Annotated in this window: 92 protein-coding genes and 2 tRNA genes; 44 read left to right on the plus strand and 50 right to left on the minus strand. The window is 56.1% G+C overall.

The features are described 5' to 3' along the window. Positions 1-241 precede the first annotated feature (241 nt). A tRNA-Asp gene (locus IE099_RS17800) sits at positions 242-318 on the minus strand. Positions 319-411: 93 nt separating this feature from the next. Further along, positions 412-1338, minus strand: coding sequence for an ACP S-malonyltransferase (gene fabD / locus IE099_RS17805; RefSeq protein ID WP_189573076.1), 927 nt, complete (start codon positions 1336-1338; stop codon positions 412-414). 167 nt (positions 1339-1505) lie between these two features. Between fabD and dapF the strand changes: the two genes are divergently transcribed. Further along, on the plus strand, positions 1506-2315 hold the full coding sequence (gene dapF, locus IE099_RS17810; protein ID WP_189573079.1) for a diaminopimelate epimerase: 810 nt from the start codon (positions 1506-1508) through the stop codon (positions 2313-2315). A gap of 93 nt (positions 2316-2408) precedes the next feature. Further along, positions 2409-4934, plus strand: a complete 2526-nt coding sequence (locus IE099_RS17815; RefSeq protein WP_189573082.1) for a carboxy terminal-processing peptidase — start codon at positions 2409-2411, stop codon at positions 4932-4934. Between the two features lie 32 nt (positions 4935-4966). On the opposite strand, the gene IE099_RS17820 is transcribed toward IE099_RS17815, so the two are convergent. Together IE099_RS17820 and IE099_RS17825 are read right to left on the minus strand one after the other, a co-directional pair. After that, positions 4967-5587 carry an HNH endonuclease gene (locus tag IE099_RS17820; protein WP_189573085.1) on the minus strand — a complete coding sequence of 207 codons (621 nt, stop codon included), beginning with the start codon at positions 5585-5587 and terminating at the stop codon, positions 4967-4969. 85 nt (positions 5588-5672) lie between these two features. Next, a complete protein-coding gene (locus IE099_RS17825) occupies positions 5673-7688 on the minus strand; it encodes a glycosyltransferase (protein ID WP_189573087.1) in 2016 nt (671 codons plus the stop codon). A 240-nt stretch (positions 7689-7928) separates the two neighbouring features. Between IE099_RS17825 and IE099_RS17830 the strand changes: the two genes are divergently transcribed. Beyond that, positions 7929-9215 carry an ATP-dependent Clp protease proteolytic subunit gene (locus IE099_RS17830; RefSeq protein ID WP_189573089.1) on the plus strand — a complete coding sequence of 429 codons (1287 nt, stop codon included), beginning with the start codon at positions 7929-7931 and terminating at the stop codon, positions 9213-9215. A gap of 148 nt (positions 9216-9363) precedes the next feature. Here IE099_RS17830 and IE099_RS17835 read toward each other — a convergent pair whose 3' ends face one another. The 3 genes from IE099_RS17835 to hemB form a co-directional block, all read right to left on the minus strand. Continuing rightward, positions 9364-11091, minus strand: a complete 1728-nt coding sequence (locus tag IE099_RS17835; protein WP_189573093.1) for a diflavin oxidoreductase — start codon at positions 11089-11091, stop codon at positions 9364-9366. A gap of 153 nt (positions 11092-11244) precedes the next feature. Beyond that, positions 11245-11655, minus strand: coding sequence for a hypothetical protein (locus IE099_RS17840; protein WP_189573096.1), 411 nt, complete (start codon positions 11653-11655; stop codon positions 11245-11247). After that, complete coding sequence (gene hemB / locus IE099_RS17845; RefSeq protein WP_229809578.1) at positions 11652-12650, minus strand: porphobilinogen synthase; 999 nt, start codon at positions 12648-12650, stop codon at positions 11652-11654. Before hemB ends, IE099_RS17840 begins: the two co-directional genes overlap by 4 nt. 266 nt (positions 12651-12916) lie before the next feature. On the opposite strand from hemB, the gene IE099_RS17850 reads away from it, so the two are divergent. The 8 genes from IE099_RS17850 to IE099_RS17885 all read left to right on the plus strand — a co-directional run bounded on the left by IE099_RS17850 (position 12917) and on the right by IE099_RS17885 (position 21636). Beyond that, positions 12917-13702 carry an MBL fold metallo-hydrolase gene (locus tag IE099_RS17850; RefSeq protein WP_189573099.1) on the plus strand — a complete coding sequence of 262 codons (786 nt, stop codon included), beginning with the start codon at positions 12917-12919 and terminating at the stop codon, positions 13700-13702. Next, entirely contained in the window at positions 13699-15288 is a 1590-nt protein-coding gene (locus IE099_RS17855; RefSeq protein ID WP_189573101.1) for a TIGR03790 family protein, read from the plus strand. Before IE099_RS17850 ends, IE099_RS17855 begins: the two co-directional genes overlap by 4 nt. Positions 15289-15429: 141 nt before the next feature. Further along, positions 15430-17340 carry a biosynthetic arginine decarboxylase gene (gene speA, locus IE099_RS17860; protein ID WP_229809579.1) on the plus strand — a complete coding sequence of 637 codons (1911 nt, stop codon included), beginning with the start codon at positions 15430-15432 and terminating at the stop codon, positions 17338-17340. After that, positions 17340-18371, plus strand: coding sequence for a DUF5685 family protein (locus IE099_RS17865; protein ID WP_229809580.1), 1032 nt, complete (start codon positions 17340-17342; stop codon positions 18369-18371). Before speA ends, IE099_RS17865 begins: the two co-directional genes overlap by 1 nt. A gap of 46 nt (positions 18372-18417) precedes the next feature. Further along, on the plus strand, positions 18418-19236 hold the full coding sequence (gene larE / locus IE099_RS17870; protein WP_229809581.1) for an ATP-dependent sacrificial sulfur transferase LarE: 819 nt from the start codon (positions 18418-18420) through the stop codon (positions 19234-19236). 12 nt (positions 19237-19248) lie between these two features. Continuing rightward, entirely contained in the window at positions 19249-19626 is a 378-nt protein-coding gene (locus tag IE099_RS17875; protein WP_189573111.1) for a YbbD-related protein, read from the plus strand. A 76-nt stretch (positions 19627-19702) separates the two neighbouring features. Then, complete coding sequence (gene sufT / locus IE099_RS17880) at positions 19703-20251, plus strand: putative Fe-S cluster assembly protein SufT (protein ID WP_189573113.1); 549 nt, start codon at positions 19703-19705, stop codon at positions 20249-20251. Positions 20252-20511: 260 nt separating this feature from the next. Beyond that, complete coding sequence (locus tag IE099_RS17885; RefSeq protein WP_189573115.1) at positions 20512-21636, plus strand: hypothetical protein; 1125 nt, start codon at positions 20512-20514, stop codon at positions 21634-21636. Positions 21637-21709: 73 nt separating this feature from the next. On the opposite strand, the gene IE099_RS17890 is transcribed toward IE099_RS17885, so the two are convergent. The 4 genes from IE099_RS17890 to IE099_RS17905 form a co-directional block, all read right to left on the minus strand. Next, on the minus strand, positions 21710-23044 hold the full coding sequence (locus IE099_RS17890; RefSeq protein ID WP_189573117.1) for a CPBP family intramembrane glutamic endopeptidase: 1335 nt from the start codon (positions 23042-23044) through the stop codon (positions 21710-21712). A 67-nt stretch (positions 23045-23111) separates the two neighbouring features. After that, complete coding sequence (locus tag IE099_RS17895; protein WP_189573119.1) at positions 23112-23633, minus strand: GbsR/MarR family transcriptional regulator; 522 nt, start codon at positions 23631-23633, stop codon at positions 23112-23114. An 82-nt stretch (positions 23634-23715) separates the two neighbouring features. Continuing rightward, entirely contained in the window at positions 23716-24486 is a 771-nt protein-coding gene (locus IE099_RS17900) for a DUF502 domain-containing protein (protein WP_189573121.1), read from the minus strand. A 49-nt stretch (positions 24487-24535) separates the two neighbouring features. Next, the gene (locus IE099_RS17905; RefSeq protein WP_194598404.1) at positions 24536-25573 is read right to left on the minus strand and encodes a DUF368 domain-containing protein; all 1038 of its coding nucleotides are present in this window, start codon (positions 25571-25573) and stop codon (positions 24536-24538) included. Between the two features lie 174 nt (positions 25574-25747). Between IE099_RS17905 and IE099_RS17910 the strand changes: the two genes are divergently transcribed. Beyond that, the gene (locus tag IE099_RS17910) at positions 25748-26641 is read left to right on the plus strand and encodes a S1 family peptidase (protein WP_189573127.1); all 894 of its coding nucleotides are present in this window, start codon (positions 25748-25750) and stop codon (positions 26639-26641) included. A gap of 44 nt (positions 26642-26685) precedes the next feature. Here IE099_RS17910 and purD read toward each other — a convergent pair whose 3' ends face one another. Next, a complete protein-coding gene (gene purD, locus IE099_RS17915) occupies positions 26686-27933 on the minus strand; it encodes a phosphoribosylamine--glycine ligase (protein ID WP_189573130.1) in 1248 nt (415 codons plus the stop codon). A gap of 189 nt (positions 27934-28122) precedes the next feature. On the opposite strand from purD, the gene IE099_RS17920 reads away from it, so the two are divergent. Beyond that, complete coding sequence (locus IE099_RS17920) at positions 28123-30138, plus strand: S9 family peptidase (RefSeq protein ID WP_189573133.1); 2016 nt, start codon at positions 28123-28125, stop codon at positions 30136-30138. A 19-nt stretch (positions 30139-30157) separates the two neighbouring features. Here the strand turns inward: IE099_RS17920 and IE099_RS17925 are convergent, their stop codons facing one another. Next, entirely contained in the window at positions 30158-31096 is a 939-nt protein-coding gene (locus IE099_RS17925; RefSeq protein ID WP_189573136.1) for an agmatine deiminase family protein, read from the minus strand. 91 nt (positions 31097-31187) lie between these two features. Here IE099_RS17925 and IE099_RS17930 point away from each other — a divergent pair, with 91 nt between their 5' ends. The 7 genes from IE099_RS17930 (at position 31188) to IE099_RS17960 (ending at position 39082) form a co-directional block, all read left to right on the plus strand. Further along, a complete protein-coding gene (locus IE099_RS17930; protein WP_189573139.1) occupies positions 31188-32684 on the plus strand; it encodes a S1C family serine protease in 1497 nt (498 codons plus the stop codon). 25 nt (positions 32685-32709) lie between these two features. Then, on the plus strand, positions 32710-34326 hold the full coding sequence (locus tag IE099_RS17935; protein WP_189573142.1) for a S1C family serine protease: 1617 nt from the start codon (positions 32710-32712) through the stop codon (positions 34324-34326). Positions 34327-34344: 18 nt separating this feature from the next. After that, positions 34345-34806, plus strand: a complete 462-nt coding sequence (locus IE099_RS17940; protein WP_189573145.1) for an iron-sulfur cluster assembly scaffold protein — start codon at positions 34345-34347, stop codon at positions 34804-34806. Between the two features lie 110 nt (positions 34807-34916). Beyond that, entirely contained in the window at positions 34917-36212 is a 1296-nt protein-coding gene (locus IE099_RS17945; RefSeq protein WP_189573148.1) for a glutamate--tRNA ligase, read from the plus strand. 55 nt (positions 36213-36267) lie between these two features. Next, the gene (locus tag IE099_RS17950) at positions 36268-36642 is read left to right on the plus strand and encodes an ORF6N domain-containing protein (RefSeq protein WP_189573151.1); all 375 of its coding nucleotides are present in this window, start codon (positions 36268-36270) and stop codon (positions 36640-36642) included. A gap of 38 nt (positions 36643-36680) precedes the next feature. Next, the gene (locus IE099_RS17955; RefSeq protein WP_189573154.1) at positions 36681-37919 is read left to right on the plus strand and encodes a protein phosphatase 2C domain-containing protein; all 1239 of its coding nucleotides are present in this window, start codon (positions 36681-36683) and stop codon (positions 37917-37919) included. Between the two features lie 155 nt (positions 37920-38074). Further along, positions 38075-39082, plus strand: a complete 1008-nt coding sequence (locus IE099_RS17960; protein ID WP_189573157.1) for a glutamine synthetase beta-grasp domain-containing protein — start codon at positions 38075-38077, stop codon at positions 39080-39082. Positions 39083-39274: 192 nt separating this feature from the next. Here the strand turns inward: IE099_RS17960 and ykgO are convergent, their stop codons facing one another. Then, positions 39275-39439, minus strand: coding sequence for a type B 50S ribosomal protein L36 (ykgO, locus tag IE099_RS17965; RefSeq protein WP_189573159.1), 165 nt, complete (start codon positions 39437-39439; stop codon positions 39275-39277). 134 nt (positions 39440-39573) lie between these two features. Beyond that, positions 39574-40143 (minus strand): leucyl/phenylalanyl-tRNA--protein transferase, encoded by a 570-nt coding sequence (gene aat / locus IE099_RS17970; RefSeq protein ID WP_189573162.1) that lies wholly within the window; start codon positions 40141-40143, stop codon positions 39574-39576. A 49-nt stretch (positions 40144-40192) separates the two neighbouring features. On the opposite strand from aat, the gene IE099_RS17975 reads away from it, so the two are divergent. From IE099_RS17975 to IE099_RS17995, 5 genes are all read left to right on the plus strand, one after another. Further along, positions 40193-40687: a DUF177 domain-containing protein gene (locus IE099_RS17975; RefSeq protein WP_189573165.1), complete on the plus strand. Its 495-nt coding sequence runs from the start codon at positions 40193-40195 to the stop codon at positions 40685-40687. Positions 40688-40699: 12 nt separating this feature from the next. After that, positions 40700-40882, plus strand: coding sequence for a 50S ribosomal protein L32 (rpmF, locus tag IE099_RS17980; RefSeq protein ID WP_189573169.1), 183 nt, complete (start codon positions 40700-40702; stop codon positions 40880-40882). Positions 40883-40977: 95 nt separating this feature from the next. Further along, complete coding sequence (plsX, locus tag IE099_RS17985) at positions 40978-42048, plus strand: phosphate acyltransferase PlsX (protein WP_189573172.1); 1071 nt, start codon at positions 40978-40980, stop codon at positions 42046-42048. Beyond that, positions 42048-42437 (plus strand): phosphoribosyl-AMP cyclohydrolase, encoded by a 390-nt coding sequence (hisI, locus tag IE099_RS17990; protein ID WP_189573175.1) that lies wholly within the window; start codon positions 42048-42050, stop codon positions 42435-42437. Before plsX ends, hisI begins: the two co-directional genes overlap by 1 nt. Positions 42438-42524: 87 nt before the next feature. Continuing rightward, complete coding sequence (locus IE099_RS17995) at positions 42525-44093, plus strand: hypothetical protein (RefSeq protein WP_189573178.1); 1569 nt, start codon at positions 42525-42527, stop codon at positions 44091-44093. A gap of 45 nt (positions 44094-44138) precedes the next feature. Here the strand turns inward: IE099_RS17995 and IE099_RS18000 are convergent, their stop codons facing one another. Together IE099_RS18000 and mnmA are read right to left on the minus strand one after the other, a co-directional pair. Further along, complete coding sequence (locus IE099_RS18000; protein WP_189573180.1) at positions 44139-44585, minus strand: hypothetical protein; 447 nt, start codon at positions 44583-44585, stop codon at positions 44139-44141. A gap of 356 nt (positions 44586-44941) precedes the next feature. Next, a complete protein-coding gene (mnmA, locus tag IE099_RS18005) occupies positions 44942-46015 on the minus strand; it encodes a tRNA 2-thiouridine(34) synthase MnmA (RefSeq protein ID WP_189573183.1) in 1074 nt (357 codons plus the stop codon). Between the two features lie 92 nt (positions 46016-46107). On the opposite strand from mnmA, the gene IE099_RS18010 reads away from it, so the two are divergent. Beyond that, on the plus strand, positions 46108-46995 hold the full coding sequence (locus IE099_RS18010) for a hypothetical protein (protein WP_189573185.1): 888 nt from the start codon (positions 46108-46110) through the stop codon (positions 46993-46995). Between the two features lie 41 nt (positions 46996-47036). On the opposite strand, the gene rsmA is transcribed toward IE099_RS18010, so the two are convergent. Both rsmA and recJ read right to left on the minus strand, forming a co-directional pair. Next, on the minus strand, positions 47037-48377 hold the full coding sequence (gene rsmA / locus IE099_RS18015; RefSeq protein ID WP_189573188.1) for a 16S rRNA (adenine(1518)-N(6)/adenine(1519)-N(6))-dimethyltransferase RsmA: 1341 nt from the start codon (positions 48375-48377) through the stop codon (positions 47037-47039). Positions 48378-48388: 11 nt separating this feature from the next. Next, on the minus strand, positions 48389-50104 hold the full coding sequence (recJ, locus tag IE099_RS18020) for a single-stranded-DNA-specific exonuclease RecJ (RefSeq protein WP_189573191.1): 1716 nt from the start codon (positions 50102-50104) through the stop codon (positions 48389-48391). Positions 50105-50179: 75 nt separating this feature from the next. Here recJ and IE099_RS18025 point away from each other — a divergent pair, with 75 nt between their 5' ends. Both IE099_RS18025 and IE099_RS18030 read left to right on the plus strand, forming a co-directional pair. Further along, on the plus strand, positions 50180-51460 hold the full coding sequence (locus IE099_RS18025; RefSeq protein WP_189573194.1) for an aspartate kinase: 1281 nt from the start codon (positions 50180-50182) through the stop codon (positions 51458-51460). A 167-nt stretch (positions 51461-51627) separates the two neighbouring features. Beyond that, a tRNA-Val gene (locus IE099_RS18030) sits at positions 51628-51702 on the plus strand. A 1312-nt stretch (positions 51703-53014) separates the two neighbouring features. Here the strand turns inward: IE099_RS18030 and mqo are convergent. Next, positions 53015-54526 carry a malate dehydrogenase (quinone) gene (gene mqo, locus IE099_RS18035; protein ID WP_189573197.1) on the minus strand — a complete coding sequence of 504 codons (1512 nt, stop codon included), beginning with the start codon at positions 54524-54526 and terminating at the stop codon, positions 53015-53017. A gap of 208 nt (positions 54527-54734) precedes the next feature. Between mqo and IE099_RS18040 the strand changes: the two genes are divergently transcribed. Both IE099_RS18040 and rpoN read left to right on the plus strand, forming a co-directional pair. Then, positions 54735-55241, plus strand: coding sequence for a hypothetical protein (locus IE099_RS18040; protein WP_189573199.1), 507 nt, complete (start codon positions 54735-54737; stop codon positions 55239-55241). 150 nt (positions 55242-55391) lie between these two features. After that, entirely contained in the window at positions 55392-56792 is a 1401-nt protein-coding gene (rpoN, locus tag IE099_RS18045; protein ID WP_189573202.1) for an RNA polymerase factor sigma-54, read from the plus strand. Between the two features lie 9 nt (positions 56793-56801). Here rpoN and IE099_RS18050 read toward each other — a convergent pair whose 3' ends face one another. The 9 genes from IE099_RS18050 to IE099_RS18090 form a co-directional block, all read right to left on the minus strand. Further along, on the minus strand, positions 56802-57626 hold the full coding sequence (locus IE099_RS18050) for a DUF1194 domain-containing protein (RefSeq protein ID WP_189573205.1): 825 nt from the start codon (positions 57624-57626) through the stop codon (positions 56802-56804). A 157-nt stretch (positions 57627-57783) separates the two neighbouring features. Next, complete coding sequence (locus IE099_RS18055) at positions 57784-58485, minus strand: hypothetical protein (protein ID WP_189573208.1); 702 nt, start codon at positions 58483-58485, stop codon at positions 57784-57786. A gap of 80 nt (positions 58486-58565) precedes the next feature. After that, positions 58566-59228 (minus strand): ABC transporter ATP-binding protein, encoded by a 663-nt coding sequence (locus tag IE099_RS18060; RefSeq protein WP_189573211.1) that lies wholly within the window; start codon positions 59226-59228, stop codon positions 58566-58568. 71 nt (positions 59229-59299) lie between these two features. Next, positions 59300-60265 (minus strand): acetyl-CoA carboxylase carboxyltransferase subunit alpha, encoded by a 966-nt coding sequence (locus tag IE099_RS18065; protein WP_189573215.1) that lies wholly within the window; start codon positions 60263-60265, stop codon positions 59300-59302. 7 nt (positions 60266-60272) lie between these two features. Beyond that, positions 60273-61163, minus strand: a complete 891-nt coding sequence (locus IE099_RS18070) for a LysM peptidoglycan-binding domain-containing protein (RefSeq protein ID WP_189573218.1) — start codon at positions 61161-61163, stop codon at positions 60273-60275. 20 nt (positions 61164-61183) lie between these two features. Beyond that, positions 61184-61714, minus strand: a complete 531-nt coding sequence (locus IE099_RS18075) for a hypothetical protein (protein WP_229809582.1) — start codon at positions 61712-61714, stop codon at positions 61184-61186. A gap of 120 nt (positions 61715-61834) precedes the next feature. Beyond that, on the minus strand, positions 61835-62077 hold the full coding sequence (locus IE099_RS18080) for an acyl carrier protein (RefSeq protein ID WP_189573222.1): 243 nt from the start codon (positions 62075-62077) through the stop codon (positions 61835-61837). A 73-nt stretch (positions 62078-62150) separates the two neighbouring features. Beyond that, entirely contained in the window at positions 62151-63038 is an 888-nt protein-coding gene (locus IE099_RS18085) for a hypothetical protein (RefSeq protein ID WP_189573224.1), read from the minus strand. Positions 63039-63156: 118 nt separating this feature from the next. Further along, positions 63157-64086, minus strand: coding sequence for a YitT family protein (locus tag IE099_RS18090; protein ID WP_189573226.1), 930 nt, complete (start codon positions 64084-64086; stop codon positions 63157-63159). A 156-nt stretch (positions 64087-64242) separates the two neighbouring features. Here IE099_RS18090 and IE099_RS18095 point away from each other — a divergent pair, with 156 nt between their 5' ends. From IE099_RS18095 to IE099_RS18110, 4 genes are all read left to right on the plus strand, one after another. Continuing rightward, positions 64243-65373 carry a MalY/PatB family protein gene (locus tag IE099_RS18095; protein ID WP_189573228.1) on the plus strand — a complete coding sequence of 377 codons (1131 nt, stop codon included), beginning with the start codon at positions 64243-64245 and terminating at the stop codon, positions 65371-65373. Positions 65374-65451: 78 nt separating this feature from the next. Further along, entirely contained in the window at positions 65452-66180 is a 729-nt protein-coding gene (locus IE099_RS18100) for an RNA polymerase sigma factor (RefSeq protein WP_189573230.1), read from the plus strand. Positions 66181-66189: 9 nt separating this feature from the next. Further along, a complete protein-coding gene (locus tag IE099_RS18105; RefSeq protein ID WP_189573233.1) occupies positions 66190-69963 on the plus strand; it encodes a WD40 repeat domain-containing serine/threonine protein kinase in 3774 nt (1257 codons plus the stop codon). Between the two features lie 153 nt (positions 69964-70116). Then, the gene (locus tag IE099_RS18110) at positions 70117-74676 is read left to right on the plus strand and encodes a S8 family serine peptidase (protein WP_189573235.1); all 4560 of its coding nucleotides are present in this window, start codon (positions 70117-70119) and stop codon (positions 74674-74676) included. A gap of 89 nt (positions 74677-74765) precedes the next feature. On the opposite strand, the gene IE099_RS18115 is transcribed toward IE099_RS18110, so the two are convergent. Next, positions 74766-75224, minus strand: coding sequence for a RidA family protein (locus tag IE099_RS18115; protein WP_189573238.1), 459 nt, complete (start codon positions 75222-75224; stop codon positions 74766-74768). 109 nt (positions 75225-75333) lie between these two features. On the opposite strand from IE099_RS18115, the gene aroE reads away from it, so the two are divergent. Both aroE and IE099_RS18125 read left to right on the plus strand, forming a co-directional pair. Continuing rightward, positions 75334-76254 carry a shikimate dehydrogenase gene (gene aroE, locus IE099_RS18120; RefSeq protein ID WP_189573241.1) on the plus strand — a complete coding sequence of 307 codons (921 nt, stop codon included), beginning with the start codon at positions 75334-75336 and terminating at the stop codon, positions 76252-76254. A gap of 145 nt (positions 76255-76399) precedes the next feature. Further along, positions 76400-78538: a TonB-dependent siderophore receptor gene (locus tag IE099_RS18125; protein ID WP_194598405.1), complete on the plus strand. Its 2139-nt coding sequence runs from the start codon at positions 76400-76402 to the stop codon at positions 78536-78538. Positions 78539-78623: 85 nt separating this feature from the next. On the opposite strand, the gene IE099_RS18130 is transcribed toward IE099_RS18125, so the two are convergent. Next, on the minus strand, positions 78624-79913 hold the full coding sequence (locus IE099_RS18130; protein WP_189573246.1) for a sigma-54-dependent transcriptional regulator: 1290 nt from the start codon (positions 79911-79913) through the stop codon (positions 78624-78626). Beyond that, on the minus strand, positions 79910-81124 hold the full coding sequence (locus tag IE099_RS18135; RefSeq protein WP_189573249.1) for a sensor histidine kinase: 1215 nt from the start codon (positions 81122-81124) through the stop codon (positions 79910-79912). The genes IE099_RS18130 and IE099_RS18135 overlap by 4 nt, the downstream gene beginning before the upstream one ends. 164 nt (positions 81125-81288) lie before the next feature. Here IE099_RS18135 and IE099_RS18140 point away from each other — a divergent pair, with 164 nt between their 5' ends. From IE099_RS18140 to IE099_RS18155, 4 genes are all read left to right on the plus strand, one after another. Next, the gene (locus tag IE099_RS18140; protein ID WP_189573252.1) at positions 81289-83433 is read left to right on the plus strand and encodes a TonB-dependent siderophore receptor; all 2145 of its coding nucleotides are present in this window, start codon (positions 81289-81291) and stop codon (positions 83431-83433) included. Between the two features lie 85 nt (positions 83434-83518). After that, positions 83519-84286 (plus strand): ABC transporter ATP-binding protein, encoded by a 768-nt coding sequence (locus tag IE099_RS18145; protein WP_189573255.1) that lies wholly within the window; start codon positions 83519-83521, stop codon positions 84284-84286. Next, positions 84283-87066: an ABC transporter permease gene (locus IE099_RS18150; RefSeq protein WP_189573257.1), complete on the plus strand. Its 2784-nt coding sequence runs from the start codon at positions 84283-84285 to the stop codon at positions 87064-87066. The genes IE099_RS18145 and IE099_RS18150 overlap by 4 nt, the downstream gene beginning before the upstream one ends. Positions 87067-87216: 150 nt before the next feature. Next, complete coding sequence (locus tag IE099_RS18155) at positions 87217-89271, plus strand: TonB-dependent receptor (protein WP_189573260.1); 2055 nt, start codon at positions 87217-87219, stop codon at positions 89269-89271. 108 nt (positions 89272-89379) lie between these two features. Here IE099_RS18155 and IE099_RS18160 read toward each other — a convergent pair whose 3' ends face one another. The 3 genes from IE099_RS18160 to IE099_RS18170 form a co-directional block, all read right to left on the minus strand. Then, the gene (locus tag IE099_RS18160) at positions 89380-90876 is read right to left on the minus strand and encodes a PepSY-associated TM helix domain-containing protein (protein ID WP_189573263.1); all 1497 of its coding nucleotides are present in this window, start codon (positions 90874-90876) and stop codon (positions 89380-89382) included. Beyond that, on the minus strand, positions 90873-91151 hold the full coding sequence (locus IE099_RS18165; protein ID WP_189573266.1) for a hypothetical protein: 279 nt from the start codon (positions 91149-91151) through the stop codon (positions 90873-90875). The genes IE099_RS18160 and IE099_RS18165 overlap by 4 nt, the downstream gene beginning before the upstream one ends. Before the next feature lie 348 nt (positions 91152-91499). Continuing rightward, positions 91500-91757, minus strand: a complete 258-nt coding sequence (locus IE099_RS18170; RefSeq protein WP_189573270.1) for a hypothetical protein — start codon at positions 91755-91757, stop codon at positions 91500-91502. Positions 91758-91867: 110 nt separating this feature from the next. On the opposite strand from IE099_RS18170, the gene rlmN reads away from it, so the two are divergent. The 4 genes from rlmN to IE099_RS18190 all read left to right on the plus strand — a co-directional run bounded on the left by rlmN (position 91868) and on the right by IE099_RS18190 (position 98899). Beyond that, the gene (rlmN, locus tag IE099_RS18175) at positions 91868-92932 is read left to right on the plus strand and encodes a dual-specificity RNA methyltransferase RlmN (protein ID WP_189573273.1); all 1065 of its coding nucleotides are present in this window, start codon (positions 91868-91870) and stop codon (positions 92930-92932) included. 260 nt (positions 92933-93192) lie between these two features. Then, a complete protein-coding gene (locus IE099_RS18180; protein ID WP_189573276.1) occupies positions 93193-94551 on the plus strand; it encodes an efflux transporter outer membrane subunit in 1359 nt (452 codons plus the stop codon). A 13-nt stretch (positions 94552-94564) separates the two neighbouring features. Beyond that, positions 94565-95749, plus strand: a complete 1185-nt coding sequence (locus IE099_RS18185) for an efflux RND transporter periplasmic adaptor subunit (protein WP_189573281.1) — start codon at positions 94565-94567, stop codon at positions 95747-95749. A 3-nt stretch (positions 95750-95752) separates the two neighbouring features. Then, entirely contained in the window at positions 95753-98899 is a 3147-nt protein-coding gene (locus tag IE099_RS18190; RefSeq protein WP_189573284.1) for an efflux RND transporter permease subunit, read from the plus strand. A 176-nt stretch (positions 98900-99075) separates the two neighbouring features. Here IE099_RS18190 and ssb read toward each other — a convergent pair whose 3' ends face one another. The 15 genes from ssb to IE099_RS18265 form a co-directional block, all read right to left on the minus strand. Continuing rightward, positions 99076-99552, minus strand: a complete 477-nt coding sequence (ssb, locus tag IE099_RS18195) for a single-stranded DNA-binding protein (RefSeq protein WP_189573287.1) — start codon at positions 99550-99552, stop codon at positions 99076-99078. A 66-nt stretch (positions 99553-99618) separates the two neighbouring features. After that, positions 99619-99879, minus strand: coding sequence for a 30S ribosomal protein S6 (locus IE099_RS18200; protein ID WP_229809583.1), 261 nt, complete (start codon positions 99877-99879; stop codon positions 99619-99621). Then, positions 99857-100495: an aminoacyl-tRNA hydrolase gene (gene pth / locus IE099_RS18205; RefSeq protein WP_229809584.1), complete on the minus strand. Its 639-nt coding sequence runs from the start codon at positions 100493-100495 to the stop codon at positions 99857-99859. The genes IE099_RS18200 and pth overlap by 23 nt, the downstream gene beginning before the upstream one ends. A 97-nt stretch (positions 100496-100592) precedes the next feature. Next, positions 100593-101219 (minus strand): 50S ribosomal protein L25, encoded by a 627-nt coding sequence (locus tag IE099_RS18210; protein WP_189573295.1) that lies wholly within the window; start codon positions 101217-101219, stop codon positions 100593-100595. Positions 101220-101280: 61 nt separating this feature from the next. Continuing rightward, positions 101281-102228 carry a ribose-phosphate diphosphokinase gene (locus IE099_RS18215; RefSeq protein WP_189573298.1) on the minus strand — a complete coding sequence of 316 codons (948 nt, stop codon included), beginning with the start codon at positions 102226-102228 and terminating at the stop codon, positions 101281-101283. Between the two features lie 56 nt (positions 102229-102284). Next, positions 102285-103697: a sugar transferase gene (locus IE099_RS18220; RefSeq protein ID WP_189573302.1), complete on the minus strand. Its 1413-nt coding sequence runs from the start codon at positions 103695-103697 to the stop codon at positions 102285-102287. Positions 103698-103734: 37 nt separating this feature from the next. Continuing rightward, positions 103735-105672 carry an O-antigen ligase family protein gene (locus IE099_RS18225; protein ID WP_189573305.1) on the minus strand — a complete coding sequence of 646 codons (1938 nt, stop codon included), beginning with the start codon at positions 105670-105672 and terminating at the stop codon, positions 103735-103737. A gap of 1 nt (position 105673) precedes the next feature. Continuing rightward, a complete protein-coding gene (locus tag IE099_RS18230; protein ID WP_189573308.1) occupies positions 105674-107233 on the minus strand; it encodes a hypothetical protein in 1560 nt (519 codons plus the stop codon). After that, entirely contained in the window at positions 107233-108036 is an 804-nt protein-coding gene (locus IE099_RS18235; protein ID WP_308428531.1) for an SDR family NAD(P)-dependent oxidoreductase, read from the minus strand. Before IE099_RS18235 ends, IE099_RS18230 begins: the two co-directional genes overlap by 1 nt. After that, positions 107967-109211, minus strand: a complete 1245-nt coding sequence (locus tag IE099_RS18240) for an FAD-binding oxidoreductase (protein ID WP_189573315.1) — start codon at positions 109209-109211, stop codon at positions 107967-107969. The genes IE099_RS18235 and IE099_RS18240 overlap by 70 nt, the downstream gene beginning before the upstream one ends. Positions 109212-109290: 79 nt before the next feature. Further along, positions 109291-110169 carry a UbiA prenyltransferase family protein gene (locus IE099_RS18245; protein ID WP_189573318.1) on the minus strand — a complete coding sequence of 293 codons (879 nt, stop codon included), beginning with the start codon at positions 110167-110169 and terminating at the stop codon, positions 109291-109293. A gap of 18 nt (positions 110170-110187) precedes the next feature. Next, on the minus strand, positions 110188-110943 hold the full coding sequence (locus IE099_RS18250) for an exosortase-associated EpsI family protein (RefSeq protein WP_189573321.1): 756 nt from the start codon (positions 110941-110943) through the stop codon (positions 110188-110190). A 6-nt stretch (positions 110944-110949) separates the two neighbouring features. Further along, positions 110950-111948 (minus strand): exosortase/archaeosortase family protein, encoded by a 999-nt coding sequence (locus IE099_RS18255; RefSeq protein WP_189573324.1) that lies wholly within the window; start codon positions 111946-111948, stop codon positions 110950-110952. Positions 111949-111970: 22 nt separating this feature from the next. After that, entirely contained in the window at positions 111971-113146 is a 1176-nt protein-coding gene (locus IE099_RS18260) for a glycosyltransferase family 4 protein (protein WP_189573327.1), read from the minus strand. Positions 113147-113232: 86 nt separating this feature from the next. Continuing rightward, complete coding sequence (locus IE099_RS18265) at positions 113233-114261, minus strand: glycosyltransferase family 4 protein (RefSeq protein WP_189573330.1); 1029 nt, start codon at positions 114259-114261, stop codon at positions 113233-113235. Positions 114262-114664 lie beyond the last annotated feature (403 nt).

A 114664-nucleotide genomic window follows, 5' to 3' on the forward strand; every position in this document is an offset into this window, starting at 1 on the left:
CTTCAAAAACTTCAACAATTACCGACTTCGAGTCATCGCCCAGTGCGGTTAAACAACCCCTGAAACCTCAAAAAAACGTCTCGTCCCCAAACTTTGGTGTAGACCCCCCATTTGCAGTACGAAAACTTGATCCGGATGGCCTCGCCGCTCGGGCTCATCATCGGAGCTGACCGCGTGGAAAAGAGAAAGGCCGATTCTCGAAAGAATCGGCCTTATCACTGCTCTAATCCAAGGATTAAAGTGGCGGAGCGGACGGGACTCGAACCCGCGACCTCCGGCGTGACAGGCCGGCGTTCTAACCAACTGAACTACCGCTCCCGGTAGAGCTAGCAGGTTGCTTTTCAGCGGCCCCGCTAGCGTGGGCGCGCAAGCTAGGGAGAATCCCAGCCGCGCGCAACTAAAAACTTCACCTTATTTCAATTTTTCTATCAGAACCTGCAAAGACTCCCAATCTCCGGCGGTTTCCACGGTCGCACCCTTGTCGATTCGGGGCATCAAACCGGCCAAAACCTTCCCTGGTCCCAACTCGATGAAGAGTTGATTCCCCTTTTCACGGAGGAGCTGCATCGACTCTACCCAGCGCACCGACCCGGTCACTTGCTTCTGGAGCGTCTCGCGAATTTCTGAGGGGTCAGTCACCTCTTCCGCCCGCTGATTGGAAACGACAGGATAGTTCGGCGCATTGATTTCCGCATCCACAAGAACGGGGCCCAGCTTTGCTTCGGCATTAGCCATCAGGCGGGAGTGATAGGCTCCTGCGACCTTCAGCTTCTTGGCGAGCTTGATTTTGCGCGCTTTCGCCCCTGCGACGGCCTTGTCGATTCCTTCGACCGTGCCTGACAAAACGATTTGGCCCGGGGCATTGAGGTTGGCGACATCAACCCCGGCTTCAGCCGCCAGCTCTCTAACAGCGGCTTCGTCCCCGCCGACCATTGCGGCCATCGCGCCCTCCGTCTCGGCACAGGCCTCATCCATCAGGCGGCCCCTTTGGGCTACAACCCGCAGCCCTTCCTCGAAGGTGAAGCTCCCCGCAGCAGTGTGGGCTGTCATCTCACCGAGAGAGAGGCCGGCCGCCGCGACAGGATTGAGGTGCGGACAGGCCTCCTTCAAGACAGCCCACATCGCAAGGCCGTGCACAAAGAGTGCGGGCTGGCAATTGGCGGTCTTGGTTAGTTCCTCCTCCGGTCCCTCGAAGACAATTTCGCTCAGGCTGCGGCCCAGAACCTGGTCCGCCCGCTCAAAAAGCTCCCGTGCAATCGGGCTCGCCTCGACGAGGTCTTTCCCCATTCCCACCTTCTGAGCCCCTTGTCCGGCAAATAGTAATACGCAATCAGTCATGTGTGGCCGGAAGCCAAGCGCTTCCCACAGGCTCGCGCAAGTCTGGAGAAACTCCTTTCGTGAAACTGCTTCCTGCGGCCCACGAAGAAGTGGGAGCAGAAAACCGCCGCTGCCAGCCTTGCTATTTTTGCGACTTGAAAAAAAGAGGGGGTGCTTGAAATTCAGGTATGATCATTTCCTTCACCAAGATGAACGGAGCCGGTAACGACTTCGTGGTCCTCGACAATCGCGATTTAGCTTACAATCTAAGCAAAGAACAAATCGCGTTTCTGTGCGACCGCCACCGGGGCATCGGTGCCGACGGCCTTCTGGCCGCCGAACCCACTGATGGTGAGGCAGACTTTCGTTTTCGTTATTACAATGCCGATGGCGGGGAAGCTGAGATGTGCGGGAACGGGGCTCGCTGTTTCGGCCGTTTCACCGCCAGCCTTCTACCCGAACCCGCCGACGTCGTTTCTTTCGAGACCATTGCCGGGACTCTTTCTGCCAAATTGATCGGCGAAGATGTGGAAGTCGCCATGTCCGACCCGTTCGATATGCAGGCTGAACTCGCTATCGAGGTTGAGGGACTATCCTACCCGATCCATTCGGTGAATACCGGAGTCCCCCACACCGTTGCCTTCGTGCCGAATCTCGCCGAGTTGGATGTCGTCAAGCTCGGGGCCGCCGTACGCTATCACCCCCACTTCGCCCCCGCTGGAACCAACGCCAATTTTGCCCAAGTCATCGAGACCGGCCACATCGCAATTCGAACCTACGAGCGCGGCGTGGAGGGCGAGACCTTGGCCTGCGGCACCGGGATGGTAGCTTGTGCTCTCTATCACCACCTCCTCACCGAAGCCCCTTCCCCCATCAAAGTTGATGTTGCCGGTGGAGAGACTTTGCTGATCGGCTTTGAAAAGTCCGGAGATGATTTCGTGAACGTAACCCTGACCGGCCCCGCAGTGGTGACCTTCACTGGCGAAATCGAAATCTAAGCTCAGCGCTCGCCATCAGGGCGGGTTCCTGATATGGGAACAGACGAAACATTGCCGAAACAACTCCCTTCGCGGCTTCGTTCTTTTACCCAAATGAGTCTTTTCATTCGCCCCCTTCTGGCTGTCACAGCCTTGTTCTTCTGCTCCCTCGCCCCACTCCCGGCAGCCGCCGACTTCAATGCGGTCGGCAAGGCGCTGACGATTATGTTGGGAGACTCTCACTTCGACGGCTTGCGATTTGAGAACAATCTGAACAAAAGGATTCTGGAGCGCTATCTTCACAATCTGGATCCGGAAAAGCTCTATCTGACCCAAGAAGATGTCGACGAGTTCACCGTCCAATACACCGGCCAAGCCCAATCTCCCTTCGATATTCTTTTGCTCCGCTCTCGCGGTATGGAACCAGCCCGTGAAATCTACACCCGATTCGCGACCCGGGTGGCCGAGCGCACGGAGTATATCGAACGATTGACCGACAACGCCGCCTTCAACTTCGAAGGCGATACCATGGTCGCTCGCTCGCGCAAGAATGCGGCTTGGCCCCAGGACAGCTTCGCAGCCCAACGGATCTGGGGTCTGAAGATTGCCGACGAACTCCTCACTGAAGAGCTATTACGAGACGAGCTTCTCCAGCAACAGGAGCAAGCCCCCAAGCCAGCGGAAGGGGCAGCAGAAAAGCCTCCAGCCCTCCCCGAACCATCCCCTACCAAGGAAGAACCAGAGAAGCCGAAGACCACCCCTGCGGACAATGGAAAAAGACCAGAACAATCTGCTGCAACCAAAACTGAAGCGGAAAAGCCTTCTCCCGATGCAATCCCCGCCAAGGTCGTAAACGAGAATCCACCCGGCCCTCTCCCCGCCCCACCCCAAGCAGAGGAACCAGCCCCCAAAGTTGTCCCTGCGCCTGAGCCGCGCTTTCAGAAAGACTCTCCGCGCAAGATCATCAAGAAGCGCTACCAGCGATTTCAGGAATCGGTGCAAGCCGCAGCCGATGAAGAAATCGCCGACTACTTTTTCAGCGCAGTCGCCCAGGCACACGATCCCCACTCCGACTACCTCAGCGTCGCTGAGAATGAGCGCTTTGATCGCGAGCTTCGCAACCAGCTGACTGGCATCGGAGCAGAACTGAGCTCACAGCCTGATGGTTCGACCAAGGTGGCCGGCATTATCGTCAATGGCCCGGCTCACCGTCAGGGCCAGCTTCAACCCAATGACCGGATTGTCGCCATTGACCCGATGAACGATGGTCGCGTTGTGGACGTGACCTTTCTCCCCATCGAACGAGTGGTCCAGCTCATCCTGGGGCGCAAGGACACCTTCGTTGGAATCATCATTCACAATCGAACCGCAGAAGATAGCGAGAAGCGGAAAGTCGTCATTCGTCGCGGAACCATTGAGCTGAAAAACGCAGCCGCATCTGCCGAAGTCGTCAAAGTGGCGCAACCGGAAGGAGCGCCTCTCAGCTTGGGTTGGATCACGATTCCCAGCTTCTATCTCGACTTTGAGGACGCCGACCCCAGCGTCTATCGGGACGTTAAAAAACTGGTCTCCCGTCTCAAGCGTGAGGGGGTCGATGGGATAGCGCTCGACTTGCGCAACAATCCTGGAGGCTCACTCACCGAGGTCCCCCTGCTTGCCGGTCTCTTCCTGCCGAGAGGTCCGGTGGTGCAAGCCAAGGATCAAACTGGTCGGGTCGACATCCTGTCCTCCACCCCTCTCAGTCCGATTTACAATGGTCCGCTGGTTGTGGTCACCGATCGCAACAGCGCCTCTTCCAGCGAAATCTTTGCAGGCGTCCTCCAGGACTACAACCGGGCCATCATCGTGGGCGAGTCCTCCACTTTCGGAAAAGGAACGGTGCAGGAGAAAATGGGCGTCGCCAACTTCCTCCGCTTCATGCAAGACCCCTCCCGCGCGGGCGACTTGAAAGCGACGGTGCAAAAGTTCTATCGGGTGACCGGCAGTTCAACACAGCTCCGGGGTGTGGTCCCTGATATTGTGCTGCCGTCGGTCAACGACAGCCTCGAGATTGGCGAACGCTATCTCCCCCATGCCCTTCCCCACGACGCCATTCGCCCGGCTCCAGGTTTCCGCCCGATGGATCGCAAGGGTCTTCACCTACCCGAAGTTGCGGAGAAAAGCCGCCAGCGCGTTCAGGCCTCCCAAGATTTCAAATACATTCGGGAAGACATCATTCAGACTGAGGTCGAGTTTCGCACCAACTTGGTCAGCCTCAATCGCAAGAAGCGCTTGGACAACGCCAAGACCGAGAAGGAAAGAATCGCCGCCCGCAATCGCGAAAGACGCTCTCGATTCGAGAGGATGCAGCAATTCGATGACCAACGCTATCATTTCCTCCGGCTGGCATTAGACGACCTGGAAAGAGCCCAGCTCGAAACAGTAGACCGCGACCGGGACTCGCAGGCCATCATTCTACGCGCAGAAGAAAACGACGAGATGGGTGCGGAGCAGGCTCCCGAGTGGCCCAGTGGGCTCGATCCTTACAAGCGCGAAGCACTTGATATCCTCACCGATCTGCTGAACGAGATTGAAGCTGCGGAAGAACTTGAAGAGCTGAAGGAAGCAGTGCGACAGGGTACGGCTGCGGGACAGCTTTAAGGAAAAGATCTCCTCGCGGATGAGCAGAACACTCAGTTCACCATTTGGACCAACTCTTTGTCCGGCCGAATGAACTGCTCCCAACTGTGGTGAGGTTTGGTATCGGTCTTGGAGCCAAAGAGCGGACGCCAGCGCGGCCGTTTGGGATCGCGCAACAACTTCATATTCACTTCGTGAGGCAACTTGTTCGCCTTGCGGGTATTGCAACGAATACAAGAAGTGACGATGTTTTCCCACGTCGTTTTCCCTCCTTTGTCGCGTGGATAGACGTGATCCAGATTGAGCTCTTTCTCCGAGAATTTCTTTCGGCAATATTGGCAAGTGAACTGGTCGCGCAGGAAGACATTGTGCCGCGTGAACTTCACCTCGTTGCGGGGCATTCGATCGTAGGCCGCCAGCACGATGATCTTTGGAACAACCAGCACCACCTTGACCGAATGAATCAGTTCGTCAGCGAGATGAGCCATCTCATTCACCGAATGCTGGACCCAGGAGGTTAGGTTGTGGGTTTGATATTTCGCGTCTCCCTCGGTCTGGACGACCTCGGCATGCCCCAGGCAAAGTAGTTTGAGAGCGCGTCGAACGGAGCAGGTCTGCACCGGCTGCCAGAGCCGGTTAAGGACTAGGACAGGGCGATTTAAGATAGCATCCATAACTTTTCAGCTGGTAGCTACATACAGACCTTTTTCCTCCGTTTCAACGGGAAAGGAGGGCAACCTTTGTCCACAGCGTCAGGGCCTAACTGACAGTGCCTTGCTGCTTGGATGCCTCCACCTCGGGACGCACCGATGACAGATCCACGATGCGCTCGCTGTCTTCGCTTTCCGCCTTGGCCGCGGCGTCGTCGTGAATCTTCTGCAGAAAGTCCTCGTAGTAGATGACCTCGAAGGTCCCGTCGAGATGCTCCACCACGGCGCTGAGCGACTCTACCCAGTCACCGGAATTCAGGTAGTGCACATCTTCCAACTGCTCGTCTGCGGGAGTGTGGATGTGACCACAGATGATCCCCTCGCATCCCTTCCGGCGTGCCAGCATTTGCAACTGTTCCTGATACCGATCGACGAAGGAGACGGCCGACTTCACCTTGCATTTGATCGCCTTGCTCATCGAGAAATACTCCTTCCCGCGCCAAGACCGATAGTTGTTATAGACGCGATTGACCTTCATCAGCTGGTCGTAGGCCACCGCCCCGGCGGCCGCGATCCATTTGTGATCAGTGGAGACAGTATCGAAGCCGTCACCATGAACCACGAGATATTTCTTCCCGTTCAGGGCCTCGTGAATGTGCTCCTTCACCATCTTCATCGGCCCAAATGCCATCGGCAAAAAGCGGTCGAGGATGTCATCATGATTCCCTCGGAGATAAACCACCTCGACGTCCTCCATCTCCATCACCTTGAAGATGTAGCGCACGAACTTGGAGTGACTCTTCTTCCAAGTGCCTCCCCGCTTCAAGGCCCAGCCATCGATGATGTCTCCATTGAGGACCAGCTTCTCGAACTTGCTATGCTTCAGAAAGTCGATGACCTCCTTCACCTTACTATCCTGTGTACCCAAATGGATATCCGAGACAAAGATGGAACGATATTCCATTGTGGAAGGCTTCCGTCGGTTGATCGTGCGCGCATTCAAACGACCTTCGCCCATTTTGCGGAGGCGTTCTTCGAAGGTCTCGACCACCTTGTCCCACCCCATCTGCAACATCCCTTGATGCGCATTCTCGCGCAGCTGACTTCGCAAATCATCGCTTGCGGCCGCAACCGCTTCCGCGATGAAGGCCTCGTCATCACCCAGAGGAGCCTTCCGCCCATTGACACCATGCTCCACATGCAAGGAGGAGGCCGCGTAATCATAACTCACAGTGGAGAGGCCGCTCGCCATCCCCTCTAACAATACATTGCCGAAGGTTTCGGTTTCGCTGGGAAAGAGCAAGAGATCGCAGGATGCATAATGCCGGGCCAAATCATCACCTCGCTGAACGCCCGCAAAGATCACGTCCTTGTGCTGCGCGGAGAGGCTTCCGCGGACCGGACCATCACCCACAATCACACACTGGGCGTTGGGCTTCTTTTCCTGAATCTTGCGAAAGGCCGCAATTCCAAGCTCGAGGTTCTTCTCCGGAGCGAGACGCCCCACCATCAAGACCACCGGATCTTCCTCAGCCACTCCCCACTCGCGCCGCAATTTCTCATCGCGACGCCGGGGATGGAACTGCAAGGTATCGACCCCGCGTCCCAGCAGATGGACATCACGGAACCCTTCCTTCTCCAGCCGTTCCACGACCTCACGCGAAGGGGCAAAGGTGCTGTCCGCCCGATTGTGCACCTTCTTGAGATAGCTCAGCGCGGCAGGCTTCAAGGTTCGCAAGTTGTAACGCTCCAAATACTGGTCGAAATTCGTATGGAACCCCGCCGCGACGGGAATCCGCAACATCGCGGCAGCCTTGATTGCCGAAAGCCCCAGAAGACTCTCGGTGGCGACATAGACCGCATCCGGACTCTTTTTGCGCCAGCGCCGGAGCAGCTTCAACCGACCGGGCAATCCCACCCGGACCTCTTTGTAGCCGGGCAGCGGGATGGAAGGGAGAGAAGTCTCGCCGAAAGCCTCGCCCGATTGCTCAGCCGACCGCTCCGCAGTATGCCACACGTGGACGAGATGCCCCTGTGCCCGCAAGCCTTCAACCAGTCGCCCCAGGGTCATAGCCACGCCATTGACATCGGGCGGGAAAGTATCGGTCACGAATTCAATTCTCATAGCGTTTTCAGGTTCAAGGGATGTTGTAGCGGGCCATAGACGCGGGAACCCGCCTGCAAAACGTCTGCAAGGTGACAATTTCGTCAAACGGAGAAAGAACATCCAGATATTTCCTCCACCAACTTAAACCGACCGAACTCGGTTATTTTACCCTTTTCGTTATTTTGTGCAAAAATGACTCCACCTGAATCGTTAAACTTTCATGAGCCAGGGCATTACGTTCACCTCGGCCCCTTTGATATGAAGACTACAACCAACCGAGCCCTGGCAATGACCGCCTCGGCCTTTATTCTCACCGGTTCAATCCTAAGCGCCGACCAAAGCCAGACCAACACCCCGGTCAATCTTCCAGCCGAAACCAAGAATTTGGAAAAGGCTGAAACTGAGAAGCCTGCCCCGAAGAAAAAACCTTCCAAGGAAGAGATCGCGAAAGCGCGTATGGAAAAGGAGAAATCCCGACTCGCACTCGAGAATGCCTTGGCTGCAGAGGAGTCCAAAATGGAGCTGAACGAACTCCGCCAGCAAGTCTCGCGATTGAAGCTGGAGAAAGAACTACTCGCCGAAACCCTGGCCGTTGCGGAGCTGAAGCAGAAAAAGGAAATGGCAGACGATGCCGCACAATTCCGCGAGGAAACTGCCGAACTCACCCGCGAAATGAACGTGGCCAAAATGCAGGCCGAAAAGATGACGGCTCAGTTGAAAGCGACCCAAGCTGAGTTCGGGCTGGAAATGTCTGCCTTGGAACGCGAAATCAAAACCATTGAGGCAAAGTACCGTCGCGACAATTACACGCAGAGCGAGCCCGTGTATTTGGAGGAACCTTTCCTCGACGACGGCACCCTCGTCATCTCGGACCGCCGTATCGACCTCAATGGCCCCATCTTTTCCGGCACTGCGGACCACGTCTCCGAGCGCATCAACTACTTCAACAACAAGGATACCGAGTACCCAATCTTCATCGTCATCGACAACTCACCGGGTGGTTCCGTGATGTCGGGAATGAGCATCATGAAGGCCATGCACGGCTCGGAAGCTCCGGTCTATGTGGTGGTCAAGACCTTTGCCGCATCCATGGCGGCCTCGCTCACAACCTTGGCCGAGCGCTCTTTCGCCTTCCCCAATGCCGTGATTCTTCATCATCAAATCCTTTCCGGCAACCACGGCAACCTGACCGAGACCCGCGAGCACACCCGCATGATGGAAGAATGGTGGCGCCGCTTGGCCAATCCTATTGCCAAGAAAATGGGAATCTCCCGCGAGGAGTTCATCAAGAAAATGTATCAGGAGACCGTCACAGGTGACTGGACCGAATTTGCCGACCAGGCCAAGAAGTTGAAGTGGGTCGACCATGTGGTGAGCAATATTCGGGAGACTTCCCTCGTGAAGAACCCCGATGCGAAACGTTCCTCCACGGCCTCTCCAAACGCCTCCGTCACCTCGACTCCGGAGAATATCATTCCCCGCCTCAACCCCATGGACGTGCTGTATATGTATAATCCCGACGGCTACTATCAGCAGCAGAAATAGGCACGCGCCCTTTCCCTTTCCTTCAAGAGCCCCGCTGGTTTCGGCGGGGCTTTTTTTGTTCACTTCTTCGGCAGTCCCCCAAGAAAAAATGGACCAGCCCGCAGCAAGCGCGGATTCGTCCATTGAAAAGTAAAATCCTCCGCTGCACCTAATAGACGTCGCGGGCGTAGCGCTTGTCTTTCTTCAGCTGCTTGACGTATTCGATGGCTTCCTCTTCGGACTTGCCTCCGTGGTCTTGAATCACCTGGTGCAGGGCCGCATCGACATCCTTGGCCATCCGGGATGCATCGCCGCAAACGCAGAAGTGGGCTCCTTCTTCCAGCCATTTCCACAGCTCGGCTCCCTCCTGCAGCATCAGGTGTTGGACATAGAGCTTCTCCTTCTGATCCCGCGAGAACGCGAGGGAAAGCTTGTTGAGAGTCCCCTTCTCCTGCATCGTGGCGAGCTCCTCTTCATAAAGGAAGTCCGTCGCGCGATAAGGGTTGCCAAAGAACAACCAGTTCTGTCCAGTCGCACCGGTCGCCTGGCGTTCCTCAAGGAAAGCACGAAAGGGAGCAATCCCGGTGCCGGGGCCAACCATGATGAGAGGCACAGTACCGTCCGAAGGTGGACGAAAGGCCTTGTTGACGTGAACATAGACCCCGGGCTGCACGCCCTCGCAACGATCTGCGAGAAAAGTGGAACAAACCCCACCGCGACTCCGTCCATGCGAATCGTAAGTCACAATCGCCACCGTGAGATGCACTTCTCCCGGGTGGGCCTTGGGGCTGGAAGAGATTGAATAGAGACGAGGCTGAAGCTTCTTGAGAACACCAACAAATTCTTCCCCGTCGCGGAAATCCGCCGGGTAATCAACCACCAGGTCGATGAGCTCCCGACCCCAGAAAAAGTCATCCCAGACCGCCTTATCATCAGCCTCCACCACCGAGCGGAGATAGGGCGAACCACTGCGCTCTTGCCATGCGGAGACCAGATTCTTGTTGAGGCTGCGAATGTCGTAATGATGCATCAGAGCCTCCTTCAAAGGAGCTTCTCCCCCACCAGGCAAGGGAACCTCGCGACCGGTATTGAAGGGCAAAGCGGCAAGAAGTTCGTCGACCACTGACTCGGGGTTCACCGGAACAACGCCCAGGGCGTCGCCCGCCTCATACTCCAGGCCTGAGCCTTCCAAAGAGAACTCAATGTGATGAGTCGCTTTGAAAGCACCGGCTCCGTTGAGATTGTAGTTGTTCAGGACGGGCGCCGGAAAAGGCTTCTTTTTGCCGTAGGGCTCGTCCGCAGCAGGAATTTCCACCAACTCGGCAGCAGCGGACCCCGCGCCCAATACGTCGATGATACCGGCCTTCCAAACGTCGAATGGCTCATCGTAATCCACGTCGCAATCGACACGCTCATAGATGCGCTCTCCCCCCAGTTCGCCGAAGCGACGGTCGATGACCTTTCCAGTTTCGCAAAAGTCAGGGTACTCGGTATCGCCCAAGGCCAGAACCGAGAACTTGACGCCCTCCATGCGGGGAGCATCCTCGGCGAGGAGATTTTCTACAAAGTCAGCAGCGTTGTCTGGTGGTTCTCCGTCGCCATAGGTACTCGTGATGAGGAGGACGTTCTTCTCTTCGCTCAGCTTGCTAATGTCATATGCCGAGAGGTCGAAGATTTCAGTCTCGAAGCGACCCCCGTTCAGGGCCTTGCCCATTCGCTTTGCACAGCTCTCCGCATTCCCCGTCTGGGAACCCCAGAGAATGGTAACGGGCACGGTAGGACCGCTGTCATCAGCAACTGCCCCGCCAGCCATTTGTTTGGCAAAGAAGTCGTTCAACCAAGCGCGCTGCTCAGCAGAGAAAGGTGCATTTTCAGGAACAAAGAGTGGACCAGCCATAATCGTAAAAAGTTTCCCCCGCGCGGGGCCGCGCAAAATGGACGCTATCGACGCAGGTTTCAAGCAGAAGCAAGCGTCATTCCAAATTCTTTGCTATAAAGGCACAATGAAAGCGAGTTTAGCAGTTTAGCTCCAACGAGAAGGCGAGCGACCTCACCTCTCGACCACATGCCGGGCCTTGAGCTCGAATCCACAATACATGCAGCGCCGGTGATGCCTCACACCTGTCTTGCGATGACAATTGCCACAAATTGCAACTTCGCCCCCCATCTTGCCGTCCGCCACTCCGTCTCGCAGATCAACCTCCTGGATCTTGGACTCGAGTTCCTCATCCGTTACCTCCAGCCGCTCTTGCAGGATTTCCCACATGGCCTGGGTCACGATCTGCAGGCGTTCGAACTTTTGCTCCGCCTCTATCGCCTTCTGCGTCGCCCGATCGGCCCTCGCGGTGGCTCGACTCACATCCGAACTGACCTCGTCGATCTGAGCCGCCGGAAAACCACCGATTCCGCCCAGTCCACTGCTTCCAATCCCCGAGAAAATTTGCGTCAGAATCCGACTCATTGGCCCAGTCCCTTCAGCTTTCCTGCCACTTCTTTGGCAAAGTAGGTCAGGATGATGTCCGCACCCGCCCGCTTGATGCCAAGGAGACTCTCGAAAATGACTTTCTCGCGATCCAGCCACCCTCCCGCCGAGGCCGCTTGGATCATGAGGTATTCACCACTCACCTGATAGACCGCCACTGGGAGGCGGGTGTTCTCGCGAACCGATTTGACGATATCGAGATAGGGGCCCCCGGGCTTCACCATCACCATGTCGGCCCCCTCCAACTCGTCCAGCTCCAGCTCCCTCAGCGCCTCCCGTGCATTGGCGGGATCCATCTGATAGGTCTTTTTGTCGCCGGCCTTGGGCGCGGAATCCAAAGCCCCGCGGAAAGGCCCATAGAAGGCCGAAGCATACTTCGCGGTATAGCTGCAAATGCTCACCTTTTGGAAACCGTTCGCGTCCAGGGCATCGCGAATGGCTGCTACCCGACCATCCATCATATCACTGGGCGCCACAATGTCCGCGCCAGCCTCCGCCTGACTGAGAGCCTGCTTGCAGAGAACCGCCACGGTCTCGTCGTTGATGATCTCACCATCCACGACCAAGCCGTCATGACCATCGGCATTGTAAGGGTCCAGAGCCACATCGGTCATCACGACCAAGTCTGGATGAGCAGCCTTCAAGGCGCGAATTGCCCGAGGCACAAGGCCCTCCGGATTGTAGCATTCCTCGCAGTCTCCGGTCTTCAGGCTTTCCTCGATTTTCGGAAAAAGCACCACCGCCGGAACCCCCAGGGCATGAGCCTCTCCGGCCTCCTTTACCAAACCTTCCAGAGACCAGCGGGTGCATCCCGGCATGGATTCGATGGCGACATCTTCAGGGTCTTCATGAAAGAAAAGCGGCAAAACCAAATCACTTGCCGAGAGAGTAGTCTCGCGAGTGAGCGCCCGCACCCCGGCTGACTTCCGGTTGCGGCGTGGGCGACTGAGCATATCGAGTTCAAGAGGATTCATGGGCGGGACATTCGGAAAAAAGAAGCGCTCTCGCAATGGTAAATAAACGATAGCCCAGCCGGCAAAGTACCCGCGGCGGCAGGCTTGGTCATCACACTCCATCCCTTTACGAAAAAACCTCCCCTTGACCTCGTCGCGCCAAGAACCAACGGCCGCACCTCCTCCGGGCCCATTGCTTCTGCCTTCCGCCTTTTTCTCCAAAGCCTCAAGGCAGAAACACGGATTGGGTTTGCTTCATGAGAGGGCGTGGCCAAGATTCTTTCACCTTGCCCGCACGACTCACATTCTTAGGAACTGGAACTTCGGTGGGAGTTCCCGTGATTGGCTGCGACTGTGCAGTCTGCACCTCGACCGATCCCCGCAACCGACGAACACGCTCATCCATCGTGATTCACACTGATGATGTCACCATCCTCGTCGACACCGGTCCAGACCTGAGGGAACAGGCCTTGCGGGAAGGTCTAACAAGTGTGGACCACGTTCTCTATACCCACGACCACGTGGACCATGTGGTGGGCTTTGACGAGATTCGCGCCTTTTGCTGGCGGCGCGAGGACCCGATGCCCCTGCACGGTTCCCTCCACACTCTCAACACCTTGGAGCGAATGTTCCCCTGGGCCTTTGGAAATACCGCCCGCAACTACGTCCGCCCTGCCCCGAAACAATTCGATGACTTTGATGAATTCGAAATTGGCGACGTGACCGTGCGGGCCCTCCCGGTCCATCACGGGGTCTCTCCGACCCATGGATTTCGCTTCACTCTGCCGGGAGGAAAATCGATTGGCTATCTTCCTGACGTCAAAGTCATTCCGCCCGAATCCCGCTCGCACCTGAAGGGTCTCGACCTGCTCATCATCGACGCCTTGCGGGATGCGCCCCATTCCACCCACATGTCTTTGGCGGAGGCCCTTGAAGCGGCTTCCGAGCTGCAGCCAGTTCAAACGGCCCTCACCCACCTGACTCACGATCTGGACTTCGTGGCAACAAGCGCTAGGTTGCCTTCCGCCACCTTCATCGCCACCGATGGCCTGACTCTCGACTTTTCAGCATGACAATCACTCACCCATTCCGAGTCCTCCTCTGCCTCTTGCTTTTGCCTCTTCTTCAATCGGCATCCGCAGCTCTTCCCGCCGCTATCGAGCCCGAACAGATCGCCATCGTCTATCAGATGGAGAGCAAGGAGTCGCAAGCCCTCGCGGTGAACTATGCCCGCGCCCGTGGAATCCCCTCCGGCAACCTGGTGGCTCTCAATCTTCCGGAATCGACCACCATTTCGCGTTCGGACTTCGAATCCCGAATTCGCAACCCTCTCATCAATCATTTCGACCGCGAGATTTGGTGGCACCGCACCACTGATAGCAAGGGAGTGAAGGTCCCGGTTCGCAACAAAATCAGAGTTCTCCTTCTGATGAAAGGCGTGCCCTATCGCATCAAGCGCGAAGCACGACCCGGAGGAGAGGACGGCAAACCGTCCAAACCTCCTGTCGGGCGCGAGGACGAAGCTTCGGTCGATTCTGAATTGGTCTACCTCGGCCTTTCCAATTATGAAGTCGAAGGGCCGCTGAACAACCCGTATTACCAAAAAGACAGTGGAATCTCAGATGCCTCGCTCATCCCCTTGCTCTTCACCTGCCGCATTGACGGACCTTCCTACGAGGTCTGCCAACGCATCATCGATGACTCTTTGGAAATCGAGAAAACCGGCCTATGGGGAACCTGCTACCTTGATGAGGCTCTAAAGGGAAAGAACTACGAGATCGGCGACGAGTGGATGCGAGCCATTGCTCGTCAGAACCGCAAGGAGGGTATCCCGACTGTAATCGAGCGCACTCGCGACACCTTCCCGACCAACTACCCCATGACAGACGCCGCGCTCTACTATGGCTGGTATGCGGCAAACGCGAACGGACCTCTGCTCAACCCCAATTTCCGATTTAAAAAAGGAGCCGTAGCCATTCACCTCCACTCTTTTTCAGCCACCACGATTGAAGATCCCAAAAAGAAATGGGTCGGCCCCATCCTCAACAAAGGCGCCGCCGCCACAGTCGGCAACGTCTGGGAGCCCTATCTCACAGGCACCCACAACTTCGATATTCTGCACGACCGGCTGCTCAAGGGATACTCGTTGGTAGAGGCCGCTCACATGTCCATCCCGGTGCACTCCTGGCAATCGGTGGTCATCGGCGACCCGCTCTATCGCCCCTTTCTTTCCCAAAATCAGTCTCCCGTCATGGCAGAAGACGACAAGGATTATCGCGCCTTCCGCCTCGGGATCCAAAAATGGAGCGCCGAACCCGAGACCCTCGCGGTCAAGCTTCGCACCGCCGCCGCCCGCATGAATTCGGGACGTCTCTATGAATCCTTGGGCTTGCGCTTTCTTCAAGAGAACAAAATCGACGAAGCCAAAGCCTTTTTCAATTCCGCTGCCCGGACCTACCCCGGCGAGCCTGACAAACTTCGTCAAACCCTTCACTTGATCAGCATCCATCGCGGTGCTGGCGATAAGCAAGCAGCCCTGGAGCTCGTCACCGATGGCCTGAATCGCTTCCAGAACATTCCCGAATCCAAATCTCTGCTCGCCCTCAAAAACATTCTCGACCCACCAGCTCCTCCCGCAGCCAAAAGCAAGGCCCAGTAGCAAAACAAAGCGCCGCCTCGGCCAAACATTCTGTTGCCCAGGATTGAATCCTCGGATTGCGCCCCCTTCTGGCGACTGCAAAAAAGTCCTGTAAACGAGATTTTTCCTGACAATCCCATACGCTTGGGACTAACAACGGAAGTGCCTACATGGATTCCTGAAAACTCGCGCGACCTCTACGGCCTGGACCGTTGGGGTAATGGTTATTTCGACCTGAACAAAGAGGGTGAAGTCACGGTCAAGCTCCGTGACCAAGAGACGGGAAAAGAAGTCCCCATCTCCCTCCCCAAAGTGATCGAAGGAATGACAGAAAGGGGCTGGGCCATGCCGCTCAACTTGCGTTTCCGCGACCTCTTGGACCGTCGCATCGAACATTTGAATGGGGCCTTCCAAAAGGCCATTGCTTCCGCCGGCTATCAGGGCAAATACCGTGGAGTCTACCCCATCAAGGTCAACCAGCAGCAACAAGTCGTCGAGGAGATCTCCGAATTCGGAAAGAAATTCAATTACGGTCTCGAGTGCGGCTCGAAGCCCGAGCTTCTCGCCGCCCTCGCCTATCAACACAATCCCGACGCCCTCATCATTTGCAACGGTTACAAGGATACCGAATTCATTGACCTGGCCCTCCGCGCGACCCAGATGGGCCTGCATGTGATCTTGGTTCTGGAAATGCCATCGGAGCTCCCCTCCATCATTGACCGCTCCAAAGCCCTCGGCATCCGTCCCGAACTCGGAATCCGCTTTCGCTTGTCTACCAAATCGGAAGGCCATTGGGCGGACTCGGGCGGTGACCGCTCGGTCTTCGGCCTCAATACCGGGCAAGTCATCGACACCATCGATATCCTTAAGGAAAACGACTTCCTCGATACCCTCAAGCTCTTCCACTTTCACCAAGGTTCCCAGCTTCCCAACATCCGCTCCATCCGCGAGGCCGTCTCGGAAGCCAGCCGGGTCTATGTCTCATTGGTTCAGGAAGGTGCTCCCATGGGCTTTCTCGACCTGGGAGGAGGACTCGCGGTTGACTACGATGGATCTAGTAGCTCGGGTCCTTCGTCCGCCAACTACTCGCTGGACGAATATGCGGCCGACTTGATCGAAACGGTTCAGGAAACCTGCGACCAGGCCCAAGTCGCTCACCCCACCATCGTCACCGAGTCCGGCCGCGCGATTGTCGCCTACTACTCGGTCCTTGTTTTCAACATTCTGGATGTCACCACCTTTCACGTTCCCGACGCCCCCGAGTCTCCTTCCCCAGACAGTCACCCCATGCTCTTGAACATCGCGGATGTGGTGGCCCGGGTGAGTCCCCAGACCTTGAACGAGTGCTTCAACGATTCCCTGTTCTATCGGGATAAGATCCGCGCCCTCTTCACCCTTGGCACCATCAACTTGCGCGACCGCGCCTTGGGGGAAAAGCTCTACTGGCACATCATGACCCTCATCGCCAACCATCTGAGGGAGCAGGATCACATCCCGGAAGATCTCACCCAGATCGACGAGAATCTGACCGACTTCTACTACGCCAACCTCTCGGTCTTCCAGTCCCTTCCGGACGCTTGGGCCATCGGCCAACTCTTCCCCATCATGCCGCTTCATCGCCACCATGAGGAGCCGACCCGACCGGCCATCATCGCCGACATCACCTGCGATTGCGACGGCAAGATCGACAAATTCATCGACCGCGATTCCACCCGCAACCACCTCCCTCTCCATCCCTTCAACCCCGAAGAGGGAAAGCCCTACTATCTGGGAGCTTTTCTAACAGGTGCTTATCAGGAGACCCTCGGTGACCTTCACAACCTGCTTGGCGATCCCAACGTGGTATCGGTCTCAATCGAAAATGGTGAACTCTCGCTGACCCACGAAGTCGAGGGCGATACCGTGGCCGACGTCCTGACCTACGTGGAATACAACCCCAAGGATCTGGAGGCACGCTTCCGTCGCTTTGCGGAAGCATCGGTCAAAGCCGGGCGCATCACCGCCGCGCAGCGTAAGGAAACCATGCAAGCCTTTCGCGAAACCCTGAACGGATACACCTACTACGAAGACTGATGTTCGGCTTTCTCCAGGCGCCGGCTGCCCCCTGTTGTGGCCGGACCCCCGATTTGTGGCGCGGCCAATTCTGTGGACTGGCCACGCGAATGCACCACGACTTCGGCTCCTGGTCCCGATTCCTCATCAACCGCGACTCTACCTTTCTCGCTCTGGCAGGCTTTTCCGATCAGGAACACCCGCCACGCCTTTCCACTTGCTGCAACCCTCTGGCGAAACCGAAGCTCATTTACGACACCGGTCGCCATGTCGAGTATGCGGCCGACATCACCCTCTGCGCCTTGGGGATCAAGCTGCGCGACGATGCTTGTGATGAGACTTGGCCGCGTAGACTGCTGGCAAAAATTGGCGAGCGCACCCTCGCGCCTGCGGTCGACAAAGCCGTGGCCCGACTCAATACCACCGGCTTCCCGACCGCAACAGTGGCGGAGACCATCCTATCCCAGCATGAAGTCGAGCAGTCGCAGCCGGATGCCCTGGGAGCAGCCAACCCCACCGCGCAGGCCTACGGAACAATCTTCGAACAACACCCTGGAGCCAATTCGCTCCAGTGGCGGAATATCGGCACCTCCTTGGGAAAATTGATCTACTGGGACGACGCTTGGCGGGACTGGACCAGCGACCTCCGCCGCAAGCGTTTCAATCCCCTTTCCCATACTCCCGCTCCGGAGTTGCGCGAAATGATGGCGCACGAGTTTCAAGACTTCCAAAACCAAATCGAGGCCCTTCCCGACATCCCCCAGAAGGCAACCTTGCTCCAAGTCGCAACCCAAACCGGGAGCCAGATTCCGCAGGTCAATGAAACTCCCGAACAAGCAGAGAAAAAGCGACGCCGTCGGGAGAAACGAGAGAGCGAAGGCCGCAAGTGGCATGATTGGTGCGATTGCTGTTACTGCGACTGCACGAGCTGCAGCAGCAGTGCCCGTTGCTGCGGAGGCTCTAGCGGAAAGGCCGATGCGTGCTTCGACTGCGGCCCGGGTGACTCCGGTTGCATCGACTGCTGCCCGTGTGACGGTTGCAGTTGCAGTTAATCCGTTTCGCCCTTTCAATCACCTCACTCCAATCCAACCTTCAACCGTGCTTACTCCTCAGAACCGCGCTCAACTGAAATCCATTATCAAAGGCATGGACCGGGTGTTGGTGGCCTATTCCGGCGGTATTGATTCGACTTTGGTTCTCAAGCTCGCCTTCGACTACCTCGGCGACAATGCGGCCGCAGCCATCGCGGTCTCCCCCTCGCTCGCCAAGCACGATCTCGCGGACGCCCGCAGAGTAGCGGAGGAGATTGGCTGTGAATTGATCGAGCTCTCCTCGACGGAAACCGAAGACCCGCGCTATCAGGTCAACAATCCCGACCGTTGTTATTTCTGCAAAACCAACGTGTACGACACTCTCATCGCCTATGCCGGCCAGGAAGGCTATCGCTGGATTCTGGACGGGACCAATGCCGACGACCTCGGCGACCATCGCCCCGGCCTGCGAGCCGCCCGTGAGCACGGCGTGCGCTCTCCTTTGCAAGAATGCAAGGTTGGCAAAGAAGCCATCCGTGCATACGCCAAGGAGTTGGGCCTGACTAATTGGGACAAGCCTGCGAACGCCTGCCTGTCCTCCCGCATCCCCTACGGTTCGGAGGTGACCACGCAGAAGCTTTCTCAAGTGGAAAAGGCCGAGCTCATTCTCAAGACCCTCGGCTTCACCGGTCACCGGGTTCGCCATCACGACACCATTGCCCGTTTGGAATTGCACCCCGGCCAATTCGAAAAAGCTATCGCCCAACACAGCGAACTAGTCGAAGCACTTAAACCTATCGGCTTCCTCTACATCACCCTCGACCTGGGCGGCTACCAGTCCGGTTCTCTCAATCAGACCCTATCTTCGAAGGCTACTTCTCGCTAGGAACTCATGAGGATGCACAAGCTGAGCCTCTCACTGGTCTTGCTTGCTATCAGCCTGATGGGTTGGCTCCTTTTTCTCACTTTTCGCAACTTCCATGCGGTCATCGACCACTACTCCACCCGGGAGGAAGCGCAGGTGGACCGCCTCTTCGAACGAGGGTGGCTTCCCGAGATTCTCCCCGACTCCACTTTCGACATGGTGATTCAAAACGACCTCGATCGCAACACCTCCACCGGCAGTTTTTCTTTGAAAAAGAAAGACCTCCCCGCCTTTCTCGCCCATCTCCGCGAAACCTCGCAACCCCGGACCTATCAGTATCAGGTCTGGACCTTCACTTTGACCCCGGGCGGCGAGAAGATTTTCTATCGCATGCAAACCTCTTCCCCTTGAGCCCCCCGAACGTCCAATTCTCAAAAGGACCAGCTAAAAAGTTGCCCTTCGCCCCAACCCGTTCCACTCTTTGCCCATGAACGAAGAAATTGCGCTCTCCCGCGAAGTCACCGCCATTCAGATTCCCTCTGGTGATTCCATCACTTTGCCGGCAGGCACACCGGTCGTGGTGACCCAGACCTTGGGCGGCACCTACACCGTCGCCACCTCTGCCGGATTGGCCCGCATCTCCAGTGATGACACCGACGCACTGGGAATCGATTTGGAGGCTAAGAAAGAGAAGGCAGCCGAAGACGAGGCCATGGCCAACGCTTCCCTCGAAGAACAAATCTGGCACCAGATGAAGCAAGTTTACGACCCCGAGATTCCGGTCGACATCGTCAACCTCGGTCTCGTCTACGACTGCGCCATCGACGACTCCGATCCTGAGGCGGTGAAGGTGCATGTCAAGATGACCCTCACCGCACCTGGTTGCGGAATGGGACCTGTCATCGCCGCCGACGCCCAAGCCCGCATCATGACCCTCGACAACATCGAGAATGCCGAAGTCGAAGTCGTTTGGGAGCCCGCTTGGAATCAGGATATGATTTCCGAGGAAGGAAAGATGAAGCTGGGCATGATGTAGTCCCGCTTTCCCTTCTTCCTCAATTTTCGCCCGACCGTGACCTCCGCTCAATGGAGGCCACGGTTTTTTTTGCCCTTTCAAAGAGAGGCCAGATTCCGGGCGCCTATCCAAATGACCACGCCGCCCCTAAATGGACGATCTGGCATTTTTCGTCAAAATTACACAATAGAGCAAATCGGTTCAAATTCTGCTCGAGTCCCGCCAATCCGCCAGGTGAATCAGCGCCCGGCAAACTCACAGATCCCAATACCTCTGAATCAATGATTTCGAAACCTCACTCGGCATGGCCCACCCCCCTTCACTATCTGGCTTTGACCTCCTTGGGCATCACTCCCTTGGTCGCCGGTCCCATCGTCATGACTGGGACGGGCAGCTACTCGCAGGACTTCAATTCACTGCCCGCAAGTGGAGCGACCCGATGGAATGACGACTCGACGCTGGAAGGATGGTATGCCGACCGACGCACAAGCCCCTTCGACCTCTTTTCGGGAACAGGGTCATCCAACTCTCCCCAGTTCTACAACTTCGGCACGTCCCAATCCACTGACCGCGCCCTCGGTTCAGTCGCTTCCACTTCTGCCGGAAGCCATGCATACGGGGTCCTCTTTCAAAATAACTCGGGAACCACCCTTGTCATCAATTCCGTAAGCTACACTGGTGAGCAGTGGCGCAACGGAGGGAACGACACCGCACAGACCCTCGAGTTCTCCTACTATAGAAACTATAACATCATCAACACGACAGACTATGCGAATGAGCTCCCCTTCGGTTGGATTTCGCATCAAGGCCTCAGCTTCACCAGCCCAATTGCGGTCGCCAACACCTTGACCCTGGACGGAAACGCGGATGAAAACCGGACAGAGATTTCTTCGAACCCCGGCATCTCGGTCGCCGATGGCGAGTATGTGATGCTGAGATGGATCGACGTGAACGATTCAGGCAATGATCACGGCTTGGGCATTGATGACCTGCACGTCACTTGGATTGATGAAGCTGCAGTGGACGACGACTACAATGTCTGGGCCGCAGCAACTGGTGCCGTCCAGGGTGAGGATGGCGACGACGACGGTGATGGCCTACTTAATAGCTACGAATATGCTTTCGGGCTCAATCCCCTCTCCGCGGATTCACCCAGCCCGATGACGACCGCCTTGAGCCGGACAGACGGGACCTTCCACTTCACCCGCCGCACCCAAACGCTTACCAATCTCACATACACCGTCTACACCTCGACCACTCTGGAAGAGGGCGATTGGACGGCGGATCCGGGCGCGACGCTGGCCGTCGTGAGCTCTCAAGATGACATCGAAGAAGTCGAAGTCACTCTCTCCGGAGAATTGCCACTCGAACAAAGCGAACTCTTCGTGCGGGTCGTGGCCGAGTAGAAACACCTTTTTTCATAGGGTCCAGGGGGAGCGGCTCGAAAGGGTCGCTCCTTCTTTTCTTTCCAGACTCCCCTCAGAAAGAGTGGAAGAGCGGCCACATCGATAGCGTGATCAAGCCGTTGTTAAGCGAGTGAAAAACGATCCCAGTCCAAAGCGACCCCGTCGCCCGATAGAGAGCACACGCCCCAAAGCCGAAGAAGGCTACCGAGAGGCTACCGCAGATCCCATAGTAGTGAACGATGGTGAAAAGAGCGGTGGAAAGCAGCACCGCCGCGACAAATCCAAAACGCCGGGCATAGGACTGAAAGAGAAATCCGCGGTAGACGACTTCCTCTACCACAGGAGCCAAAAGAACGCCCGAGACAATAGCGAAGGCCAGCCCCCAAGCCCCTTCCTCGACCGATGAGAGAACATTCAGTTCTTCCCCTCGGAAAAACTGTCCAACAGTGAAATAGAGGAACCAATCATAGAGGAATCCCAAGGCTACCATGCCCATAATCGGGGGCAGGACCGGGCGCAGCGTCAACCCCAAGATCCGCAAAGCATGGCGCCATTTCACGACGAGAAAGAGAGCGAGTAAGATCGGCCCCGAGAGTCGCCAAATCGAGTCCGTTACAATGAGTGTCAGTCCGAAATGCCGTTCCCAAATCTCGACCGGCACGAGAGAGGAAATCGCAATCAAAATACCCAGAGCCAGTAGATCCGATAAGATATACCGCACCGTGACCGCATCCGGACGCCAGGCACGAATCAGCGGGGAAAGCGGCTTGTGATTCTTGAGCTGGAAGCACCGCAGTGCGGCCGGGATGAAGGGCAGCCCTACGAGGAAAGCCACATACCAGAGGGCACTGCCAGCCACTGCGGTCCAAGCAGTGCGCTGGTCGCTCAATCGATATTCCCGCTCCCATTCCAACCACCAGCCGGGTGGATTCTCCTCCAGCAGTCGTTCGGCGGCGAGACGCTCCCAAGCGAACGCCCCTTGGGCATACCTTTCCTCCCAGTCGACTTGCTCATAGTTCGTCAGGTCGCCCTTGGCCAAGGCCGCGATCATCGCGGCAGCTTCTTGCCCCTCCTCTGTGAGCTCGTTTTTGCTGTTCAAGTGGGCGAATTCTCCCGCCATCCAGTCCAACGCCTCATCCCGGGTCTCAAGTCCTACCAACCATCTGACCCACGCCGGCCAAGACTCGGCATGCCCCGCCGCAGAGAGCTCCACATCCGCCATTCGGGTAGCGGACCAGGTCACTTCATAGGGATCCGATTCATCGAGATATCCCCGCACCACCACGAAGAGCAAAGCGATGCAGGCAAAGAGCAACAGCCACCGATTCCCCGGTTGCAGGGCCAATCTCCGATACTCTCCCAACGCCGACGAATGGCTGGACTGGCGATAGGGATAGAGGTCGTTCATGAAAAGGGGCGGATGTCAGCCCCCTACGAGCCAAATTTAAAAGACTTTTCTTCGACAGCAGCAAAACTTATCCCAGCAGCTTCATCGCCATTTGCATCGCTTTACTCTGCGGCAATGACGAAGCCCGGTCGCTCATTTTGGAGACAAAAGACATGAATTCTTCCAACTCAGTCATTTGTTTATGAAAAACCTTGGCCTCCTCGCTCTCGATGCCAGCCGTCTCTTCCTTGCAACGCGTCAATACTGCCAGAGCGGGGTCGAGCTCGCGTCGTTTGCGCTCCCGCATGATGCGGCGGAACATCTCCCAAACGTCCTTCTCTGCCTCGAAGAACTCGCGCCGCTCCCCTTTCTTGGTGATGATTCGCAACAGGCCCCAATTCACCAATTCCTTTAAATTTGTATGAGCGTTGCCGCGGCTGATGTTCAGCTCGGCCATCACCTCGTCAGTGCTGAGGGGTTCCACGGCAGTCATCAGAAGGGCGTGAATCTGGGCCATTGTGCGGTTAATTCCCCACTGGGTCCCCATCACCCCCCATTGCGAGATAAAATCATCACGCGTCTGCTCGAACTGGGTGGAAGCGTCGGTCATCTTTTTCAGAATTTCCTGAAAATACGGTGAGAGTCAATCCCAATCTTTGTCGCAACGTCGGATTTCCTTTGGGAATACAAGGCTAGACCCCACTGCTGGCGGCATCCTTCATCAAGTGGTCCGGAGCAACCAATCCAGCGGAGAGCAGGAGCTTCGTCGCTTCCTCGACCGTCAACTGGCTCACTTCCAATCGCTCATCATCCACGACCACGACGAATCCGGTCAAGGGATTGGGACTGGTGGGAATAAAGACCGCAGTCACATCCCTGCCCGTCTTGGCATCTTGAAAAGTACCCGTAACGAACCCCAGTAACCGGCAGCCCGGGCTCGGGTATTCCACCCAAGCCACTCCTTTGAACTTGCGAGCTCCTCCCATGTCGCGAAAGGCGTCCACCCCCTGCTTGATGGTGGAATAGAAGAATCCCATGAAGGGAACCCTGGTCAAAGCTCCATCCACCCAGTTGACGACGGCCTGACCCGGACGATTCGTGACCGCCAGGCCCACGCAGGCGAGCAAGATAATCGGAACGAAAAACCAGATAACAGGATTGAGGGTCTGGAGATTCTCCAACCAGCCTTCGACATTGGCGGTTCCTTCAGCTCCCGGAGAGACAATCCTCTCCATCTTATCCAAGGAATCCCCCTGATACTCGACCCCTCGAAACCAGTCGAGCGCTCGAACGATGCCGAGAATCAAGGTCCGGCCGACAGCCAGGAGCGCTTTATAGATCCAAGATAAAAGAAATACCGTTCCAACAATGGGAATGACGGTCGCCAAGCCAGCTAGCAATAGACTAAAGATTCGCTTCGGAATACTCGCTTTGGGATGATCGGGGTGGTCTGGCTCTGGCATTCGTGCTGGGAAAAAAAAGGACAATGACCCGTCTCGCCACTCTAGGCAATCATTGCTCGTCGTCTTTTACAACTATTTGCCCCCGATGAGCCACCCACTCTACAAATCCGATCAGGAGAGCTCCCGCCACCATGCAACCGAAGGCCGCCCAATCCATACCTTTGTTTAATTTGGGCCCCGACCAGTTGCCATAACCGGCGACGATGATCTCCTCCCCCTTTTTCTTATCAGCCTTGACCTGAGCAAGCGTTCCAAGTCGCCCTTCGAGGTTCCGCTCCTCTGTTTTCACGACGATGAGGCCATTCTCATCACGCTTGGGGATCTCTTCCTTCCACGGCCAAATCACCGCGAGAGAACCCAGCACAAAACCAGTGATCAAGCCGACCGCCTCATTGTGATAATTCTTGAAAAGCCAGTTGAGAAAGCGGGAAAGGACAATCAAGCCCACGACCGCACCAACCCCGACAGGAATTAGAATGGGAAGAGCTTCGCCGAGCTCGAGACTGGAAAGAGCGCTCACCGAGTCCAACATGATGAGCTTGTAATTCCCCATCAGCACGAGAACGAAGGACCCACTCAACCCCGGAATGATCATGCTGCAAATGGCCACCACCCCGCACAGCCCCAAGTAGATCGGGTTGGTATTCTCCTGCGCCGGAGGGAGGAAAACGAGTGAGACGGCGAGCGCGCATCCAAGCACCCCCAGGCCGATTACCAAGGGGCTCCAGCGCGTGATCATTTTTCCAACCAAAGGAATAGAAGCCGCAATCAACCCAAAGAAGAAGGCCCAGACCAGGAGCGGATACCGCTCAAATCCACTCCCCAAGGCCCCCGCCAGAACAACGATACTGACTACCGACCCGACTCCGAGAGCGATTAGGAAGAGGAGGTCCACTTTCTCCGCGGCTTCCTTGAAGCGCCCTTTGAAAAGCAACTTCACCGTCGCGACATCAAAGTTTTTGAGCGCCAAAATGAGTCGCTCATAGATCCCCGTGATAAAGGCTATCGTCCCCCCGGAAACCCCGGGAATCACGTTGGCCGCCCCCATCGCAAAGCCCTTGAGGGCCGTCAGAACAAATTCTCGCACCGCGGAATCATTCAAGGATTTCTCCTATTGGCAATCCCGCGCCCTGTTCATTTCGCGCTATTTCCCGACAAACTCCATTCACTTCGCCTCCCCTTCTGAACCAGGCTCTCCGCGAAAATCCATTTGCCCCGCCTGCAACCTTGTATTCTCGGGCAATGAGACGAGAGTCCACGCATGAAGAATCTGCTCCTTGCGGCCTGTCTCCTACCTGGCACGCTTCTCGCCCGCGAATTGCCAGTCATCATCAACGATGCCGGTTTGATTCACAACTTCGAGAAAAAGGCCGGGGCCTTGGCCGAAAGTGGCGACTTCCCTCGGGTCGAAAGCCTCAAAGCAGAGCTTGCGAAGCCCAAGGGGATGCCGCCCCTACCCGCCGTCTCCGCACCCGAAGCCCCCATGGATTCCGTGGTGATGGTTGGCTCCGTCTACGATTGCGGCAAATGCGACCGCTGGCACCCGGGCAGCTTGGCCACCGCTTGGGTGGTGGGCGCGGACGGATTGTTCTGCACGAACTACCATGTCATCGAAACCCTGCACGGTGAGACCGCAGCCATTTCAACCCGCAAGGGAGAGGTCTATCCCGTGTTGGAAATTCTCTTGGCCGACAAGGACCACGATGTCGCCATCTTCCGCGCCGATATCACCGGACTCACTCCCCTGCCAATCGCCAAGGATTTTGCAAAGGTCGGCGCGGACATTTCCTGCCTGAGCAATCCCAACCAACGCTTTTTCTACCAAAGCTTTGGCAAGGTCGCTCGCTACAACACCATGCGACGGAAAGACCGCGCCATGGTTCCCGTGATGTCGATCACCGCGGACTTTGCGAAAGGCTCGTCCGGTGGACCAATCATCAACGCGGACAATCAAGTCGTGGGTATGGTCGCGAGCACCCGCAGCATCTACTACGAAAACAAAACCGAAACCGGCCCAACCAAACTGCAGATGGTGATGAAAAGCTGCGTGCCTGGCTTCGTCATTGAAGACCTTCTCACCACGAGCAAATCACCGGAAGGCGTCGACGAGAACGCCGATGAAAAGCCCTCGCGAGAACTTGACCCCGTCAGCTGATCCAAAGGCCGGGGTTCACCCCGACCTTCGACAAAAGACCTCAACTAGAAGTGGAGTATGCCAATATCAGCACGGCGTTGGCTCCCATCGAAGGTCACCTTGGCGGCTTCGGCGTGAGCCTTTTCCACCGCCACCTCCCGGCTCTCAGCTCCAGCGACAACGGCGAGAACCCGCCCCCCGTTTGTCACCCACTGCCCTGCTTCTTTTTTGGTGCCAGCATGATAAACCCGCGCGCCCTCCAGCTCATCCAAGCCGGAGATCACGTCACCATTACTTGAACTTTCCGGGTAGCCCGCGCTGGCCAAGACCACGCAAACACTCCAGCCGTTGTCGAAAGTCAGGAGTTCGGAGTTGAGATGACCCTGTGCGCCTTCCAAACAATATTGCGCGAGATCACCCTGAACCAGAGGCATCACCGCTTGGCATTCCGGATCCCCGAAGCGGCAGTTGTATTCAATAATCTTCGGACCATCGGCAGTCATCATGAGGCCGAAATAAAGAAAGCCACGATACTCCAGACCGTCCTTAATCAGTCCGTCAACGGTCGGCTTCACGATTTCGGAATCGATTCGAGCCAACTCTTCTGCCGTCACCAACTGGCGACTGGCGACCGCTCCCATCCCGCCGGTGTTCGGCCCCTGATCCCCTTCACCTATACGCTTGTAGTCACGCGCGGGAGTGAAGATTTCATAGTTCTCTCCACTGACCGCCGCGAAAATTGAAACCTCGGGACCCTCCAAATATTGCTCAACGAGCAACTTGCCGCCCCCGAATCGCTTGCGGGAAAAGACCTCGGTCAAAAACTCGTTCGCCGCATGCTCGTCGCCGCAAACAGCGACCCCTTTGCCCGCAGCCAACCCGTCAAACTTTAATACCGTCGGAAAGCGACCACCGATCGCATCTTGCGCTTCCTCAATCGACTCGCACACCCAGGCCTTGCCTGTCGGAATCTCATGCCGCTGCATGAAGAGCTTGGCGAAGGCCTTGCTCGCCTCCAGCATCGCAGATTCCTTGCGCGGTCCCCAGCAGGGAATCCCCGCGTCCGCACACAGATTGGCCAGCCCCTCGTCCTTGACCAGATAGCTCTCTTCCCCCGCTACACAGAGGTCGATCTTCTTGCCGAGCATCCACCCCACCAATTCGGCAACTCCACCAGCTTCCACGGGTTCGGCGATTTCGGCAATCGCATCGCTGCCGGGGTGGCAGTAGAGCTCGACTTCCTGACCGGACTCCAGCAGTGCACGCAAGAGGGCATGCTCACGACCACCTTTTCCAACGACGAGTATTTTCATCCCGCTTTCTGTACCACCCGCCCCGTTGGCTCAACCCCGAAGTCTGTGCAGCCAGAATGTAAGAGTAAAAAATCGGTCACTTTTCCGACCCGACTGCAGTCAATTGTCGATTTCCATGCAAGATCGCCGGTATTTTCGGCTTAATTCCTGCTGCTTACACCATAACGCTTTTCCACCTCTCAATTCACAATGCCCCGTCCACCGCTCTCCTTTCTGGCCTCCCTCGTCTTCACCAACTGCTCTTTGCTCATGGCTGAGCCTCAGGCCATGACCGCCGTCGATCTTCTTTCCATCAATCATCTAACCAAGGGCGAACTTTCTTCCGATGGCCAATCCTTTCTCTATCTTCAGCGCGAGGTCGATTGGGAAGATAATCTTTGGCGGGACCAGCTTTGGCGAAAGCAGGTCCACCAAGCCGGTTCGGAACGTCAGATGACATTCGGAACCACGGGAATCCGCGAACCGCAATGGTCTCCAGATGGACGCAACCTCTCCTTCGTCACCAAGCGCGATGGTGACGATGAATACCAAATCTATCTCCTCCCCAACGACGGAGGCGAGGCCCGTCGACTAGCAGAATTGCCGCAGGCTCCGTCTAAACATCGATGGAGCCCCGACGGAGCCTTCATCTACTTCATGGCGTTTCCAGCTCGGGAGAAAGAAGAGGAAAAGCAAATCAAGGACAAGACCCTCATTCCCCGCTTCGAGGATCCGGAGCGCCATCGCCACCTCTGGCGGGTCGAAATCACTACGGGTGAAGTCGAACAAGTCAGCGTTCCCGAAGCGTCGGTAGTAGACTACAGCTTCGACAGAAAGGGTGAACACCTCCTGCTCTCCCTGGCCCCCGGAGTCATTCTCGACCTACGCCATCGCTCCGAACTTTGGGTCTCTTCTCCCGATGGAAAGGAGACCGAACAAATCTCTAACAATCTCTATCAGGAAGGCGGAGCCCGCTTCTCACCCGACGGCAGCCAAATCGCCTACCTCGCGGGAGTCAATCGCGCGGGAGAAAATTACTACAACACCAACCTGTTTCTCATCGACCGCGACACAAGAGAAACAACCCTCATCGCGGAGGACTTCGCGGGCGAATTCCGCTCCTTTTCTTGGTCGGAATCCGGAGAAAGCCTTTTCCTCACTGCCAACATCGGGGTCGCAACCCATCTTTTCGAATATCAAATCGGCCCAGCACTCCTGACTCCTCTCACCTCCGGCGACTTCACTCTCACCGACTGGAGTTACCTCCCCGACCAAGAAGTTCATCTCCTCAAAATCCAAAGCGCGACCGACCCGGGAGACTATTGGATCCTACCCGAAGGCGAGAGCCAGCCCGCCCGCCTAACAAATCAACACAGCCAAATCGAAAAGCAGTTTCTCCTCCCCAGGCAAGAGAAGATCACTTGGGAAAGTGCGGATGGCCATTCGATTGAAGGTCTCCTCACCTACCCCCTCGGCTATCAGGACGGAGACGCGCCCTTCCCCCTCATCGTGCAGACTCATGGCGGCCCCCGGAGCACCGACCAATACGGAATTTGGAAGACCGGGGACTTTTTGCCCATCACTGCCCGGCAAGGCTACGGAACTTTACAAACCAACCATCGCGGAGGCACTGGCTACGGAGACGAATTCTTGCGCGACATGGTAGGTGGCTATTTCCGCAACTCCCACCTCGATGTTCTCAGCGGAGTCGACGCCTTGATCGAGCGCGGTCTCGCCGACCCTGAAAAGCTGGTGAAAAAGGGTTGGAGCGCCGGCGGGCACATGACCAATAAGATCATCACCATCACCGACCGATTCAAGGCCGCTTCCAGTGGTGCGGGTGCCGTGGAGTGGATGTCGCAATACGGCGAATCCGACGCGGCTTACAACCGGGGCTGGTGGTTTGGAGGCAAGCCTTGGGAAAAGAACGCCCCCACCGAAAACTATGTTCAGACCTCGGTCTTCAATGAGCTTTGGAAAGTCACCACCCCGACCCTCATCTTTGTAGGAGAAAAGGACGTCCGTGTCCCTGCCACCCAATCCAAGATGCTCTACCGCGCACTCCGCGATCTGGGAGTCGAGACCGAGCTCTACGTGGCCCCGGGCGAACCCCATGGCTTCAAGAAACCCAGCCATCGGCTCTTTCGCATCAACAAGGAGCTCGAGTGGTTCGAGAAGCACGTTCACAACCGCAGCTACGAGCCCCTGCTGCCACCCCGCTCCTAATCTGTTGGGAAACGTCCTGCTATGCCCACTGTCCCTGGGTCAGACAATGCGCCCCCCCGCCCTCAAGCCCGAGGATACGGCAATCGAAGCCAACCACTTGCTTTTCAGGAAAGGCTCTGGAAATAATCTCAAGCGCCTGTGAGTCGGTCGAAAGACCATACTGCGGAGCGACGACCCCATCGTTCACGATCAGGAAGTTGGCATAGCTCCCCTCGATTCCCTCCGCAATCTCGCCCACGAAGGGTAAGGCTACGACTTCCAAACCGGCGTCCTCCAACTTCTGCCAGTTATCTACTAGATTACTAGTAGCCGACTCCACCGCCAACACCTTCTGCTCCCCCACAAAGCGGGCCACCATATCGACGTGACCATCAGTATCGTCATTCTCGAGCCCCGCCCGCAACCAGATCACCTCATGTGCGCCCAGCTTCGCAAGGAGTTCGGCCGAGACCTCTTCTTTGCTCCAGTCCGGATTGCGGTTCGGATTGAGGAGCACTGACTCGGTAGTGAGAATCCGTCCTGCCCCATTGCTCTCCAAAGCGCCTCCCTCGCAAACCAGCTTGCTGGCGAAGGTGCGCAGAGCCAGCTGTGCACCTATCGCCGAGGCCACGCGGGCATCCTTTTCGTAAGCAAACTTCCCGCCCCAGGCATTGTAAGTCCAATCCACCAGAGCGACTTCCCCAGTCTTGGGACTCTTGAGAAAGGTCGGACCATGGTCCCGACACCAGACATCATCAGTGGCGATCGCAAAAACTTCCGCATTCTTCAACAAAGACGCAACGCGGTCGCGTTCTTCCTGACACACCGATATCCTCACCGTTGCGAACCGACCGATGACCTCAGCCAATCTCACAAACTCGTTCTCCACAATCTCACGCTCTACGCCTTCCCAGAGATGGGGCGCGACGGGCCAGCTCAACCAAACCGCCTCTGTTGGCGACCATTCCGCTGGCATCATGAAATCAAAGTCCTGGCATCTGCTCACGGCCGCTTCTGTAAAGATTTTCGGAGGGCTTGCCAGTCTGCATTTTCAAACTAGAGTTTCACCAATGATTATTCGAACTTTGTTCTGTGGGCTTGTTGGCCTCTCCCCTCTGGCAGCCCAACTGGCTCCCCCTGCGGAGACAGTGGCCCTGGTGGAAAAAAAGCCCGCGCAGGCAGCCACCCTCTTCGATTCAGTTCTCCGCATCGAGGTCGCAACCCAGAACCCAGACTACGGCACCCCTTGGAATGCCGGCGGCTTCTCCGGCGGCAATGGCACCGGTTTCCTAATCGGACCCAACCAGATTCTAACAAACGCTCACGTGGTCTCCAATGCCCGGCGCATCCTCGTGACCCAGCGCAATTCGGCCCGCAAGCTGCCCGCCACCATTCAGCACATCGCCCACGATTGTGACCTCGCCCTCATTAGCCTGGATGATCCGGCTCCACTGGAAGGCCTCATTCACCTCCCCATCGGGGGCATGCCCGAGCTCGACTCCGAGGTTCGCGCCATCGGCTATCCCGTCGGCGGCGACCGTCTCTCGGTCACCCGCGGAATCGTATCCCGCATCGACTTTCGCCCCTATTCACACTCGCGTTCGGATTCCCATCTCATCATTCAGGTTGATGCCGCGATTAACCCCGGCAACTCCGGAGGACCTGCCATCCAGGGTGACAAGGTGATTGGCGTGGCCTTTCAAGGCCTCACTCAAGCCGACAACACCGGCTATATCATCCCCACCCCCGTGATTAACCGCTTCCTGACCGATATCGAGGACGGTCGTTACGACAAATACATGGACCTGGGACTGACCTCCTTTCCTCTTTTCAACCCCGCGATGCGGAAAGCCCTCGGCCTGCCCGACGATGATCGGGGCGTGCTCGTTACCGGCATCATTCCCGATGGCCCTTGCGATGGATTCATGCAGGAGAACGACATTCTCCTCGCTATCGACGGCAACCCCATCGACTCCGCCGGCAACATCACGGTGGATGGCGAAACCCTCGTCCTCCACGAAATCGTGGAACGCAAGTTTGCGAAAGACACCGTCAAACTGGACTTCCTGCGCGACGGCTCCCGGCAGTCGGCGGAGATCATTCTCAAGCCTCTGCCCGGCGCTCCCATCTTCACCGTCATCTACGGTGAACGCCCCGAGTATATCTTTTATGGAGGTCTCGTCATTCAGCCTCTGACCCTCAACGCAATGTCAGCCCACCGTCTGACGGGGGTCACCATTCGCCACCTCACCACCAACTATCTCAACAAGGCCATCTTCCGCGAACGCCCCGAAATCCTGGTCCTGACCCGGGTGGAAAGCGACGAACTGACCGCAAATATGGGCGGCTTCACCGACTCCGTTATCAACACCATCAATGGCGAGAAGGTGCGGGACCTGAAGCATGCCTACGAGCTCTTGTATGAAAAAGAACAACCCGAGTTCACCGTGATCGAATTCGAGAACATGGGGCGTCCACTCGTCATCCCGAGTGCCAAGGTCGAGGCCGTCAACCAACGCCTGATGAAGACCAACAACATTCCCTCCAACCACTATCTGGGCGAATAACTCGAGCTCCCTTTTCTTTACTCCAATGAAAACACTTTCCTACACTCTCCTCGCCTCGCTCACCGCCACCGGCAGCCTGCTGGCCGACACTCCCGAGGAACACTCCGCAGCTCTCCAAAAGGTCCAGTTGACCCCGACCACCGAACTGGTTGGCGAAAAGGAGAACCAGATCCTCGATAGCTTCGTGCGCGTGAACGCCACCATCCAAACCTTCAACGCCGGCCAACCCTGGCAGCGGAACAACCCGCAACGACGGAGTGGCCTGGGGACCTTGATTTCTCCGACCGAGATCATCACTGCCGCCGAGATGGTGGCCAACCAGACCTATCTGGAACTCGAGTCCGCGGATTCCTCGCAAAGCGTTCAAGCCAAAGTCGTGGCCATCGATTACAAGGCCAACCTCGCGCTTCTTTCTCCAGTTGGCGACCCGGGCTTTTTGGCGAAAAAGACTCCTCTGGAAATCGCCAAACCAGCCAAGATCGGTGACCCGGTCAACGTCTGGCAGTTCGAGGACAATGGCACAACCTTGAAGACGACTGCCTCCATTCGGGCGGTGGATACTTCGGCCACATTTTTGTCAGGCAACTCCTTCCTGACCTATATCCTGAAAGGCTCCATGCAGTCAGCTTCCTCATCCTTCACCCTGCCCGCGACTCGCAATGGCAAGTTTCTGGGCGTGCTGACTTCCTACGACTCCGACGACCAGATTTCCGAAGTGATTGCACCTGAAATCATCGAGACCTTTCTTCGCGACGCTCGCGATGGAATCTATGAAGGGTTCCCGACCCTCGGATGCGCCATCCAGCGCACGGAGGACAAATCCTTCCGCCAATACCTCGGCCTTTCGGAAGACGGCGGAGGGCTCTATATCTCGCGCGTCAAACCCGATTCGCCTGCAGACAAAGCGGGGATGAAAAAGGGAGACGTCCTCCTCGCGGTTGACGGCAGCGAGCTGGACCGACGCGGTTATTTCCAACATCCGGACTACGGCCCGCTCACTTGGACCGTTCTCATCAGGAGCGGCAAGACCGTTGGCGATACCATCTCCCTGACCATTCTACGCGATGGCAAAGAGCAGACCTTGAGCGCGACCCTGGAAGCCACCCAGCCTCCTCTCATCCCGCGCCACATCAACGACTCCCCGCCACCCTTCTTGATTAAAGGTGGTCTCGTCTTTCAGGAACTGTCGCGCGAGTATTTGCGAGCTTTCGGTGACAACTGGACCACCCGCGCCCCCTTGCCCCTCATGTACGCCATGGAGAATCCCGAGGATTATGAGGAGGAGCGCAATAGCATCGTCTTCTTGGCCCGGGTTCTCCCCAATCCCGCTACGATTGGTTACGACCGCTTGGGCGGGATGATTGTCAACGGAGCAAATGGACAACCCGTCAAAGACATCGCCGAATTGGCTGCACTTTTGGAAAAAACTCCCGCGAATGGCATCCACACCATCGAACTTGATGAGGCGCCTGGCGTCATCTACCTCGACGCGGAAATCTCCGATCAAGTCGACCAGCAATTCCTCCAACAAGGCTTGCCCACCCTTTCCCGCCTTCCTGAGAAAAAGCTCTCCCCCGCCGAAGTGGAAACAATTGCCGCCGAAGCTCTCGGAGAAAAGACGGAGACGGAAGAGTCCGAGTAACTCCCCCACCGAACCAACATGAGTGATTTCGAAGAAAAAGCCCGGGAGGCCTTGGCCAATCCACAGAATGTGGGTGAGATGAACGACGCCGATTCCGTCGGCACCGTTGGCTCGCCAGACTGCGGGGACATGGTCCGGATGTGGCTGAAGTTTACCGAAAAGGACGGCAAAAAGGTCATCGACCGAGCTTCCTTCCAAGCTTTTGGCTGCCAGACCGCGATTGCCGTCGCTTCGATGGCGACCCAATTGCTGAAAGGCAAATCGATGGAGGAAGCCGCCGCCCTCAAGCCGGAGGACCTCACCGGCGACTTGGGCCCCCTGCCCCCCATGAAAATTCACTGCGGGCAGCTGGTGGAAAACGCTCTCAAGAACGCCTTGGAAGGCACCTCCACCGAGTCCAAATCAGGCGAGACAATCTCTTCCAACATCGCCCAGAACCAGCCCAAAGGCTCGATTCGTATCGTGCCCATCGAGGACTAGGGCGGTCGGGATAACGACGCGGAATACGTCCGCCATAGAATCTTGCCAAAAAGCGAGAAGCGAAACTCTTGGGTCTTGAGTCTTGCAGAGAGGTGTCCTAACTCCCACCCATGTCTGTTCGAACCCGCTTCGCTCCTTCGCCCACCGGCTACCTTCACGTAGGAGGTGCCCGCACTGCCCTGTTCAACTGGCTCTTTGCTCGCAAGCACGGGGGCACCTTTGTTTTGCGGGTGGAAGACACTGACGAAGCACGCAACACCCCCGAAGCGCGTCAGGCAATCTTCGATGGCATGAGCTGGCTGGGTCTCGACTGGGACGAAGGCGAGGGCAAAGGCGGCGACTACGGCCCCTACAATCAATCCGAGCGCACCGCGATCTATCAAAAGCACTTCGATACTTTGGTGGAAAAAGGTCGCGTCTACGAAAGCGAAGGGGCTTGGCGCTTTCGCTTCGATCGCAAACCCATTGTCATGAACGACCTGGTCTGCGGCGAAGTCACCATCGACTACACCAACGAAGACAACACGCCCGACATGGTGATCCGCCGCTCGGATGGCTCGTTCGTTTTCCACTTCGTCAACGTGGTCGACGACTTGGAGATGAAGATGACCCACGTCATCCGGGGTGAAGATCACCTCATGAACACGCCCAAGCATCTGCAACTGTTCGAAGCTTTGGGCGTCGAGCCACCCCAGTATGCGCACATTCCATTGATTTTGAATCCCGACGGCTCCAAGATGTCCAAGCGGGATGAAGGCGCGGCCGTTTCCGAGTACGCCTCGAAGGGTTATCTCCCCGAAGCGACGGTCAACTTTCTCGCCCTGCTGGGATGGTCTCCAAAAGATGACTCCGAGGTCTTTCCCACTGCGGAGCTCATCGAGAAATTCACTCTCGAAAACATCAATCGTGCTCCCGCCAAGTACGATGCCAAGAAATGCGCCTGGCTCAATCAACAGCACCTCCTTGCGCTCTCGCCGGAAGAGTTTGCCAAGGCGGCGGAGAGCTATTGCCAGCCTCTTCCCGACAATTTCGCGACCGTAACGGCCTCAGTTCAGGAAAAGGTCTCCCTTTTGACGGAGGTGCCCGACGCCATCGCGTTCTACAACGATCCCGACTATCCCATCGATCCGGAGCAACTCGCCAAAGTCGCCAAGAACGAACAAGCCGGAAGCCTTCTCTCCGCCTTGGCCTCCAAATTTGCCGAACTTACCGACTGGTCGACGGCGAAAGACAGCATTGCCGAGACTGCCAAAGCGAACGGCGCCAAGCCCGGTCAACTGATGTTCCCCCTTCGCATCGCGCTATCCGGCAAGGGGGGCGGACCCGACCTCGGGGCTATTCTCGATATTCTTGGCCAACAAGAATCGGTCCGCCGCATCGAGCGCACCGTTAGCCTCTTAGGTTAAGCCCATTTCCAAACTGGCGCATCGCCTGCTTGGAACAACCCACACCTCCATTTGCATGAGCAAGAACAAAGAACTCAAGAAGCTTGAAGAGAAAGTCGTGACCTTTCGGGACCAGAATCTCCTCCTCGATGCCGATTTGGCCAAGATGCTTGGAACCACCACTTCGAGCCTCTTGCAAATGGTGGGCAAAAACAAAAGCCGCTTTCCAAAAAGCTTTGTTTTTCCCGCGAAAAAGAAGGAGCTGGAGGTTTTGATTGAGGAAAAGCACCTCACCAAAAAACAAGCCAACAGTCGCACGACTGCCCCCCTGCTCTTCACCGAGGCGGGAGCCTATATGTCGGCGTTTTTATTGAAAACCAAAGCTGCGGACAAACTCTCGGTCGCCGTTCTGGATACCTTTTTGGAAAAGGAAGCAAAGTCAGGAAAATAGGGCGTGAGTTCTCTTCGCTGGTCGGTTGAAATCAGGCCATGCGCGAATTGAAAGACGGTATCCGCTCCAAGGTGAAGCTCGACTTCCAAGGGCGGGTTCACAAATGGTTCCGGGGCACCGACTCCGACAAAAGATACGCCAACGAAATCCTCGTTCTCAAAACTCTGGAAGAGCGAGGCTGTCCCTATGTCCCCAAGGTCCTGGAGGAGCATCCCGAGGACCTTTACTTTGTTTCCACCAACTGCGGAGCTCCTGCCAACGGAATCTCCAAAGCCAAGGCTGACGCCCTGTTTCACGAATTGGAGCACGACTACGGGGTGCGTCACGATGATCCCGAGCCCCGCAACGTCACATACAACTCCAAGCAAGGCCGCTTCAACCTCATCGACTTTGAACTGGCGACCATTTTGGAAGATGGCCACTCCGAGGCGGAGGAAAGCTCCGAAAAGTGCTCAAGCGTGGTCAGAGCCACCTGGGCGGCCGCCTCGCGCCAGGGCAAAACTCACAAAGCCAATGACGACTTCTGGCTGGCCTTGCAGATCAGCCCCGACGGCTCCACCAACTCCCCTTCCGAAGGCGAGATCCTCCTCGATCCCGAGCACCTCGTTCTTGCGGTATCCGATGGGATGGGAGGCAATGCGGCAGGTGAACTCGCCTCGCGGTTGGTGATTTCATGGATCCGCAAGCATGCCTCTCAACTCTACGCCACAGCGCAAAACGATGATCTCATGGCCAAACGCCTGACCACACTGGTGGAAGAGGCACACAAGGGGCTCAACGAAGTCGCAGCCAAAGATCTCACCGCCCTCAAAGGAATGGGAGCGACTCTTTCCCTTGTTTACATTGCTCCGGGAAAAGCCCATTTCGCGCACATCGGCGATTCCCGCATCTACTTGTCGGAACCCGCCGCGGAAGAACTTCCCCGCGCCATTTCCACCGACCACAACTACGCTTGGCGGGACTGGAAGGCCGGCAAGATTACCGAGATGGCCTATCGCACACATCCCCGCCGCTCCGTCCTTTACGACGTCATGGGCGGAAGCCACCTCAACATCACCCCACAGGTCGGGACCGCGCCTCTCACCTTGCCAGCGCGCTTTCTCCTCTGTTCAGACGGAGTCACCGACGGCCTCTGGGAGAAACATATCGTTGGAGCGATGCAGTCCAAACTGAAGACGCGCGAACTCCGCGATGAAATCCTCGAGAAGGCCTACCAAAGTTGCGGAAAAGATGACACCACCCTCATCGTTGCCGATATCGACACCCTGCATGGATAATCATAACCACAAAATAGTCAGTTACAGACTATTGCGTTGACCTAACCGAACCCAACCGTTTGTCTTTCCCCCGACACAATTGGCATGGTTCATGCTTTTTCGTGAAATGGATTCCCAAGCAACACGAGGGACTCTCTTAAGAACCACATTAAACAATGGCAAAATACAAACTCGAATACGTTTGGCTCGACGGATCAACACCTGTCCAAGGCCTTCGCAGCAAATTCCAGATGAAGGAGTTCTCCTCCGAGCCCACTCTGGAAGACATCCCAGAATGGGGTTTTGACGGTTCCTCGACTGGTCAAGCAGATGGAGGCGACTCCGACTGCGTTCTCAAGCCCGTTGCTATCTATCTCGACGCCACTCGCGAGGACAGCTATCTCATCATGTGTGAAGTGATGCTTCCCGATGGCACTCCACACCCCACCAACACTCGCGCCGACATCATCGACGACGAAGGTGCTTGGTTCGGCTTCGAGCAGGAATACTTCCTCCTCAAGGATGGCCGCCCGCTCGGTTTCCCGAAAAATGGTTACCCGGAGCCCCAGGGACCTTACTACTGCGGCGTTGGCCACAAGGCTGTCGGCGCAATCGGTCGCCTGATCGTCGAGGAGCACCTCGACCTCTGTCTCGCAGCCGGCATCAACCACGAAGGCGTCAACGCCGAGGTGGCTTCCGGTCAGTGGGAATTCCAAATCTTCGGCAAAGGCTCCCGCAAGGCAGCCGACCAAATCTGGATGGCTCGCTACCTCCTTCTTCGTCTTTGCGAAGCTTACGAAGTCGACGTTGACTTCCGTTGCAAGCCCATCAAAGGCGACTGGAACGGTTCCGGCATGCACGCCAACTTCTCCACCACCAAGTTGCGTGAAGAAGGCGGCAAGGAGTACTTCGACAAGCTCATGGCTGCGTTCGACAAGAACAAGGAAGAGCACATCGCCGTCTACGGTCCCGACAACGACCAGCGCCTCACCGGCCTTCACGAGACCCAGTCTATCGACAAGTTCTCTTGGGGTATCGCCGACCGCGGTGCTTCCATCCGCGTTCCACACAGCTTCGCGAAGAACGACTGGAAAGGTTACCTCGAGGACCGCCGCCCGAACTCCCAGGGTGACCCTTACGCGATCGCCGCTCGCATCCTCCAGACTATCGAGGAAGTGGCTTAGGACGCATCGTCGTTCTTGAAACTTTAGTGAAAACCCGAAGTCTCCGGACTTCGGGTTTTTTTGTCACCTGAAAGAGCCTCTCTCCTATTGACGCTCTCCAATTGACGGCTAGTGACGAACACGAAAAAAGACGGCTTAAAAAAGCCGTCTTTTAGAAAAACTGGACTCGAGCAACAGCTCGAAAGGGTCAACTTACTTGACGCCCTTTTTCGAAAGCTTGGTGCCCTTGGTGCTACCCTGGCGAGCCTTGAACTTGGGGTCGGTCTTGTTGATGACGTAAAGGGTGCCTTTGCGTTTCACAACCTGACATCCTGCGTGGCGGCGCTTCATTGAAGCCAAAGAACTTAGAACTTTCATGAGAATTTCCCCTTGCGAGGGACGGGGAGACTACTTCCCAAAAGCAGTCTGTAAAGGCAAAACCGAGTCGAGTTTTCACCTTTTTTCGCCATACAGGAAACGCGCGATTTCCCTTTTCCTCACCGCCCTCCCCCTCACTTTCCAAAATCCGCCAGAGCCTCTTCCAGTAAGCCCAGATAAACACCCCGGGGCACTTCGATCCCTCCAAATTGCTTGAGATGCGCGGTCAACCATTGGGTATCGAGCAAGAGCATCCCCTCTTCGCGCATCCATTCAACCAAATGAACAAGGGCGATCTTACTCGCATCCACCTTGCGGCTGAACATGGACTCACCGAAAAAGGCCTTCCCTATCCGCACCCCATAAAGCCCACCCTGCAATCCGTCCTCATCCCAACACTCGAAGGAATGCGCCATCCCCAAATCAAATAACGAGCAGTAACTTTCCACGATTACAGGATCAATCCAGGTTTCCTCCCGCTCTCCGCACCCCTCCATCGTTTCACGAAAGGCCGTATCGCGCCGCACAATATAAGGCTCTTTGCGAAGGGCCTTCCGAAGTCCACGGGGAATGTGAAAGCGCTCATCGATAGGAATGATTCCCCGCATCTCGGGCGAGAACCAATAGATCTCACCATCTTCGGCCATGGGAAACACGCCTTGTGAATAGGCTTCGATGAGGATTTGAGGAGGAATTTGCGCCACGGCTTCATTTCATTACCCAAAAGGGAACTTTCAATCTACAATCTTCTCAGTGAACAAACTCATTATTGACCTCGGCACCCTCCCCGAGACCGGAAAACGAATGGAAGGCGAGCTGGATCCCTCCATCTTCGATTTGCCCCCGCGCGACCCCCAGCCCAAGGGACCGCTCTCCTTTGATTTGCACGTCCAACGCTTCGAAGGTGAGGTTTTGCTGCAGGGTTCTTTGTCATGCCCCTTTGAATTCGAATGCGTCCGCACCCTCCATCCCTTCATTAAAACCGTTCACCTCCCCCACGCTGCAATTGCGGTAGAAGTAGGCAATTTCGGCGAAGTAGACGCTACTGAAGCCTTGCGGGAAGAGCTTTTGCTGGAAATCCCAAACCACCCGACCTGCGAAATTGCGGACACTCCCCAGGAGTGTGAGATCGATCCGCATTATTTAGCAGTGGACAAAGGTGACTCGGATGATGTAGACCCTGCGCCCCCCGAGGGAGGAGACAGCCGCTGGTCGGCTCTCGATTCCTTTCAGGCGGACGAATCTTAACCATTTCTTACTATGGCATCTCCAAAACGCAGAACCTCCAAGATGAAGCAGAAAATGCGCCGCGGTGCGAATCGCTGGCGTGCACCCTTGCTTAAGGAATGCCCCGAGTGTGGCAGCCGTGTTCCCGGACACATTGCTTGTCCTTCCTGTGGCACTTACCGCGAACGTCAAGTCCTTGACGTCGACGTGGTGTAATTCGACCACTTTGTTTCGAATTCACTAGTTTTTTATACGGCGACGGTTATTTCCGTCGCCGTTTCTATTTACGCCACAACTCATTCCCTGAACTAATGATTATTGCACTAGACGCCATGGGCGGGGACAACGCGCCCGATGTCAACGTCATTGGGGCGCGCGATGCTCTCAGCCTCTATCCTCAAATCTCGGAGATTGTTCTAGTCGGCGATAAGGCCACTCTCAGCGAAAGCTGCGCCCGCAATAGCCTGACGGATCCCCGGGCCCGGATCGTCCACGCCAGCGAAGTCGTGGAAATGCACGAGTCGGGAGCGAAGGCCATCCGGCGGAAAAAGGATAGTTCCATCTCTGTCGCTACCGAACTCGTCAAACAAGGCGCCGCCCAAGCAGTCGTTTCTGCCGGCAACACCGGTGCCGCAGTGGCAGCGGCCACAATCAAGCTCCGCCTTCTCAAGGGAGTGGACCGGGCTGGAATCGCCTCCCCCATCCCCAATGAGTATGGGACCTGCAACATTCTCGATGCCGGAGCCAATCCCGAGGCCAAGGCCAAACATTTGGCCACCTATGCCGTCATGGGCTCCGTCTACGCCAACAAGGTTCTCGGAGTGAGCCGTCCGGTAGTCGGCATCATGTCCAATGGCGAAGAGGAGGAAAAAGGTACGGTCTTGACCAAGGAAGCGCTTATTCTGCTCAAGCACATGGTGGACTCCGGTCACGCCAATTTCGACTTTCGCGGCAATGTGGAAGGGCACGACCTCTTTGAAACCCGCCTGGATGTCTGTCTTTGTGACGGTTTCACCGGTAATGTGGTGCTGAAATCCTGCGAGGCGACCGCCAAGGCGATGTCCAAGTGGCTCAAGAAGGAATTCAAGCGAACCCCCTTCCGCGTTCTGGGCGCGCTGCTTTCCAAGGGTGCTTTCGGCAATGTGAAAGAGCGCACCAACTACGAGACCTACGGCGGCTCCCCTCTCTTGGGCGTCCGGGGAACGGTTATCATTTCCCACGGTTCCTCCACGTCCCTCGCCATTCGAAACGCTCTTCACATGGCCTCTAAAGCGGTGAAAAATGAGGTCAATCCCCAGATTGAAGCAGCCCTTCACGCCCTCACCCTCCCAAGAGTCAACCCCGCCTCCGAGAAATCTTCCAAACCTGAAAGCAACTCCTAATGTTTCCTGAACAAAGCGACAAAGAATCGATCGAGAACGGGCACACCCTGATGCCTAAGTTTGACCGCGACGGACTCATCCCCGCGATGGCCATCGACGCGGTCACCAAAGAACCCCTCATGTTGGCATACATGAATGCCGAATCACTCAAGCTGACCTTGGAAAAGCAAGAGGCAGTCTACTACTCCCGCAGCCGTCAGACAATTTGGCACAAAGGAGCGACTTCCGGAGAATTTCAAAAAATCGTCACCATTCGCACCGATTGCGATCAAGACGCTCTGATTCTGGAAGTTGAACAAATGGGAGGCGGCTGTTGTCACACCAAACGATCCACCTGTTTCTACCGTGAGGTGCAAGCGGACGGATCCCTTACATTTCGCGAAGAGTAGACCGAGGGTGGCGTTGAGGGACACACTCACGAGTTGACCCTGGGTCTCATCGCGAGCGACTCTACTCTGACACGCATCCCCTTCGGCATGACCCCTTCAAAAATACGCTTTAACTGTCCCTCTTGCGGGATCCAGCTTGATGTCCCCGCAGCCTTGGCTGGCGTCACGGGACCCTGCCCCTCCTGTCAAAGCACCATCACGGCTCCAATCCCCCAGCCAGCCGCTCCTGAGCCAGCGGCACCCGAACCCGTCGCACCAGCGGCTCACCCCCGGCAACAGCCCGCTCCCGAGCCCCCGGCTCCGCCGGAGCAACCCTCCCAGCCGAGCTACGCCCCCCCCGTTGAGCCTACTCAACCTCCCCAAAGCCCCGCTCCCCGCAGCTCGACGGATTCTCCGCCTGCTGGACAGAACGTCTTTCCGACAGTTGTTCCCGATCCCGTTCGACCCGAGGTCCACCCTCTCCCTGACGAGCCTCCTTTTCCCCTCGAACCTGAGCCAATCCGGGAACTCCCCACCCATCGCAGCGACGATGGAATGGCTTCCCATTCTCCCGCTCCGACCGCTGAAGCCCCTCGCCAGCCATCTTCCGAGCCTCAGCGCAGCAACGCGGGCGGCAAGGTGAAACAAGGGAGCAGAATCCCCAGCATTCTCTTTCTTCTGGCCGCCCTCGTGATCATGACTATCGGAGTCGTCGCGATTCTGAACCAGACTGGTGTCGTGGGCCTGAACACGCTGAAGTCTCTTCTCGGAGGAGGCTCCCAGGAAGCTCCAGCCACTGAGCTCGCTACTCCCTCCGCTCTGGACACCCCTCGCCCAGCCCCCCCCGCGCCTTCCTCTGAAGAGCCTGTGAACACCACAATCCCCAAGCCTACCGAGCCTCCCCTCGATGGCGGAGAAGAGGAAGAAGCGCCCGTTCTCCCCCCCGCAGAACTCCCACCGGGCGAAGACTTTAGAGAAGGAGAAACCCCTCTTCCGGTCGGAATTGGGGCTGTGGACGATCCCGATGAGATTCAAAAGATCCTGGAGAAGTTTCTCGCCGCTCGAAACTTGACCGAACGCACCCCCTTTTTATCAGTTCAAAGCCAGAAGAATCCCAACGTGGCCAGCAGCCCACTTGCCCAGGCCCTTCCTGATCCATCCAGCACGCATTTCTGGGAAATCCTGAAAGATCCGCAGGAAAAGAGGACGGATTTTTTTTACATAGCCAGCTGGGACGGCACTCGCAACACGCCTCCCGAGCCGATTGCCATCGAGCTTCACAAATGGGAAGGAAGCGAATCCACACAGGTTCACTCCGAAGCTTTCGTGGAATTCTATACTCAGAAACTGGCTCGCTACGCCGCCAGCCCGCTTGACCGACCCGCTCGTTTTTTTGTGCTAGCTGAGTGCGTGGCGCGATGCTTCGAAACCGAGGCCGTTCGCGAGCACACCAGCAAAGCCACACTCAAGATGGGCTCCTTCCCCAATGACCGGACCGCGGTCAAAGCCTACTTCGACAAGAAAGGGGAAATCCTCGATGAGCTGAAAAAATACAGGGAGGGCGTCGCTTTTCGGGAGGATATTCCCATGACCGTGACCCTGGCTTGGTCAAAGGAATCCGAAGGCCCAAGGTATCTGGAGCTGATTCAAATCAACTCCTTCGACTGGCACCCCTGAGAAAAGGGGGCTCAGAAAAAGCTCAAAGGATTGGACTGAAGGCGCTTAACCGCCCCAAGGAAGCTTCACTTCCTTGTTGAGGACACTTTTCACGCCTCCCCAGTTGATATCGCTGTTCATGGTCTTTTTGACTCCAGCGAGCTCATTATTCAGCTCCGCCATCAACAGGCGGCACCATCTGGCACAACGTCTGGCAGCGGAATCTCCCAAACTGTCGCACACTGCGGCAGTCTCGCCACAACGCTCTGCACACCAAGCCGCATAACGGGTGCGGTGACGACTATCACGGGCGGTAGCAGTCATATACTCACGGCAGGCAGAAAGAAAATCATTGAGGATCGCTTGCTCCGAGGCTTGCGCATCGAGGGTAACGGCAACTGACTCACAGGAAGACTGGGCCTTCTCTACCACAATCGTAGTGAGGAAACTTTCAGCCAGTCCTTGGCCTTGTTTCGAACCGGCCTGTCCGAGGGAACTTGTATTAGCAGTCATAAAAGGGGTGTTTCGTAGGGGCAGACAGATTGTGAATAGGTAACGTCAACTTTACGAATCTTTTTTGGTATTCCAATGATTAGATTTCGTTATTATTTCGGCGAACTTGATTAACTGGTTTTCTTCAAAACAAAGGCATTCCAATCGTTAAGCACAGCGAAAAAATGACGGTTTTTCGTTGATATCACAACACTTAAGGCTGTCAGCAGGGTGGCAGCCGAAACGAAAAAAACGAAAAAACATTTGAACGGCAAGTTATAAAATTTCGATCCATTCGCTTAACAGGACTCTCAATTTTTTTTAGAAACACCGTGATTTATTTTAAGAAATCTTAAATAAGCGGCATTTTGAGACTGTTAAGCTTCGATGACTTCAAAGACTCCACCACCCAAAAGCTGGCCCCCGTCATAGAATGCACAGACCTGACCCGGGGTCAGCGCCCGCTGGGGACGCTGAAAGTTTACCCTGAGACGATCGCCCTCTGCAACGACCGTGACCCGCTCCGATTTGGCCCGATAGCGTGGCTGCGCATCGAGAACCCCGTGACGAGCACCATTCATCCACGAAAGAGAGCCCACCAGACAGGTTGAAGAATAGAGTCCGCTGCCCTCCTGGTCTTCATAGGCGACCACCAGACGCTTACTTTCCGGCTCTTTCCGCACTACGACGTAGGCCATGCCATCTCGGGGAGAAGCCACCCCATGCCCTTTGCGCTGACCCAAGGTAAACAAGTGCAGCCCACGATGCGTCCCCAGAACCCGTCCTTCCAAATCGACGATCTCACCTGGGTCATCCTTCACATAGTGGGTCAGGAAATCGTTCATCTTGATATTTCCGATAAAACAGATGCCTTGGCTGTCTTTCTTTTCCGCTGTGGGCAATCCAAAGCGTCGCGCTTCGTCGCGAACTTGAGTTTTGAGCAATTCCCCGACCGGAAAGCGCGCTCGCTGAATCTGCTCGGGCTTCATCATGGCTAGAAAGTAGGACTGGTCCTTATTGGGATCCGCTCCGCGCAGAATCACTGCGGAACCATCCGCCAATTCCCTCCGGCGGGCATAGTGCCCAGTTCCCACCGCCTCAAACCCTTGCGAAAGAGCATAGTCGAGAAAGACCCCGAACTTCATCTCGCGATTGCAAAAGACGTCGGGATTGGGGGTGATGCCATCCCGATAACCCGCGAGGAGGTAATCGACGATGCGCTCACGATAGTGATCCACGAGGTCGATGACCCGGAACTCGATCCCCAGATGCTTCGCGACCGCATGCGCATCCTCCACATCCTGTTCCCAGGGGCAATCGCCTGCGATGCCCTCATCATTGATCCAATTCTTCATGTAGCCGCCGACCACCTCGTGGCCTTGCTCCTGAAGTAAGGCTGCCGCCACGGATGAATCCACTCCGCCCGACAAGCCGACCATAATACGCGCCATGGGGGGACTTAACCCGTGATGACGGAAACGAAAATCCCAAATTGCAGCTCCCGTCTTGCCCCGCGTTCCATCCCCTTCTAAAAGCCCTCCCGATGTCGAGTGAAAACAATCGCCGCCGCACTCCGGCTAACACCAAGAAAAGCGCGCAACCCGAGCAAAAGGAGGGCCAGCACTCCCCTTTCGCCGGCTGCTCCATCATCATTGCCGCAGCTCTCATGATGCTCTTTCTGGTGGGCTTCACGATCTATTCGCTCTTCCGGATGGATGATGAGATTTCAAAGTTCACCGAAACCTCCCCAGCTGCCACTCCCGTCCTCGACCCCACTAAATTCGAGAATGAGTTCAACGACCTATCCCGCCGGATGGACGGATTCCGCACTGCAGTCCTCGCCAACGAGGCCGGCGAAGAAGAAGCCCAAGACACGCCCGTAGAGCCTGTCGAACTCCTCCTCAGCACTCGCGACCTGAACCTCTCCATCGCGGCGCAGCCTCAGTTCCTTGATCTGCGCGAGACTTTTCACATCTTGTCCCTCTCCCCCGAAGAGGCTCGCATCCAGATCTCCTATCGCATCAATGGCAAGCCGATTGGCGACACCTCTCCCCGCTATCTCAATGGCATCATCCATGGCAAACCCCGCCTGGAAAGCGGCCAGGTGCTCATTGACATCTCGCATATCGATTCCAACAAGGGCAGCGTCCCCGATGAGTTTGCCGCCCATCTTTCTGACCACCAACTCACCGCTCCCTACCTCAAAGACGAAAAGCTGGGGCCGGTGATGAAAAAGCTCACCTCTCTGCAGCTCATTGACGACGGTATCATTCTTCGCTCCGATCCTGCCGCCGAGCCTCCCGGACAACAGGAGATGACCCGAGAAGAAGTCGAACGAACCAAGAAAATCGCCCTCGTGGCCTTCGGCTCGGTGCTGACGATCGTGAGTTTGCTGCTGGTGGTCTTTCTGCGGTGGAAAAAGAAGTCCTAGCCGGCGACGCGGTCCTACTTCTTCCCCGCTTCCTCCAAAGATTACCCAGACTGTTTTTCCAGCAGCTCCCAGCAATTGCGGAAGCCTCCCGAAAAGTCCTCGGGGCGCACCGCGAGCCAGCGGCGCAATTCCTCCTGCCCCATCCACTCCACGGCGGCGACTTCATTGGCGCGCGTCCGCATTGCGCCGGAGTAGACGGTGACGTAGAGCCGGATGAATTCCCATCCGTTCTCGTCACTGGGTGGAAGCTCGCCCACCGCCTTCAGTGGTAAATCCTCGGCCTCGATCCCCAGTTCCTCGCCCAACTCGCGCCGGGCGCACGCCTCGTAGTCTTCCCCGCTATCGAGGTGACCCGCCGCACTGGAACCCCACTTGCCGGGCTGCTCGTCCTTCAACAGGGATCGCTGCTGTAGCAAAATCTCGCTCTTGCCATTGACCACAAAGACATGGACCGCGCGATGGCGTAGTCCTTTCTCATGAACTTCAGCCCGCGTGGCTTGTCCGGTGACCTCGTTCTGCTCGTCGACGACATCGAAGACCTCGTCGCCACGCTGTGCGGGTTCGCTACTGAACTCGTCATAGCAGCGGGTCAGCTCCACCCATTGCTCCAAGCTCAATTCCTCCGCCCGGGCGGTCTCGGTGCAGCCGATCTTCTCAGCCACTTTGGGCCAGGGAGGCGAGTCCGGCATGGCCTTGCGCACCATCTTCCGTCTTTGCGCGAAACCACGCCGAATCAATTCGTCAAAAAGACGACGGTCATAAACCGGCAATGGCGTCGCCCGTTGGCGACACATCATCACGGTGGAATCAATCAAAGGCCGCGGGTGAAAGCACTCCGGCCCAATCGTTTTGATAGGCGCCGAATCCCACTCGCTCTGCATCCGCAGGGTCAAGACGCCGTAGGCCTTGGTGCGTGGCACGGCGAGGATTCGGTCGATGACCTCCTTCTGCAGCATGATGACCGCGCGCTCCACCGGAGTCGGTCCTTTGAGAAAATTTCGTAAAATCGCGCCGCCTGCCGAGTAGGGCAAGTTGCCCAACAGCTTCACCTTGCCTTCCGCCCACAGCGGACGCAAATCGAAGCGGGCTCCATCCTCGCTATGCACCTCCACCGAGGGTTCGTTGGCAAATTTCTTGGTGAGGTATTCCGCCAGCCGCTGGTCGTATTCCACCAACACCAGCTTGCGCACTTTCCCCACCAAATGCTCGCTCAAGGCTCCCGTGCCCGGCCCGACCTCCACAATGCAATCATCCGGCTGGGGATCAAGTTGCTCGCCAATCCAGCGGGCCACGTTGGCATCATGCAAAAAGTTCTGCCCGAGCTTGCGGGAGGGAATGACGCCGGTGGCATCGAGGGCGACTTTGAGTTCGGGTAAGGTCATGGCGACGAATGTTAGAACTGACCCGCAGGACGAATGTCGCGAATCAGCATCTGGCAGCTGGTTGTGCCACGAAAGAAGTTGCGGTCAATCGTGAACGCAACGTCCCAGGGAGGTTCCGGCAGCTCCCGCTCGCCCCCACCGAAGAACATGGCGTCCTTTTCCGCCCCCCCCTGACGCAGCCAAAGCTTCAGGTGGTTGTTTTTCAAAACGCGCGGAGCCTCCGACAACCAAACATCGCGGGCCACAAAGACCGGCACTGAATTGCCTGAACCAAAGGGCTGCAGGCTTTCATACTGATAGAGAAAATCGAGGTCCAGGGAATCCAGCCCCAGCACGCCATCGATGTGAAGCTTCGGCTCCAAGTCCTCGGACCTGGCATTTTCCAAAACATATTTTCCAAACGACTCGCGAAAAGCCGCCAACTGATCCTCGTGAACACTAATGCCCGCCGCCATGTGGTGTCCGCCTCCGGCGATGAGAACATCCCCCGCATTGCGAATGGCCTCCACGAGAGAAACCCCCTCCACACTGCGACCACTGCCCTTGCCGACCCCCTCGTCGTCAATCGCCACCACAAAGGCCGGTCGATGGTATTTGCGCATCAAGCGGGAAGCCACAATGCCCACCACCCCGGGATGCCAGTTGCGGGAACCCACCACGATGACGGGCTCCTCTTCCACCTTGTGAGTCGCCTCCAGCTGGGCTTCGGCTTCCTCGAGAATCCGCAGCTCCGTCTTCTGGCGCTCGCGGTTGTAGTTATCCAACCGCTCGGCGAGAGCTTTGGCATCGGCCGGACTTTTCGCCAAGAGAGTGCTCAGAGCCTCATCCGGGCGATCCATCCGCCCCGCCGCATTGATACGAGGCCCGAGACGAAAGCCAACATCGCTGCTACTGGCATGACCGTTCAGACCAGTCACATCCATCAGAGCGCGCAAGCCGACATTCATAGTCTTTGGCAAGCGCTTGAGTCCATGACGGACCAACAAACGGTTTTCACCAACCAAAGGAACAATGTCCGAAATGGTCGCCACCGCCACCAGGTCAAGCACGCTGCGAAGGTCGAAGTTTTCCAGCGGACGAGTCTTCAAAAGCCCATGCGCCAACTTGAAGACCACTCCAGCCGCGCAGAGATAGCTGTAGGGCGTGGACTCGAACTTGGGATTGATCAGCGCCACGCAATCCGGACGCCCCGCCTCCCCGCGCTCGTGGTGATCCACCACAATCACGTCAATCCCCTCGGCCCCCAATTGCGAAATGGGACCATGCGAAACGGTGCCGCAATCGACGGTGATAAAGAGATTCGGCCGCGGCCCTTCCCCCATGCAGCGGGCAATGGCCGCCTCGCTCAGACCATAACCCTCCGTGCTGCGAACCGGCACAAAGTGGCGCACCTTGGCCCCGTAGGCCTGCAGCACGGTCTGCATGATGGTGATGGAACTGATGCCATCGACATCGTAATCGCCGTAGACACAAATCTCCTGCCCCTGATCGACGGCCTCAAAAACCCGCTTCACTCCTTTTTCCATTTCAGGAAGGTCGAAGGGGTCGCTCAGGTCCTTCAGTCGGGGCGCCAAAAAGTTTCCCACACAGGCCTCTTCCACGAATCCCCGCTGCCCCAGAAGACGCTGCAGAACCGGATGCAAACCGCCAACCACCTCGCAATCGGGAATTGCTCCGGGGTCGTCCCGGAGAATCCAGCGACGGGTTCTCAAGTTTGCGTTGGCCATGGTGTTTTGCGAAGCTAGGGGGAGGATGGCTTGCACTCAAGGGAACTTCTCTCTTTGGACAAAGAAAGACCCTGAATGGAAAAAATACTCGCTCTCAATGCCCTCTCTTGGTTAGACCGCAACCCGCAACTCATGGTCATTGTTCAAAAATACGGAGGAACTTCCGTCGGGTCCTTCGACCGCATTCGCAACGTCGCCCAACGGGTGAAGGCTCTTCACGACGAAGGACACAGCGTCGCCGTGGTGGTCTCCGCCATGAGCGGGGTCACTGACAAGCTGATTGCCATGGCCCACGAGATGTCCCCCAACCCCTCGGAGCGCGAACTGGACGTCCTCGTCTCCACCGGCGAGCAACAATCCATCGCGCTGCTCGCCATGGCGCTGCAAGAATCCGGGGTCCCCGCTCTTTCCATCACCGGTCGCCAGGCCGGAGTGCGCACCACCGGCTCCCACACCCGCGCCCGCATCGACTCCCTCGACGGAGCGCAAACCCGCGACCTGCTGGAGCAAGGCAACGTTCTCATCGTGGCTGGCTTCCAGGGAGTCAACGCCAACGGCCACATCCAGACCCTCGGTCGCGGAGGCTCCGACCTTTCCGCCATCGCCATTGCCTCTTCGTTGCACGCCGATGTCTGCCAGATTCTCACCGATGTCGACGGAGTCTACACCGCCGATCCCCGGGTCGTCCCCGACGCCCGCAAACTGCCGGAAATCTCCTACGACGAGCTCCTTGAACTGGCCTCCGTCGGCACCAAGGTGATGCAATCCCGCTCGGTCGAATTTGCCAAAAAGTTCGGCGTCAAATTCGAAGTGCGCTCCTCTCTCAACAATAATCCCGGAACTATCGTGACCGAAGAACACCCCAACATGGAATCCGTCGTCATTCGAGGCGTCTCAATCGAACGCTCGCAAGCACGGGTCACCATCACCTCCATTCCCGACCAACCGGGCATGTCGGCCAAGATTCTCAACGCCCTCGCGGCGGGCGAGATCAACATCGACATGATCGTCTCCAACATCGCCTCCGATGGACTGGCGCGCCACTCCTTCACGATGCACACCAGCGACCTCGGACGCGCCCAGGCCGCGCTCCAACCTGTTGTCTCCGAGCTCTCCCCCGATGCCCGGGTCGAGACCGAAGCGGGCATCGGCAAACTCTCGGTCGTCGGCATCGGCATGCGCTCCCACTCCGGAGTCGCCGCCCAAATGTTCCAAGCCCTCGGCGACGAAGGCATCAACATCGGCATGATCTCCACCTCGGAAATCAAGATCTCCGTCACCGTCCCCGAAGCCAAAATCGAAGACGCCGCCCGCGCCGTGCACGCTTCCTTCAATCTGGACAAGGCACCGATGTAGTCTGACGCAAAGCCCTTGCCCTCGCCCCGTGCGAGGACATGCTTGATTCTGACTCAAGGCCTGAGCCTGCGCTTTTAAAACAGCCAAAGTCCATTGATTGTTTTTCTTGAAATAAACAGAGCGAGCCCTTATCCCTCGCGCCCGCGCAATCAAAGCGATTGCCCAACGGTCGGTTAGCTCAGTGGTAGAGCGCCTGCTTCACACGCAGGATGTCACAAGTTCAAATCTTGTACCGACCACCATTTCTTTCTCTACTTCTCGGAGAAACGTCATTCGAAACCTCCCTCGATGTTCTCCCTTCATCTCTACGAAATGTAGAACTACGCCAATCCGTCAGCACCAATTGGAAAAGAGCACCTCATTCCGTCCCCCCACGGGAATGAGACCACACCATTCTCGCCAACCCCTGCGGGAACGAGGCCACATCATTCCGTCAGCCCCAACGGGGCGAAAGAAGATAGCCCGGGGTGCAACCCCGGGATCTAAATGATTACGAAATGTTAGGACGAGGCGGTGATTCGGAAGTTCTTTCACGGTCCCGAAGTCCGTTCCGAAATCATCGCCCGTGCGCCAGCCGAGCGATGGCCCAACACCCTCACGCTCGCGCGAAATCCATCGCCTTCCGAATCGCTTCGGGAGGCGAATGAACGAACTCACCCCACACTCGCTTTGACCTTTCCTCGCTTGAATACCCGGGGCTTCACCCCGGGCTATCTTCTCTCACCCCGTTGGGGTTTTCAGAAATCTGACTTCTCGCAAAACACAACCTGACGACTAGAGTCTCACTCTTTTGAGGACTCTTCGCCGACCTCCCCAGCCCCGAGCTTTCCTCACAACTGCGGAGCCACCCGAACTAACGACCACCCACACTCATCACCATTTCCCTCCTTTTCCTCGAAAATCAAAACCACGCCATCTTGCCAACCCCAACCGAAACGAGCCCCCCATTCCGTCAGCCCCGGCGGGAAAAACCACTCTTTTCCGCCAGCCCCTGCGGAAACGTGACAACATCATTCCGTCAGCCCCAACGGGGCGAAAGAGGATAGCCCGGGGTGCAACCCCGGGATCTAAATGATTGCGAAATGTTAGGACGAGGCGGTGATTCGGAAGTTCTTTCACGGTCCCGAAGTCCGTTCCAAAATCATCGCCCGTGCGCCAGCCGAGCGATCGTCCAATGCCCTCACGCTCACGCGAAATCCATAGCCTTCCGAATCGCTTCGGGAGAGCTCGTGAACGAACTCACCCCACACTCGCCTTGACCTCTCCTCGCTTGAATACCCGGGGCTTCACCCCGGGATCATATCGATAAAGAATTGGTGGACGAGGCGGTGATTCGGAAGTTCTTCCACGGTCCCGAAGTCCGTTCCAAAATCATCGCCCGTGCGCCAGCCGAGCGATGGTCCAACACCCTCACGCTCGCGCGAAATCCATAGCCTTCCGAATCGCTTCGAGAGGGCGCTTGAACGAACTCACCCCACACTCGCTTTGACCTTTCTAACAACCCTCTACCCGGGGTTGCACCCCGGGCTATCCTCTTTCACCCCGTTGGAGTTTTCAGAAACTCTGGTAATCCAATCCCAAGCGCTGGATGGCGGATTGGGCGAGTTCGCGGTAGCGGTCGGCTTTGGAAGGGTCCTTAAGGTCTTCGTTGAAGTTGGGAATCATCTCCTCGATCTTGCGCCTCCCTTCCTCACTTTCGAGCATCTCGGGAAGACATTTCTTAATCACCTCCAGCACAATATGAACGGAAACCGACGCACCAGGCGATGCACCTAAAAGAGCGGAAATGCTTCGATCATCGGAAGTGATGACTTCGGTGCCGTAGTGCACGATCCCAGCCTCACCGTCTTCCTTTTTGATGGCCTGAACCCGAATCCCCGCATCAATGAGTTTCCAATCCTCCGCTTTAGCTCCGGGATAGAAGACGTGGAGCACGTCCAATCGATCCTGCATTGATTGAGTCCCTTGCTGAACAAGGTATTTCACCAAAGGCAGGTTGCTCACCCCGACCTTGAGCAAGGTAGCCAAGTTGTGCGGCTTGACCGTCGAGGGCAGGTCGAGAAACGAACCTTTGCCATGCAAAAACTTCGTCGTCCACGAGGCGAAGGGGCCGAACAGCAAGGACTTCTCGCCATCTAAAATACGGGTATCCAGATGCGGCACTGCCATCGTCGGCGCGGCCTCCAAGGCTTGCCCGTAGACCTTGGCCTGATGCTTGGCGATGACCTCGGGGTTCTTGCAAATGAGCCATTGCCCACCGATGGGAAAACCACCCAAACCCTGCGCCTGGGGAATTCCGGCCTTTTGCAAAAGCTGAAGACTTCCCCCACCGGCGCCCACGAAGACGAATTTAGCGGAAGTGACCGTGAGCTCTTCGGTAGCGAGATTTTCCACCAGCACATCCCAGCCCCTCTCCGTTTTCTCCAGACCCACTACTTTGTGACCTGTGAGGGCACTGCAGTTCTCCTGCTCGCTCAGCCATTCAACGAGGCTCAAGGCAATCGCGCCAAAGTTCACATCAGTCCCCTCCTCCATGCGGGTCGCGGCGATGGGAACGTCGGGATCACGCTCATCTAACAGCAACGGAGCCCACGAACCGATTTCGCCCCGATCGGTGCTGTAAGTCATGCTCTCGAAGAAGTGATGATTCGCCATCCCCTTGTGCCGTTGGCGTAAAAACTCCACCTGCTGGTCGCCGTGGACGAAAGACATGTGAGCCACCGGATTGATGCAATCACGCGGATTGGCGATCATGCCCTTTTCCACCGCATAAGCCCAGAACTGGCGGGAAAACTCAAACTGCTCGAAAATCTTGATCGCGTTCGAGACATCAACCGAACCGTCCTTTGCCTGGTCCGGGGTATAGCTCAACTCACAGATCCCCGCGTGCCCGGTCCCCGCATTGTTCCAACCATTGGACGCCTCCTTGGCGAACTCGTCAGTGACCTCGAGGAGTTGAATGGAGAGTTTGGGGTCCAGGGACTTGAGCAAAGCGCCAAGGTTGGCCGACATAATGCCGGAACCGATGAGGACAACATCGGTTTGAGACAGCTGTTTGGATGACATGAACAAATGGTTGATTAGGCAGGTCCAGCATGCTTGCGAGACCCGTAGGGTCCGCGTCCATATACCAAGGGCAAAGCGCTCGCAAGGCCTCCACCACAATCCCACGAAATACTTCTTTCGCTTCTTCCTCCGCGAGCAGTCCTTCGCTCGCCCCCTCTCAATTTACCTTGCCCCCCGACAGCCTTTTCCCAAGCATGAACTCAAGCTCATGAAGAAGATTTTACTCCTTGCTGCGGCCCTTTTAGGCATCGCTGGATATCTATACTTTCACTTCTCGACCCCTCGAGTCTTGGAGAGACGCTTGGACTCCCTTCTCGACACCATGAGCTTCGGCGTAGTGACGCTGAAAGATATGGAGAAAGAAGGAGACGACTTCGCCTCGCATTTTGCCCCCGAGATTGTCTTTTCAGGCTCAGGAAACGAAATCGTTGCCGGCTCAGCCACCCCGGACAGCATGAAAGATCTTTACCTCATGCGATTCCGGGTAGCCTCAAAAAGCGCGAACGCAACCACCAAGGGAGATGTATCCATTACCGTTCTCTCGGCCGATCGTGCGGAAATGAAGGCAACGATCGACGTTAACATCATCCTACGGGACAACACGTCCTACCCCCAAGTCATGCCCGTTCATCTCGTTTGGGAAAAGATAAACGGAAAGTGGGTCATAGCCGAAGTCCAACTTCTGGAGCCCACTGACGGAGGAATCAACGCCTAAGTTAGAGGATTCAAAGCGCTTCACCGCTGCCCCTCAGCGAGGAAAGAAGCCTTCGCGCAACTGTTACCCGAAGGCTCGACTGACTTTTTGGCATAAAAACTGCTTTATTTCTGGTGTAGTCGAAAATTTCAGCTATTGATCAACCACGTCATGGCTGGTCCAGCACTCTCCCAGAACCTCTCCCAATCCCAAACGCTCGCACCTCAGATGCGGCAGAGCTTGGAGATTTTGCAGGCTAACACTCTGGAGCTTTCGCAACTTCTACGCCAACAGATTGAGATTAATCCAACTCTGGAAGACATCACCGAGAGCGACTCAATCGAGGACCTTGATTTCGACGAGCCCGATGAGGATGATTTCGACGATCACTTCGATAGCTACGACGATGATCTCCGAGACCTTGCCATCATGGAAAACCGGAATCTGGGGAGTAATCCGGATTCCGAGGAGCGCCGCGAATTTCTCTACAACTCCCTCGTTGCCCCAGAAAGCTTGGCCAGCCACTTGCTCAATCAGATTGAAGAGTCCGCATTAGCCGAGGATTTGCGTCTCGCCTGCATGGCGCTCGTGGGCAATCTCGATGAGCGCGGATTCTTTGCCGAGCCTCCCGAAGAGCTGGCCGCCCGGCTGGAAATTCCCGGGGAGATGATGGAGGATGCCCTCGCTCTTTTGCACACTCTGGACCCGCCCGGCATTGCAGCTCGCAATCTGCAGGACTCCCTTCTTCTTCAACTCGAACGTCTCGGTCTGGCCGATTCACTGGAACACCGAATTATTTCCACACACCTCGATAACTTGGCCCGCAAGCAATACCCGCAAATCGCCCGCGCCATGAAGGTAACGGTCGACAACGTGGCCCGCGCGGCAGAGCACATCGCTGCCTTGGACCCTTCACCTGGAGCCATCTTTGACGGGACCCGGAACCCCGTCATCTCCGCCGACGTCCGCATCATTCGCGATGAAGTAGGGCAATGGGTCGCTCAGTCCACCAACGAGAATCTCCCCCGGCTCCGGATAGCCGACAGCTACAAGGACATGCTGTCCTCCACGCCCGACAAAAAGGTTCGCTCCTACCTTCGGGATCAGATCCGCGATGGGCGCGTTCTCATCCGGGCCCTGGACCAAAGACAGGACACCATCATTGCCATCACGACAGAGATCATCCGCCATCAGCCCGACTTCCTCGAAAAAGGCTCGCGCCACCTTCGTCCGCTAACCATGAACGATGTCGCGGACACCATCGGCGTCCACCCCACAACCGTATCCCGCGCTGTAGCAGGAAAATATGTCGAAACGCCACAAGGCATTATCGAGATGCGGAAGTTCTTTGCCACTGGATACCAGACCTCGGGAGGAGGCGACGTCTCCAATGCCGGGGTCCGCCAGACGATTCAGGACATCATCAGCAACGAGAACCCGCAGAAGCCCATGTCGGATTCTGCGATCGAGAAAGCACTGAACGCACAGGGCATCAAGGTCGCCAGACGAACAGTGGCCAAATACCGGGAGCAGCTCAACATCCTCCCCTCTCACCTACGCAAGACCTACTAGGCACGAGCCTTAGCGACGACGGCGCGACAACATGGCCAGACCGCTCAAAGACACGAGCAACATCGAGCTCGGCTCGGGGACGGCTTGGGCCGCAGCGATGGTAGGATTGGTCACGCTGTTGGCGATACTACTTTGGATCGCCGCCGAAACCGCGGGAGACGGATTCACGAAAGGAATGCTCCCGACTACCGCAACCTCTCCATTAACCCCTCCGCTGACCACATTGGACTCGTAGTAAGATTCAATCGCCGCCTGCCGCCCCGCAGCATTGTAGACTACGGAATTGATGACATCGACTCCACTGGAAAGAGCTGTATCCCGCGCAGCCTGAACTTCGCTGGGTCCATCGCTGAAAAGAAAAAAACCGCCATCTTCAATCACTGTCATTTGGCTCAGGGTTCCCTCGAAGGTGGAGCTGGCAATCGAAGCCGCTCCGGAGCTAATGGCATCCACATAGCTAATCCCTCCGAAAGAAAACGGAGCGGAAACATTTCTCACCGCATTCGCAAAGGTCTGGAGATCGCTCGAACTCGACATCTCCATCCATGGAATCGCAGTGGATGTCCCATTGGCGTTGAAAATCAAGACCGAGGACGCGATTTTCCCGTAAGGACCGGACGCAACGCTGTCGATGAAGCCCTGTTGCTCGAAGGCTTGCGCCACCCCCTCCATCATCAGGTCGAAACTGTTTTGCGAGAAAGTTTGCCCATCCACCAAGATCAGAATCTCCGAGTCCACCGGTGCCGCCATCGCGGTAACCGACAGCGCAAGCACAGAGAACGCCGAGGCGAGAGTTTTGGAGGCTGAACAACCTGCAGAAAGTTTCGTCTTCATGATTTTTAAGAAAATTAAACAATCATGACACGTTTATCAACCTGTTTTGCAACAGAATGCAAAAACCAAGCCCTTTCGAATCCCATCACCTTCGGATTCCCAAAAAATTCTTCGCCCAAACGAACTGAACACGAGGAAGTTCAGTCCTCCAAAAACCTCATTTCAAAGGTCCCTTTTCACCCAGTAAACTTCGATCCTTTGAAAGCAAATCGACCAGAATCTTCAGATCCAGGTCCTGAGACTCGGATCTCTTGGTGTAGCCTGTCGAGGAGTTCGACACGATGCCTTCCAATCCCCCTTGATCTGTTTCGCGCAAGGGAACATCCAGTCCCCGAATCAAATCCGGCAGCGATTTGCGCTGTCCTATAGACTTGATGACCTGAAATGAGCCTGCCTCCAGAAAGTAGTCGATCACTTCCGGAGCATTCTGCACCCCACCATTCCAAACCCACCGAATCCGGTCGATGCTTTCGCCATTGGAGTGATAGAAATAATAGTGAGTGCTACTGCCATCCTCATAGTCGGTGGCCATGTGGGTCCACTCCAGCAAGCTGTAGCCAGGCAACGCAAACCACTGACCACAGAGGTAGGAATACTCGGTCAGGGTAGAACGATTTTGCACTCCATTCCATAGCTGCCGTAGTAACGAGAGCGAAGCCGCGTTCCAGGGAAAGGCTGGTGTCGACCCGGCTCCCTCGCTCTCAAGCTTGCTTCGGTCCTTTGCCCAGATCCCAGCGACCTCATTGCCAGTGTCGAAGTAGTATGGTTCCGTAAAATCTTCTAGGCCCTGCTTCTTGGGTTCGCCTTGCAAACCCAATGTCAAACCTCCCCAAGCCAATGCGACGACTAAAGATCTCACATGGGGCAAGTTACAAAAAACACGCTGGAAAGCTAGCAAAAGAAAGAACGGTCCTAGCCAGATAATCCAGAACGGTCGCTCTAGCCTTCAATCTTACCGTCCGTGACAATCAAAGTGCGGTCTCCGGTCTTAGCGAGGTCACGATCATGAGTGACAATGACCAATGTGGCTCCGATTCGATCGGATAGGTCGAAGAGATGCCGCATGACTTCAGCTCCGTTTCGTGAGTCCAAATTTCCAGTGGGTTCGTCGGCAAAAATGATCTTGGGCTCATTGGAAAGAGCGCGCGCAATCGCAACCCGCTGCTGCTCTCCCCCACTCAACTCGGCGGGCAGGTGGTCCAAGCGCTCACCCAGACCGACCAGAGTCAACAATTCGGTGGCGCGTTCCCTCGTCTCCTTACCGCCGATGAGGGAAGGAATCATCACATTCTCCAACGCACTGAGCTCCGGAAGGAGGAAAAAGCTCTGAAAAATGTAGCCTAGCGTCTGATTCCGAAAATTCGCCTGCTGCTTGGGAGGCAAACGATAGATATCCTTTCCCTCGATAGTCACCTTGCCCTGCTCGGGTCGCTCCAACCCAGCGAGGGTGTACATCAGAGTCGTCTTTCCCGCCCCGGATGGACCGCAGAGAAAAACCTTTTCCCCTGCTTCCACCTCCAGATTGACTCCACGGAGAACCTCCAGCTTCTTTTTACCCAAAAGGTAGCTGCGATGGAGTTCGTTGGCTTCGATGAGAGACATGGCAAATAGAGACTAAGAAGGTTCCGGGCCCCAAACCTTTGGAGCACCCTGCAATTTAAGCAACAGCGTCGCTAGGCGAGCTCTTCGCCTTGCCAAACGCCGAAGTGACGGAACTTTTGGTAGCGCTCATCGCGGAGCTCTTCGCTGGACTTCTTGGCCAAGTCATCCAATTGCGTGAGCAACGCCTCCCGCAAGCTCTGGGCCGTCGCCACATGGTCGTGATGAGCTCCGCCCTCGGGCTCGGCAATCACGCCATCAATCAGTCCAAGCTCTTTCAAGTCCGGCGCAGCCAACTTCATCGCCTCCGCGGCCTCTGGGGCGTGCTTGCGATGCTTCCAAAGAATAGCCGCACATCCTTCCGGACTAATAACGGAGTAGTAAGAGTTCTCCATCATCAAAACCCGATTGGCGACGCCAATCCCCAAGGCACCTCCGGATCCACCTTCGCCCAATACGATTGCAATGACGGGCACCTTGAGGGCCATCATGTCTCGCAGGTTGGCCGCGATGGCCTCCGCAATATTCCGCTCCTCGGCGCCGATCCCGGGAAATGCTCCGGGGGTGTCGATCATCGCCACGATGGGCAGGTTGAACCGCTCAGCGAGACGCATCAAACGCATGGCCTTGCGATACCCCTCGGGATGGGCGCTTCCGAAATTATGCTCCAAATTCTCCTTGGTGTTACGGCCCTTCTGATGACCTACGACCACGCATCGATGGTCGCCGATTCGAGCCAAGCCTGCCGGCATCGCCCGATCATCCCCCACCAGTCGGTCGCCATGCAATTCACAGAACTCGTCAAATGACTTGCTGAGATAATCCAGAAAAAACGGCCTGTTGGTGTGTCGCGCGATTTGGACACGTTGCCATGGCGTGAGGTTTTCGTAAATCTGCTTCCGCGTCCCCTCCAACTTCCCCTGCAGGGCGTTCATCTCATCACCAAGGTCGAGGTTTTGCTCCTCGGCCTTCCGTCGTAGACCTTGGAGCTCCTCTTCGAGCTCCGCGATCGGCTTTTCAAATTCCAGTGGCTTTTCCATCCCCATATTACTCCTCGTCTTTATCCATCATGATTTCGATCTGATTGCCAACTCTTAATAACAGAGCAAGTTCTTCCACATCAGGCCGCGCCAAAAAGAATCCGTTCCCCTCGGGCAATTCATCTCCCTCGTCTGGCATCGCACGAATCTGCCAGCCTTGATTCTCCAACCAAATCACTTTCTGCGACTCGCGATAGGCTTCGGTGCTGGTGCTGACACTGCGGGTGCCCACCATCCCTTTTTTGTCCTTCACCTTGGTTTGAATCACAACCTTGCTTTGGGAAGGCAGGCGAAATCTTTCAATGGGATACTCCTTAACGAATTCCTCCCGTCGCGGATTTTCCGAAATCGTCCGACGCAGGGTCAAGGCCTTGCGCTTGAGGTCAATCCGCATGTTAAAATTGAGAGCCACCATAAACAGCTCGTCGCCGGGATGAATCTCGAGGCGCTGGAGATTGTTCACCACCATCATGCAGTCGAGGGTGGTCTCATACTTTTTGGCCAGGTTCAGAGGGAACTCGCCTCGCTTGACCACATGCTTCACCTTCCAGTCATTCTCGCCCGGAGCGAAAATTTCATCGAGGTAGATTTCCCCCAAAATCCGGCGGGCATCCTTGGCCGCGGGTGAACCGGGGCTGAAGTTAATGATGAAGTGGAGCTTCTCCTTCGCCTGCTCGAAGTCACCAGTGGCAATCAGCTCCGCCGCTCTCTGCGAAGCCCGATCTCCCGGCTCCACGTCCGGCAACTTATTCGCCTCCAGGTAGAGGAGCATCTCCTGATTATTGCGCTCGGGCACCGCCATCTCGAGCTGGAATCGCTGCACAAGGAAGGCCGTAGCGGCCATCACGGCCAAGACCCCGAACGCGGCAACTCCTTTGCAAATTGTGGAAAATCTCATATTGGCATGCCCCCCTGGAACTAAAGAAGGCCCTTTCGCTTGAAGTCGAAAAGATTAATTCTCTTCGACTTCGAAATCATCTCCATGGCGAAGCGCAGAAGGCAAATCTCCCAAGCGTCATCAACCCCCTCAATGACAGCCTGCATGGGCCGCCCTTCGGCCTTGGCCTGGTCGACCAGCCGCCCTCGGACCACGTCGATAGGCTCATGGATCAAGTCCTCCGTCACTCCGCTCCGCTTGAATTGAAAACCATATTGCAGGAACTGGGGCAACTGCCCCTCTTTCTCCATCCAATCGAAGAGCTTTTTGGCATGGTCGCCAAAACCTTCTGCCGAAATTTCTTCAAACCCCTCGGGGCGAATGATTTGCGGTTGAGACGCCTCCACTTCCCCTTCCCTAATTCGCACCTGCCCCACTTGATCCATCGGCTCGCTCAAAAATTGGAACTCGAAGCGGGTGGAGGTGAAGGTGTCGATTCTTCGATCAGGCTCGTAGAGCACTCGAGTTGTCTCGAGTGCATACTGGACGGTGTCAGGAGAATGAGGTTGCAAGAGAAAAAGGTCGTTCAGTTCGCCAGTTGGTCAAACTGTGAAATCCTGTGCCTTGAGAACAGAAAAGGCGGATCCGACTCGGATCCACCTCTTGAAATCTGTTTTCAGTTTGAGTGAATCTTACTCTCCAGCCTTGTCGACGTAGGCGAGGATGTCGCCCATGCTGGTCAATTTTTCAGCTTCATCGTCGGGAACCTCGATACCGAACTCCTCCTCGATGGCCATAACCAGTTCGACCGCATCCAGCGAGTCTGCGCCGAGGTCCTCCATCAGCTTGGCCTCGGGTGTAACTTGGTCTTCGTTGACGCCGAGTTGCTCGACGATGATATCCTTGATTCGTGCTTCGTTCGTTTTATCGGACATAGGGTCTGTTCAGTAGTTGAGTGTGGGGGGAAGGATTACGCGGCTCTTTCTGAATTGGCAATGGCGAAAATCATTACTCGCTGTCATTTGTAGCGACCTTCTTTTCTTCATTTTCCGGCTCTTCGTCCTCTTCCGGAGCCAATTCAATCAGTTCTCCATGGAAATTGGACAAAATCCGGTCGTAGAGCTTTTGGGCTGGCTCTCCTTCTTCTTTCTTAAACTGGCCGTAGACCATGCCGTCTACCTTGGCCTTTTTCTCGCTTCCCCCGTCATTATAATAAAGATAAGCGAGCCCCTTGGTGTCCCATTTGCGGGCATCGATGCGCTTGATGTCGCCGTAGGGAATCAACTTTCCTCCCGGGGCGGTAAAACCTGCGGAATCGACCTTCATGCTTCGCCCCAGGGTGCGGAGGAAGAAAAAGAGCGCCAGAACAAAGAGCACGGTGCAGAAAATCCCAATGTAGAGCTGTTCCTTAATCTTGGCTTCGGACTTCAACTGATCCGCCGATTTCTCGTCCCACTTTCTGCCCCCGGAATTCGAAAACTCCTTCCACCCCGGAGGACTGGCGATGTTTTTCCCTTGCTCGTAGAGAGGAGAATAGGTCTCGAAATCGGCCAGAATATCCGGCCAAGTTTTTTCAAAATCCGTGTCGGCGGGGACAGTCGGTGCGACCTCGTCCACCTTCTCGCCATCCTTGTCGACCGGGCGGAAGATCTTCTGTGTAGAGGCATACTCTTCCCATTCGGCAGGGCTCTTTCCTTCCTCGAGATGCTTGGCAAAGTCTTCTTTCGCCTGCTCAAATGCGAGGAAATGGTAGCGCTCCACGTTTTTCTCCGGATAGCCCCACTTCCAGTCTTTGAAGAACATGAAGGCGCCCACCCCGAACATGACTGCCATCGCTACGGCGCGCCACAGAAACCACTTGGTCGGCTTGCAAACTAATTCGGTAGAGTCGCTCATGTATTCGTAAGGGAGTTTGCGAGATAAAGTCCCGTTGGCAAGCCCATGATGCCTAAGTTGCGCCAGCGAAGAGGATTGCCCCCTTCCCGCAAACCCTACTTGAGCTCCCGGCCCCAGTTCATTTTGCCGTGGGGGCAGGAGCGAGTCCCACTGGACGCTCGGCTCTCGGTGTGACGGCAAAGGAATTGAAGCCGTAGCCCAGCACTTCATGGGCATCGCAGACCGTCATGAAAGCATTCGGATCCACTTCCTTGACCAGGCGCTTCAATCGCATGACCTCCGGAGCACGGGCTACGACCATCAAAACCTCGCGCTCCTCACCAGAATACCCTCCCTGCCCGTGGAGCTTGGTCACGCCGAGCGGAATCTCGGTCAGGATCCGGGACTCAATTTCGGGGGAAAGCTCGGAGACAATCAGTGCCATTCGCGAGTGGCTCATGCCATTGAGAAGACCCCGGGCGGTCCTGCCGACAATCGCAACACAAATCGCTGCAGCCAAAATCAGCTCGGCATTCCGATACACCAGCGCCGCGGAAAGCAGCACCAATCCGTCCAACAAAATCAGCCCACGGTCCACCGGCAAACCCAAGCGACGGTGAAACAAAAGCGCCAAGGCACTGAACCCTCCCACCGACCCGTTGGCACGAAAGACCAGGCCCATTCCCACCCCCACTCCCGCTCCGCCGGCAAGACTGCCTAGGAGCAAGTCCCCGGTCATTGGCGGCCAGAAGCGGGTCAAGTAAACCGCGGCCGGCAAAGCAATCAGTCCAGCCAAACTTCGAAAGACAAACGCCCGCCCCAGAAACTTGGCCGCAATCACAAGAATGAGAAAATTGAAACCCCATTGCAAAAACGCGGGCTCAATCCCGAACACTTCACTGAATATGAGCGAAAGCCCCACGATCCCCCCCGACGCAATCTCATTCGGGCGCAGCAGAACATTGAACGATGTGCCCGCCAAGAAGCAGCCGAAGAGGATCTGGCTGAGGTCCAACAAGGGACGGGAGACCGGCACACGGGGATGTGGCAGATGCGGAGAGTGACTCATGCCGGACCCTACTTTAATCGTTTTCATCCAAGAACACTTAAAAAGCTAAAAATTGACTAAGCAGTTCTCTCAAATTGGAATTGGTGAACTGTCACCCATTGGGAAACTCTTAAATTTTTGCTTTCTCCAACCCCGCCCCAAGGCCATCACAGGGGCATGTTGACACCAGTTGCTGACCGCCGCGCCACGGGTTCCTTGAAGTGGGATCGCCGCTCCGACCTCGATCCCTTTTGGGTCGCGGACATGGACTTTCAGAGCCCGCCCGAAGTGATCTCCGCGCTGCAGGACCGTGTGAGCCAGGGAGTCTTCGGCTACGCCCTCCCCCATCCCTCGCTTGTCGAGACCTTGCAAACCTATCTTTCCAATCGCATCGGCTACACTGCGAAGGAGGAAGAGATTGTCCACCTCGGCGGTCTCGTTCCTGCCTTGTCCATGGCTGGTCGCGCTTTTGCCCAGCCGGGTGACTCGCTGATGACCTGCACCCCAGTCTATCCTCCATTCTTGGGAGTTCACCACGATGGCGGGACCCAGCTCCTCACCACCGAGCATGTTCAGGTCGAAGGAGTCTGGACCTTTGACTGGGAGAAAATGGTTGCCGCCGTCCGCCCCGACACCAAGGTCTTCATCCTTTCCAATCCTCAGAATCCCCTCGGCCGCGCCTTCACCGAGCGGGAGATGATCAAGCTGGCAACCTTTTGCCAGAAGCTCGGTATCCTTTTGGTCTCTGACGAGATTCACTGCGACCTCATTCTCGACGAAGAGGAGACTCCGCACTTCTCCGCTCTCAATCTGCCGGAGGAACTACGCGAAAACACCATCACGCTGCTCTCGCCCTCCAAGACCTACAACATCGCGGGCCTGGGTTACGCCTATGCGGTCATTCCCAACGATTCCGTCCGCCGTCGTTTTCAATCTGCAAAGGGTCACACCCTCTCCGAGATCAACGCCCTTGCCTACTTCGCCGCCGAAGCCGCCTATCAGCATGGTGAGCCGTGGCGTCAGGAGCTGCTCTCCGTCCTGCGCAAGAACCGCAACTACCTTACCTCCTACCTCGCGGACCAGTTGCCTGAAGTCATCGTGCCCGAGATCGAAGCCACCTACCTCGCGTGGATCGATTGCTCCGCGCTCACCCACGACAATCCCGCCAAGGTTGCGGAGGACAAGGAAAAGCTCTTCCTCTCCGACGGGGCATTCTTCGGGTCTCCCAAAGCGGTCCGGTTCAACTACGGCTGCCCCACCTACCGGGTGCAGGAAGGCTTGGAGAAAATGGTGCGCGCCTTGCGATAAGGATGCTTCTCCCATCCATGCTCATATTCGACATTTTTGGGATCTGATTTTGACAAATTTCACCTAAACTTGCTGGAGGTGAACGACAACCCGACCTCTTCTCAAGCACCTGGAGCATTCCCGGCGACTCGCTGGACCCTGGTGCGTGAGGCGGCGACGTCTGATCCGGCGGCGCTGACCGAGTTGTGTAAAGACTACTGGTTCCCTCTCTACTGCTACGCCCGCCGCTTGCGCGACAATCAGGCCGACGCCGAAGATTTGACGCAAAGCTTTTTCGCCCATCTTCTTTCCAAAGACGGATTGCAGAAAGCGGAACAGGACCGGGGAAAGCTGCGCAGCTTTCTCATCCGTTCCTTGCAGAATTTCGCTATCGACGAGTGGAGGCACGCCAAGCGGTTCAAACGTGGTGGGTTCGCCCAGATAGTCTCCATCGATGCGCAGGAAGCAGAGGAGCGATACCTCTCCGAACCGGTGGAAAAGCTCACTCCCGAAGTCGCCTTCGACCGCGCTTGGGCCAGTCAGCTGCTGGAAGATGTGCTCAACAAGCTTTCCCAATCCTATCATCAGGCGGGCAAAGGCCCCATCTTCGAAAAACTGCGTGAGCAGCTTGTGCCGGGAGGGACACAACAACCCTACGCTCTCGCTGCGGCCGAACTCGGCATGAGCGAGCCGGCGGTGCGCATTGCCGCCTTCAAGCTGCGCAATCGCTATCGGGATCTCCTCAAGCAAACCATCGCCCAGACCGTGAGCAATGAGACCGAAGTGGAAGAAGAACTGGCCCATCTTCGCGCCGCCTTCGTCAATTGATTCCCACTCATGTCCACCATCTGCGAGCGCTGCGGCACCAGCCTTTCCCCCAAAGGCCACTGCCCCAAATGCCTTTTGGAGACGGCGATGCCGGAGAGCAGCCAGAGCCGGGCCGAGCGCCTCTTTCAAGCCTCTCTCGCGCTGCCAACGGAAGAGCGAATTCAGTTCATCGAGAACTCGGTGGGAGACGACCGCGAGGCTCTAACAGATGCGCTTCTCCTGCTGCAGGGTTACGAGGAAGAAGGAGGCGACCAAGGCACCCCGACCCTGGGATCCGCGATCAATGCACGGCTCGAAATGGGAGCAACCGAGAGAGAGGAAGTCGGCACCATTTTTAATAATTTCCGACTTGTTCGCCGCATTGGAGAAGGAGGAATGGGCACCGTGTGGGAGGCCGAGCAAAGCGGAGCGGTCTCGCGACAGGTTGCTCTGAAGGTCATCAAACTGGGGATGGATACCCGCGAAGTGGTGAAGCGCTTTGAGCGGGAACGCCAGGCCCTGGCCCTGATGAACCATCCCTCCATCGCGCAGGTGTTCGAGGCCGGTGCAACTGCCATGGGTCGGCCCTACTTCGTGATGGAACTGGTGGAAGGGCGTGCCATCGATGTCTACCATCGGAAAAAAAGGCTTTCTAACAGGGAGCTGATCGAGCTCTTCATTGAGGTCTGTGGAGCGATTGAACATGCCCATCAGAAAGGCATCATCCACCGCGACCTGAAGCCCTCCAACATTCTCATCAATGAGGAAGGAATCCCAAAGGTCATCGACTTCGGGATCGCACGGGCCACCACCGAATCCAATCATTCCAACTACACCCTCCAAGCGCAGGTCCTCGGAACCCCGGCCTACATGAGCCCCGAGCAAGCGGCGACTGACGGCGAGGACATCGACACCCGAACCGACGTCTATTCCCTGGGGGTTGTGCTCTACGAGCTGCTGACCGGCACCCCGCCCTTCGATCCCGAACGACTGGCCAAGACGGGAGTGCTAGAGATGCAAAAAATCATCCGCGAAGAGCAGCCCCCAAGACCGAGCACTCAAATCGCCCGCGCAAAGCTGAAAAGCGATGCGACTACACCTTCCCCGAAACAGCCCTTCGGCTCCGACCTGGACTGGGTCGTGATGAAGGCCATCTCCAAGGAGCGCGAGCGACGCTATGCCAGCACCGCAGCCTTGGCCGAAGACCTCCGGCGTTATCTCGCCCACGAGCCCGTCACGGCCGCCCCCCCCACCCTGTCCTATCAGTTGGGAAAGTTTTTCCAGCGAAACAAAGCAGCCTCCATCGCGGCGGCTTTGATTTTACTGTCCCTCATTCTCGGCCTGACCTTCAGCCTGCAGCAGACCCACCGGGCCCAAGTTGCGCTCGCAGGCGAAGAGAGGGCCCGCAGACTCGCCGTGCTGACCATCGCCGATCTCTACACCCAGTCGGGAGCGGAAGCCGCGGCCAAGGGACAAGATGAAGTCGCCACCCTCTGGTTTGCCAAGGCGGCTCTCACCGCACGCACCGACCCCGCTCGCTTGGACGCCAACCGCACCCGGGTCGCCGCCTGGCGAAATCAATTTTCCCAACCTGTGGCAGTCTTCGATAGTGGCGAAGACTATGTCTCCGGACTCATTTGGAACGCAACGCAAGACGCCCTCATCGTCTTCATCGAGAACGAATACTACCCGCAAGTCTGGGACATGAGCGAGTCCCCCAAACGTTGGACCATCCCCGTCCCAGATGCCGACCATGCCAGCTGGAGCCCCGATGGAAAACGACTCGCCCTGGCCAATCTTCATAATGCTTTCATCGTCGATTATCCCGGCGGAGATGTTATCGCGACATTGAATACCTTGAGCCCTGCGGCCGCCCCCCTCGCTTGGAGTGCCGATGGGAAAACGCTTTTTATTCCCGGCACGGAAAATCTCGAACGTTGGGTGCCAGAGACCCAGGAACGCCACTCGACCTCCATTCCAGCCCCGTCGCGCTTCCTCCATCTCTCTCAAACGGAGGACACCTTGCTGTTAGTAATGGCACACACTCTGGAAGTTCGCGAGGCAACCCCACCCTTTGCTCTCCGGCATCCCCCCCAGCCCATTTATGAAAAGTCTCAGGCTCAGCTTTTGGGAAAAGGGCATCAATATGCGTTTGTCAGCCCCGATGGACACACCCTGGTCTGCGACATTTTCTCAGGAAATATTATCGAGAACCATGCGGGAGCGATCGGCCCTCACTTCAGAGGGGTCAAATTGTGGGCTAGTCCCTCGGGACGTTATCTAGCGAGAGACAATCATGCGCTCATCGATCGGACGCGCCCGGATTTTTCAGGCCCCATTCTCAATGGCTTCGAGATCGCCTTTGCCCCCGACGAAAGCCAGCTCGCCGCCCAAGTTGGAGGCAAGCAAATCGTGAGCTATGAATTGCCCTCCGGCGAGGTCATCGAGACCGTGGGAGACTCCCACCTTCCACAACTTGCCGTCCGCTATTCACCCGATTCCCGCCTTCTTGCTTTTTCGGAACATGGACTTGTTCGGATTTGGAAATTGCCTGACCGGGATCTCGTCCAGCAGATTGACACCGATAACCCGAGAGGCGGATTTGTCGCGCTCTCCCCCAGTGAAGACCGACTCCTCCCCCTCGGTCACGTGCGCGAAGATGCCAGTCGCAAGACGACCCGCGTCTACCGCACCTCGGATGGTGAACCCGCAGGACCACCCTTTGGCGCCGGAGGAATCATCATGAACGGACTTTTTCTCACTGACGGAGACCTGGTCGCTCTAGCGGTCAGCACCACCCCCGATCGAACGACGGGGAAAATGAGAGTCGACCCGGGAAGTGGCTTCGTCCAAATCTGGAACTCCCGGACCGGGCAGGCTGTCAGCGAGCCTATCGAAGTCCCCTCCGAACCACGAGGGCTTGCCCGCCATCCCTACAAAGACCTTCTCGCGGTGGCCTGCGCCGGAGGCGAACGGCTCGAGATCGACCTCGACACCTACCAAGCCTCCACCCTCTACACCACCCCTCAAGGGTTCTCCGACAACGGAGCGATCTCCAACTCCGGTCGCTGCCGCTACTCGCCCGATGGCCGCCACCTGATCACCTGGGGCTTCTGGAGCCACGAGGTCTGGGACCGCGATAGACATGAGTTTCTTCTTCCTCCCCGCCCTCAGGAGTCCACGGTCTTTGACCTCTCGATCACGGACCACATTCTCGCTGCTGGAGTGGTTGTGAAAAACGATCGCGTGGAGTTCCTCGACCTCGCAACCGGCAAACCCGCACGGGCGAACTTTCCCTACAATGGCTGGTGCATGGTTTGCCGCCTTAGCCCCTCGGGCGAACGATTGCTTCTCGCCGGGGGCGACTTGAGATCCCGGGTCTTGGATTGGAAGAACGACGTCCGGCTGGGCCCCGACATTCGCACCCCCCAGTCCCCCCTCACCGGCACCTTTCTACCAGATGAAAAAGGCATCGTGCTCGGCGGATACGATCCGGAGATCACTTTTTCTGAAATCCGGAGCGGCCGCCCTCTGCGCCCCCCCGTTCCCCACTACGGCGGTTGGGTTTTGGACCTGCAAGTCATCAACGAAGGGAAAAATCTGCTCATCACCACTCAGTATGCCAACCCGGCTCTACTCAGTTTGGAAAAGGCCTTTCCGGTCTCTCCCCACTCTCTGGAGCAAGACCTCCTCCTCGCCGAGATCCACGCCAACGCCACCATCAGCGAAAACGGCGGACTCGAACGCCTCACTCGCCAGCAGTGGCTGGAGAAATGGCAGCAGTATCAGAAAGGTTCTTTCTAACAACCGAGGGCACGCCCCCTCAATCCGCGCTCCATCCGACAGCTCACCCTCGGACCAGGTCTTTGCGAAGAAATCACCACCCGAGGCCGAAACATTCTCGGACAAAAGTCTTAGTAGGTGATGAACACTCTATCCGTCGCGAACCCTAGAACCATGAACAACGCAATCAAAACCATCTTGCTGGTAGTGACCCTCGTCCTGATTAGCTGCTTCACAATGATTGACTGGAGTGACCCGTCTTCATCTGCCAAGAGCCCTTCAGAGTCCTCAGCCCAAGTAGCAGCTGAGCAGAAAGAACACGGCAATCACCCCTCCATTCCCGAGCCGGAAAAGATAACGGAGATGCGCCTCGTTCGAGCTGACCAAGAGCAAATCGCCCCTCCGAATGTGGCGGCTGCCGCCCCAAAATTCGACCCACGCTTCGAGCAACCCGCCACGCAGGCCGGACTTTTCGGTCCCGACGAAGCCACGATGCAGAAGCATGCCGCCGAGGCCTTGGCTCGCAGCCAACGGGAAAAAGCCGAGGCGGAAGAATGGGCGAGAGAGAACCATTGGCCACTTGCCGGAGTCAACGAGGATGGCATGGGCTTTGAAATCATGCGACTCGAGAATGGGGCCCCTGTCTACAATGGTACCCAAAACACCAATGCCCGCATCTCGCACAATGTCTCCCGAATCAACCAGTTCGACACTCCCGGGAGCAACCCGAACCTGAGCGGAGATGATTGGACGGTCGCTCTTTTCGAACTCGGCAAGCCGCGCCTATCCCACCACGACTTTGCTTTGTATTCAGACCTGGGCTCCCCCCGGGTGACCTATCGAGACGAAGGAATCAGGTGCGAGAAAGTCCTCAACGAAATTCAGGATCACGCCACTCACGTCCTGGGAACCCTGATCGGCAACGGCTACAGCGAGCCCGATGCCAGAGGGATGGCCTGGCTGGCAAACGCGGTGGCCTTCAACTGGTGCGATGACGACGCAGAGATGCGCTCCATTGGCGCAACCGCACCCAATCAGCCCGACCGAGTCTATGTCTCCAATCATTCCTACGGAGAGATTGCAGGATGGGCAAAGCTGACTCCCTCCAACCTACTGGGAGATGCCTTCGGTGGAAAAAAATGGGTGGGACGAGCAGGAGATTCCGAGCCCCGTGCCTTTGGACTGTATGGTTCCACAGCCAGAGAATATGATAAAACCTGCCGCTTGGCCCCTTACCTCCTGCCCTTCATCGCAGCGGGGAATGACCGGGGAGAGTTGCCAAGCCATCTGCAGGAAGTCCAATGGCCAGCCTACAATGCGGACGGCACCGTCAACTCTTCACCCAACGAAGCGGTTTGGGGGCTCTCAGCTGGAGACGCACCGGGTCCGGATGGAGGAACAAGCGGCTTTGATTCCATCCTGACGAGCTCAATCGGTAAGAATCCCATGATCGTAGGCAACTTCCAGGACGCCGTTTCGTCAGACAGCCGCTCGATCTCAGGAATCGAGATGGTCAGCTCCTCGGGCTTTGGCCCCACTGACGACGGTCGAATCAAACCCGACATTGTGGCAAATGGGGCCGCGGTCTACTCCGCGACCAAAGGTGCGGACGATGCATACGGGGATAAAACCGGCACCTCCATGGCCACCCCCGGAGCCGCCGGGACCGCGCTACTACTCCATCAGCATTACAAGAACTTGACTGGGCAAACCATGCGGGCCTCGACCCTGAAAGCCCTGATGATCCACACCGCGACCGACATCCTGAACCCCGGGCCTGACTACAAGTCGGGTTGGGGACTCGTCGATGCCTGGAAAGCGACCCAGCACATTGACCTGCACGCTGACCACCCCGGCAACTTCCACATCTACGAAGACTTTCTCTCAGAAGAAAGACGGGAGATCCGGCTGCAATTCACCGCCAGTTCTCCCGTCAAGGCGACCCTCGTCTGGACCGATCCGGAAGGCTCGACTAAAAGCAATCTGGACGATCCGACCCCCGTGTTGGTCAACGACCTCGATATCGTCCTGCGGGGTCCAAACGGAACCTTTTACCGGGCTCCCCAGTTGAATCTTTCCAACCCGAACGCACTCCCCGTCTACAGTGGGAATGCCATTGATACCGTGGAACAACTGGGTGGAGGACAGCAGGACATCCCGGCAATGCCTGGCATTTATGAGCTCATCATCTCTTACGATGGTGACCTGAGCGAACCGTCCGCCCAGGACCCCGACAACAAAAAGCAGGTCTTCTCTCTCATGCTTGAGGGCAATACTCCCGAAAGCATTGGCACCTTGGCCGATGCGGTTGATTCCCTCGACCGAAGCTTCACCAGACCGACATCCGGAGCCGTCGCCGGTTTCGCCTATCAGGCAGACGCCTCAGCCAATGATTCTGATCGCGCGGTCAATCTTCCCATTGACCACAGCGAGAGCGCTGCTTGCGAGACCACTGTTGATGGCCCTACGACCGTTTCGTTCTCTTGGGGGGTCAGCTCAGAAGCCAATTACGATTATCTTCGCTTCTACCTCGACGACACCCTGATAGAGGAAATTTCAGGGGACGTCGCCACCCATGTCTACGCCTATGTCGTTCCGGCTGGAAGTCACACCTTGCGCTGGTCCTATGAGAAGGACTCTAACACGAACTCGGGCTCCGATCAGGGCTGGGTTGATGCCATCAGCTTCAATAACTTTACCGATGGGATCGATAACTCTGATTACTTGTGGACTCAAACTTCATTGTCATCCCTGCCATGGGGAAACATCGAGATTGAAGCCAGTGCGATCCCAACAGGAGACATCGCCAGGTCCGGTGACGTGGAGCCCCTCGAATACTCGGAGATGACGACCACCATCGAAGGCCCGGCGCTGGTTCAATTCACCATGGCGCAAACCGCCCCCAACGGAACGTTACGCGCGAAATGGCCTACGGGGTTCATCCTCCATTCAAAGGGCAATGTCTATAGGCGCTATTCCGCCATCCTTGGGCCAGGGAGCCATGAGTTCACCTTCAGTTGGCGCAATCCTGTTGAGGAAAGTGGTCACGGCTTAATCGATCAATTCATGGTGACTCCTCTTCCTGACGATGGCTCTCTGGGCCAAGCTGCCGACATTCCTCTCGATGCGGAATACACCGACCTCATGCTGGCAGATGCTAGCGAGGCAGCGTGGATTCCCGACGTATCCAATGCCGCTCCAACCGGCCGCAGCAGAGAGCCGGGAGCCTCCGCCATCCGAACGGTATTCACGCCAATGTCGGAGTTTCCCAATACTACGAACAACACGGCGGTCACCTATACCGTCAAGGGGCCCTCCCTTCTCTCGTTCTGGTGGCAATGCACGGGCGCTCCAGACGGGAATCTCAAGTTGGAGGTCCTCCAGGTAAACGTCGATACCGAGTATCACGATGCCTCGCCAGCCTCCAATGGGCCAAGGGCGCTTGAGCCTATCTCCGGGGGCACAGGCTGGCAGCAAGTTTACTATGAAGTCCCCGATGGACTCTACGTCTTCCGCTGGTCATATACAGCCGGTGCGAACGACGTGCCCGGCTCGGCTTGGCTTGACCAAATCTCGGTAACGCCCGACGCAACCCACCCCGCAAGAGGACTCGACCACTGGAGCCAGCGCTGGGAAAGCTACGGAGACGCAGGTTGGTATGCGGAGTCAGATAACAGTAACGGTGGCATCGACAGCACCAGCCATGGTAAGATCTCCGACAACGAAAGCACGACTCTCACCACAACGGTGGTTGGTCCGAAAAAACTCTTTTTCAATTGGAAGGTCAGTAGCGAAGCCAATTGGGACTTTCTCCGCTTCACCATGGATGGCGAAGAACTCGTGCCTGGAATCTCTGGGACTACCGATTGGAGCACCGTCAAAATCGATATTCCAGCGGGCAATCACGTGCTGCGCTGGACCTATGAAAAGGATATCAGTAATAGTTTGGGCGAGGATCGGGGTTGGGTCGATAGCGTCGCCATCCTGCGACCTGACTTCGGTATCGCTTCGGTGAATGTTCAATCTGCCAGCGGCTATAATCTCATTAGCATCAGAAAAGATCAGACCGCAGGCTTCTTCTTGGAAGCCAGCACTGACCTTCTCAATTGGACCACTCTCGGGGCCACCCCCAGTAGCCTCAATAGTTCTGGAATGATTTCCCCTCGGCTCGAAAACTACAGCACTCTAGACTCCACCACTGAACGCTCACGGTACTACCGTCTTCGCTTCGAGCCGGAGGTGGCCATCGAAATCGAGAATCCTGACTTCGAAGTTCCCTTCCTCATCAGCGCCAACCCTCCCTTCTTGCAATCCGGACCAGGTTGGACCGATGACAACGACGGTGAGGGCCAAACTGTCTTTGAGTTCGTTCAGGGCTTTAGCTCAACGGGACTCAATCATTTCAGTGTCGCTGGCGGAACTTACGCCGAGACCAAGGATAGCTTCTTCACCTACAGCGGCGTGCTCTCGGTCACGGCTGCGATTGGCAATCGTCCGGGTTTCACCACCCCAAATAACGTCAGCAGCGTCGCCTTGATGAACCAAGGTGAATTGGCGCGCAGCTCCCACTTCGCCACCAACATCCCCGAGGGCACCTTTAAGGACGGCTTCCCGGCAAGCTTCGATTTCTTCAGCACCGATCCCGACTCCTATTATGACGTCAAAGTCCGCCTAATTTCTGAAGGTTCTCGCTCCAACTTTGACAACGTTCGAGTCGTGCTCGAGCCCCGATAGAACTCGCCTAATCCGGTCCCCCTAGAACGAGAAAGGCTGAAGCGGTTGCGAAAACCACTTCAGCCTTTTTCCTTTAAAGTGATTACTCTCTAGGCGACCTCGACCACCAGCGCCACTTCAACACAGACGTTGAGAGGCAGACTCGCGACCCCCACTGCCGCGCGGGAATGGGAGCCGATCTCGGAGCCAAAGACTTCCACCAGAGTGTCAGAAGCGCCGTTGATGACTTGCGGAACATCACCAAAGTCAGAAGCCGCATTCACGAAGCCCTGCACCGAAACCACGCGAGTCACTTTGTCGAGGGAGCCGAGCTCCTTGCGAATGACCGCCAGTCGGCCCAGGACAGAATTCCGTGCGGCCTCTTTGGCCACCTCGGGGCTCACTTGGGTGGGGACTTGTCCTTTGTAGGATTCGTTGGCCAGGTCCGGCAGTCCACCTGAGATAAAGAGCAGGTTGCCCGTGCGCACCGCGTTGACGTAGCTGGCAACCGGGCTGGCGGGTTCGGAGAGTGTGATACCGAGTTCTTGTAATTTTGCTTCCGCAGACATGGCGGGACGTTAGCGAATCCAGCCCACGGGTCGAGCCCTCTTCGTGGCTGATACAATCCGAGTGGCCTTTGCCTTCTCTTTCTCAACGAGATGACTATCTTTCCGCCCAATGAAAGACGTTTACACCCTGGCGGACCTCGATGACCAAGCCACGCTGAACCCGGAGGGAACCAAGCCTGCCAAGCTGGCCGTCATCGGTCATCCGGTGGCCCACTCGCAATCTCCCCAACTGCACCAGCCGGCCTTGGACGCGTTGGATATCGACGCGCGCTACATTCGCCTTGACCTGGAACCCGGGGAACTGCCTGCCGCCTTTGCAAAAATGAAGGAGCTCGGGTTCGTGGGCACCAACGTGACCGTTCCTCATAAATTCGAAGCCCTCTCGGCCTGCACCGATCTCGATCCAGCGGCGGAAGCCTTGGGAGCGGTCAACACCGTTCTCTTTGGCGACGGCGAGGACCTGCTCGGATTCAATACCGACGGCCCGGGATTCGTGCGGGCTATTCGGGAGGAGTTCTCGGTCGATGTGCGCGACCTGCGCATCATGATCGTCGGCGCGGGCGGCGGTGCCGGTCAGGCCCTTGCCACCCAATGTGCCCGCGAAGGCTGCGAGCAGCTGGTGCTGGTCAACCGCTCTTTGGAAAAGTTGGAAACCCTCGCCACGCGGCTGGAGCCCTACTTCGAATCGGAAAAACTCAATGGCCCCGGCGAGCGGCTCGAGATCTACGCCCTCGACTCCCCTCACCTCCCCGAGATTGCCGGCCACTGCGACCTCCTCGTCCAAACCACCTCGCTAGGACTTAAGGCCACCGACCCGGCGCCAATCCCCAGCTCCTGCCTGCAGCCGCACCACCTCGTCTACGACACCATCTATCAGCCCGCCCGCACCAAGTTCCTGCGCAACGCCGAAGCCAACGGAGCACGCATTGCCAACGGCCTTTCTCTCCTCCTCCATCAGGGCGCCCTGTCCTTCGAATACTGGTTCCCGGGAACAAGTCCGCTGGATGCAATGCGAAAGGGTCGGTCCTAGCATCCGGGCGGTTCGGCGATAGAACCTTTTTCCGTCCTCGGCACGGCCGCCTGTTAGAAAAAAGCCCGGGGTAAATTGAGAGCCAATCAATGTCAGCCCACCGCTAGCATGAGCGGTCGGGTCGTCGCAGGGTCTGTTGCTCTCAATGACACACACACCACAACTCACCCTGTTGTCACTCTCTCTGGCTACGACTGCCGCCATGGGGCAATCCAACGGCGACTTCGAACTCGAACCGACCCTCGTCACTGCCGAACGCGTGGCGGAGGACGCCTCTTCCGACCAATTGGTCAATCCGGCTCTCAACCTTGGTGGCAAATTGCCCCACTCCATCTTCGAGACTCCACGCGCTGTGGAGGCGATCACCCGGGAAGAGTTTGTCCAACGCGGTGCACAAAACCTTGAGGAAGCCGCCCGCTACACCTCGGGAGTCCAGAGCGCCTACTACGGCTTGGACAATCGGCAGGACTTCGTTCGGATCCGAGGCATGCGCTCGCAAAACTATCGCGACGGACTCCAGTATAATTTTAATTTTTACAACAACACTCCACAAGAGAACTACGCTATCGAGCAAGTCGATATCGTGAAGGGTCCCGCCTCCCTTCTCTTCGGCAACGGCACTGCGGGAGGAACGGTCAATACCGTCTCCAAGATTGCGGGGCCCGATGCCAAGAACGAGATCATGGCAGGCTACGGCTCGCACGACCGCATGCAGTTTGGCCTCGATTACAACCAAGCGGTCAACGAAGAAGAAACGGTCTTTCTGCGGCTGGTCAGCTACTTTCGCCAATCCGACACCTACGTGGATTTTGTCAACGACGACTCCTGGTTCGTAATGCCCTCTCTGACTTGGAAACCCACGGAGGACACTTCGCTGAGCGTTCTCTTCAACTACCAAGAGAATGAGAGCATGCCATCGCTCCAGTTCTACCCATACGAAGCCACCCAAGTGCCAGGCTTCACTCTCCGAAACAATCTCTATGCCGGCGAGCCCAGCATCGACCGCTACAACACCAGTCAAAAGAGCGCGAGTCTCATCTTCAAACATCAGTTCAACGACACCTATTCGTTCAACTCGACCTTACGCTACCTTCAATCCTCCGCGGATTATGTGGAACACACCATCGTGCCTCCTCTGATTGCCCAAGGGGTTTTCGGACCGGGCACTCCGGCTGGAACCTATCACCGACTGCTCTACGCCTCCGATCACGAGACCGATGTGTTCTCCGGGAATATGGCTCTCAATGCCAAATACGAACTCGGCACCGTCAAGCACGAGCTGCAGCTGGGCTTTGACTTCAATCGCGCGGACCGCGAACGCTACACCCTGCCGCCCAACCCGGGTCTCTATAATCTGAACTATGTTTACGGAGGCGCGCTGGACTTCACCAATCCCAACTACGGGGCGATGGCCGCGACCCTGCCTGACCGCACCGAACTCGACACCTTCGAGGAGGAGCTCTACGGCATCTACCTGAGCGATCGGATCGAGTGGAACAACTTCATCGTCTCGCTGGGTGCACGCTATGACGACTACAGCTTGGCCACCAACCAGCTGCCTTCCGACACGCAACAAAACTGGTCCTTCGACGCAGGAGTCATGTATCAATTCGACAACGGAGTTTCGCCCTACTACTCCTACGCCGAGTCCTTCGAGCCCCAGGGGGTGAACGACCTCACCGGAGACCCGCTCAAGCCCAAAGAAGGAACCCAGCATGAAATCGGAGTCAAGTGGATGCCTGACGAAAGGACTCTCTTCACCGCTTCCTACTTCGACATTGAGGAAGCCAACCGCGTGTTCCGTCCCGACCCCTTCACCGTGACCCAGTCCAGCAGCGTGGACATCCAAGGAGCCGAGGCTTCCCTGCAGCACCGCAGCGGCGACTTCTTCTTTCAGTCTGCCTTCACCTATCTGGATACCGCGAACAATGACATCGACGGTTCTCCTGCACTCGCTGGCGTTCCCGACTACCAAGCTTCCGCCTGGCTCACCTACTCGCCACAGGAAGGGCCGCTCGCCAACTTCCGCGCCGCTCTCGGTGCCCGATACACCGGCACCAGTTCAGATGGACGGGATGCGCTCGAAACCAAGTCACACACTTTGGTCGATGCCATGCTGGGCTATTCTTGGGACGACTTCGACATTCAACTCTCGGTGTCCAACCTTTTCGACAAGCAATACATCCAGACCATTGAAACCAGCGAAACACTCGGTGCCGACGTCTCCAGCGCCTTCCTCGGGCAAGATCGTTCGATCAACTTGACCGCGACCTACAGCTTCTAACAGACCATTCGAATCTCATTCGTCGGACATCCTCCGCGCGTCACGCTCTCAGCTGGCGCCGGGGGATGTTTTCTTTTTCAAATACTCATTCAGCTCTGCCCCCCGGAAGCTCCCGCAGCTTTTTCCGTAAGGTGCTGCGGTTGATTCCGAGCTCCCGAGCCATGCGTGAGGGCTTGCCGTCGAATCTCTTTAAAAGCTCTCCAAGCAAAAGTCCCTCCACCTGTCCTTGAATTTCCTGATAGGTCATGGAGTTCAGATCCAGCCCTTCGATCCAAGCATCCAGGCACTCTTCCAAAGGACTGGCCTCTGCAACTATTCTGCCGCTGCCACCTTGCAGGTATTCCGGCAGGTCCTCCACTCTCACCTCCCCGGTTCCGCCCCGCGCACTGATGCAAAAGCTCACCACGTTGCGCAGCTCCCGCAAATTCCCCGGCCAGTCATAGCCCTGCAATTTCTCGAGAACTTCTCCCCCGAACTTCAAGCGCCCCCCGGAATCGATTTGCCCGAGAAAATGATAAGCCAAGGCCGGCAGGTCCCCGAGCCGCTCCTTCAGTCCCGGCAGAAAAATCTCTAACACCTGCAGGCGGTAATAGAGTTCAGCCTCCAGAGTCCCTTCTTCGACTTTCCCCCGCAGTCCCTCTTCGTCGCAGGTCACAATCAGCCGCGGCAAGCTCGCCACTTCGCGCTCGTCTAACAGTCGGATCAATTCTCGTTGCGAAGCCTTGCTGAGGACCGCGACATCTTCGATCACCAGAGTCGCCCCCTCCTCTGCCGACAAGGCCCGCTCGAACTCTTTGCTCTCCACCTCGGGGGCCGCGTGCAGCCAGAGCAAGCGCCCGCCCGAATGATTGCCGATCAAGGTCGCCACATGCGAACGCCCGGTGCCTGCAGCACCTCGAATCACCAGTGGCTCGCGCGACAAGCAGGCGTGCGCGGTTTTCTGGAAAACCTCCTGCATCGCCGGGGCGGCCCCAATCAATGCGGTGGTCTTATGCTCCGTTTCCGCAGGCTCCCGCTGGGGCTCTTCGATGTCGCCCAGAAACTCCTCCAGCTCATCAAAGGCGACCGGTTTGGTCAAAAAGCGCACCACCCCCAGCTTGCGCGCCTCGATGGCATTCTCGATTTCGCCATGCGCAGTCACCACCGCCACCAACGGCATCTCTCCCCCCCTCCAATCTTCTAACAGCGACAAGCCATGACCATCGGGCAAGCCCAGATCGAGCAGAATTCCTCCGAACTCACCTTTCTCCAATTCCTCCCGGGCGTGGGTCAAAGAGCCCACCAATTCCGGCTGTAATTTCACCCGCTCCACCGCCGACGCCAGGGCCAAGCCAAGGGAACGATTATCCTCCACTATCAATACTCGAGTGCTCATGCTGCTTTCTCCCTTCGACTCAAAGTTCCTTCCACGCTCGCTCCGGATTCCCCGAGATTTCGAGCTGTAACCGCGCCTCCGTGGGCCTCGACCACTCCCTTCACCAAAGCCAGGCCGAGACCGATGCCTCCTTCGCGTTCGGAGTAAAAAGCTTCCCCGAATGACTGCAAGGCCTTGGCTGAGAAGCCTTCTCCAGCATCAGCTACCGAAAAAGAAACCCCATCCCCTGTTCCTACTAGATTGATCGTAACAGTCCCTCCTCCTGGCATGGCTTGCACCGCATTTTGAATTAAGTTTCGAAAGACCTGCTCCAAACGGGTGCGGTCTCCCCAGCACCGCAAGTCCCCCTCCTGCTGCAGCTTCAGCTCACAGCGATGATAGCGGGCCCAAGCCTCCACCCGCTTGACCAATTCCTCCAACAACGCGCCCAGATCCACCTCTCCCATCTTGGGAGGCTCCGGTCTCGCCACGAACAACCATTGATTCACCAGCGAGACAATCTCCTCGGCATCATCCCGAATCATCTGCCCCACCTCCGCCTGCGCCCCTCCCTCCAAGGTCCGCGCCTGCATCAGAATCGCTGCCGCCGGATTCTTCACCTCATGCGCCATGGAAGTCGCCATCTTTCCTAACAGGGCCATCTGTTCGGCGGCTTTCCGACGCTCTTGCTCCGCTGCCAAACGAGCCCGCGAACGAGCCAAGGCAAACGCTGAACCCAAAGCGAGAGCGACCGCAATTCCCACCGGCCAAACAATCTCACGCCGGGTGCCCATCGCCAGCACCCTAGGCTTTCGCTGGAGAGCCACCAGCTTGGCTCCGCCTTGGTCGCCAGCCGCAATCGGAAAAGCGACCGCCATCCAATCCGCGTCGGAGAGAACCTCCCCTTCCTGCCCGTTCTCCAACGTCCGCCACGCCAGATTGAGTTCGTCCTCAGACCACTTCTTCGCGGTGCGGAAGCCACCGTCCGGCAGCAAAAAACCAATTTCGATTCCGCTCAGGGAGCCAAAGTGCCCCGCCAACTCGCCACTCAGCGGCAGCCTCAAATCGCCCGCCAACTGCGCCTGCGACTCGCCCACCTCGCGCAAGCTCCGCCTCTCCTCGCTGACCCGCATTTGACCCGACCACCAGAGCACCAGCACCCCCGCCACCAGAATCAGCAAAATCTGCGACAACAGATATTGCGAAAAAACCTTTCCCTCCAGAGCAGTCATGAACGCGAATTGACCACCTTCCACCCCCCAAGGGAACAATTTTTATCCAAAAATGAATTCAGGGCCCTCTCTGAAACTATTTTGTTCACCTTGGGGCAAGCACTTCTATCGTCCCGCTTCTTCGTTTTCCGAGTCCGATTTTCCGGCTCGTTCCTTCCGTTTCTATGAAAAGCACATCACTCACACCCACTCCGGGAGAGTTCGCGCCTTGCCTGGGCGCTCTCCTCCTCACTCTCACCTCCGCGCCACCGCTTCACGCGGAAGAAGGCAGCACCACTCTGCCCACCACCATCGTGCAAGCCGAGCGACTAACAGATTCTAACGGATTGGCTACCGACTCATTGGCAGATGCCATTTTTCCTCATCACAACACTGCGAGTTCTTCCGCGCTCTTTGCCGAAACCCCGCTCATCGAAACACCCTTCAGCGTCGGAGTCTACAACGAGACCCTCATGGAGGACCAGCGGGCCTTCACCTTGCGCGAGGTGTTAGAGAATGATTCCAGCACCTCTCTCTACTCCTCGGGCGGCTACTTCGGCACTCAGAACTTCGGCCTGCGCGGCTTTCAGGTCGGCAACTTCAATGGCTATCGCACCGATGGCCTGCCCACTCTCAATCTGGCCGCGCCCTATCTGGATGATAAGGCCAGCGTCGAAGTGCTGAAAGGGCCTGCCGCCCTGCAGTTCGGATTCATGCCTCCGGGCGGGGCCATCAACATGACCCGCAAGCGCCCCACCGAGGACTTCTCTACCAGTCTCCAGTTCGAGATTGATACCTTCGGCCGCACCTACTCCCAAATCGATATCAGCGACACCGTCGCGAATGGCCAGTTTGGCTACCGCCTTGTCTTAGCGGGTGAAGACTACGAAAGCTTCTACGACAATGCGGACGGAACCCGCTTCATGGGCTCCCTCTTCACCGAGTGGAAACCCTCCGAGGCCGTCACGGTCTGGAGTTCCCTCTCAGGCCAGACTCTCGAGCGCAATGGTTACTACGGCCCCATCATCTCGGGCGATGGATCCATTGTCTTCGACCTCGGGCGGGACATGAACATCATGCAGGACTGGGCGCGCAATGAGCACGAAATCTTCGAGGCAGCCATCGGCGCTGACTTCTTTTTCCAAGACGATTGGAAGCTGAAAACCGCCTTCAACTACCAGACCACCGACCGCGACTCGCAGCTCACCTATCCCTACGGAGTCGATAACGACGGGAATTACACCGATGGTGCCTACCTCACCGACGGTCCATTCGAATGGGATGCCTACGGAGCCCACGCCCATATTGAGGGCTCCTTCCGCACTGGCTTCCTGGAGCACGAGTTGGTCTTCGGCGCGCAATACCGCAGCTTCGAGACCGATGGTGCCCGCTTCTTTCCCGATGTGGGAGCGAACAATGTTTACAATCAAATCGACCACCCCATCCCGACCGCGCCTTTTTACATCCCAATCCAATTCGAGTATGAAGAGCTCGGAGTCTTCCTAACAGACACCATCGATTTCGGAAAAGGTTGGTCCGCACTCCTTGGCGGTCGCTTCTCCCGCTACGACAATCACTACCCCACAGACCCCGCTTCGGATGATACCGAGAGCGCCTTCAGCCCGACCGTGGCGCTCATGTTCGAGCCCACCGAGGGGGTCCACACCTACGTCACCTACACCCGGGCCTTGCAGGATGGTGGCTTTGCCAATCGCACCGCGAACAATGCGTGGGCGCCGCTGGGGATTCAGGAGTCCGAACAATTCGAGGTCGGGGTCAAGGCTCGCAGCCGTGACGGACGCTTCTCAGGAGAACTCGCGCTCTTTCAAATTGAGCAAGACGTGGCCCTCATCAATGACGAAAACATCGACGCATTCGACGGAACCCAGCGTCACCGGGGGGTGGAACTCGCCCTGCGCGGACAGCTCACCAACGAGCTGCAGGCGGGCATCTCGGCGACCCTGTTGGATGCCGAGCTGACCTCCACCGGTAATCGCCCCGAGCTGGTCCCCGAGTATCAGGTCAATCTCTGGAGCACCCTTGAGGTGCCCGCCGTTCCGGGCCTGGCCTTCACCGCCAACGCCCGCTTCACCGGAGGACAATATCTCGATGAGGCTGAGAGCTTCTCGACTGACGCCTACGCCGTGGTCGACCTCGGTGCGCGTTACAAATGGTCCACCCCCCATGCGGATTACACCCTGCGCGCCAACATCGAAAACCTCCTCGACGAAAGCTACTACGAGTCCGGCGAATTCTACCCCGGCGACGCAGGCTATCTGGCCTACGGCGAGCCTCTCTCGGCCAACTTTTCACTGCAAATCGACTTCTAAGCTTCACCCCGCAGTTTCACAACCTCCGACGGTTGCCTGCTGATGTGGGCAGCCGTCTCGCCTTCTTCCTTTCGAACCGAACAACATGAATCACCCAAACCCCTCCCCTCCTCCTCTCGAGGTCAAATCGGTCACCAAACTCTTTGGAAAAAACGAAACCCGGGTGCGCGCCCTCGACCAGATTGACCTCACTATCAAGCAGGGCGAGTTCGTCGCAATCATGGGGGCATCCGGATCAGGCAAGAGCACCTTGCTCCACGTCATGGCCGGTCTCACCGTGGTCGACGGAGGGGAAGTTCGGGTAGAGGGCAAAGACCTCGCCACCCTCAACGATACTGCCCTCACGTTCTTTCGGCGCGACCGCATTGGACTGGTGTTTCAGAACTTCAATCTCATCCCCGTTCTCAGCGCTCGCGACAACGTCAAGCTCCCGGCCGCCGACGACACCAATCTGGACCAGCGCACCACAGAACTGCTCACCCGTCTGGGCTTGAGCGAGCGCCAGCATCATAAGCCCGACGGCCTGTCGGGGGGCGAACAACAACGCGTCGCCATCGCGCGCGCCCTCATCAACGACCCTGCCATCATTCTAGCAGACGAGCCCACGGGCAGTCTTGATTCCGTTGCCGGACAAGACTTTTGCCAATTGCTCAACGAGCTCAGTCAAGACGACGGCCGCACCATCGTAGTCGTCACTCACGAGCCAACCGTCGCGATGTGGGCCGACCGCGTGGTTGTCCTCCAGGACGGCAAAAGCATGAGCAGCTTCCCAGTTGAAAAACGCGATCCCCAAGCAGTCGCCCTCGGCTACCAGAATGCGCTGAACCTTGCCCAAGAACTCCGTTTCTCATGAGTCGCGTCCCCGCTCTTTCCCTCGCCTACTTCCGCCAACATCCCCTGCGGGTGGTGCTCACCTCCATCGCTACCGCTGCCGCTGCCGCCATGGTCGTCTGGGTCGTGAGCGGCTACGATGCCCTGCTCGGGACCTTCGACCGCTACGCCAATCTCGCCCTGGGTCGCTACCCGCTCTCGGTCGCGCCCATCAGCAACTTCAGCCAATACGCCCCGGGAGCGATTCCTTCTCCGGCGGAAAAGTTTGTCCCTGCTGAAGCCATTGCGATGCTGCGTGAAGACCCAGCCGTCGCCGCCGCAGATCCCTTCTGGGTCAGTCAACAATACGCCCGCCCTTTCGTAAAAGAGGGCGAGACTCCCATCCCGCCCTACCTTTTGCCTGCCGCCCGCCTGGTGGGCACGGATGCTCCCGAGCCTCCTTTCGACTTGGTTGCGGGCAAGTGGCTTTCTTCTAACAAAAGTCCGTCCCCAACTGGAGTGCTCAGCGAACTGGCGGCCAGTGGGATGAAGATTGAAGTCGGCGATCACGTCTTGGTCGGCCCTCCCGGGCGGGTCACGAAGGTCGAGGTTATCGGCATCGTCGGGGGCGTTTCCATCGAGGGCTGGAACGCGCAAGTTGCCAGCTCACAACTCCTCGTCCCCAGCATCGGCGGCCTGTATGTCTCGACTTCCTTGGCAGAAGAAATCCTGGACCGCCCCTCTCAGATCAGCTTCGTGGCCGTAGCCCTCAATGACGACACCGATCTCACCCAATTCCGCTATCACTGGGCCACCCGATTGAGCAAACTCGGCACCCCCTGCCAGTTTCAGGAAGCCCATGATGTCGAGGAAGCGCTCGACGAAAGCGCCTCTGCCGAAAACCTCGCTTTGCAAGCTCGCGCCGCCACCATCGTCTCTACGCTGGCCGCCCTTTTCATCATCTTCAGCACCCTCAATATGGGGGTCAACGAGCGGGTCCGCCAGCTCGCCATCTTGCGCGCCACCGCCCTCACCCGCGGGCAAGTGGGACAACTCATCGCCATCGAGGGAGTCCTCTTTGGCACGATCGGCTTTGTCGTGGGCTGTGGAGCCGGAGCAGTCATCATCGCTTGGGCCTCCCGCTCTGCTCCGGAACTGCTCACCAATGGCGCCGTTGTCGGACCGAACAGTCTCATGCTGGCAGCCTTGTGCTCCTGCGGCGGCGCGCTTCTGGCGTCCCTTGTTCCGGCCATTCGGGCCATGCGGGTGCGCCCCATCGATGCCATGAGCCCCCCTCCCGCTGCTCCCCGTCATTGTTATTCGGTTAGAGGAATTCTAGGAGGCCTCGCGCTCCTCTCGGTCTACCCCTTGCTGGCCCTCGGGATCAAACACAACGACGGAGCGCCCTTCGTAACCTTTATGTTCTCCGGATTGTTTGCCCTTTCCTGCGGCTTCATTTTGCTAGCTCCCAGCATCGTGATGACTGTGGACCGTCTCGCCAGCCCTCTGCTAGCCCGCCTGATGCGCATCCCTCCCATGCTGCTCGCCAGCCAGATTTCCGGCAACCTGGGTCGCACTGTCGCCACTGCTCTCGCTCTCACCGTAGGGCTGGGGCTCTTCGTCGCCATCCAGACCTGGGGCCACTCCATGCTGGGAGGCTTCATGCCCGGCAGCTGGGCTCCCGACGCCCTCATCGGGTTCAAGCCCGGAGGGGTTGAGCGTCCCCTTGCCGAACAAGTCGCTAAACTCGAAGGAGTCACCAAAGGCCTCCCCATCATCGTCGAGCAACCCCGCCTCCTCGAGGATCTCACCAACAGCGCAGTGCGGGCCACGGTGGTGCGACAAGACAACGTCGTCATCGTCGGCGTCGATGCCGAGCCCGCCTTCGGAGGTGACGACCCACTGTTCACCTTCCGTTGGGTGGAAGGAAATGCCCGCGAAGCTGTGACCAAGCTGAAAAACGGCCGCGCCTGCCTCGTGCCCGATCACTTTCTCACCGAGACCGGGCTTCAGATTGGGGACTCCTTTCAACTGGTTCCCCCCAACAATCCCTCGCAGCCCGTCAGCTACGAAATCGCGGGAGTAGTCAAGCTGCCCGGTTGGCACTGGCAGACCAAGCCCACCGGCTTCCGCACCCGCACCCATCGCTCGGCCGCACTGGTCTTTGCCGACTATGCGGCAGTAGAAAACGACTTCGACTTTCACTCCTCCTCGCACGCCTGGTTCAACTACGACCCCACCCTCACCACCCCCGAGAAGCTCGCCGAATCCGCACAAGCACTCTACTCCGGAGCTCTCCGCAAAGAGGTCGGAATCGGGGGAGCGCTTAACGACGAACCCTATGTGCAAATCAACACCATCGACGACATTCGCGCGCTCGTGAATGGTCACGCCACCCAGTGGCTCTGGATTCTCAGCCGTCTGCCCCTCATCGTGCTCATCATCACCTCCATCGGCGTTCTCAATGCGCTTCTAGCTTCGGTGCAATCGAGACGCTGGGAGTTCGGCGTCTTGCGGGCCACCGGAATCACCCACCGAACCATCGTGCGTCTCATCATCGCGGAAGGGCTTCTATTAGGCGCAGTGGCTTGTTCGCTCAGCCTCGGATTCGGAGTGCTCGCGGGGTGGTGCGGAGCTGGCATCTCGCAATACATCAGCTTCTTCGGAGGCATGCCTCCCGAATTCGTCGTCCCGTGGAAAGAAATCGCCAAGGGCTTTGCCCTCGTCCTCCTCCTCTCCACCCTCGCCTCCCTCTGGCCCGCCCTCACCATCGGCCGCAAAAAGCCTTTGGAACTCCTGCAAGAAGGCCGCGGCTCGTTCTAACAACAATTGCCGATAGCGTCTCCAAGGAGCTGCCTGCAAATCCGTAAACGAGCGGTCAAAATGGACAGTTTTTGTCCAAAAATGAGATTTACCTGAAAGCGAAACAAATCTTGTTCAATTTCCCCCGGACCTGCGGGTAGGGTGCGCTTTATGCGCTACCTGAACACATCAATTGCCGCAACGTTCCTGATTCCCAGCCTGTCGGGTCAGGTCGTTTTACCCGAAACGGTGGTGACCGCTTCCCGCCAAGTGGAGGACTCGACCGAGTCCCCTTTTCTCACCGAGGTGATCACCAATGAGGACATCCTCAACAACTCTTTCCGCACTCTTCCCGAGTCTCTCGCGTTGACCCCCGGGGTGTCGGTGCAGAAGACAACTCACGGGCACGGGTCCCCTTTTATCCGCGGTTTTACCGGCCGCCAGAACCTCTACTTGACCGACGGAATCCGGCTCAACAACTCGACCTATCGCTCCGGTCCCGTTCAGTATGCCAACACCATCGACGCCTTTGCGCTCGATCGCTATGAGTTGGTGAAATCCCAGGGCTCGGTGCTTTACGGCTCGGACGCTCTCGGCGGCACGCTCAACTCCATAACCTCTGGTTCCAACTATCGTGACTACGACGCGGGAGAATTCTTTCAACACGGGGCGGCGAACTACCGCTTCGACACAAACTCCCAGTCACATCTCGGTCGCATTCAGCAAAGCGTTGGCTCCGGTGGCAGCTGGGGCTTCACCTTTGGCACCACGCTGAAGGACTTTGGCGACGTCGAATCGGACTACTACGGTGAGATGAAAAACACCGGCTATCCCGAACAAAACTACGATCTTAAATTCGAGTTCTCGCCCACCGACAACCTTCACCTCACTCTCTTTAGCCAGTATCTCAATCAAGACGACATCTGGCGCTGGCACTCCACCACCTTCAATCCCGGAGGTTGGGAGGGCTTGGACGCGGGCACCTACACCTCCCGCATCTATGACCAAGAGCGCTGGCTCAACTACCTGAAGCTGGAGCACGAGCCGCTCGCCAATTGGATTGATCGCTACGCGCTGACCTTCTCCTACCAGACCACCCAAGACAGCGAATATCAGGACCGTCGCCCTGCCAGTGACCAGATTCGCTTCGGTGATATCGTGACCGACACTTACGGCATCTCCTTCGAGGCCCAGTCCACAGTGGGTCGCACCAGCGTCCTTTACGGAGCCGACTATTACGAAGACCACATCGACTCCGAAGGCTATCGCATCAACACCGTGACCAATGCCGTCGACAACAACCGGGCGCCCATTGCCGATGATTCGACTTACCGCTCGCTTGGAATCTTCACCCAAGCTCGCACCGACTGGAACGACCAACTCCAGACCACCGCAGGAATGCGCTACACCTATGCCGACACCGACATCGGTTCGCTGGATGCCGAGGATTCCTGGCAAGCCCTCGTCTTCAACCTGCGTGCGCTCTATCAGCTCGACAGCACTTGGTCGGCCTTCGGTGGTTACTCCCAAGGGTTCCGCGCTCCCAATGTCAACGACCTTACCGGAGATGTCACTTCGCGTTCCGGGCTGGAGTCGCTGGGCACCCTGGGACTGGATCCCGAGCGCACGCAGACTTTCGAAATCGGAACCCGCGGCCGCTCTGACAAGTTCACCTTCGAGGCGGCCGCTTTTTACACCATTATCGACGACCTCATCGTTCGGGTGGAAGACGGCGGGGGCACCGAGCGCGCCAGCAATGCCTCCGAAGCGTGGATCACCGGCATCGAGGCCGAGGGCAACTACACCTTCAACGACAGCTGGTCACTCAACGGGTTTGTGACTTGGCAATATGGCGACCAAACTACCCCCGAATTTCTGGGCGGACCGGAGGAAGACTTTCCGCTCTCCCGCCTCTCTCCTTTGCGGGGTTCTCTCGCCCTTCGCTACGACTCGCCTGACGACACCTGGTGGGCGGAAGCACGCGCGACTGCTGCGGCGAAAGCCAACCGGCTCTCCCCTGGCGACGAAGGCGACACCCAGCGGATTCCACCAGGAGGAACTCCCAGCTACGTCGTCCTGTCCGCCAATGCCGGCTGGCAAGCAACCGAGAATCTGTCCCTCACCCTCGGCCTCCAAAACCTGACCGACGAGGACTATCGCATCCACGGGTCCGGACTCAACGAGCCGGGATTCGGCGCCATGCTGGGAGCGCGCGTGACCTGGTAATTTTTTCCACGGAGAGCAGCAAACTCCCCCCTTGAAGAGCGCGTCCTATTCATAGCGGGACGCGCTCTTTTCATTTTTTCGAAAGAGAATCTCGGAGGAAGCTTCTTGCTATTCCGCAGACTCTGTTCCCTGCCCAATCTGACGAATCAGCAAGGCCAAAGAGAGCCCCATCACCACAAAGAAGATGTTAAAAAAGCTCACCATCCACCCATGGGCATCCCCCATCTGCAGAGGACTCTGACCTTGCCCCATGAGAAAAGAAAGCGGGAGGAGAACAAACGCGCCCGCTGCCAAAAGGGAAAGATTAAGCAAGGCCCTTCGGCAGAAAACCGTCAAAGCCAAAGACAATCCCGTCACCACCCAAAAGACCTTTACCGGCCAATCAGGAAGCAATTGGGCGGCATGCAGAGCCAGCGCGACGGCCAAGGGCAAGCCCCCCAGAACCCAGTTCGTCGTTACGACAAGAAACCGGGTCTTCCGGCCTTGGTCTTCCTCGCCCTGAAGCAAGCGCTGCAAAAATATATAGACCCCAGCTCCAATCGAAAGCGAAACGATCAAGCCGAAGAAGGCAAAAATAATTTTGATGAAGAAGCCATTGAAGGCGGCGAAATGAACATTCACCAAGCCCTCAATCATCATGGGTCCCAGATGAGAGGTCGGGCTCTGCGAGTGTAGCACGTTCAAGCTCTCATCCAGCGTCACCACCGAGTTCCCCACGAAATGGAGGCCCTTCTGCTTTCCCTGCACCATCAGGGTGTGCGAAGCAGCGGCCTCCTCTGTGGCCTCAGTATGCTCAATATGAATGATGAGCGGTTCAACGGACTCCCCCCACAAGCTCGTAGCCTTGGCTCGCGCTTCATCGACGGGAAAGGACGGCTTCTCGCTCAGAGGTTCGGCCTGAACCATGTGTTCGGGAAAAAGGACCTCATTCAAGCCAGCCTGATCTCCCTCGAAAAACACCCAAACTGCAGGAGCCGCCAAAAATAGTCCCAAGGCCAACGACGCGCCTGTAACCGAGTAAATCACCTGGAACGGAAGTGTCAGCAGCGAGGTGAAACGGTGCACTTTCTTCCAACGGCTCTTCCTTTGAAGGGATAGATTCCGAGGGTGGATATCCTGCTTCATCGATCTCCATTGATAGACCGTACCTGTTAGAATCAATGCGAAAAACAAAGCCGCAATCAATCCCGAGAGCTGAATTCCGTATGGCAAGAACTCGAAGTAGTGCAAGTCCACGAAGAAGTGGAACAAGTCCGCTTCGTGGTCCGTCGCCAGGGTCGCCTCTCCCGACTGCGGATCGATCCAGTAGTGGGTCGGGTGATGAGCCTCCTCCAGATAGATGTCCGTGACCGGTCGCTCTGGAGTGGCCAACACCACCGACAATTCGTCCGTCTTCGGGTGCTTTTCCAGCAAGTTGGACACCACTCCATTGAGCGCACCCTGCTTCGCCGCAGAATCATCGAAGTTGGCGTTCGTCCAATTGAGAGACTCCGGCTCGAAGAGCGCCAGCGTGCCCGCCAGAAAAATTACAAACAGCGGAAGCCCCAGGGAAATTCCCAAGAGCGAGTGAAGCCGCCAGAAGCGGTTGCGCTTTTTCGCCTTCATGAGAATATATAAAGCAAAAGGCTCCCCACCAGACCCACGCCCAGAAAGGCCAAGCCCACCCACAAGCGCCGTTCAGCAGTGTAGGCCAGAGTCAAAAAGGTCGCCCATAGAGGAAGAGCGACCAACCCCATCAACACCACTGCGCCCTGTTCCTTCTGCATCCAACCGTAGATAAACAGCATGCAGGCGACCTCCGCCGCGACTAGGGTGACCACCATAATGGCCACATGACCAAAGAGAGCCTGAATTCGATTTGTCTTTCGGGGTTGGAGCATGACTTCGCGAGCGACCCTTTCCATCTGAAAAAGGTCGCGCGAGCCCTAACGATACCGAGTCTCACTCGCAATTGAAAAACAGGGCTCAGGCGAGCTTTTGGCAAAGGATCGCAATCAACCGCAAGTTCCCGACAAGGAGGCAGAAGTCGGGCCTTTGATGCCCTCCTATCTTCGGGCCTCGGTCGAAGCTCATGGAGGCGAGCTTTGGTCATTTAAGGGTCGGGTTTCGAAATTTCCATTTGTCTGGTGTGCTCTCGGGACCCGGCCCAATCAAACACTTCCCCGATTTAACAAAACAGGCGACCGCAATGGTCGCCTGTGTAAAAGGGATTAACGAGAAAATCGGAACTACTCGGCAGATTCCTCCGTTGCAGGAGCAGTCTCCTCAACAGGGGTCTCAGCGGGCGCTTCTTCTGCAGCAGGTGCTGCCACCTTCTTAGCTGCTTTTTTCGCTACCTTTTTAGCCGCTTTCTTTGCAGCCTTCTTGGCTGCTGGCTTGTCGGACTTCTTGGAGAGGACCTCATTGGTCTTCGCGAGTTCCTTCTTGCGCTTCAGGTAATCCTTACGGCGGCGACGCTTGATAACTTTTCTATGCTGCTGGCCCATATCGTGTGAAGGGTGGGTCTAATAGGCCTTTTGCCCCTGCGCAAGCGAAATCGACTCCGCATTCGACCCGCAGCCTTGATTTTGCCGCTCTAACGAAGGAGTCTCCCCGCGTGGCAGACATCCCTAATCTCCGTTCCCTCACCGCGGACGAATTTACGACTTCCTTTCAGGCGCTGGGCCAACCCGCCTACCGAAGCGCCCAAATCCTGGACTGGTTGTGGAAAAAGCGCGTTTCCTCAATCGACGAGATGTCCAACCTGCCGGTCTCTTTGCGGGAGACCTTGAAGGAAAAATACGAGCTTTCCGCCCCCACCATCGTGCGGGCCCAAGGCTCCAAGGACACGACGCGCAAGCTGCTCCTCAAGCTCAAAGACGGCCGCTTCGTTGAATGCGTGCTCATCCCTGCCTCCCCCGCTCTCTATGGTGAACAGTCCGACCGCCTGACGCTCTGTGTTTCCTCCCAAGTCGGGTGTGCCTTCGCTTGCAAGTTTTGCGCTTCCGGGCTTCTTGGCTTCACCCGCAATCTCACCCCGGGCGAAATTACGGCACAGATTCTTCTCGCCGAGGAACTGGCTGGAACGCGGGTTAACAATCTCGTCTTCATGGGGATGGGCGAGCCGCTGGCCAATCTGCCCAATCTGTTAAAGGCCATCGAGCTGATCACTTCTCCTGAAGGCCTCCACATCGGGGCCCGCCACCTTACGATCTCAACTTCGGGTCTCGTGCCCCAGATTAAGAAGCTCGCCGACCACCCGCGCCAGATTCGCCTCGCCATCTCGCTCCACGGAGCCACCGATGAAGTGCGATCCAAGATTATGCCCGTCAACGACCGCTGGGGCGTTGACGAGCTCTTCGAGGCTCTGCGCTATTGGAATTCCAAGAAAAAGCAGCACCTGACTCTGGAGTATATCCTCATCAAGGGCATCAACGATGACTTGGAGCAGGCCCGTATCCTCGCCAAGCGCGCCAAGGCCATTCGCGCCAAGGTGAACCTCATTCCCTACAATACGGTGGAGGGCTTGCCATGGGAGCGCCCCAGCGAAGACCACTGCCGGGCTTTCCGCGATATTCTGAAAAACAGCGGAATCTCCGCCACTCTCCGCCTCGAGAAAGGGCATGATATCGATGCGGCCTGCGGGCAGCTACGCCTTCGGGAGGAGACGAACTCCGAATAGGTTCTCGCATTTTCGGAAAACCTAACAACTTCTAACAAGCTCTGGTTTGCCCTTCTGTTCTCCAAGTGAAAAAAGTCGGGAATAAAATGCGGACTTCTCTCTCACAACAACAGCGAAGGATTGGATACCTCTGCCCCTGTGGAAGTTTGACCGCCGAAAATTGTTCCATTAATCGACCAGCACTCGCCTCTATTCTTCAAACTTTCTTCCGTTTTCGAGTCTCTCTATTCTCCATTCATTCTTAATTTTTTCGCTGCCGAATGAGATTTCATCCCTTTCTTCTACTCCCGACCCTTTTTCTCATTCAATGCGCTCCGGCCCCTGACAGTCTGTCGAAGCGAGCTGGCCAAGTCGTTCCCTTGCCTGCCCGCTACGATGGCACAAGCTATCCCGAACCACAGATTGCCAGCTCCCTTCTCAAGCTTTTCAACAACCCAGAGCTCAATTCCTTGACCCGCCGGGCCCTGCAACAAAACCCGGAGGTAGCGCTATCAGCTTCGCGTTTGGCTGAAGCAGGATTCAATTTGGAAAAATCGCGGTCCGCTCTCTTTCCTGCCCTTACTGGAAGCACCGGTCTGGGGAAAAGCCGGACCTCGGCCGGCAGCTTCGACACCTTCGACTACGGGCTGGATGCCAGTTGGGAGCTCGATGTCTGGGGGCGGCTCAAGAACTCGACTCGCGCAAGCGCCCTCGATCAGGCAGCCGCAGCTGCCGACCTCGCTTCAGTGCGCCAATCCATTGCCGCCCAAACCATGCAAGCTTGGTTCGATCTCGTCTCGACCACCAAGCTTTTGGAATTGGCACATCGAGAAACGGAAAGCCTGGAGTCCACCCGCCAGCTAGTTGAGCGTCGCTTTGAAGCCGGCACCGCATCCTTCGCTGATCTGGAACTCACTCGTGCTGATTTGGAAAATGCCCGAGCCGACTTGGAACGCACCCTTGACTCACGCGACCAGGCCGCCCGCCGGCTGAAGGTCTTTCTCGGAGAATACCCGGACGCCCGGCTTACCAGCACGGGCGACTGGCCTTCTCTCTCACGCGGAGTGCCCGCTGGTCTCCCCTCTGATTTGTTGCGGAACCGGCCCGACATCGACGCCGCCTATCAGCGAATCCGAGCTGCCGATTCCCGGGTGAAGGTTGCCCACGCCGACCTTTTTCCCAGCTTCAGTCTCACTGCCTCTACCGGCCAAACTTCCACTTCCCTATCCCGCCTGCTGCTTGGCAAAGACGGCGTCTACTCTCTCTTCGCCAATATGAGTGCTCCTCTCTACGATGCTGGCATGCGCCAGGCGGAACTCGGCGCTGCCGGCGAACGGGCGCAGCAAGCCCTCGAATCCTATCGCAGCACAGTACTCACCGCCTTTCGCGAAGTCGAAGACGCCCTCAGCTCCGAGCACTATCTCGCCCGCGAGGAACGCGCCCGCCAGACCGCCCTCGCAGCTGCCCGGAGCGCGGAAAAGCGCACCCGCCGGGATTACGAGGCCGGTCTCTCCGACCTCTTGACCCTCTTGGAAAGCCAGCGCCGGGTTTTCAGCACCGAAAAACAAACCATCACTCTCCACGCCACCCGACTGAACAACCGGGTCGCCTTGGCCCTAGCTCTAGGCAAAGGCATCTAACAATTCCACTTTCATGAAGATTCTGCAACGCATCCTCAACCTCCTGCTTCTTCCTCTCATCATTTTCGGGGCCCTCTTTGTGGTCAAAGGGATGATCGCCTCGAAGCCTGAACTGAAACCAAAGAAGAAGCCGGTCGTCATCCCACGGGCAGCCTTTGTGGAAGCTTCAGCCCAGACTCACACCCCCAGGCTCAAAACCTTTGGCACGACCCGGAGTTACAATGAAACCCGCATCTCAGCCCAAGTCAGTGGCAAGATTGTTGAGATTTCCCCTCTTTTCAATGCCGGACAAAACGTGTCCCGGGGTGACCTCTTAATTGAGATCGAACCAGCGGATTATCTTGCCACCATTGCCCAACAGGAAGCCGCCGTGGCCAGCGCGCAACAGGTTCTTATGGAAGAAGAAACCCGCTCGCGGGTAGCAGCGGAAGATTGGGTCGACTCCGGACGGAAACTTTCGGAAGCCAGCGATTACACCCTGCGCAAACCCCAGCTAGCTGCGGCGAAAGCAAACGTCGCCTCCGCACAAGCGGCTGTAGCCAAGGCCCGCCTCGACCTCGAGCGCACCAAGATTCGAGCCCCCTTCGATGCCATCGTCAGCGAGCGTCAAGCCAGCCCCGGCAATGTAGTCACCATGGGCACGGAGCTGGGAACCCTCATTGCGCGCGAGCGAGCCGAGGTCAGACTCCCCCTCACCCCCGAACAAGTCGCTAGAATCCAAATGCCGTCCAAAAACGGCCCGCCCCCTGCAGAGGCCACTCTAACCGCTCCCAGTCAACCAGGGGCCACTTGGACCGCCCGCCTCACCCGCACCGAGCCTAAAGTCGATCCGCAGAATCAGGTGATCTTTGTCGTGGCGGAAATCGAAGACCCCTTTGCCAACCAGGAGGCTTTTCTTCCCATCGGGGCCTTTGTCAACGCCGAGTTGGCCGCCATTCCTCTCCCCAATTCCTACCGCCTCCCCGCGACCTCGCTAGTGGAAGACTCCTTCGTCTGGGTCATTGATAGTGAGCAAACCCTGCGGCAACAAAAGGTGGAGCGCCTCTACTCCGAAGGTGACTACCTCCTCGCCCGAATCGACAAGCCAGTGGTGGAAGAGCCCCTGCGAGTCACCACCCGACCTCTCGCCTCATTCCAAGTCGGACAAACCGTGGAGCCTACCCCCTTCGAGGAAGCCAACACTCCCGCCGCCCCTTAAGCCATGGACCCTCGCCAAAAACATCCCATCATTGCTTGGTTCGCGGACAACCCCGTGGTGGCCAACATCCTGATGATCGCCATCCTGGGCTGGGGAGCCTTCACCGCTATCAATGTGCGGAAAGAGGCCTTCCCTTCCTTCGATGCCGAGAGTGTTACCGTCACGGTCCCCTTCCTGGGAGGAACCCCCGAAGACGTGGAGCGTGGCGTGGCGGTAAAAATCGAAGAGGCCCTCCAACAGGTCAAGGGCATCGACCGCATCACCAGTGTCTCCACCGAGTCCAGCGCGGTCGTTACCGTCGAAGCGCTAGAAGACTATCCCCTCAAGAAGTTACTGGATGACGTCAAGATCCAGGTCGACGCCATCCCCTCTTTCCCAGAACAGGCCGAGAAGCCGGTCGTGGAGGAGAATCAACGCCTCAACACCGTGATGCGCATCGACGTGCATGGATCCGTTGGGGAAGCGGTGCTAAAGGAAGCGGCCCGAAATTTGCGGGACGAATTGCTCAAGCTGGATGGCATTAGCATCATCAACACGAGTGGCGTTCGAGATTACGAAATTTCGGTCGAAGTCTCCGAAGAGAAACTCCGCTTTTACAACCTGACCTTTGATGAAGTCGCCGATGCGATCTCGAACAATTCGCTCGATCTCTCCGGCGGCACGGTTCGCAGCGATGGTGGCGACATCTCGGTTCGATCGCGGACCCAAGCCTATCTCGCCGAAGATTTTGCCGAAATCCCCCTTCGGACTACGGCGGAAGGAACCCGCATTTTTCTCCGCGACGTCGCGAGCATCCGCGATGGATTTGTCGATCAAAAGACTTTGGCCCAGTTCGATGGCGAGCCCTCAGTGGGGCTGGAGCTCCAGACCCAGGGTGACGGCGATATCATCAAAAGCGCCGAACTCGTTCAGGCCTTCATCAAGACCTATCCCCAGAAATTTACCGTTCCCGATGGAGTCAAGTTCACCGCTTGGAACGATGGCGCGGAGCCCATTCGCTCCCGCCTGTCCCTTCTCACCAGTAATGGCATCACCGGCATGGCCCTTGTGCTCATCGTTTTGGCTCTCTTCCTCAACCTTCGCCTGGCGGTTTGGGTTGCCCTGGGAATTCCCATCTCGATTGCAGGCGCCCTCACTCTCTTTCCCGTTGAGTTCATCGACATCTCTCTCAATCAGCTCACAGCGTTTGCCTTCATCATCGTGTTAGGAATCATCGTGGATGATGCCATCGTTATCGCCGAAGCTGTTTACTCCGAAAAAGAGGAAAATCCAGATGAAGATGAAATCAGCACCACCGTGCGTGGAGTCTCCAAGGTCGTGGTTCCCGCCGCCTTTGGCGTCTTAACCACCATCGCGGCCTTCTATCCTCTGACGGGAGTATCCGGTCGCATGGGCAACGTCTTTGGGCAGATTGCCACCGCGGTCATCTTCTGCCTCATCTTCTCCCTCATCGAATCCAAGATCATCCTTCCCTCCCACTTGGCTCATATCAAAGCGGGAGGGAAGCCCACCAACTTCATTTCACGCTTCTGGAGCAAGGTTCAAGGCGGAGTGTCTGGCGCCTTGGACCTCTTCGTCTCCAAGGTCTACCAACCCGTGATGCGACGTCTGGTGCCCCTCCGCTACGTTGTCCTCGGCCTTTTCATTGCCGTTCTCATTCTAGTAGGAGGCCTCCTTCCAAGTGGAAAACTACGCTTCGTCCAGTTTCCCGACATCTACCGCGACTCCATCTCGGCCAACCTCGAGCTCGAACAGGGATTGCCTGTGGAGTATCTACACGAAAACGCCGAGCGACTGGCCGACGCCTTGCGCGAAGCCGTCAGCGAACTTGAAGAGGAAACCGGCGACAAGATCCTGCGCCATATCTCGGTCAACGCTTCGTCCAACACCAAGGCCAGCATTGCCGCACTACTCACCGTCTCCGAATCGCGGAGAGCCTCCACCGCCGATGTCGTGAAACTTTGGCGCCAGAAAATGGAACCCGTGGCAGGAGCCAAAGCACTCACCTTTGGTGGCACCGCGGGCCCTCCTGGTCAAGGGTTGGAGATTCAGCTTTCCAGCAACTCCCTGGAAACCCTCAAAATCGCCGCCGACGAACTCAAGGACAAGGTCGTGACCTTTCCTGGCGTCAATGACGTTCAGAACACCTTCGACTCAGGGCGCCCTGAAATCCAAATCGAGCTAACTCCGGACGGCGAGGCCAGCGGCTTCACCAAACGCGAGTTGGCCGTCAATGTGCGAAACGCCTTCTTCGGCCGCGAAGCCCAACGCGTGCAGCGCGGACGCGACGAAGTGAAGGTCATGGTGCGCTACCCCTATGCCGATCGCACCAAAATCGACACCCTCAGAGACATGCGCATCCGGTCCGGAGATGGAACCGCCATCCCCTTTTCCATCGTGGCTGACACCCAATTCGGCGACTCCTTGGCCTCAATCGAGCGAGCCGACAACGAACGCATCGTCTCGGTCAAAGCGGACATCGACAAAAGCATCACCTCCGGCGCGGAAGTGCTCAGCCAGCTACAAGCCGAATATTTTCACCAACTCAGGGAAGAGCACCCGGGGCTTTCCATCGGGCTCTACGGCAATGCCGAAGAGCGACGGAAATCCAATCAATCCCTCGTCCAAGGCTTCATCCTTTCTGCGGTTTTAATCTATGTTCTCTTGGCGATTCCGCTGCGGTCATACGTCCGTCCGCTCATCATCATGTCGGTCATCCCCTTCGGCATCATTGGGGCTCTGCTTGGCCACTACATTGTGGGCATACCTGTCAGCATCCTTTCGGTCTTCGGCATTCTAGCCCTGAGCGGAATTGTAGTGAATGACTCTCTCGTGCTCACCTTCCGCATCAGCGAAATACAGGAATCCAACCCCGATCTCGCCTATGCAGAGTGCCTGGTCCGCGCAGGCAAAGAACGCTTTCGCGCCATCTTGCTCACCACCCTGACCACCTTTGTCGGACTGGTGCCGCTGCTCTTCGAACCATCCGTGCAAGCGCAGTTCCTCAAACCGATGGCCGTTTCCGTCGGGTTTGGAGTGGTCTTCGCAACCGTCATCACCCTCGTTCTTCTGCCGATGCTTTTGATGATCTTGCGGGATTTTCGCAAGCTGCTCGGAGGCTCCCTGCAGGCATGGAAGGGGCTTTTCTAGGAAACACAGGTCCAGGTCTCAATCGACTTGGGAGCCACGGCTTTACGGAAATCCCTTGTGGATGAATCCGTTGCCATCCTTCGCCACCGCTCACTCGTAGACGCAAAAAAGCCCGCGAAAAATGCGGGCTCTTGCTACAGCGAATGAACTGCGTTGCTTTAGAGTCTCAGGCTATCCTAAAATGGGATATCGTCCTCTTCGTCCTCGTAGCCCCCGCCTTGGCTTGGAGCGCTGGGAGAAGGTGCAGATGGTTGCGGCTGAGAATCACTGGAGTAGCTCTGCCCTCCACCGCCTCCGCCTTGTCCGCCACCACCACCAGGACCACCTACGAACTGCATCGACTCACCGACGACCTTGAGCTTGCTGCGCTTCTGTCCGGAAGATTTGTCCTCCCAAGAATCCAACTGCAAGCGGCCTTCAATGAAAACTTCTCGTCCTTTGGCCAAATATTGATTGGCAGTTTCAGCTTGGCGTCCCCAGAGGGTCACATCAACAAAGGTCGTCTCTTCGGTTCGTTCACCACCGTCAGTTCCGCCACGATAACGGTTGATCGCCATGCCCAGATCAGCAACTGCAGTCCCCTTGGGAGTGTAGCGAAGCTCCGGGTCGCGGGTGAGGCGCCCCATCAAGTAGACTTTGTTTAAATTTGCCATGGTGCTAATGCTACTGGCCACGGGATCGGGACCAAGTGCAAAATCAATCTTACCCTGCGAAGGGATTTAGGACATGCGCTGGTAATGCTGGAGATGCACCACGTCATTGAGCTTCAAGCGTTCTTGAATCTTCTCAATCACATCGGGGGTCGCATCAAAGAGGTAGTTCACATAGTGACCTCCATCCAAATCGCGCGCGTTGTAGGCGAACTGACGGCGACCCAACTGTTGAATCTCGTCGAGCTTGGCGCCCACTGCTTCCATCTCTTTGCCCACGCTGCTGACAAGGTCATCAATTCCCTTATCATTTCCCTTCGTGTTCAACACTATCAGACCTTCGTATTTCCTGCTCATCGTCGCTCGGGTACTCTTCCTTCGGTTTAATTTTAACGTTAAATTCATTGGCCGCGCTCGACACGCCGACCGAAGCGGCAAGCTGAACGGCTCGCACCGCTCTTGCAAGCGTGTTTTGCAATTCATCGCGTTCATCTGGCGCAAATTTGCCCAATACGTGCCCAACGAGACCTCCTGGAGCGGCAGAACCGACTCCGATCTTCAATCGTGGGAACTCTTTGGTGCCCAAACACGCGATGAGGGACTTGATCCCATTGTGCCCCCCATCCCCTCCATTGGCTCGAAAGCGGAGAGTTCCGAGCGGCAAAGAGACGTCATCATAAACCACGAGAATCTGCTCCGGTGTCCAACGGTAGAAGCGGGCCAGACTGGCAACCGACCTCCCACTCAGGTTCATGAAAGTCATCGGCTTCAATGCGGTAACCCCATCCACTTTCGCAAGGTCTCCCTCCCACTTCTTTTCGAGTTCAAAGCGAGTCCCCTTTTCCTCCGCCCACTTGTCGAGGACTTCAAAACCGATATTGTGTCGGGTGCCTTCGTATTCCCGCCCGGGATTCCCCAAGCCGACGATTAATTTTAGTTCGCTCACTACTTCTTTATCCTCGTCGGTTCCAAATAGGAGACAAATAAAAAACCCGTCTCGTTCGAGACGGGTTCTTCGAAAATGAAAGTGCTCTACAGCGGAGTTACTCGGCAGCGGCTTCCTCAGCCCCTTCTTCCGATTCTTCACCATCAGCTCCCGCACTCTTCGCGATACGAGTCTTGGCAACCAAGGCGATGAGCAAATCTTCGGCCACTGCAGCGGACACACCTTCAGGGAACTCGATGTCCTTGACTTGAAGAATGTCTCCGATCGCCATTTCGCCCACTTCCGCATGCAAAGTCTCAGGAAGATCCTTCGGCAAGCAAGTCACGTCAATACCGTGCAACTGCTGCTCAAGAATACCACCGTTCTTCACCCCGATAGGCTCGCCGGTCAGAATAATAGGAAGGTGAGCCGTGATTTCAGTAGTCGCGCTAACCGCCAAGAAATCAGCGTGAACGATTGTACTGGAAAGAGAATCGTGCTGGATATCCTGAACGAAGGCCAACTGCTTGTTGCCATTGTCCAACTCCAGGTTCACGAGGAAACTGTCCGAAGCACTGGCAGCGAGCAATTCGCGGAAAGCCTTGGCGTTGATTTTCACGTTGAGATTGTCCTGTCCTCCTCCATACACAACGGATGGTACCCAGCCCTCTTTACGCATTTGCTTGAGGAGTCCGGAACCAGTCCGTTTGCGTTCTTCTGCTTTCAGTGTTGCGGTCTTTGCCATGGCTTCTTGATGTTAAAAATGGAAAGCGCGAAGGCGAAACATCGCGCTAGGGCGGCGGTGATTACACTTCCGGCCCCGCTATGTCAAAGAGAGAACTTACCGATTTTCCCTCATTAATACACATGATCGCCTCTCCAAAGAGCGCCGAGAGGTCAACAACCTCCACTTTCCCTTGATTCACAACCGGTGTGGAATTCGTCGTCAAAAGCTTCTCAATGGCTGATTTTTCAATCCTTTCCCGACCCAAATCGCCCAAAACAGCGTGCGAAACACCGGCAAAAATGCGGCGAGCTCCATTGGCCGCGAGAATCTTCGCCGCCGCGCAGAGAGTTCCCGCAGTCTCCGTCATATCATCCACAATTAGGACATCCTGCCCTTCCACCGAGCCAATCAGATTCATCGCTTCCACCTCGGTAGCACTTACCCGGTGCTTGGCAACAATGGCCAAGCCAGCACCAAGCGCGTCTGAATACGCCCGTGCAATTTTCACCCCCCCCACATCCGGAGACACAACGGTCAAAGCACGGGGATCTTCCCCTTTCCTAATCTCACGAACCGCTCCAATCAGAGCCCGCTTCGCATAAAGATGATCAACCGGAATATCGAAGAATCCCTGGATCTGCGCCGCATGCAGATCCATCGTCACCACCCGCTGAACCCCTGCTGCAGTTAATAGATTGGCGACAAGCTTGGCTGTAATGGGGACCCGCGGCTGATCCTTGCGATCTTGGCGGGCATAGCCGAAGAAAGGAATTACCGCAGTAATATTCCCCGCACTCGCCCGCCTCGCCGCGTCCACCGTAATCAGCAGCTCCATCAAATTGTGGTTCGTCGGCGGACAGGTCGGTTGGATAATGAACAAGTCCTCACCTCGGATATTCTCGTTGATCTTAACGAATGTTTCTCCGTCAGGAAATGAAGTCACCTTCACATCTACCAACTCCTGCCCCAAAAAACGGGCAATCCCTTTTGAAAGCTCTTCGTGAGCGGTCCCTGAAATCAACTTCATGTGCCTGAGCGCGGGAGTGTGCCGAAACTGAAACAATTGACAACCATTGAGGTCGCCTACTTTGCGCCTTTGCTGCAAAGAACCGCCGGAATCGTCTTCAGCATGATTTTAAAGTCCAACCACAGCGACCAATTATCGATATAATCGAGGTCCATTTTCACCCATTCGTCAAATTTCGTAATCTGATTGCGACCTCCCGCCTGCCATGTGCAGGTGATCCCGGGACGCACGCTCAAGCGGCGCCGGTGCTCCATACGCTCGAACTTGTCGACTTCGTAGAGCGGAAGCGGCCGCGGCCCCACCAAGCTCATATCCCCCTTCAACACATTCAATAACTGCGGGAACTCATCCACACTCGTCTTACGGAGCCAAGTGCCGAAGCCAAAAACTCGCGGATCCTTGTCCAACTTAAAGACCGGACCGCTCATCTCATTGCCCACTTCCTTTTTCACTTCAGCCAAACGAGCCTCAGCGTCAGGAACCATGGTCCGAAACTTGTACATTTTGAATGGCTTCCCGTAACGCCCTGCCCGCTGTTGCTTGAATAAGATCGGACCACTCGGGCTACCCAGCTTAATCCCAATGGCAGCGACGAGCCAGAGAGGAAAAGTAGCGATGATAATGAGAAGAGCTCCAATTTTATCAAAAACAGACTTTGCAAAAATCGCCCACGAAAGCTCGGGAGTCGAGCGCAAGACCAACATCGGCTTGCCCCCCAACAAATCGAAGTCCGGTCGAGCGATTTGTGTCCGGATAAAACCCGCCGATACCCAAGCCTCAATCCCCTGCAGTTCGCAGACTTCAATCGCCTTCGCCAATTGACCAAACTCGGTATGCCGAGCCAGGAAGAAAACCCGTCCCACCGAAGCGGCCTTGATCTTCTCCTCAAAATCTTCGATGGAGGTATCGCGCAGATCGACGCGGTCAACAATCTTCCAACCAGCCTGAACCTCTTCAGTAGTCGATCCCAGAAACTCTTCAATCTCCCTTTCCCCCCCTGCGATAATCACCGCCTCCTTCGCATCCTCGGCCCGAACAGCGTGCAAGACAATGCTTCTCGTCGCAGCCTCCCGCAAAAGCAGAAAAGCAATCGTCAATGGAATCCCCGCCCCTAGAATCCAACGACTTTCTACCGAAATCTTGAGGAAGATCACAAACAACCCAACGACTACGCAAACGATCACATAGGCCTGCAAAAGCTGCAGCAACGAAGTGCTCACCCTCTTGCGCAGCGGATTCCGATAGAACCCAAAAATCTCAAGCGTGAAAGGTAAAATCGGAACGAGAATAAAAAGCACCCAAGTCAACTCACCTAGCCCCCCTTGGTATTCGTTCATGGACCTAAGGCCAACAAACTCACGAAACGGGTCTCGAAGCAATGCCGCCACCATAAATGCCAGCCAGATCAATGCGGCATCAATGAGCTGCAAGATCTGAATTGAAAAGCTCTCGCGTTTACCGTTTTCCATAAAATTAACTTTCCCCAGCCAAAGTTCGAGATCCGAACTAAGGAAGCTTCGACCTCCAGTCAAGGATTTCAACTTCGACAGGTTCGATCCGGGCGCCTTCTAAAAACTGAATTTGTTGTTCGAGCCAGCCCAAGACCTCCCGATTTAGCTTCCTTCTAGAAAAATTTAGTCGGTGACTTTCAGCGAAGGCCTCTCGGGACGCTTGATAGAGAAATAGAGCCTCTCCAGGCCGCCGAAGCTTCGAGGCGTGGTCTGCTCTCCGAATCAGGTGCCAACCTACTCCATAGACAACCCCATACTTATTTTCCCTGCGTGCTACCGCTTCCAAGGCTCTTAAATGATAACCTTCTGCTTGAGAGAACTCACCGGCGTTATCCAAGCAATAGGCATAGTTCGCCAGCCCTTCACCGTCGAAGGGATGAATCTTAACCACAAGTTGCCAAATTTCAATTGCCTGCTTCAAGCCCTGCTCTCTCTCCTTTTCAATCAAAGCCCGCCCAACCTGTCGCAGGACGTAGTAAGACGGAGCTGACAACGAATATTCATAAAGTTTAGGCAAAACCTCTTCTTCATTGGCTCTCGCGCTTTCCACCTTTAACCAAAGGGGAAATGCGACCACCTCGCGGCGAATCGAATTGTTCCCAAAAGCTCCAAAGAGAAAGAGGAATAGAAGAACTCCCACCTTCACCAAACGCGAAGCTTGCGGACCCTCCGTCGTCGAAAAAGTGAGACAATTGGCCCCCATACCTCCAACCAAAAAAGAAAACAAAACGAGATTGGGAACCATGTGAAGATTAAAGTCAAAGGCCGCTCGAATCGACTCGGCCACGAGGACTCCAAACGAGGCAAAAGGCACCCAAGAAGCCACCTCGCTTGAGGGGTGGCGGCAGGAAAACCAAAACCTTCCCCCAAATGCGACAAGTAGTGTCACAACTACGAACAGCCCGACTATCCCATATTCCGCGAGCAGCTGAAGATAGTCCGAGTGAACCATTTTTGCATCGCCGTACCATCCCCCTAATCCCGCAAAATTTTTAGGAAACAAATACGAATACGCATAAGCGCCCTGCCCGACCACCGGGGCCTGCAACCAAATATCAAATGCAATGCCCGCCAAACCGAGTCTCCCCATCGTTGACCCCTCAATCCCCTCTCGCTTGGCAGCAATAACTTCAAACGAAAACCACCCTCCAATCAGAATTGCGCCCACGAGGCCTATCGACGCGATCACAGCCCAACGACTCAGTTTTTCTTCTCGCTTTTTGGGCCCCAAAAACTTGAATGAAACGAAGGTGCAAAGAGCACCAATGACCATCACAATAAAACCACCCCTCGAATTTGTGAAAAAACAAAGAGTTGCCACACCCAGGGCAACCAAAGTCCACAGTGTCCACCACGGCCGCTTAGTACTAGCTAGCGCTACAAAAACAGGTAGTGAAATCTCTAAAAAACCTGCTAGATAATTCCGGTGAAAATAAAAGCCGCTCACCCCCTTCTGGTCCGCCCGCGACGGGTCAATAACAGCATAACTTGGGTCAAATATCCCTTGATAGGCTGCGACCACCCCGTGAGCAAATAAAAGAATCAACAAGGCCCCTAAGAACAACCCTCTACCGAGCTTATACTGAAAAGAACAGGCCCCTGCCACCAATGCAGCGATTGCTCCAGTGACTAGTACCACATCTCTTCGTGCCAAATCCCAAACCGGCGACTCAATCGCTCGCCACAAAAAATACCCGCCTCCTGAAAAGGCAATTAAAAGGAGCCAACTCGGCAGTGCCGGAGCGACCCTTGAGAGCAAAAAAAGGCTACCAACAACAAGGAAAGGCAATGAATAAGCTACTCGTGGAAATTCGAATCCGTTTCCAATCAAAGTAGCATACGTCAGTCCCAGCAAACAAAGCACCCAACCGACGACAGCCAACAACGGCATTCTACCGTTCGTGCTAAGAGAATTGGATTCTTCCGTCTTCATACTATTCTTGAGTTTCTAAATGAATTTCGCCCCCACCTGCCGAATCGGCACCTGAATAAACTGCCAATCCTTCTCGAGACAGAAAGCTCTCCAAATCCTCGAATGAGTCTCTATAACTTTGATGAACGAAAACCCTACCGCCAACTTCGAGGTGAGCTCTAACATCCTCCAAGTAGCCTGAACTTGCCTTTTCTCCCCCCAGCACCGAAATCACTCTCAAATTCTTCTGATAGCGAACATACCGCACATGGACCATATTGTTCGTGCCCAAGAGATAAAAATCTCCATTGGAAGCTTTCTTTCGAACTAACTCCGAAGTGGCATAATGATAATCGTTCTCAACGTCTTTCAGAAGCGAAACTCCTCCAAAGTAAATGGTTCCTCCAAAAAACAGAACAAAGATCCAAACTTTCCTTTGAAAGATATCGCCAAACAACATCACTATCGACAGCCAAAAAAACGGCAGACCCAACACCCACATCTCAGGATTTCCAGGTTCAAAAACAACAATCATACCTACATAACTCAGTGAACCCAACAACAAAGCACCTCCTTCCGGTCTGACTGTAGCGAGTATGAATTTTCGATGCTCAAAAAAAGCCTTGATTGCAATTCCGATTAGACTCGCCGTGGCTAAAAAACCACTTACCCAGATCCAGAGCTGAAAACGTCCAACATCCCGAACCATCATCCTCTCTTCGTGTAAGAAGCGATACCGAAAGACTTTGTTTTGCAAAATCTCAAACAATGAGTTGGAGGACATGACTATGTTGCCGCCAAACAGACTACCCCCCAAACCAATTCCAGCTTTGGGAATCGACGTGACGCTAAAGGTTTTCTTCTCAAATCCGGCTCGAGGAATTCCAACCTCCTCTGGAGGAACTACAACCTCACGCAACTCAGGCATAGCCCGAGGAGCACTCTGGGCAATCTCCTCTGCGAAAAAATAAATTCCCACTCCCGAAATCAAAGCGATTGAAGCCGGCTTCCACTGTTTCTTAAGGAGAAGATAACTCAACGCCGTCACCGCCAAGGGAGGACCCAATGCTCGATGGAAATTTAACGCCAACACGACCAACAGCGCGAAAAAAACTCCCTGACTCCAACTTGGCCTGGAACGAAACAAACAAGCAATCACGGCCAATGAAACAAGCCAAGCAAGAGAATAAGCCTCCACTTCACGTCCGTAGCGCCAAAAGCCATAGCTAAACGCTAGACAGCAGGTCCAAGCCAGTCCCTGCCACCGTTCACCCTTGGTGAACCTGAGACAGAGGAAAAAGAATATAACCAAAGCGGCAACCGCCGTGATTCCACTAAATGCAACGAGAACCTTAAAGGAGCGCTCTTGACCCGACGCCAAATAGACAGCCTTCGCAAAGGGGTGATAGAGGCGATGGTTTCGATGAAGAAGTTGACCAAAAGACTGTGTCTCAACATCCAAGGCATAGGAATAGGCGTCTTCAGCCTCAGTCCGGTTCTCAATCGGAGGGAGGAAAAAGAGCGCCAGAAGAAGGGTCACCGCGCCAAAGAACAAGAAGTTCTCATGCTTCTTTAGTTCCATCACAACCGCGTCCGATGAAAAATAAAATTGGGGGTCAACTTGATTAGCAACATGATTAGCCGCCACCATCCTGGAGCATACACAACCCCGCTTCGTCCTCGGGAGAACAATGAGACTATCTTTTTGGCAATCTGGTCAGGCTCGGAAAAAAGCACATTTTTCTTCAACTCTGCAGTCATCGGACTCACCACAAACCCTGGCTTCACGAACGACACCTTCACTTTGCAATTTTTCAGAGCGGTGCGGTGGCGAAGAGCTTCCGCATAAATTTCCAACGCACCCTTTTGAGAACCATAGAACCCATTGGACTGCCGCCCACGGTCACCAGCGACCGACCCAATCAACACCAAATGTCCACCTTCCGATTGGCTGCTCATCTTTTCGCTGATCGTTCTGGCAAGGAAAGAGGGAACTGTAAAGTTAACCATTACGTCTTGGCTCCACTGAGCGAGAGTCCCCAACTCATCGCTTAGGACTCCAGGCAGGATAATTGCGTGTTCAACCTCTGAAATAGCTGAGATCCACTGCTTTAGCTCTTCACAGTTTTTGAGGTCAGCCAGGTCCACAGGCATCGACGCAATGACTTTGCTCCCTCTCAATTTGGCATCCTCCACGACCCCGGCAAGACGCTCAGCGTTTCGCCCCACCAAATAGAGTTCATTTCCCTGCGTGGCGAGCGCTCTCACCAGAGAAGCCCCAATCGCTGAAGTCGCTCCAATCAATAAGACCACACTCATGTCCTCACTCTTTCCCAAAACCGAGAGGTGATCGACACATCTCTTAATTTTTCGAGTTCCTCCCATTGCGGATAGCCTTCTCGGAAAAACTCTCCTGACATCCGTGCATCCTTTGCCGGATAAAGGCGCCCCCCTACTTCCCGGACCACTCCATCCAGCTTTTTCATTAGAGAAAGAGTTGCCGCGCCTTCCATCGCAAAGTCCATCGCCAGTGTCCAACCCGACATTGGAAAAGAAAGCAAGCCGGGCGAAGACAGCGGACCGAATTTTTTGAGTACGGAGAGAAACGCTCCCTGCCCGGAATCCGCGATCTTCCGCTGAAGTTCACTCAGGGCCGAAATCGCATGGAGAGGAACGACACATTGATATTGTAAAAAGCCACGAGCACCATACAGACGGTTCCAATTTTCCACTCCGTCTAGCGGAAAAAAATACTTCTCAAAAGGCAGTCGCTCAACCCCTGGGTGCCGCGTGGCAGAGTAAACCGTATTAAAGGCCCGAATCGCACTGCGATTTAGCAAGCAAGAGGGTGCATCGAATGGAACGCTGATCCCTTTTCTCTTAGAACGGGGACATTCGCCTTCCACAAAGCGCCCGCCCATAGCGACCCCCCGCCCCATCTTCTTGCTCGCCATATCGATCCAAGCCACCGTCATGGGATACCGTCGGTCGAGGCCGGACAAAATCTCCGTTCCTTCTCGCAAACTATCGAAACGAACTGTCTCCTGCTCAACCAAACCTTCCCCCTGGAGTGCATGCATCCTCAATCGCACCCGTCCCAAGACCCCGGTCAGCCCCAAGCCGCCTATCGTGGCCTCAAAGAGATCCCGATTTTCACTTTTACTACATGAGACCCACCCTCCTTCGGTTCGGAAGAGATCGAACGAAACCACCCACCGCCCAAAGGTGCCACTCTCATGATGATTTTTGCCGTGTATATCATTAGCGATTGCTCCTCCAACCGTCACCTTCTGGGTGCCTGGAACAACCGGTAAAAAGTAACCACGGGGAACACACCACTTCAAAATTTCACCCAAAGAACAACCCGCCTCGACCTCCAGCACCTTCGTCTCATCGTCAAAACCGACAAGCCTACCAGCACGCGAAATCGACTTCATCACTCCATCCTCCTCGGCAAGCAACGCACTGTCACCATAGCTCCGTCCAAGTCCCACCGGTAGAAAGCGAGCACCTTCAATTGCAGGTTTCTGCAGTTCGTCCTGCCACCAGACTTCAGTCACTCGAGTCTTAATGGGAGGGTATTGTCCCCATGATTTTCCTACACTCAAATCTTCACATTCTGTCCACCACTTCGAAAGACTACCGCAAGATAATCAACACGATCATTATTAGCCAAACCACCACAGAGCCCAGCAACACAGGGCTTTTGAACAACAACCGCTCTGGAGTCTCAACGACCGCAGAACGCCAAGCCATTCTCAGATAAGCCATCAATCCCACCACTACCGGAATCACGGTCAGCACCAGAAATTCCCGTTCCGAATGCGAAAGACAGTAAGCATAATACGTCCCGCCAGCAGCGAAGCTTGATCCACCGACCAAAACCCGCAGCAAGGCATCGGTATAACCTCGCAGGGCAGAACGGGTCTCCCCGGGGACCTCCTGCAGTCTCTCCAAAAGACGCCACTCACCCAAGCGTTTACCGAAACCCAAAACCAAAGCGATGGCATACGTGCACCCCAGTAGCCACCCGGTAGGAGATAATCCCAAGGCGAAAGCTCCCGCCGAGACCCGAATCACAAAACCAATTCCGAGTACCAATACATCCAATAGCGGCATTTCCCGAAACACGAGGGAATAACCAATGGTCAACATAAGATAACCCACCCCATGCCACAGAGGAAGAGCGCTCTCCCCAACAAATCCATAAGCAAATCCCAACAGAGCGAGCCCTCCAATCGCCAAAGCGAAAGAAACTAACAGAATCTGCCCTACTGGGAGTTGACCAGAGGCAACCGGCCGCATCTTCTTCCGAGGATGATGGCGATCTTCCTCCCGATTCCAAACATCATTCAACAAATAACCTGCACTCGCCAAAACACTAAAGGAGACCAACAAGGGTAAAATCTGCTCCCAACTCTCCCAACTCCCTGCCAGCCCCCCAAAAAAAAGAGCGGCCAAACAAAAACCACTCTTAATCCAATGCTGTGGACGAAGAACCTCGACCCACAGCTTCATTTTTTTCCATTCCAGCACCTATTCCGAACCTAGCGATTTCAATTCAACGGCATCCTCTCGATCCTCAGCTCCAAGAGACTTTTGGAAGTCCGGCGCATACTTTCGGATAAACTGATAGGCTCGCTCTTGGGCCTCTCCGTCCTCTTTGCGTTCGTCCACATACACCATCACGCTGGGAAAGGCCCAACGCTCCTTTCGTCCTTTCAAAATACTATTCCACACCTCAAGCCATACTCTCTCCTCGTCCGACGGCGTCGATGCATCTGGTCCAATCCACCAATATACGTAGTGGGCCCTCAAATAGATCGGCTCTCCCTTTTCATCCAAGCGAGCACTCCCATCTTGGTTCCTCACCGTTCTCACCAGATGGAAATCCATCACCTCCAGAGGACCCCCTTCTGTCTCCAGCTTCACCACCTCGCGCTTCTCGATTGTCCAATGTTGCGCAGTAAGACAAACTTGCGGCCGGTGAAGGCTTCGCGAATCAGACCCCGCAACTATCAAGGTCGCATTGAGAGACCGAAAGTCAGCCTCCGCTTTCGGCAACCAGTCCTCGGCATAAATCCGCTTGAGGAAAGTGGTATCAGACGGAAGCCAGCGCTTCTCTTCCTCCCCCATTTCACCCGTTTCAATACGATACCCTAACATCTCGTCAGGAAGCCAAACCACCACTCCCGCTACCGGATTAGTTTCCGAATCACTCCACAGCTTGCAAGCCCCCACCGTAGCGAGCGCCATCGAGACAAAAATTCCAGTCCGCCAAAAAAGATTCATCGTAATTTAAACTGATTCAACCGTCCGCACCACGGTCTTCCTCCGGGTTACAAACTTCTTCCATCCGCCTTCAAAAATCGCAACCAAACCGGACATCAGAATAAGAGCTACCACGAAGACCATCAGACCCGCCAACATATGAAAAGCGGACATCTCATGATTCTCTCCAATCGCAATTTTTGTGCCCCAAACAACAGACCCTCCATAGAGCATCAGCATTCGCACGAAATTTCCCAAAATAGCAACCACCGGAACGAAAGCCATTAGCACCCACCGCTTCCATTCGTCCTTCACCCGCAGAAATGCAAAAACAATTCCAATCATCGCCAGCGCGAATAACGAACGCATCCCCGAACAAGCCACATCCACATCCAGACTAATCGGCAAGCTTGTAACCGGATCCAACGAAGCAGTACTCAAAGAACTCCCACTTGCCACCGCATCGACTCCTATTAAATTCATAAATCCCGAAGTCAACTTCACCATCGCCATCTGCAAGGGTGCCGAAATTCGGCCGATCAGAAATCGCCAAGGCCACATCATCCCGAGCAAAACCCATAGCCAAAATAGCTTTCGAAACCACCCCCAACCCAGAAACCAAAGAATCGCGCCTAAAACTAGAACCTGCCCTGCCGCATATCCAAAATATTTTTGCTCTCCTCGATACCCGACCCAGTAAAAAAGGAAACCAGCAAGTAGAATCAAAATTCCAGCAACATTTGCAGGCTTGATCTCTATCTTGAGGATGTCTACTCTTCGAAGCCAAAATAGCGCTGCAACCGCTATTGGAACAAAATAACCAAAACTCCATTCTCCGCCATCTCTCTTGTAGTCCAATCGTAAATGTTCAAAGAGAACTTGTCGCTGAAAAACAACCCTATCATCGATAACAACACCGTATCCGGAAGAGTAGCCCAGCAGCGCATACATTGCCAAAAACACGATGACGGACATGAGTATCGCTACCATGCCACCCGAAATAGAGAGTTTCTTTTTGTTTTTCATCCGCCGCTAAATACACAATACGCTACACCTCCGAGATAACATCCTGAAAACTCTTTTTCCAACTCTCTGGACTCGCCTCCGACAATAGCCAAGCTCTCCCCCTGTCTCCCAATTTCTGCCGCTCTCCCGGAGCCAACTCTTCTAACTTCAAAACACATTCTAACAATGAATTAGCATCACCCGCTTCGTGGAGAAAGCCCGTAACTCCCTCAGTAACTGTCTCTGTGAGTCCTCCGGAACTTGCGGCAATCATCGGTTTCGAACTTTCATAAGCTTCGTAGGTAACAAGCCCCAAAGGCTCCCACCAAATCGAAGGAGCCAACATTGCTCGACAGTTAGCAATCAAGCGGCTCTTCTTTTCCCCGTCAACAAATCCTAGAAATTCTACAAACGAATTCTTCTTCGCAAATTCTCTCACTTCATCTTCCAGTATCCCAGTTCCACCAATCTTTAGCTGAGGAGTGCGGTCGCCCAGTCTTTGCGAAAGCAACTTCCAAGCTTCCAGAAGAGTCTTTACTCCTTTCTCTGACACAAGTCTCGAAAGAAAAAGATAGTATCCCTCATCAGCCCTCTCCTCTGAGAAAGCCTTCGCATCCCAAGAATGGCGAAGAGAGACCACCTTCTCCGAGGGCAGACCAGCCTCAATAAACCGTTCTTTCATGAAGTCAGAAATACAAATCCATCGCTCAACAGAATTGAGCCATCCGCTTGCATGAAGCCCTTTCAAAACTGTGGCAAAAACCGCTGAACGTGTTTTCGAGTCTTGCCAAGAGCCATGGCAAATCTCGGACCAGTAGTTCCCTTGAAGACTCTCCTCGACTACCCGCCTCCCGTTCCAAAGTGTTCCTCCAACGGAAAAAGGCCTAAAATTATGAACAAATTGCAAAACAGGAATTCCAAGACTCTTCGCAACATGGTAGACCGATGGAGAACCGACAGGATACAAATTGTGGCACAATAAGGCATCCGGCTTAAACTCTAAGATTGCACCTCTTAATTCCCTTGCCGAATCCTGATTGTAGAACAACCGCTGCAACTGACCAAACCGACTGGGACCTTCTGGGGATTCCCAGTCCATACTAGACCACCATAATTGCTCGATTTCACAAACGCTCGATGCGTGCTCGTAAATTCGCTGTGCTGATTTTTCCTCTCCCCCACGTTCTTTATAGCGGTTAAATACCTGTAAAATTCTCATCCAAAAAATTCCTCAACGCTTCTCTAGAAAGAATTAAACCAAACAGTAAATCTAAAACACTACAACGCCTAAAAATACAGCTAACCTCAAACTGGCAGCAACGAATCATAGATTTCATAAAACCCTAACAAGTGCTCACGCCAAGAGAACTTTGAAGCTCGATCCAACCTGTTTTTCCTCTTTCCCTCTTCTCCTAGTTCCTCAAAGCATGCCACTAGCGCCTTTCCTGCTTCAGTTGCACTCTCGGGGTCAAAGTAGTTCACACAGCCGCCCCCCACCTCAGGCAAACTCGATGAATGACTACAAGCGACCGATTTCCCAAAAGAAAGGGCCTCAAGAACAGGGAGGCCAAATCCCTCGTAGAGAGAAGGAACAATCACCGCATCACAATTTCTATAACAAGATTGCAGGTGCTTAAGGCTCGCTCGCCCAAGTTCAGTAACTCGACCTTCCAGACGGTCTCCCAACTCGTTGGCAAGGGTCTCGTCCAATGTCGCGCCGACCCTTAGCAGTCCGGCGCGCATCCCGGTTTCCTCTTCGAAGCCTCTGAGGGCATCTGGTAATATTCTTAAGTTTTTTCTCTTTAGATCACTTCCCACCGAGAGAACCACGAAATCCGCCCCCTTCGAACGAAGCCCATTTACAGCCTCTGAGCTTTCAATTCTATCAGGAACAGAGGAAACTCCATTTGGCAAAACATGGATTAATTCAGGAGCAATCCCCAAAAGGCTAACCGCCTCCTGTTTAGAATATTCGGAAACTGAAATGATCGCATCACAGTATTTCAGATTGAATACATTCCTCTCAAAACGCTCTACTTGCGACTTCGACAAGCCTCCAGGAAATCTCAAGGGAATGAGATCGTGCAACGTCGCGACGACCTTAGCGTTCTTCGCAACCTTTGGTATTAGATGAGCACTCGAATGGTCTAAGAAGTGCACTAAATCAACCTTTGAATCCCTTCTCACGCGATTGGGATACTGCCAATATTTCCCTAATGCCCGTTCCCACCGCCCTCCATTAACGACTACCTCACCGCGACTTGGCCAATGCTTTATTTGATAAGTATCCTCCTTTACAATAACTGCCGCAAGATTGTCGAGATACACTTGCATCGACACACTTCCTTCGGAGGGGTGAGCTCCGAACCATTGAACACTTCTCATTTAAAATGCAAAAAACTGAAAATCACTCCTCACGTATATATCTAATCCGAAATTTCAAAAACGGCTTCTCCACCAACATAAAAGAAACATGCCCCAAAGGAACCATCAGAAGAAAGCAGGGAATCGAAAAAACAAACGCCAGATAAATGCTAGATAACGAAATAATCTTCGCATTGATAAATTCGTGTATACGAGCCACAAAGAAGAAGTACAGCAAATAGATCGAATAAGAATAACCACCAATCCTAGGCCGTGTGGACAAATTGGTTATTTGAGCCAATCCATTGAAGATGCGAGGAATATGAAGGAAAGGTAGTTATCCGCTCTACGATCGTAGCGAGTGTCGATTCGG

Origin of the sequence: Roseibacillus persicicus (genome assembly GCF_014651675.1) — a bacterium.
Lineage (GTDB): Bacteria > Verrucomicrobiota > Verrucomicrobiia > Verrucomicrobiales > Akkermansiaceae > Roseibacillus > Roseibacillus persicicus.

Coding starts and splice junctions, on each gene's coding strand:
- IE099_RS17995 (WP_189573178.1), top strand. CDS start 42,525: ATGACCCCTTCAAAAATACGCTTTAACTGTCCCTCTTGCGGGATCCAG.
- aroE (WP_189573241.1), top strand. CDS start 75,334: ATGAAAGACGTTTACACCCTGGCGGACCTCGATGACCAAGCCACGCTG.
- sufT (WP_189573113.1), top strand. CDS start 19,703: ATGAACGAAGAAATTGCGCTCTCCCGCGAAGTCACCGCCATTCAGATT.
- IE099_RS18080 (WP_189573222.1), bottom strand. CDS start 62,077: ATGTCCGATAAAACGAACGAAGCACGAATCAAGGATATCATCGTCGAG.
- IE099_RS17945 (WP_189573148.1), top strand. CDS start 34,917: ATGTCTGTTCGAACCCGCTTCGCTCCTTCGCCCACCGGCTACCTTCAC.
- IE099_RS18150 (WP_189573257.1), top strand. CDS start 84,283: ATGAGTCGCGTCCCCGCTCTTTCCCTCGCCTACTTCCGCCAACATCCC.
- IE099_RS17955 (WP_189573154.1), top strand. CDS start 36,681: ATGCGCGAATTGAAAGACGGTATCCGCTCCAAGGTGAAGCTCGACTTC.
- IE099_RS18210 (WP_189573295.1), bottom strand. CDS start 101,219: ATGGCAAAGACCGCAACACTGAAAGCAGAAGAACGCAAACGGACTGGT.
- IE099_RS18190 (WP_189573284.1), top strand. CDS start 95,753: ATGGACCCTCGCCAAAAACATCCCATCATTGCTTGGTTCGCGGACAAC.
- IE099_RS18225 (WP_189573305.1), bottom strand. CDS start 105,672: ATGAAGACGGAAGAATCCAATTCTCTTAGCACGAACGGTAGAATGCCG.
- IE099_RS17855 (WP_189573101.1), top strand. CDS start 13,699: ATGACAATCACTCACCCATTCCGAGTCCTCCTCTGCCTCTTGCTTTTG.
- rsmA (WP_189573188.1), bottom strand. CDS start 48,377: ATGACCTTACCCGAACTCAAAGTCGCCCTCGATGCCACCGGCGTCATT.
- IE099_RS18145 (WP_189573255.1), top strand. CDS start 83,519: ATGAATCACCCAAACCCCTCCCCTCCTCCTCTCGAGGTCAAATCGGTC.
- IE099_RS18010 (WP_189573185.1), top strand. CDS start 46,108: ATGTCGAGTGAAAACAATCGCCGCCGCACTCCGGCTAACACCAAGAAA.
- IE099_RS17865 (WP_229809580.1), top strand. CDS start 17,340: ATGTTCGGCTTTCTCCAGGCGCCGGCTGCCCCCTGTTGTGGCCGGACC.
- IE099_RS18215 (WP_189573298.1), bottom strand. CDS start 102,228: ATGAAGTTGATTTCAGGGACCGCTCACGAAGAGCTTTCAAAAGGGATT.
- IE099_RS18235 (WP_308428531.1), bottom strand. CDS start 108,036: ATGGGAGGAACTCGAAAAATTAAGAGATGTGTCGATCACCTCTCGGTT.
- IE099_RS17950 (WP_189573151.1), top strand. CDS start 36,268: ATGAGCAAGAACAAAGAACTCAAGAAGCTTGAAGAGAAAGTCGTGACC.
- IE099_RS17830 (WP_189573089.1), top strand. CDS start 7,929: ATGAAGACTACAACCAACCGAGCCCTGGCAATGACCGCCTCGGCCTTT.
- IE099_RS17875 (WP_189573111.1), top strand. CDS start 19,249: ATGCACAAGCTGAGCCTCTCACTGGTCTTGCTTGCTATCAGCCTGATG.
- IE099_RS17920 (WP_189573133.1), top strand. CDS start 28,123: ATGCCCCGTCCACCGCTCTCCTTTCTGGCCTCCCTCGTCTTCACCAAC.
- IE099_RS18040 (WP_189573199.1), top strand. CDS start 54,735: ATGAAGAAGATTTTACTCCTTGCTGCGGCCCTTTTAGGCATCGCTGGA.
- IE099_RS18090 (WP_189573226.1), bottom strand. CDS start 64,086: ATGAGTCACTCTCCGCATCTGCCACATCCCCGTGTGCCGGTCTCCCGT.
- IE099_RS17885 (WP_189573115.1), top strand. CDS start 20,512: ATGATTTCGAAACCTCACTCGGCATGGCCCACCCCCCTTCACTATCTG.
- IE099_RS18255 (WP_189573324.1), bottom strand. CDS start 111,948: ATGAAAAACAAAAAGAAACTCTCTATTTCGGGTGGCATGGTAGCGATA.
- IE099_RS18160 (WP_189573263.1), bottom strand. CDS start 90,876: ATGAAGGCGAAAAAGCGCAACCGCTTCTGGCGGCTTCACTCGCTCTTG.
- IE099_RS17935 (WP_189573142.1), top strand. CDS start 32,710: ATGAAAACACTTTCCTACACTCTCCTCGCCTCGCTCACCGCCACCGGC.
- IE099_RS17930 (WP_189573139.1), top strand. CDS start 31,188: ATGATTATTCGAACTTTGTTCTGTGGGCTTGTTGGCCTCTCCCCTCTG.
- IE099_RS18125 (WP_194598405.1), top strand. CDS start 76,400: ATGACACACACACCACAACTCACCCTGTTGTCACTCTCTCTGGCTACG.
- IE099_RS18025 (WP_189573194.1), top strand. CDS start 50,180: ATGGAAAAAATACTCGCTCTCAATGCCCTCTCTTGGTTAGACCGCAAC.
- mnmA (WP_189573183.1), bottom strand. CDS start 46,015: ATGGCGCGTATTATGGTCGGCTTGTCGGGCGGAGTGGATTCATCCGTG.
- IE099_RS18165 (WP_189573266.1), bottom strand. CDS start 91,151: ATGCTCCAACCCCGAAAGACAAATCGAATTCAGGCTCTCTTTGGTCAT.
- plsX (WP_189573172.1), top strand. CDS start 40,978: ATGATTATTGCACTAGACGCCATGGGCGGGGACAACGCGCCCGATGTC.
- IE099_RS18220 (WP_189573302.1), bottom strand. CDS start 103,697: ATGGAAAACGGTAAACGCGAGAGCTTTTCAATTCAGATCTTGCAGCTC.
- IE099_RS18070 (WP_189573218.1), bottom strand. CDS start 61,163: ATGAGATTTTCCACAATTTGCAAAGGAGTTGCCGCGTTCGGGGTCTTG.
- IE099_RS17940 (WP_189573145.1), top strand. CDS start 34,345: ATGAGTGATTTCGAAGAAAAAGCCCGGGAGGCCTTGGCCAATCCACAG.
- IE099_RS18130 (WP_189573246.1), bottom strand. CDS start 79,913: ATGAGCACTCGAGTATTGATAGTGGAGGATAATCGTTCCCTTGGCTTG.
- recJ (WP_189573191.1), bottom strand. CDS start 50,104: ATGGCCAACGCAAACTTGAGAACCCGTCGCTGGATTCTCCGGGACGAC.
- IE099_RS17840 (WP_189573096.1), bottom strand. CDS start 11,655: ATGAGTCGGATTCTGACGCAAATTTTCTCGGGGATTGGAAGCAGTGGA.
- IE099_RS18170 (WP_189573270.1), bottom strand. CDS start 91,757: ATGGGCCAGCAGCATAGAAAAGTTATCAAGCGTCGCCGCCGTAAGGAT.
- IE099_RS17820 (WP_189573085.1), bottom strand. CDS start 5,587: ATGGATGCTATCTTAAATCGCCCTGTCCTAGTCCTTAACCGGCTCTGG.
- fabD (WP_189573076.1), bottom strand. CDS start 1,338: ATGACTGATTGCGTATTACTATTTGCCGGACAAGGGGCTCAGAAGGTG.
- IE099_RS18185 (WP_189573281.1), top strand. CDS start 94,565: ATGAAGATTCTGCAACGCATCCTCAACCTCCTGCTTCTTCCTCTCATC.
- IE099_RS17925 (WP_189573136.1), bottom strand. CDS start 31,096: ATGATGCCAGCGGAATGGTCGCCAACAGAGGCGGTTTGGTTGAGCTGG.
- IE099_RS17890 (WP_189573117.1), bottom strand. CDS start 23,044: ATGAACGACCTCTATCCCTATCGCCAGTCCAGCCATTCGTCGGCGTTG.
- IE099_RS18135 (WP_189573249.1), bottom strand. CDS start 81,124: ATGACTGCTCTGGAGGGAAAGGTTTTTTCGCAATATCTGTTGTCGCAG.
- IE099_RS18060 (WP_189573211.1), bottom strand. CDS start 59,228: ATGTCTCTCATCGAAGCCAACGAACTCCATCGCAGCTACCTTTTGGGT.
- mqo (WP_189573197.1), bottom strand. CDS start 54,526: ATGTCATCCAAACAGCTGTCTCAAACCGATGTTGTCCTCATCGGTTCC.
- IE099_RS17895 (WP_189573119.1), bottom strand. CDS start 23,633: ATGACCGACGCTTCCACCCAGTTCGAGCAGACGCGTGATGATTTTATC.
- IE099_RS18230 (WP_189573308.1), bottom strand. CDS start 107,233: ATGGAACTAAAGAAGCATGAGAACTTCTTGTTCTTTGGCGCGGTGACC.
- IE099_RS18000 (WP_189573180.1), bottom strand. CDS start 44,585: ATGACTGCTAATACAAGTTCCCTCGGACAGGCCGGTTCGAAACAAGGC.
- IE099_RS18265 (WP_189573330.1), bottom strand. CDS start 114,261: ATGCAAGTGTATCTCGACAATCTTGCGGCAGTTATTGTAAAGGAGGAT.
- IE099_RS17960 (WP_189573157.1), top strand. CDS start 38,075: ATGGCAAAATACAAACTCGAATACGTTTGGCTCGACGGATCAACACCT.
- rpoN (WP_189573202.1), top strand. CDS start 55,392: ATGGCTGGTCCAGCACTCTCCCAGAACCTCTCCCAATCCCAAACGCTC.
- IE099_RS17815 (WP_189573082.1), top strand. CDS start 2,409: ATGAGTCTTTTCATTCGCCCCCTTCTGGCTGTCACAGCCTTGTTCTTC.
- hisI (WP_189573175.1), top strand. CDS start 42,048: ATGTTTCCTGAACAAAGCGACAAAGAATCGATCGAGAACGGGCACACC.
- IE099_RS17910 (WP_189573127.1), top strand. CDS start 25,748: ATGAAGAATCTGCTCCTTGCGGCCTGTCTCCTACCTGGCACGCTTCTC.
- IE099_RS18065 (WP_189573215.1), bottom strand. CDS start 60,265: ATGGAAAAGCCACTGGAATTTGAAAAGCCGATCGCGGAGCTCGAAGAG.
- IE099_RS17900 (WP_189573121.1), bottom strand. CDS start 24,486: ATGCCAGAGCCAGACCACCCCGATCATCCCAAAGCGAGTATTCCGAAG.
- IE099_RS17835 (WP_189573093.1), bottom strand. CDS start 11,091: ATGGCTGGTCCACTCTTTGTTCCTGAAAATGCACCTTTCTCTGCTGAG.
- IE099_RS17825 (WP_189573087.1), bottom strand. CDS start 7,688: ATGAGAATTGAATTCGTGACCGATACTTTCCCGCCCGATGTCAATGGC.
- dapF (WP_189573079.1), top strand. CDS start 1,506: ATGATCATTTCCTTCACCAAGATGAACGGAGCCGGTAACGACTTCGTG.
- IE099_RS18245 (WP_189573318.1), bottom strand. CDS start 110,169: ATGAAGCTGTGGGTCGAGGTTCTTCGTCCACAGCATTGGATTAAGAGT.
- hemB (WP_229809578.1), bottom strand. CDS start 12,650: ATGAATCCTCTTGAACTCGATATGCTCAGTCGCCCACGCCGCAACCGG.
- IE099_RS18095 (WP_189573228.1), top strand. CDS start 64,243: ATGTTGACACCAGTTGCTGACCGCCGCGCCACGGGTTCCTTGAAGTGG.
- IE099_RS18155 (WP_189573260.1), top strand. CDS start 87,217: ATGCGCTACCTGAACACATCAATTGCCGCAACGTTCCTGATTCCCAGC.
- IE099_RS18115 (WP_189573238.1), bottom strand. CDS start 75,224: ATGTCTGCGGAAGCAAAATTACAAGAACTCGGTATCACACTCTCCGAA.
- IE099_RS18140 (WP_189573252.1), top strand. CDS start 81,289: ATGAAAAGCACATCACTCACACCCACTCCGGGAGAGTTCGCGCCTTGC.
- ykgO (WP_189573159.1), bottom strand. CDS start 39,439: ATGAAAGTTCTAAGTTCTTTGGCTTCAATGAAGCGCCGCCACGCAGGA.
- IE099_RS18050 (WP_189573205.1), bottom strand. CDS start 57,626: ATGAAGACGAAACTTTCTGCAGGTTGTTCAGCCTCCAAAACTCTCGCC.
- IE099_RS18085 (WP_189573224.1), bottom strand. CDS start 63,038: ATGAGCGACTCTACCGAATTAGTTTGCAAGCCGACCAAGTGGTTTCTG.
- rpmF (WP_189573169.1), top strand. CDS start 40,700: ATGGCATCTCCAAAACGCAGAACCTCCAAGATGAAGCAGAAAATGCGC.
- IE099_RS18260 (WP_189573327.1), bottom strand. CDS start 113,146: ATGAGAATTTTACAGGTATTTAACCGCTATAAAGAACGTGGGGGAGAG.
- ssb (WP_189573287.1), bottom strand. CDS start 99,552: ATGGCAAATTTAAACAAAGTCTACTTGATGGGGCGCCTCACCCGCGAC.
- IE099_RS18110 (WP_189573235.1), top strand. CDS start 70,117: ATGAACAACGCAATCAAAACCATCTTGCTGGTAGTGACCCTCGTCCTG.
- IE099_RS18180 (WP_189573276.1), top strand. CDS start 93,193: ATGAGATTTCATCCCTTTCTTCTACTCCCGACCCTTTTTCTCATTCAA.
- purD (WP_189573130.1), bottom strand. CDS start 27,933: ATGAAAATACTCGTCGTTGGAAAAGGTGGTCGTGAGCATGCCCTCTTG.
- IE099_RS18250 (WP_189573321.1), bottom strand. CDS start 110,943: ATGAATCTTTTTTGGCGGACTGGAATTTTTGTCTCGATGGCGCTCGCT.
- IE099_RS18105 (WP_189573233.1), top strand. CDS start 66,190: ATGTCCACCATCTGCGAGCGCTGCGGCACCAGCCTTTCCCCCAAAGGC.